The 95,666-nt window shown below is 44.0% G+C and carries 84 protein-coding genes and 1 tRNA gene; 40 read left to right on the plus strand and 45 right to left on the minus strand.

All coding sequences use genetic code 11. The features are described 5' to 3' along the window. Positions 1-288: 288 nt before the first annotated feature. From BMX44_RS09845 to BMX44_RS09855, 3 genes are all read left to right on the plus strand, one after another. Complete coding sequence (locus BMX44_RS09845) at positions 289-1,275, plus strand: HIT domain-containing protein (RefSeq protein WP_218143952.1); 987 nt, start codon at positions 289-291, stop codon at positions 1,273-1,275. Between the two features lie 395 nt (positions 1,276-1,670). Next, positions 1,671-2,396, plus strand: a complete 726-nt coding sequence (locus tag BMX44_RS09850; RefSeq protein ID WP_090632248.1) for a hypothetical protein — start codon at positions 1,671-1,673, stop codon at positions 2,394-2,396. A gap of 16 nt (positions 2,397-2,412) precedes the next feature. Further along, entirely contained in the window at positions 2,413-3,381 is a 969-nt protein-coding gene (locus BMX44_RS09855) for a queuosine salvage family protein (RefSeq protein WP_090632252.1), read from the plus strand. 248 nt (positions 3,382-3,629) lie between these two features. On the opposite strand, the gene BMX44_RS09860 is transcribed toward BMX44_RS09855, so the two are convergent. Beyond that, the gene (locus BMX44_RS09860) at positions 3,630-4,652 is read right to left on the minus strand and encodes a DUF262 domain-containing protein (RefSeq protein ID WP_090632255.1); all 1,023 of its coding nucleotides are present in this window, start codon (positions 4,650-4,652) and stop codon (positions 3,630-3,632) included. After that, positions 4,630-5,205 carry a nucleotidyltransferase family protein gene (locus tag BMX44_RS09865; protein ID WP_090632258.1) on the minus strand — a complete coding sequence of 192 codons (576 nt, stop codon included), beginning with the start codon at positions 5,203-5,205 and terminating at the stop codon, positions 4,630-4,632. The genes BMX44_RS09860 and BMX44_RS09865 overlap by 23 nt, the downstream gene beginning before the upstream one ends. A gap of 644 nt (positions 5,206-5,849) precedes the next feature. Here BMX44_RS09865 and BMX44_RS09870 point away from each other — a divergent pair. Beyond that, a complete protein-coding gene (locus BMX44_RS09870) occupies positions 5,850-6,401 on the plus strand; it encodes a recombinase family protein (RefSeq protein WP_090632263.1) in 552 nt (183 codons plus the stop codon). A gap of 313 nt (positions 6,402-6,714) precedes the next feature. Here BMX44_RS09870 and BMX44_RS09875 read toward each other — a convergent pair whose 3' ends face one another. Beyond that, the gene (locus tag BMX44_RS09875; RefSeq protein ID WP_090632268.1) at positions 6,715-7,917 is read right to left on the minus strand and encodes a hypothetical protein; all 1,203 of its coding nucleotides are present in this window, start codon (positions 7,915-7,917) and stop codon (positions 6,715-6,717) included. A 102-nt stretch (positions 7,918-8,019) separates the two neighbouring features. On the opposite strand from BMX44_RS09875, the gene BMX44_RS09880 reads away from it, so the two are divergent. Beyond that, the gene (locus BMX44_RS09880) at positions 8,020-9,753 is read left to right on the plus strand and encodes a DUF1700 domain-containing protein (protein WP_090632272.1); all 1,734 of its coding nucleotides are present in this window, start codon (positions 8,020-8,022) and stop codon (positions 9,751-9,753) included. A 168-nt stretch (positions 9,754-9,921) separates the two neighbouring features. On the opposite strand, the gene BMX44_RS09885 is transcribed toward BMX44_RS09880, so the two are convergent. The 4 genes from BMX44_RS09885 to BMX44_RS09905 all read right to left on the minus strand — a co-directional run bounded on the left by BMX44_RS09885 (position 9,922) and on the right by BMX44_RS09905 (position 13,163). Then, on the minus strand, positions 9,922-10,305 hold the full coding sequence (locus BMX44_RS09885; RefSeq protein ID WP_090632277.1) for a hypothetical protein: 384 nt from the start codon (positions 10,303-10,305) through the stop codon (positions 9,922-9,924). Positions 10,306-10,327: 22 nt separating this feature from the next. Continuing rightward, positions 10,328-10,975: a hypothetical protein gene (locus BMX44_RS09890; protein WP_090632281.1), complete on the minus strand. Its 648-nt coding sequence runs from the start codon at positions 10,973-10,975 to the stop codon at positions 10,328-10,330. A gap of 688 nt (positions 10,976-11,663) precedes the next feature. Beyond that, positions 11,664-12,257 carry a hypothetical protein gene (locus BMX44_RS09895; protein ID WP_090632285.1) on the minus strand — a complete coding sequence of 198 codons (594 nt, stop codon included), beginning with the start codon at positions 12,255-12,257 and terminating at the stop codon, positions 11,664-11,666. Positions 12,258-12,905: 648 nt separating this feature from the next. Continuing rightward, on the minus strand, positions 12,906-13,163 hold the full coding sequence (locus BMX44_RS09905) for a helix-turn-helix transcriptional regulator (RefSeq protein WP_090632292.1): 258 nt from the start codon (positions 13,161-13,163) through the stop codon (positions 12,906-12,908). Positions 13,164-14,145: 982 nt separating this feature from the next. Between BMX44_RS09905 and BMX44_RS09910 the strand changes: the two genes are divergently transcribed. After that, positions 14,146-18,066, plus strand: coding sequence for an ATP-binding protein (locus tag BMX44_RS09910; protein WP_090632295.1), 3,921 nt, complete (start codon positions 14,146-14,148; stop codon positions 18,064-18,066). Between the two features lie 244 nt (positions 18,067-18,310). Beyond that, the gene (locus BMX44_RS09915; RefSeq protein ID WP_177167725.1) at positions 18,311-19,486 is read left to right on the plus strand and encodes a response regulator; all 1,176 of its coding nucleotides are present in this window, start codon (positions 18,311-18,313) and stop codon (positions 19,484-19,486) included. A 196-nt stretch (positions 19,487-19,682) separates the two neighbouring features. Here BMX44_RS09915 and BMX44_RS09920 read toward each other — a convergent pair whose 3' ends face one another. Both BMX44_RS09920 and BMX44_RS09925 read right to left on the minus strand, forming a co-directional pair. Next, on the minus strand, positions 19,683-21,377 hold the full coding sequence (locus tag BMX44_RS09920) for a potassium channel family protein (RefSeq protein WP_090632301.1): 1,695 nt from the start codon (positions 21,375-21,377) through the stop codon (positions 19,683-19,685). Between the two features lie 46 nt (positions 21,378-21,423). Then, on the minus strand, positions 21,424-21,798 hold the full coding sequence (locus BMX44_RS09925; protein WP_090632305.1) for a DUF6394 family protein: 375 nt from the start codon (positions 21,796-21,798) through the stop codon (positions 21,424-21,426). Positions 21,799-22,476: 678 nt separating this feature from the next. On the opposite strand from BMX44_RS09925, the gene BMX44_RS09930 reads away from it, so the two are divergent. From BMX44_RS09930 to BMX44_RS09955, 6 genes are all read left to right on the plus strand, one after another. After that, positions 22,477-27,072 carry an EAL domain-containing protein gene (locus BMX44_RS09930; RefSeq protein WP_090632309.1) on the plus strand — a complete coding sequence of 1,532 codons (4,596 nt, stop codon included), beginning with the start codon at positions 22,477-22,479 and terminating at the stop codon, positions 27,070-27,072. Between the two features lie 155 nt (positions 27,073-27,227). Continuing rightward, a complete protein-coding gene (locus tag BMX44_RS09935) occupies positions 27,228-28,355 on the plus strand; it encodes an HD-GYP domain-containing protein (RefSeq protein WP_090632313.1) in 1,128 nt (375 codons plus the stop codon). Between the two features lie 249 nt (positions 28,356-28,604). Further along, entirely contained in the window at positions 28,605-29,009 is a 405-nt protein-coding gene (locus tag BMX44_RS09940) for a nucleotidyltransferase domain-containing protein (RefSeq protein WP_090632317.1), read from the plus strand. Continuing rightward, positions 28,999-29,421 (plus strand): type VII toxin-antitoxin system HepT family RNase toxin, encoded by a 423-nt coding sequence (gene hepT, locus BMX44_RS09945; RefSeq protein WP_090632323.1) that lies wholly within the window; start codon positions 28,999-29,001, stop codon positions 29,419-29,421. The genes BMX44_RS09940 and hepT overlap by 11 nt, the downstream gene beginning before the upstream one ends. A gap of 81 nt (positions 29,422-29,502) precedes the next feature. Beyond that, on the plus strand, positions 29,503-29,847 hold the full coding sequence (locus tag BMX44_RS09950; protein WP_090632543.1) for a hypothetical protein: 345 nt from the start codon (positions 29,503-29,505) through the stop codon (positions 29,845-29,847). 465 nt (positions 29,848-30,312) lie between these two features. Beyond that, the gene (locus tag BMX44_RS09955; RefSeq protein ID WP_090632547.1) at positions 30,313-31,563 is read left to right on the plus strand and encodes an MFS transporter; all 1,251 of its coding nucleotides are present in this window, start codon (positions 30,313-30,315) and stop codon (positions 31,561-31,563) included. A 90-nt stretch (positions 31,564-31,653) separates the two neighbouring features. Here BMX44_RS09955 and BMX44_RS09960 read toward each other — a convergent pair. Next, positions 31,654-31,730, minus strand: a tRNA-Val gene (locus BMX44_RS09960). Positions 31,731-31,873: 143 nt separating this feature from the next. On the opposite strand from BMX44_RS09960, the gene BMX44_RS09965 reads away from it, so the two are divergent. Next, positions 31,874-32,815 carry a histone deacetylase family protein gene (locus BMX44_RS09965; protein ID WP_245738898.1) on the plus strand — a complete coding sequence of 314 codons (942 nt, stop codon included), beginning with the start codon at positions 31,874-31,876 and terminating at the stop codon, positions 32,813-32,815. A gap of 5 nt (positions 32,816-32,820) precedes the next feature. On the opposite strand, the gene BMX44_RS09970 is transcribed toward BMX44_RS09965, so the two are convergent. From BMX44_RS09970 to BMX44_RS10015, 11 genes are all read right to left on the minus strand, one after another. Next, the gene (locus tag BMX44_RS09970; protein WP_090632330.1) at positions 32,821-33,696 is read right to left on the minus strand and encodes a ribose-phosphate diphosphokinase; all 876 of its coding nucleotides are present in this window, start codon (positions 33,694-33,696) and stop codon (positions 32,821-32,823) included. A gap of 14 nt (positions 33,697-33,710) precedes the next feature. Further along, complete coding sequence (locus tag BMX44_RS09975) at positions 33,711-35,246, minus strand: thymidine phosphorylase family protein (protein ID WP_090632335.1); 1,536 nt, start codon at positions 35,244-35,246, stop codon at positions 33,711-33,713. Between the two features lie 13 nt (positions 35,247-35,259). Then, positions 35,260-35,664, minus strand: a complete 405-nt coding sequence (locus BMX44_RS09980; RefSeq protein WP_177167726.1) for a hypothetical protein — start codon at positions 35,662-35,664, stop codon at positions 35,260-35,262. A 13-nt stretch (positions 35,665-35,677) separates the two neighbouring features. After that, the gene (locus BMX44_RS16825) at positions 35,678-35,863 is read right to left on the minus strand and encodes a hypothetical protein (protein ID WP_177167727.1); all 186 of its coding nucleotides are present in this window, start codon (positions 35,861-35,863) and stop codon (positions 35,678-35,680) included. Between the two features lie 61 nt (positions 35,864-35,924). After that, positions 35,925-36,410 (minus strand): Slp family lipoprotein, encoded by a 486-nt coding sequence (locus BMX44_RS09985; RefSeq protein WP_090632346.1) that lies wholly within the window; start codon positions 36,408-36,410, stop codon positions 35,925-35,927. Positions 36,411-36,478: 68 nt separating this feature from the next. Beyond that, positions 36,479-37,243, minus strand: coding sequence for a hypothetical protein (locus tag BMX44_RS09990; protein WP_090632351.1), 765 nt, complete (start codon positions 37,241-37,243; stop codon positions 36,479-36,481). Between the two features lie 157 nt (positions 37,244-37,400). After that, positions 37,401-37,775 (minus strand): hypothetical protein, encoded by a 375-nt coding sequence (locus tag BMX44_RS09995; protein WP_090632355.1) that lies wholly within the window; start codon positions 37,773-37,775, stop codon positions 37,401-37,403. Between the two features lie 68 nt (positions 37,776-37,843). Further along, entirely contained in the window at positions 37,844-38,419 is a 576-nt protein-coding gene (pgsA, locus tag BMX44_RS10000) for a CDP-diacylglycerol--glycerol-3-phosphate 3-phosphatidyltransferase (RefSeq protein ID WP_090632552.1), read from the minus strand. 140 nt (positions 38,420-38,559) lie between these two features. Further along, positions 38,560-40,389, minus strand: a complete 1,830-nt coding sequence (uvrC, locus tag BMX44_RS10005; RefSeq protein ID WP_090632358.1) for an excinuclease ABC subunit UvrC — start codon at positions 40,387-40,389, stop codon at positions 38,560-38,562. 114 nt (positions 40,390-40,503) lie between these two features. Continuing rightward, positions 40,504-40,692 carry a tautomerase family protein gene (locus BMX44_RS10010; protein WP_090632362.1) on the minus strand — a complete coding sequence of 63 codons (189 nt, stop codon included), beginning with the start codon at positions 40,690-40,692 and terminating at the stop codon, positions 40,504-40,506. 53 nt (positions 40,693-40,745) lie between these two features. Further along, complete coding sequence (locus tag BMX44_RS10015) at positions 40,746-41,429, minus strand: uracil-DNA glycosylase (RefSeq protein ID WP_090632366.1); 684 nt, start codon at positions 41,427-41,429, stop codon at positions 40,746-40,748. A 121-nt stretch (positions 41,430-41,550) separates the two neighbouring features. Between BMX44_RS10015 and BMX44_RS10020 the strand changes: the two genes are divergently transcribed. Continuing rightward, positions 41,551-43,326: an autotransporter assembly complex protein TamA gene (locus BMX44_RS10020; RefSeq protein ID WP_090632370.1), complete on the plus strand. Its 1,776-nt coding sequence runs from the start codon at positions 41,551-41,553 to the stop codon at positions 43,324-43,326. Next, positions 43,326-47,333, plus strand: coding sequence for a translocation/assembly module TamB domain-containing protein (locus tag BMX44_RS10025; RefSeq protein ID WP_090632374.1), 4,008 nt, complete (start codon positions 43,326-43,328; stop codon positions 47,331-47,333). The genes BMX44_RS10020 and BMX44_RS10025 overlap by 1 nt, the downstream gene beginning before the upstream one ends. Positions 47,334-47,354: 21 nt before the next feature. Here the strand turns inward: BMX44_RS10025 and BMX44_RS10030 are convergent, their stop codons facing one another. Further along, the gene (locus BMX44_RS10030; protein ID WP_090632378.1) at positions 47,355-48,917 is read right to left on the minus strand and encodes an AAA family ATPase; all 1,563 of its coding nucleotides are present in this window, start codon (positions 48,915-48,917) and stop codon (positions 47,355-47,357) included. Positions 48,918-49,147: 230 nt separating this feature from the next. On the opposite strand from BMX44_RS10030, the gene BMX44_RS10040 reads away from it, so the two are divergent. From BMX44_RS10040 to BMX44_RS10050, 3 genes are read left to right on the plus strand one after another with little or no spacing between them, the layout of a single operon-like run. Next, a complete protein-coding gene (locus BMX44_RS10040; RefSeq protein ID WP_090632386.1) occupies positions 49,148-49,723 on the plus strand; it encodes a LexA family protein in 576 nt (191 codons plus the stop codon). Then, the gene (locus BMX44_RS10045) at positions 49,687-51,000 is read left to right on the plus strand and encodes a Y-family DNA polymerase (protein ID WP_245738899.1); all 1,314 of its coding nucleotides are present in this window, start codon (positions 49,687-49,689) and stop codon (positions 50,998-51,000) included. Before BMX44_RS10040 ends, BMX44_RS10045 begins: the two co-directional genes overlap by 37 nt. Before the next feature lie 38 nt (positions 51,001-51,038). Continuing rightward, positions 51,039-52,274 (plus strand): dicarboxylate/amino acid:cation symporter, encoded by a 1,236-nt coding sequence (locus BMX44_RS10050; protein WP_090632393.1) that lies wholly within the window; start codon positions 51,039-51,041, stop codon positions 52,272-52,274. 65 nt (positions 52,275-52,339) lie between these two features. Here BMX44_RS10050 and BMX44_RS10055 read toward each other — a convergent pair whose 3' ends face one another. From BMX44_RS10055 to BMX44_RS10070, 4 genes are all read right to left on the minus strand, one after another. Further along, entirely contained in the window at positions 52,340-53,491 is a 1,152-nt protein-coding gene (locus BMX44_RS10055; RefSeq protein ID WP_245738900.1) for an HD-GYP domain-containing protein, read from the minus strand. A gap of 86 nt (positions 53,492-53,577) precedes the next feature. Next, the gene (gene fliE, locus BMX44_RS10060; RefSeq protein ID WP_090632397.1) at positions 53,578-53,901 is read right to left on the minus strand and encodes a flagellar hook-basal body complex protein FliE; all 324 of its coding nucleotides are present in this window, start codon (positions 53,899-53,901) and stop codon (positions 53,578-53,580) included. A 124-nt stretch (positions 53,902-54,025) separates the two neighbouring features. Further along, positions 54,026-55,348, minus strand: coding sequence for a sigma-54-dependent transcriptional regulator (locus tag BMX44_RS10065; protein ID WP_090632400.1), 1,323 nt, complete (start codon positions 55,346-55,348; stop codon positions 54,026-54,028). Beyond that, positions 55,345-56,571 carry a sensor histidine kinase gene (locus BMX44_RS10070; protein WP_090632404.1) on the minus strand — a complete coding sequence of 409 codons (1,227 nt, stop codon included), beginning with the start codon at positions 56,569-56,571 and terminating at the stop codon, positions 55,345-55,347. Before BMX44_RS10070 ends, BMX44_RS10065 begins: the two co-directional genes overlap by 4 nt. A gap of 315 nt (positions 56,572-56,886) precedes the next feature. On the opposite strand from BMX44_RS10070, the gene fliF reads away from it, so the two are divergent. From fliF to BMX44_RS10100, 6 genes are all read left to right on the plus strand, one after another. Continuing rightward, positions 56,887-58,617, plus strand: coding sequence for a flagellar basal-body MS-ring/collar protein FliF (gene fliF, locus BMX44_RS10075; protein WP_090632408.1), 1,731 nt, complete (start codon positions 56,887-56,889; stop codon positions 58,615-58,617). Next, positions 58,610-59,605 (plus strand): flagellar motor switch protein FliG, encoded by a 996-nt coding sequence (gene fliG, locus BMX44_RS10080; RefSeq protein ID WP_090632561.1) that lies wholly within the window; start codon positions 58,610-58,612, stop codon positions 59,603-59,605. The genes fliF and fliG overlap by 8 nt, the downstream gene beginning before the upstream one ends. A gap of 105 nt (positions 59,606-59,710) precedes the next feature. Continuing rightward, positions 59,711-60,424, plus strand: coding sequence for a flagellar assembly protein FliH (locus BMX44_RS10085; RefSeq protein WP_090632412.1), 714 nt, complete (start codon positions 59,711-59,713; stop codon positions 60,422-60,424). A 7-nt stretch (positions 60,425-60,431) separates the two neighbouring features. After that, a complete protein-coding gene (gene fliI / locus BMX44_RS10090) occupies positions 60,432-61,841 on the plus strand; it encodes a flagellar protein export ATPase FliI (RefSeq protein ID WP_090632565.1) in 1,410 nt (469 codons plus the stop codon). A 15-nt stretch (positions 61,842-61,856) separates the two neighbouring features. Then, positions 61,857-62,312, plus strand: a complete 456-nt coding sequence (gene fliJ, locus BMX44_RS10095; protein WP_090632416.1) for a flagellar export protein FliJ — start codon at positions 61,857-61,859, stop codon at positions 62,310-62,312. 79 nt (positions 62,313-62,391) lie between these two features. Continuing rightward, on the plus strand, positions 62,392-63,789 hold the full coding sequence (locus tag BMX44_RS10100; RefSeq protein ID WP_090632419.1) for a flagellar hook-length control protein FliK: 1,398 nt from the start codon (positions 62,392-62,394) through the stop codon (positions 63,787-63,789). Between the two features lie 67 nt (positions 63,790-63,856). Here the strand turns inward: BMX44_RS10100 and bamB are convergent, their stop codons facing one another. The 16 genes from bamB to flgA all read right to left on the minus strand — a co-directional run bounded on the left by bamB (position 63,857) and on the right by flgA (position 79,919). Beyond that, a complete protein-coding gene (bamB, locus tag BMX44_RS10105; protein WP_245738901.1) occupies positions 63,857-65,062 on the minus strand; it encodes an outer membrane protein assembly factor BamB in 1,206 nt (401 codons plus the stop codon). Positions 65,063-65,088: 26 nt separating this feature from the next. Further along, positions 65,089-65,727, minus strand: coding sequence for a tetratricopeptide repeat protein (locus BMX44_RS10110; protein ID WP_090632422.1), 639 nt, complete (start codon positions 65,725-65,727; stop codon positions 65,089-65,091). 93 nt (positions 65,728-65,820) lie between these two features. Further along, a complete protein-coding gene (gene hisS, locus BMX44_RS10115; protein WP_090632426.1) occupies positions 65,821-67,086 on the minus strand; it encodes a histidine--tRNA ligase in 1,266 nt (421 codons plus the stop codon). After that, positions 67,086-68,324, minus strand: coding sequence for a flavodoxin-dependent (E)-4-hydroxy-3-methylbut-2-enyl-diphosphate synthase (gene ispG / locus BMX44_RS10120; protein ID WP_090632575.1), 1,239 nt, complete (start codon positions 68,322-68,324; stop codon positions 67,086-67,088). Before ispG ends, hisS begins: the two co-directional genes overlap by 1 nt. A 60-nt stretch (positions 68,325-68,384) precedes the next feature. Next, complete coding sequence (locus BMX44_RS10125) at positions 68,385-69,485, minus strand: helix-turn-helix domain-containing protein (protein ID WP_090632430.1); 1,101 nt, start codon at positions 69,483-69,485, stop codon at positions 68,385-68,387. Position 69,486: 1 nt separating this feature from the next. Beyond that, positions 69,487-70,299: a type IV pilus biogenesis/stability protein PilW gene (gene pilW / locus BMX44_RS10130; protein WP_090632434.1), complete on the minus strand. Its 813-nt coding sequence runs from the start codon at positions 70,297-70,299 to the stop codon at positions 69,487-69,489. Between the two features lie 5 nt (positions 70,300-70,304). Continuing rightward, a complete protein-coding gene (gene rlmN, locus BMX44_RS10135) occupies positions 70,305-71,441 on the minus strand; it encodes a dual-specificity RNA methyltransferase RlmN (protein WP_090632439.1) in 1,137 nt (378 codons plus the stop codon). 30 nt (positions 71,442-71,471) lie between these two features. Next, positions 71,472-71,897: a nucleoside-diphosphate kinase gene (gene ndk, locus BMX44_RS10140; RefSeq protein ID WP_090632443.1), complete on the minus strand. Its 426-nt coding sequence runs from the start codon at positions 71,895-71,897 to the stop codon at positions 71,472-71,474. A 643-nt stretch (positions 71,898-72,540) separates the two neighbouring features. Continuing rightward, the gene (locus tag BMX44_RS10150; RefSeq protein ID WP_090632450.1) at positions 72,541-73,440 is read right to left on the minus strand and encodes a hydrolase 1, exosortase A system-associated; all 900 of its coding nucleotides are present in this window, start codon (positions 73,438-73,440) and stop codon (positions 72,541-72,543) included. Further along, a complete protein-coding gene (locus tag BMX44_RS10155; protein ID WP_090632454.1) occupies positions 73,421-74,254 on the minus strand; it encodes a hydrolase 2, exosortase A system-associated in 834 nt (277 codons plus the stop codon). Before BMX44_RS10155 ends, BMX44_RS10150 begins: the two co-directional genes overlap by 20 nt. Before the next feature lie 3 nt (positions 74,255-74,257). Continuing rightward, on the minus strand, positions 74,258-74,503 hold the full coding sequence (locus BMX44_RS10160) for an acyl carrier protein (RefSeq protein WP_090632457.1): 246 nt from the start codon (positions 74,501-74,503) through the stop codon (positions 74,258-74,260). A 27-nt stretch (positions 74,504-74,530) separates the two neighbouring features. Further along, the gene (locus BMX44_RS10165) at positions 74,531-75,418 is read right to left on the minus strand and encodes a hypothetical protein (protein WP_090632466.1); all 888 of its coding nucleotides are present in this window, start codon (positions 75,416-75,418) and stop codon (positions 74,531-74,533) included. Between the two features lie 3 nt (positions 75,419-75,421). Next, positions 75,422-76,879, minus strand: a complete 1,458-nt coding sequence (locus BMX44_RS10170) for an SDR family NAD(P)-dependent oxidoreductase (protein WP_090632469.1) — start codon at positions 76,877-76,879, stop codon at positions 75,422-75,424. Positions 76,880-76,896: 17 nt separating this feature from the next. Then, positions 76,897-78,792, minus strand: a complete 1,896-nt coding sequence (locus BMX44_RS10175) for an HAD-IIIC family phosphatase (protein WP_090632473.1) — start codon at positions 78,790-78,792, stop codon at positions 76,897-76,899. A gap of 20 nt (positions 78,793-78,812) precedes the next feature. Then, the gene (locus tag BMX44_RS10180; RefSeq protein WP_090632476.1) at positions 78,813-79,061 is read right to left on the minus strand and encodes an acyl carrier protein; all 249 of its coding nucleotides are present in this window, start codon (positions 79,059-79,061) and stop codon (positions 78,813-78,815) included. A gap of 144 nt (positions 79,062-79,205) precedes the next feature. Beyond that, a complete protein-coding gene (gene flgA / locus BMX44_RS10185) occupies positions 79,206-79,919 on the minus strand; it encodes a flagellar basal body P-ring formation chaperone FlgA (protein WP_090632578.1) in 714 nt (237 codons plus the stop codon). A 229-nt stretch (positions 79,920-80,148) separates the two neighbouring features. On the opposite strand from flgA, the gene flgB reads away from it, so the two are divergent. The 11 genes from flgB to flgL all read left to right on the plus strand — a co-directional run bounded on the left by flgB (position 80,149) and on the right by flgL (position 90,703). Continuing rightward, complete coding sequence (gene flgB / locus BMX44_RS10190; RefSeq protein WP_090632582.1) at positions 80,149-80,553, plus strand: flagellar basal body rod protein FlgB; 405 nt, start codon at positions 80,149-80,151, stop codon at positions 80,551-80,553. Positions 80,554-80,555: 2 nt separating this feature from the next. Further along, the gene (flgC, locus tag BMX44_RS10195) at positions 80,556-80,960 is read left to right on the plus strand and encodes a flagellar basal body rod protein FlgC (RefSeq protein ID WP_090632480.1); all 405 of its coding nucleotides are present in this window, start codon (positions 80,556-80,558) and stop codon (positions 80,958-80,960) included. Positions 80,961-80,974: 14 nt separating this feature from the next. Further along, positions 80,975-81,646: a flagellar hook assembly protein FlgD gene (locus BMX44_RS10200; RefSeq protein ID WP_090632483.1), complete on the plus strand. Its 672-nt coding sequence runs from the start codon at positions 80,975-80,977 to the stop codon at positions 81,644-81,646. Between the two features lie 13 nt (positions 81,647-81,659). After that, positions 81,660-82,922, plus strand: coding sequence for a flagellar hook protein FlgE (gene flgE / locus BMX44_RS10205; protein WP_090632488.1), 1,263 nt, complete (start codon positions 81,660-81,662; stop codon positions 82,920-82,922). Positions 82,923-82,935: 13 nt separating this feature from the next. Then, positions 82,936-83,679, plus strand: a complete 744-nt coding sequence (gene flgF / locus BMX44_RS10210; protein WP_090632492.1) for a flagellar basal-body rod protein FlgF — start codon at positions 82,936-82,938, stop codon at positions 83,677-83,679. A 42-nt stretch (positions 83,680-83,721) separates the two neighbouring features. After that, positions 83,722-84,504, plus strand: a complete 783-nt coding sequence (gene flgG / locus BMX44_RS10215) for a flagellar basal-body rod protein FlgG (RefSeq protein WP_090632495.1) — start codon at positions 83,722-83,724, stop codon at positions 84,502-84,504. A 25-nt stretch (positions 84,505-84,529) separates the two neighbouring features. Further along, positions 84,530-85,234 (plus strand): flagellar basal body L-ring protein FlgH, encoded by a 705-nt coding sequence (locus tag BMX44_RS10220; RefSeq protein ID WP_090632498.1) that lies wholly within the window; start codon positions 84,530-84,532, stop codon positions 85,232-85,234. Positions 85,235-85,275: 41 nt separating this feature from the next. Continuing rightward, entirely contained in the window at positions 85,276-86,385 is a 1,110-nt protein-coding gene (locus BMX44_RS10225) for a flagellar basal body P-ring protein FlgI (protein WP_090632502.1), read from the plus strand. Positions 86,386-86,401: 16 nt separating this feature from the next. Further along, positions 86,402-87,490, plus strand: coding sequence for a flagellar assembly peptidoglycan hydrolase FlgJ (gene flgJ, locus BMX44_RS10230; RefSeq protein ID WP_090632505.1), 1,089 nt, complete (start codon positions 86,402-86,404; stop codon positions 87,488-87,490). 68 nt (positions 87,491-87,558) lie between these two features. Next, positions 87,559-89,472: a flagellar hook-associated protein FlgK gene (flgK, locus tag BMX44_RS10235; RefSeq protein WP_090632509.1), complete on the plus strand. Its 1,914-nt coding sequence runs from the start codon at positions 87,559-87,561 to the stop codon at positions 89,470-89,472. Positions 89,473-89,497: 25 nt separating this feature from the next. Beyond that, the gene (gene flgL, locus BMX44_RS10240) at positions 89,498-90,703 is read left to right on the plus strand and encodes a flagellar hook-associated protein FlgL (protein ID WP_090632512.1); all 1,206 of its coding nucleotides are present in this window, start codon (positions 89,498-89,500) and stop codon (positions 90,701-90,703) included. Here flgL and BMX44_RS10245 read toward each other — a convergent pair. The 3 genes from BMX44_RS10245 to BMX44_RS10255 are packed head-to-tail and all read right to left on the minus strand — an operon-like array spanning position 90,700 to position 92,141. Continuing rightward, positions 90,700-91,362, minus strand: coding sequence for a hypothetical protein (locus tag BMX44_RS10245; protein ID WP_090632516.1), 663 nt, complete (start codon positions 91,360-91,362; stop codon positions 90,700-90,702). The genes flgL and BMX44_RS10245 overlap by 4 nt on opposite strands. A 37-nt stretch (positions 91,363-91,399) precedes the next feature. Then, a complete protein-coding gene (locus BMX44_RS10250) occupies positions 91,400-91,717 on the minus strand; it encodes an RnfH family protein (protein WP_090632519.1) in 318 nt (105 codons plus the stop codon). Next, on the minus strand, positions 91,704-92,141 hold the full coding sequence (locus BMX44_RS10255) for a type II toxin-antitoxin system RatA family toxin (protein WP_090632524.1): 438 nt from the start codon (positions 92,139-92,141) through the stop codon (positions 91,704-91,706). The genes BMX44_RS10250 and BMX44_RS10255 overlap by 14 nt, the downstream gene beginning before the upstream one ends. Positions 92,142-92,242: 101 nt before the next feature. Between BMX44_RS10255 and smpB the strand changes: the two genes are divergently transcribed. The 4 genes from smpB (at position 92,243) to BMX44_RS10275 (ending at position 95,584) form a co-directional block, all read left to right on the plus strand. Further along, positions 92,243-92,686 (plus strand): SsrA-binding protein SmpB, encoded by a 444-nt coding sequence (gene smpB / locus BMX44_RS10260; RefSeq protein ID WP_090632585.1) that lies wholly within the window; start codon positions 92,243-92,245, stop codon positions 92,684-92,686. A gap of 59 nt (positions 92,687-92,745) precedes the next feature. After that, entirely contained in the window at positions 92,746-93,789 is a 1,044-nt protein-coding gene (locus BMX44_RS10265) for a COX15/CtaA family protein (RefSeq protein WP_090632528.1), read from the plus strand. A 689-nt stretch (positions 93,790-94,478) separates the two neighbouring features. Beyond that, positions 94,479-94,985: a sigma factor gene (locus BMX44_RS10270; protein WP_090632532.1), complete on the plus strand. Its 507-nt coding sequence runs from the start codon at positions 94,479-94,481 to the stop codon at positions 94,983-94,985. Between the two features lie 23 nt (positions 94,986-95,008). Beyond that, on the plus strand, positions 95,009-95,584 hold the full coding sequence (locus BMX44_RS10275; RefSeq protein ID WP_090632536.1) for a FecR family protein: 576 nt from the start codon (positions 95,009-95,011) through the stop codon (positions 95,582-95,584). Positions 95,585-95,666 lie beyond the last annotated feature (82 nt).

A 95,666-nucleotide genomic window follows, 5' to 3' on the forward strand; every position in this document is an offset into this window, starting at 1 on the left:
GTCCGTGCTTCGCCCTCAATGAACCTACTCATGGAATACTCCAATTAACTGGAAAGTAAAATTATATAACCAATTGGGTTTTCACACAGTCTGGGCCGTAAGTAGTCAATTAATATTTTTCAAAAAATGTTCAATTATCAAGTTTCAAGACAGCCGGACTATCACGGTATCAAATCAGCATTTATTTTGATTAAAATACAGTCATAATTTACATCCAAGGCTGTGAATTAAGATGTATGAACGATGTTTGAAAACCTTATAATTTTTTAGCTTCTCTAATAAAATACAATGGATTATGAAGAACTAGCACAATTTATAAAAAAGAAAATGCGCATGTCGCATATTTATCAGCCTATTCTTCTAATTCAGCTTCTAGAAAACAAAGGTAAGTGTCATGAACGTGAAATAGCAACAGCATTGCTATCCCATGATGAAAGCCAGATTGAATACTACACTGCCATTACAAATAACATGGTCGGTAAAGTGTTACGCAATCACAATGTAGTACACAAGGATAAATCTACAAAAGAATATTCCCTGATTGACTTTCATGAACTCAGCGATGACCAGCGTTACAAGCTAATTGCGCTTTGCAAAACTAGATTACTCGATTTTATCGAGTGTAGAGGTAAATCGGTTTATAACCACAGAAGAAAATCAAATGGTTATATCAGTGGCACAATTAAATACGATGTTCTAAAAAGAGCCAGATTTCGTTGTGAACTTTGTGGCATATCTGCTGAAAAAAAGGCATTAGAGGTGGATCATATACTTCCTAAAAATCATGGTGGTTCTGACGATTCAAATAATTTCCAGGCGTTATGTTATAGCTGTAACGCAATGAAACGAGATAGAGATGATACAGATTTTAGGGGGTTATATAATTCATATAACCATCGAGAGCCTGATTGCCTTTTTTGTGCAATTGATAAAGATAGAATAGTATCCGAGAATGAATTAGCTTACTCAATACGTGATGGCTACCCAGTAACGGAACACCATACACTTGTCATACCAAAAAGACATACTGCTCAATTCTTTGACCTTGGGCAAGCAGAATTAAATTCTATTTATCAATTACTACAGATCGAAAAAAAAGCAATAGAAATTCTTGACCCTAGAGCTACTGGTTTTAATATTGGTGTAAATTCGGGAAAAAGCGCTGGACAGACAATATTTCATTGCCATATACATTTGATACCAAGGCGTGATGGTGATGTTAAAGAACCTAGAGGGGGCGTTAGGCATGTTATTCCAGGTAAAGGAAGTTACTAGAAACTCTAAGGTATATGATAATCACCTGCCACTTTATTTCTACGATTAAAAACAGTTTTAAAGTAGCTAGAAAACTTATTTTTAAATAATGCTGTTATATCGTCACATCCTTTACTTTAAGTTGATGACATTGATAAATGACAGATATCTTTTGGGCAAGCCACAGCTTTGCAATTATTATGTTTTAAAAGAAATGGTTCTAACACAGTGTCAGTTTTTGAGCAGAGAGCAATTGTTTAGGTGCTTTTTGGCTCATGCACACACACAAGCTCATTGTTTTCTCGACTATGTTTAAAGTAGCTATATACAATTAAGAACCTAGCAATGATAATTTTGCCATTCTCAATGCATACCCCACTGTACATGTATTCGTTCTAGAATTTTTTTAAATATCTATGACAGAAGCTGCCTATCAAGAATCATCACTTTTACCGATTACTAAATTTTTTGACAATTTTGAATTGTCAGATTTACAGGTATTGATAATTACTTTTGGATTTATTTTCACAGTTTTGTCTTTTGCTTTTAATATGAAGCGACAAAGGCGATTTGAACAAGCAAAAACATTGAGAGAATTAACTAACATAATCAATTCTGATAGAAAAATGAAACAATTGTTTTTTGAGGCAGACTATGACAATTTCCAAATTGGCAACAAATTCATTGGCAAAGAGGACGAAAAAACGTTGGTTCGATTTTTGGATATGCTAAACATGATCGCCTATACAATAGTAAATAAATCACTGACATCCGCAGATCTAAAGGGCACAACTTTAGGGCACGCCTTTGCACAGTCCTTAGAAAATCCGGGAATTAAAGGCTATTTGTATTGGGTAGCGATGAATGATACGCACGATTTCATATCTAAAATCAGAGGAGAAAATAGGTTATTTCGTTGTAGGAAAATAGAAAAAATGGCATTAATTTATATTAACAAAAATGAAGAAAGCATTATCAAAGATTATGAGAAAGATAAATGTATTCAGCAATCATGGCTTTTCCTCAGGCTTCAGGCAAAAAATTTTTCTAAAGAAAAATATTCTATTGCTTTGAGTAACTCAACTAGGAGGTGGAAAAGAAAGAACAAAATATCTGGTATTTATAATATCTTAACATCTTAAATACGCATAAATTTAAATGGAAGATCTTTTAAAATCTGTTATTGAAAGTTGCCAGAAAGTTTCAAAAAAATCGAAATATGTACACATAAACGAAAAAGCTATATTGAGTTACATAAGGAAAATTCCTAAAGTTTTGACTCAAGCCTATGATTATGATGCAAAAATACATTATTTTGACAAGAGTAGAGAGAACCTTTTAAATTATATCTTTATCTTAGGATCTGTAAACTTTGGATCAGGATTTTTATTGGATACACCAGATCGCTCAAAACAATTTGGATACAGGACAATAGCTTCACGGTTAAAAGAATACTTTGAAAATAACCATTCATTAAGCTCGGATCGGCTTATCAGTCTGAATTTAGATTGCAGCAATAGGATATTTAAAATCCCGCAGGACACTGAAGATGGGCGACAGATAGGAATGTTGTATCGATCGGCAATTGCCGAAATGGGTCAATTTATTGAAAATCAATATAATGGATCATTTTCTAGAGCTGCTGAAGAAGCACTTGAAAGTACGCAGATTTTTCTTGAAAAATTAATAAACCTCAATTCCTTCGGCGATATCGCTATATGTGGGGGGCAAAAAGTCTATTTTTTGAAAAAAGCACAATTGTTAATCGCTGACATTATTCGAGCTCTAAATTATAGTCCTTTATCACACAAAAAATTATTGGCGAAACTGACAATTTTCCCTGATAATCATTTAGCAAATGTATTAAGGATTGAGAATATTCTAGAGTATTCTTCTGAGTTAAAAAATAAAGTAGATAATAAAATTGAACTGCTACAGGGTACAGATGAAGAGGTTGAATTGAGAGCAGCTACTGTTTGCGCAGGACAAGATATTGTGCAAAACCGAAAAAAATTTGGATTCGAGACAAATGCTGTGGAGATTGACTGGTACCTTTGGAATGTCGCAAAATCTTCATATACTTATACACGCAAAGCAACGCACAAAACTAAAACTCTTTTCTATTAAAGACAGGGAAATAGGAAAATCCCCGTAAATCACCTACTAAACATAAAATTAAATAATTGATTTTTGATTGTTATAGTTGGAATCAATCCAACACTCAAGGAACCATGATACACAAAAAGTAAATTAAAATACTATATATTTAATTGCTTATAACGTACGTCAAGTATAAATGTAGAATAGTCCTTTTTGTATTCACAGAAAGTTAGTTAATAACTACCACCAACAGATAATTAACATAAAGGTAACTATTAGAATAAACTAGAACTACTACTACAACAAATTATCCTAGCTACGATTTCACCCCTCAAAATCCTGTTGCTTCGATCATTGCTGGCTTGGAGGGCCGATTTATAATAGTTTGTTGCTTCGACACTTTCGTTTGAATTACCGTCAGCCACTTGCTCAACTTTCATATAGAACATATCTAACTCTTTCCTAACATCGGAAACATTTAATGAAATATTCTTCTTTATTAGTGCGCGGTGAAGTTCCACAAATAGCGTGAAAAAATCAGCTTTTTTAAATGCTCTTGACGAGCTTGCCATATTCATTTTATCTATAAAATTTAAAACAATCATTACTTCATTTAACAAATCATCTTTATTTGGCAATTCTTCGTTGTATCTTTGCAAATATTCTTCTAACTCGTTGTCTCTATTAAAGTAAGTACTCATAATGGTTATTAGCATACCTAGGCAGTACTTAACATCATTCATACGCTTAATATCGGTGGCTGTAAAAATACGCTTCTCTTCAAAAAAATTAAGTTTTGATACTTCTTCAGCAAAGTTTTTAAATTCTCCTCCAAAACGCGAGTTGTGTAACTCCATTGCATTTAATCCATAACTAGTAGAATTAATTCGCTGAAACACTTCCTTAATTTGATTTAGAGGCATATTACCCATATCTCGAACAACTACTTTGTACTCAAGAAACTCTATTTGTTGGTTCTCTTCCAACCCTGAATATGGCAGTATATTATTGCCTAATTTTATGTCTGGTGACCCTTTAAAATATTGATATAACGTTGTAAGCCTCTGTTGCCCGTCTACAATTAATTCAGCACCTTCGCCTGTTTTCGGGTCCACCTTGCCTGCAGCTATATATATTTCCGGAAATGGGTACCCTTCAAGAACAGTTTTAATAAACTCGATTTTGTCCTTATTTGTCCAGACTAATCGGCGCTGGAAATCTGGCTGTGGAATTAGGGTTCCATTACCAATACTTGTAAGCAAAACTCTCAGCCGCCTATTCGATGCTGACGTATCCATTATTAATCTCCTGCATGCATTGTTCTATGCATATAGTTTGATACTCTTTCAAAAAAAAATGAGAGTGATATAACCCTGCTCTTACTTTATAAGGACCATATTTATTACTTTTAGTTATATTATTAAAGAAATCCCACCAAGATTTAGTAAAATTAAAATATTCACTTGGTGGCAATTTATCAGGGCGTATCCACCCTTCCGACAAATACCGAAAAAAAATATTAGAATTTGGCCAATCAGCAGCACTTTTCCTGAATAGATATGCCTCTTCCCATATTTTTTCAAATAGTGGTGTGGATACAATAGCCAAATCGATATCAGAATCTTCACCAAATTCAGAAAATCTCTTCGATTGCTTGAGGCTGAACCCAAGTCTACCGGAGCCAACTAAAATTACATCATTAAATTCAACTTTAAAATGCTCACACACTTCTTCTCTTAATCGATAATGATTTTCATCGCTAAGTGCAAAACAGCTTCCATTCAAGACATATTTTCTGAATATCTGAATACTAGAAAGTAATGCTAGATCTTTTTTGAATTCTTCAATCATCTCGGTTTGAAAAAACTAACTAGAATTGAGGTCCGGAATGACACGATATATAGTGTCAAATAAAATATCTATTATTACTACCTTCACTTACAGATTCTTAACACATTAAATAAACGGGGTTTCATTAAAACAAACCGTGTTAAATCCGCTGTTAGATTTAAACCAAAATAGTATGCCCAAATCGGTGACAGTCATTACAATATGCAATCTATACAAATATTAAATAATTTAGGAATTGTTCTTGTGATAGAGGAAATTAGCTGATACGTTTCACGATGAAGCGATCAGATTTCCCCTTTCTACATAGTATGTATTTAATGCGAATCCACACTCACTGTCGGTAGGGGTAGGTGTCAAGCTAGTCTATTGGGATCTGCTATCAACTTATTCTTGGCATGCGGTCATTTTTAATGTGGCACAAATAATTTTAACGTATAGAGTGCTGGCAATTACTATTAAGAGGTATTGTTACTCCCTAGAGTATTTGTAAACTTGAATAGTTATCAGAATTCGTCATATGGCCTTTAGTTTTAATTCAGAAACTCTATTGTCTTGAATAGTATAGTTTATGATACATATGTATTTTAATGTCTCAAATTATGTCTTATAATTAGATTATTCTAATCTTTAAAGAGTTATAAGACATGGCTATAGTTGGATATGCACGTGTAAGCAGCACTGGTCAATCACTTGATGTACAGCTAGACAAGCTAAAGTATTATCAATGCGACAAAATTTATCAAGAAAAAAAATCAGGTATTACCGCTAACAGACCGGAATTAAAAAAATGTCTGGATTATGTACGAGAAGGTGATGTATTAATCATTACAAAACTTGATAGACTTGCTCGATCAACTGTTGATCTCCACAATATACTTCAGCAATTAAATGATAAAGGAGTCGGTTTTCGAGTTATCGATCAGTCAATTGATACAACAACATCGACCGGAAAACTACTTTTTGGAATACTTGCCAGTATTGCAGAATTCGAAACAGAGCTTAGAAAAGAACGCCAGATGGAAGGTATAAAAAAAGCTAAAAATAATGGTGTTGCTTTTGGTCGTAAAGCTAAACTAACTGATATTCAGATTGAAGAATTGCGTTACAAACGCTCAAATGGTGTATTAATAAAAGATTTGATGGCAAATTATGGATTGTCTAAAGCATCAGTTTATAGATTATTATCAATCACTTAAAAATTATAAACTAATGCACATATTTTAATATTCTAGGAAATGCAAGCCTTGCCTATAGTTCTATCAATTTATAAGATGCGATGATGTGCCTGCAAAGTGTGAGAAAACTGCTGTTGCTTTCGCGATTTTTACACGATCAATACTTACATATAATGCGCTCACAATTGAAATATTCTTCAGGAAATTTATTCGAACTAAAATACCGGTGCCATTTGAATTTTCTGCTACATCCAACTAAAAAATATTATTTCAGTCTGGTAGGTACCCAGATAAATATTAGAATGCTGAATCTACAATTATTATGGCTGAAACATCAATTACATTTTTCGTCTGTATTAAGAAACGGTTTCAATTTATTTCTAATAAAATGATTTGGGCGCCAGCCACCTATAATTTTCTCAAGGAATATAGAATCGAACGCCGAAAGTACAATCCCTGTCGGTGGATGAATTGTTCCAGCACCAAGTCCGAGTATATATCGAACTGCTTTGGGAGTTATTTTTTGAAACCAATTTTCAGCAGTGACTTCTTTCAAGTATGCTTTAACTATTTTTTCATCAGGATGAATATCTTGAATCCACTCGCGAAACTGTTGTGATTTGTCTAATAATTTTAAGAATTCATCAAATGAGCGCTCTCCACTATCTATAACTTCTCGAATTGATGGGCTGTCCGACAAGACAATCTCTCGGAACTGCTGAAGCTCATTAGTGTTAATTCCGGTACGCTTCATTAACTCAGTATAACGAAAACGTAAAATTCGAGATGAAATCTGCGATGTACTGATATCCCCACTATAATGTGCTGCTATGGCTGCATCTGCGCGTGCAACCAATATCTTGTTTAAGAGAAAAGCCTCCGATACTCTTTCAAGTTTAGAGTTAAGCTTACTACATCGCTTTTTGTTTATTTCGTTAAAGTTTATGTCAGTAAATACAAAAAAATTTTTGTTTGTATGCAGAATATCAAATTTAAAATTGTCCAAAATGGGTTGAGTCGTCTCTAAATCTTCAATTATTAATCGGATGGCATTATGAACAAAATGTGGATCATGCAAATCTGAAATTGCGGCATTTCCTACTCCACCAGGCAGAAAATCATTACTAGTAAAACGTCGGATGGGAACCCGCTCAATAAACTTATCGGCTAACCTTTTTGCTATTCGCTTATTGTAATTTTGTTGATGCAGAATATACTCAACTCGACTTTTTCGACTCTTTAGCTGCCCCACATTCTGATCGCCAACAATTGTTATTGCAGCAAATGAATGCGCCTCCGATACACCTATTTTTTCAGTTTGTGTTCCAAGTGATTCTTCGCAGTATGTGGCTGATATATTTGGTCTGGAAAGCAAGGCTAATAATTGCTCCATGCCAATATGCTTAACGAAATCTTTTAATGTTGTGTAGTCGAAAATTAAATGGACCTTTTGATAATAAAGAAGTGCTTCAGCAAGCTCGCCTACTGTGAAATTAGGCCCTCCTTCAGAACTACATAGTATAATTTTCTCAAACATTTATAATTTTCTAAATTTAAATCAGTCAGATTAGCAGAATTGCATTACTTTACTTCTTGTAAAAGATTTTTCTATTTCAATACTTTTAGGAAAAATTTCTTTATGACAGCTACTAAGAAAAACCAATTTTGCGACAAAATAAAAAGTTACATTTATCGAAGAAGGATTGAAGACAAAAAAAAAGTGCTTGACTCAAATGTTCCTATTATCAACAAAAATATCGAGTCAGATATTCATAAATTTCAAGATGGCATTCCTGCCTACGAAAGAAAAAGATATTTCAATGATATTGAGAATAGGCGAATAAGCCAAGAAGATAGAAGAAAAAATGACGATAGCATTTCTATTTATGATAGAAACAAAAGCTTTAACGATATAGAAGATAGACGAAGAAACCGAGAAGATAGAAGAAAAAAAGACGTTAGCATTCCTGTCTTTGATAGAAAAAAACGTTTAAGCAATATTGAGGATAGGCGAATAAATGAAAAAGATAGAAGAAAAAAAGATTCATCTATTTATGGTGATCGTCGTAAAGAGCCAGGCGACAGAAGGAAAATAAAAGGATTATTTTTAGAGGATTTAATAAATTTAGTAAATGTTTTAAGAGATGAGCAAACCACATTAATAAATTTTATCGCAGATAAAGAACAAAAAAGAATCAGTATATTAAGATTTCAACTTGCAGCTATAGCAATTTTAGGAATATCTACGATAGCTTCTTTACCCCTACTTAACGAAATTTTGTCACCAGATAGAATTAATATAATGACAAAATCACAAGAATCTGATCAGCAACTAAATCCCCAAACTAAAGCCATCTTATATACGGATACAATAAATTTACTTAAAACATCTGCTCCTACTGTAGAACAAACCGAAACCAAACCTATAAGCACCGTTGAGTCCGTTAATTCAGAATCATCAACAGAACAAAAAAAACTTTTTGATATGACTGGTGTAATTTTAATGTTTTGTATGTTTAATATCGCTGGGAGTTTGGCTGTGATAGCAGTTAGTTTAATAAATGTAGCAGTCGTACGATATGTGCTATCAATTAAGTCAAATATTACCTTGGCTGTGAGGCAATTAAATTGCAATCGAGAAGCAATACAAAGAGCTATAACAGCTCAACTCTGCGGTGCCTATCCAACTGGACTCGAATACAAAAATAAAAATGAATGGAGCATTGGAAACACTCTATATTTAACTCATAATAAATTTCCTGTAGACAATACCTCATTACGACATAGTTTCTTTAGAAGATACAGGAATAAATTGCTTATTCGTTGCTACAAAATTTTTAATTACTTTTTCTCAGCTAAGCTTAAAGAATGCAATGATGAAAATTGTGAGGAAAAAAATAAAAAATTTGTAGAGAAGTGTATTACCTTAACATTTAGTGATAACGAAGTTGTGCATTATCCAGTTGATAAATACGGCGCAATTTATACAAGCCCAGATAAACGCATTCCTGACTCTTTTTTAGAAAGAATTTTATCCCTAGGTTATAGATCTTGTTATGTTCAATCAGCCGACATGTGGGCTGTAGTAGCAAGTTGCATAACCACAACATTAGTTTCATTATTATTACCACTAGGAAACTTTTATTTATGGTTTGTAACTAAGGGCATTGAGTATGACTCACTTAATTTTATTTTCTTCGAAATCAGTGTGCCAAGTTTTATAGCATTATCATTCGCATCTTTGGGGTTAATAATTACATATTTTTTTGCGAAACATTTTTCAAAAATAATTTATTCTTACTTAAACAAATTAATTGATATCGTAACAAACGATTCAGATTATTCACCCAAAAAAGTAAAAACCCTACTTTAATACAATCAATTATTTAGTAAGTATTGGATTCATTTATAAACAGTCGCTAATAATTGCTGACGAGTTTGTCAACTAATTCCTGTACAACTTTTATATCTTTCTGGATGTCGTCTTCTAAATTAGAGTAGTTATATTTGTGATTCTTAGGCTCCTATTTTTTTATTGCTATCAAAAAATACGTGAAAGGTTTAGCAAAAGTCCTGATGGAAATTTACATGTATAAAATACACCATCAATACATGAATTAATTAATGCAGTATGATTTCCAGAATCACTAAAATTAACTGTTACATTTATAATTACATCTACTCCTACACCCACAACTGATTCTAATACAGCGGTCTGACCATTTCTTGTTCCAGATAATGCAATCCATGAATTTTCTGGATTAGGATCAACGACAACAGCAATTACTGTTCCATTAGGATTTTCGTGTATAGAAACAAATTCTACAGTTAGATTATTTATGTTAGCCGTATATATTCCGTCGTAACTATTTGCTGCTACGTTAAATGACAATAAAAAAAATAAGGCGAAAACAAATTTTTTCATAACGCTCTCACTCATATTTAAACTATAAATTTATTTTTATACGAAAATTTCCAAAAGAAGCAAGTAACATCAGACTTACCACAATTAATGACAAAATATGAGGTTCTGACACTGCAATTGATACTGGCGCACTAAAATTTCTTAATTCGACACCTAAAACAAACCCGGGGGCCATATTGCCTATCAAAAACATAAGACCAAACTCCTCTCCGGTACTGATTGGAATTTCTATCGGGTCAACTGGAATAGTGCCACATCCAAAATCAACGCTTGAGCAAATTAACTGAATATTGCTTCCGGTGGATATATCTCCGGCAAAAGCCATAATTGAAATATTACTATCACCACTTGTTCCAGCCGGCGACATAATATGTCCGGCAATAATATCAAAAGAAGCAATTCCACTACCTTTTGCTACGGTTGAAAAAGTTGCCAAGCCACCAAACCAACCTACAGTTGGATTGTTACTATCAAATGTGTTTGTGTTTATAACATCAAAACCAATAGCATGTTTAGAGGTATAAAAGTGAGTTGCGGTTAACGCATTAAATCCATCAGGAGGCCAAAACTCCCAATTACTTGCCTTATATGGACCTACAAAATCATGAATTATGGCTGCATTTAATTGCCCAGTTAAGCAGAGCGTAAAAATTAAAATACATTTTTTCATACAATTTAATTTTCAAATCAATATAATTATTAATAATCAAGCAAATTACATGCCATAAACTTTTAATCATTTAATTACAAAACATTACGGAATTATTTTTCTGAAATATATTCTTAAATTCAGGCATGTGTAAAATTTTTTTACATAGAATTGCCCTTATCTTGTGCGGAATTCTGGAATATAAATTAATTTGCAAGTTCTATATGTGTGATTTCTTACTATAGGAGTAGATCCATTTAGTTACTAAAACCTCTAGGTAAATTAGTTATTTATAAGTGATTTTTTATAGAAAAAAAGACTGTATAAAATGAGAAAGAAACGCAGAAATTACTCACCAGAATTTATAATTTTGAGTATTTCACTAGCGGCGATTAAGAGCATTTAAAATGCTGACTTATTATTGCAATGAAATTGCCCAACAGTGATTTTCTAATGTAATAAATAAAAAATGGCCAACAGTTTTCACTGTTGGCCATTTTTTTGAGTACTTATGAATTTTTCATATCCGTCTATTTATCATCGGCACAATTATTAATTACTTTAATTTTTTTATAATATTTAATTATTTTTCGAACCATTTTAATAAAATATTTGTTAATTTATTAAAATGGGGGTTTTTTAAAAGTTTCAGACCAGAAAAAAATGAAAATTAAATTTTTTTAAAAGTAAAAACAAATAAAAACTTATTCTAATGATATGAGTATTTTCTCGTTCCATAACCATTATTGAATTTTTTGAAATTTACAAACAATTCAAGATCATCTTTTTTTCTGCAAAATTTCCTGTCTTGTAGAAGGTAATATTTTGCATGTTCTTTAACCAAGTATTCTCCAAGAAAATCATGACCATTAGATACTTTTGCAAATCTATCGTAACAAGGTTTTGATAAAATGTTCTTAATTTTACTGGATAGAAATGCATCACTTAAATCGAATTCAAACTCTTCTGAACATAGTTTATTTGAGAGTTGTTCTAATTTATGCCTGAATGTATCAAAATCCATTTTTTCAGGCTTTAATAAAATAATATGATAATGTGGTGTAAATAAAGGATGTTCTTCAACGATAATACCTTTTAAGGATACAAATCGTTTATGTTTGCCGTAAATGTATCTATTTGCTATTTTTATAATTTTATCAATAATAGGTTCTAAATTTTCCCCACTTGCAACTGATCTTCTGATTTTATTATGCGGTTCACTAATAGTTAACATCAGTGAATCATTGTCCATGATTATTGTTTTTAGCCAAGAATCCAATTCTTCTTTATTAATTTTGTTCATATAATTCTGTTAAATAATAATTTCTTATATTTATTCCTATTTAATTAAATGTAACTAAAATATTCTGTTTGATTATTCAATATCTGATTTAGCATTACTAAAAGCTTTATATATTGATTATTAATAATCTTTTATAAATATAAAGTTATTAGACAATAGAATAAATTCCCATGGCCCGATTGAGACGCATAGTTATTTCTATTTTCTAATTGTTCAAACAATTTGAAATCTTAGTGCTGTGGCTAAAGATTCAAAAAATTGTCTTATTAAAATTCAAGTATTTGACCATCCATAGAGATGCTAAATCAAAATAAAAAATTGGTACTTCTAAACATATTTATAAATTTCTGATTTTAAAAAACCAGATCCTTCAGATTGGTGGTGGGGGTATTGTAAGAAAAGGCATCACCGAATAATTTCGATGACTATAGGAAGGATTGAATAGATCAAATTCCTGCGAATTGGAATTGGTTATTAATTTTGCCGTATTCAGCTGACAATTAATTTTAAGAAGATTGCATGTTTTGATTCGATTGCTAACCTGGATGCAACAAGCAGGATTTGCATCTTTTCTTTTAAGCAAGGTAGCATTGAAGAGAATTTGATTGGTTCTGATAAAAGGAGAAGCTTTATTCATGACGGCTCCTTTTATTGAAAACAATTTTGTTGACGTTGATTTTTTAGCTGTGTAATAAGCTCTTTGATATCTTGCTCAGATTTTCCGGCAATTCGTGCCTGATTGACTGCTAAAATTTCACTTTCGACCCAAGCGGAACATCTTTCCCCGAGTTTGATTTGAGATGGAAAAGTGCCTTTGGAAATATTTGCGTAGAGAGTTGAACGTTTCAAGCCAGAAATAGCTATAACGTCTTTGATGCGAATAAGTTTTGCTTCATTAGCAGACATATTTATCTATCCTTATAATATGCCGCTAATTACAATCATTTATATAATGTCAGTAATATCCTCTGTAGCATTTCCATAATATAAATAATTGCCTCACTTTTTGCTTCCATTCGTGTCTCGAAAGACACTTACATACTTAACATATCGTCGATTGTAATTAACGATATTGGTTAATAAAAAAATAATGACGTTCGAGGAACAAATTTGAATTACAAAACTGTTCTACAATCGTAGCGTCAAGCTTATTGACTGCTGTTATTTGTAAAAGTTCAAAAGAATTAGCATAATTTTGAAAAAATATGGTCGCTTGTTATCAAAATCACAATGGTAAGACTAAAGGTAAGAACCAAAAAACTATTATACAAAATTAATATTATCTATCAATATGTTTTATCTAAAAAATGACAGACTCTCTCTCCGCCACGAATACTTCAAGAAATTCCATAGATTCACAATAATATTCAGTAACTTATTGTTATTGCTTAGTTATTGATAACTGCTGGCAACACATTGAAACGTCCAACCCAGTCGAATCCGTGTTTGCAACGGTTCTGTTCAAAATATCCAAACCAGAAACTGTGGAAGCGGACGATAACTTTTACAATAACGCTCAAACTGATGGAAGTAGCACAGAAAAACGACTACAGCTGTAGTAGGGCTGTAGGGCTGTAAATTGTTAACGGATGTCATTCAATGGTTAAAGTAAAATCCGTTAACTGCGTAAAACAAATTCGTTATCAAATTCCCCGTCATACCACCACGTCTGATCAGAGCTGACACATCCTCTTATCAACATACAGCCTCTTATAAATCAGAATAATTTATTTCGTAGCCATGGTCGTGAAATATTTATCTCAAATATGTAACAGAATGTATTTTTTTAACCAATTTAGCCTAGTTTTTTGTATTTACTCAATACTTAATCATATAAATGGTTGGATTATGCTAGTAGGTATATTAAAAAAATCTCCTAAAGTTCCAGATGGAAAAAGATATACTGAAATTAGATCAAGGCACACTTGGGCCACGAGCGAAATTAAGCTGCTTTTTGGCAAGATTTTTTCCAAGTAAGAAAACACTACTTATAGCACTGATTTATTTTACATGCGCTTATTTCACTAGGCTGTTTAATTTTACCGAGTACTATAATGTATTTGTTGGTATACCAGCAGGGCTTGCTTTTGCAATATTTGTTATTTGGGGAACACGTTTGTGGCAATGTATCTGGTTAAGCGCTGCTGCAGCTCATCTCCTGCATAATTTAAGTCAAGTCAACGACGTAGAGTCGATATCTATAAATCTCTTCGCTTCATTACTTACTGCAAGTGGTGCAGTTCTTCAGGCACTTGTCGGAGTATATTTAGCAAAACATTTTATTAAAAATTCCAAAAAGAATTTAAATTTTGGGAAAACTACTGCATTACTTTGTGGCGCTGGGCCTATTGCATGCTTAATTTCCTCGACCATAGATACTTTTGTTTTATATCAATTCTACGGATTACAGGAAAATGCAATATTGTCGAACTGGATGTCCGGTTATGCGCTAGATATATTAGGTGTATTAATTTCATCCCCGGTCATTTTTTATACGAAATCATGTATACAATTTGGAAATAACTGGCGGCGTCAAATCCTCATAGTCACTATTTCATTGATTGGTATCGCTTCATTATTATTGGCGGGACTTTTCTTATTCAGCCATGATTCGGCCCGGAATTCTCATATTCTTTTTAAGGAAAAAACAAATGAAATCAACCTTCATTTAATAAATGTAATTAAAGCAAACGAAGAACGATTACGTAACATTGGCGCCTTGGTCAAGAGTAATGACAAACTGACTTCTTCGGAATTTATAATCTTTAATCAATCTGCAGGACTACGAAAATGCGTCATTTCTTTTTCCTGGATTCCAGATAAAGGATTAAGCCAGTCAGATGAGATATTTGAACATCAATTAATATATCCGGAAAATTATAAAGTTGACTTGTATGGTAGTAATTTTGCCGAACAAATCTCCAGACAGGCCATGCGAAGATCGATAAAAACCGGACAACTTGCTTTAGCCAAATCAACAAACACAAATAAACAGTCATGGTGGTTAATTTATCCTGTATTTACTGACAATTCTTTGAATTTAGATACAGAACAGTTTGCAACAAACAAATTTATCGGTTTTGCAGCAGCCCAAATTGACATGCAATTGTTTTTTGAGGATTTAATTCTCAAAGCGGACTTTATGAACATTGCATTACGTATAAAAGGAATGGCAAGTTGGCATTCATCCAAAATTATTCTGGAACATAATGTTCCAGCACAGCCAACACCAGGCATTAAATATCCAGTAAGCAAAAATTTTGCTGGTGAAGGTCTGCAAATCGAAATGTGGAATCTTCATAACCACGAGTTCAGTTGGCAGACGGGTCCAATTATTTTGCTATTTTTTGGACTAATAATAATGATGTTAATTAGTGCATATTCTTTAAACACAATAGGACATGGTTTTTATTTGGAGCGCCAAATAAAGAAAAGAACCCGAGAAATTGAACTACAAAATGCGAAAACCAGTGCATTAGTCGAAAATTTAAAAGATGTGGCTTTCACAATGGATAAAAATGGAATCGTGCAATCGGTTAATCCTGCGGTTACTACTATTTTTGGATACGCAATCAGGGAAGTCATAGGATTCAGTATTTCATTATTAATTCCAGAAATGCTTTGCAGCAAGCACAACTGCTGGCTCCAATCAATTGATACAGAGTCGGCTGAATTAGAAAAAGAAATAAAAGCTCAACATAAAAACGGAAATTTTTTTCCAGTTTATTTAATTATTTGCAAATACAGTGTGAACGGTGAGCTTTATTTTTTAGGAGTGTTACATGATTTAAGCGGACAAAAACGATTAGTGTCTGATGTTGAGGCTGCTCGAGACAAAGCTGAAGCAGCCAGTCGTGCAAAATCAGAGTTTTTGGCGGCAATGAGCCATGAAATTCGCACACCTATGAATGGTGTAATCGGCATGCTGGAAGTTTTGATTCAATCCAGCCTGCGACCGGATCAGATTGAAATAGTCGAACTGGTTAGCGATTCAGCCAATTCGTTACTCGGAATTATTAATGATATTCTGGATTTTTCCAAGATTGAAGCCGGTAAGTTACAGATTACTAATGAACTGTTCTCAATTGAGAAAGAAACCGAAAAAGTATGTGCCCTACTTGATCGTATGGCTGACCAAAAGAATGTTGAGCTTCTTTTCTTCGTTGAACCGGAAATTCCCGATCAATTACAGGGTGATGCCCTGCGCATACGACAGATTCTCTATAATCTGGTTAACAATGCCATAAAATTTTCAAGCAAAGTGACACGGAAAGGACGCGTACTGGTTCATGTTAGGCTCGAATCTTCTGCCCTCGGTAAAGTCTGGCTAAAATGTGAAGTGCATGATAATGGCATTGGTATGAGCAAAGCTGTAATGTCACGGTTATTTGCGGCTTTTGAACAAGGTGAATCTTCGACCACTCGACGTTTTGGTGGCACCGGATTGGGACTAGCCATAAGCCGTCAACTTGCCCATATGATGGGAGGAACAATCACCGTTCATAGTAAGCTGGATGAAGGCAGCACATTTACTGTACGACTGCCTTTAACGCAATTACTCTGCTTCAACCAAAACGAATCTACGCCTTTGGCAAACTTGTCGTGTCTTACCATTGGTTCCGAAGATGGCTTCATCTCCTTTATTGCGCGTCATTTATCACATGCAGGCGCTAATGTACAACATACTAAATACATCGACTACATCAAGGTAAATGAAGAAAATTTGACTGAAAAGCCATGGATCTGGCTATTTGATGCCAAAGAGAATTTTTCTTTGGAATTGATTCGTTCGATCACCAATCAATATTCACAGCAAAATGTGCGTATTGTAGTTATTGGGCGTGGAAGACGCAGAAAACCACGTTACGTGGGCGATAACATTTTTTTGATTGATGCGAATGTTCTAACGCGTCACACCTTATTATCTACTGTAGCTCTAGCTGCCGACTTGACTCTGGATGAAATGCTTTCAAGCGAAAAAGAATCATGTCAATCAAACACAGAAAAAATCGATCCAGGGAATATTCTTTGCTTGGATAACCCGATTTTGGTGGCTGAAGATAACGATGTTAATCAGAAGGTCATTCAACGCCAACTGGCATTACTTGGTGTAAAGGCAGATTTAGCTAATGATGGTCGTGAGGCACTCAGATTATGGAAAACAAATGAATATGCATTGGTACTGACTGATGTTCATATGCCTAATTTAGATGGGTATCAACTTACTGCAGCCATACGTGCAGAAGAGGCAAAAACGAATTTAACTCGTACTCCAATTATTGCACTTACTGCAAATGTCTTAAGAGGAGAAGCTGAACAATGCAAGAAAATAGGAATGGATGATTACCTTTCGAAGCCGGCACAATTATCTGTTCTAAGAGAGACAATAAAAAAATGGCACAAGCAATCTAAAACGGGAATGTTAGCGAGTCCGAAGAATCAGTCAGTTAAATCTAATCCGGAAATCAAGCCTATTGATGTCAATATTCTAAGAGAATTAGTTGGCAATGACCAAACAGTAATACATGAATTATTAACCGAATTTCTTACCAGTGCAGCCAATATTGAAAGAGAACTACAGCTCGCTTGCGAAGCTTTGGATTGTGAACAGGCAACCAGAGCTGCGCACAAATTAAAATCCTCAGCACGCACTGTCGGTGCTCTCAGGTTGGGGGATTTGTGCCAACAGATCGAGCAAGCGGGGAAAAATGGAAAATCCAAATTGTTGAAAGATTTATATACCAAATTTAAATTAGAGATGATCTATGTCAATAACCATTTGATTCCACTAAACAGAACCGCGCAGTAGCACCAAAAAGAGGAAGAATCTCATAAAATGTCAGTCAAAAAGTTAATGACAAAGCTGTGTTGTATAAATTGTTGATACATATACTTACAAACACTGGAAATATCAGTTATCGAAATGTCAGATAGGCTGATGCCGCCGTTAAGATAAATATAATATGAATGCCATGCTGCATTTATGTGCTAATTGAACTGAAATTTGCATGTATGCTTGCATATTAGATTTTTATCAGAAGAAAACAATTGATATGAACCGCTCCTTAATTAATAATGCCTCCATACTGGTAGCATCGGATAACAAAAGCGATGCAAGTATCGTGCAGAAATTACTCTCCACCGATTATCCAAATACAAAAACGACAATAGGCCTGGATCAGGCATCAAATGATTTTGCCCAGTATCAACCGGAAGTGCTGGTATTAGCTTTCAAGGAACTGGAAAAATCCGAGCGCTACTGTTTAGGGTTGCATCGAAAAAACCCCGCTATCCAGATGCATTCCCATCGTACAGTCGTGTTATGTAATAAAGATGAAGTTCGTGATGCTTACACTCTATGTCGAGAGGGAATATTTGATGATTACACTCTATTCTGGCCCATGACAGTTGATTCATTCAGTCTTCCAATGTCCGTTCACCTAGCTTTATGCGCACAAGCCAGACGTGAAGATGATATGCCCACTTCAGCAGATTTTGCAACCCAGGTAAGGCGGCTTGCAACGCTTGAAAAAATGCTGACAGATCAGTTAGCAAAGGGAAATAAAAGGATTGAGGCTTTTGAACAGGCGGTTACACATGCAACCAATCATTCTTCCTCGACATTTGAAAATTTTTCGCAACGACTCATTAAGGGAAATTTAGAAGATATAGTTAATGTAAAAAGTTTGGATAAACTGCAACTTGAACTTGAAAGACTGAAGCGAGATGCTTTTGAAACTCCTTTGCACACACTTGCTCAATCTACAGACCCGCTCAAACAGTGGACTAATGAATTTTACCAAACGAATAATACTCACTTACAGTCGCTACGTAAGCTAAATACGCTTGCTAATAGTATCCAGCCAGCATTGCTGGTAGTTGATGATGATAAGTTTCAGCATAAGATCATCAACTCTATACTTAAAGAAGAGAACTATAATTTAATCTTTGCAACAAAGGGTTATGAAGTATTTAATATAGTACGGGATACGCGACCAGACCTTATGTTTATTGATGTCATGTTACCGGATATGAACGGAATAGAAATAGTAAAGCAAATTAAAGCATCTTCACGGTTTGCAGAAATTCCGATCCTGATGATAACTGGAGAAAGTAAAAAAAATATAATTTTGGAAAGCCACAAAGCAGGTGCCGCGGATATAATCGTCAAGCCATTTATACATAATATTTTTTTGGAAAAAGTAAAATCTTTACTTGAAAACCCTTAAGTGCCTTACGCTAAAACACACAGTATTTTTCTCCTTGATTATATTCAGAAATATTTTTGTTAAATCATGAATTATAAATATAGAATTTCTTGGAAGAAAAGACTAATAAACGATCATGAAATTTTAAAGCCAATTCACACGGATATTATTTATTGATCAACTGCAGGCTGATCAAACAATACCCGAAACACCTTTATTATCTCTTTAATTTCTGACTGATCCACCGCCATACAAGACTATCTGGAATTTCTTTGCCACTGATAATATAGTTGAGTGTCTTGGGATCGTTCATGACATAGGCTAAAGCATTCTTGGCACTGGTTCTGCCGCAAAATAGAATTTGATCCCTGCGTTTGATTTGGAATGTGTAGTCAGGCAGAAGGATATGGTCGTTTTCTCGCACTACCATTAACGGCACAAGATCAAGTTGAATATCGCGATTGCCAGGGTCGCGCCTTAGATTATCGATGGATACTGCAATACCTTGAGAAACAAGCGTAGCTACTGCAGGAACAGAATGATAATCGACAGTTACTGACCATGTTTCAGGTACCTGCTCCCCTACCACACTTACCAGATGAGCGATCAACTGGTTTGCCCATTTATTAGACTGGTTTCGTGCCAGCAGGAGAAATTGTGCGAGCAAGGGAGATACCATATGGGCGAGACACGCATGTGCGATGATATCACTTGGCTGCATTGATATGTCAGCCCTGAACTGCTCAAACAAGATATCGTTGTATCGTTTGTTTTTTCTAATAACGACAAACAGATCGGGGTTGATTTCTCGTGCTGTAATCACGATGGAGAGATTGTTGATATCATTGTCCGTTCCAGCAACGATACCAACTGCATCCCTGATACCCGCTTCTTCCAAAGTCCTGGCTTCGGCACCACTACCTAAAATATATTCTTTACATCCGGTCAATTCAGGATTGGCTTCAACGATAACAGTGGTCATATGTTCTCGTTGCAAATTCTTCACGACCGACTTGCCAAAGCGTCCATAACCACAGACAACCCATTTCCCGATGGGCGGACAGACGGGCGACTGCAGGATTCGCTCCGGAACGCCTGTCAGCCATTCATGCAACAGATATGTGCCAAGAGCATGTACTTCCATTGCCAGGTATTCTCCAAACAATGTATACGGGTTTATTATATGGTCCGTACCAAACGATGCCATATTCGAGGCTGTTTCAACATTCTCGGCACGCCCCAGCACCATTAAAGCGGGATTTACAAGCTTAATTGAAATAGCAATTGCCAGATTTGCCTGATCACTATCAGTCAGCGCTGCAACACCGGCACACAGAGGATGCCTGGCTCCTGCCTTGATTAAAATGTCAGGAAGACACGCGTCAGCGCACAGTGCCGGAATATCGTATTGAAAATCTTCCAATTCAAGTTCATTGATTCTTAGCTGAAGTATATCTATCACAACAACACGTATATTTTTGTGATCCAGTGCATTAACGAGCAAACTGCCGGTTTCTCCATAACCACAAATAATATAAAAAGGCTCGCTCAAACTGTCGACAGATCTCGCAAATCGCGCGGTGGTAACGGCTATTTTCAGACTGACATCCTGAAACAATGTGATTATCTTACCAATTGCATAAAACCAGACTATTACTGTTAAATAAATGGAGAATGTCATCCACAGGCGCTGCATGGTACTGAATTCATGCGGCACCTCGCCGAAACCAATTGTAGTAGCTGTATAACTAATGATGTAAAAAGCTTGAAATAGTGACAGGTATGAAACTTCACCATCAATTACGATACCTGGCATCAATGTCAGTCCGCCCACGGCAAAGCCGAAACTGACTATTACAGCAATCAGCGGTATCCGCATACGGCGCAAAATAAGAAAAATGATGTTATTCATTTTCAAATTCTGTTTCTACGAGTTCAGGGTAACGTTGCTCGATTATCTATCGGCGAAGACTGATCGTCTCGGCGATTAATAGAACGACGGAAATGAAATTTGCCAGTAATGCACCGCCTGATAATGAAACAACATGATTGATCATGATGGCTTCTTCGGCCGTACCACTGATGGCAGCGTATAGAATAGCAGCGGCGATTAGATGTAAATCTGCTACCAGGCTAGTAGCCAGATGAACTGCTCCAATCTGGGTTCTATCGCCAAATTTCAGTACCGTAGCTATGAGATTGACAATAATTGCTGCGTACAGCTCATAGGGATGGTGATGTATGGGATTGTCAATATCGCCAATGAAAAAGCCATAATTCAGCGACAGCGCGAGCACAATAAAAAAACCGAATACTACTTTTTCAAGATTCATAACTGATTTTGATCCAATGAAATAAACATGAAGTTTTGGCTATTTTAGCCGAAAGAATACGTACGAGTGTTATATGCTGATTAGCGGACTGATATGAATAGTAATTTTTCAGGTAGCGGTTAAATTGCTTATTCATTCATTACCAGATCTTTTCAAGTGAGTTTTATTTGCATTTTCAGTTCTCATTGCAGGGCATTCTGTATATCAGTTACAAAAAAACTCTATTTTGATTGCCGTCATTTTTTTGAATGAATTACCAGAGCAGCTTGGGTTTTTCTCAATGAAAATACTATCATTAATCGTTGGAAGTTTTCATAATATGCATGCTAGACTAACGCTAAAGCATGTATAAATTCAATAAATTGGCACTACTAGTTTCAGGGTTATTTCAATACAAATACCTGTGGCATTAATTTCAGATTTAGCATTTCTAGCAGCACGAGGCAGCCATCACCCTGCAAATGTATCATTGCAACATTATTTTCGTTCGTTCACACGAAAATTTTCACTCGCGATCAATCAGATTTCAATGTATATAAAAAGATTAACAAATTTTTTAATAATGAAGCGCATAAATTCTCCTTAAAGCCTGTGTCCTGAAGAACTAACCTTATTTGGATTGTAAATTCGGGTGACCATATTCAAAGTGGTCACAATCCTGCTGTTTGGAGAAAACTGGTGAACAAAAAAGACTTAAATAGAGAAAACACTGTTAATAGCAATGCCGTCAGGCTTGTTGGTATTGGTGCGTCAGCCGGTGGCCTTGAGGCGTTGCGCGATCTAATGGAATCATTGCCGGAATCAGACTGCCTGTCTTATGTGATTGCGCAACATGTCTCGCCTACACATGTCAGTATGCTGATAAACCTGTTGTCACCTTTGACACACCTGGCAGTTCAGGATTTAAAAGATCAGCAACTGCCGGAACCCAAAAATGTTTATATTACACCGCCGAATAATGACGTTGTTTTGAATAAAGGACTGTTCCGCCTGGTAAAACCTCAGCATTCTATTGGCCCAAAGCCATCCGTCAATCGATTCTTTTTCTCACTTGCCGACGAACTGAAAGAGCATGCCATCGGTATTATCCTGTCGGGAACCGGTTCCGATGGCGCATCCGGAATAAAAGCGATCAAAGAGGTCGGCGGGATTACCATAGCCCAAAATCCCGAAACAGCCAAGTATGATGGAATGCCGAAAGCGGCACTTCATACCGGAAGCGTGGATTTGACATTATCTTCTTCGGACATCGGCAAAGTACTACCGCGCCTGCTGGATCATCCTACTGATTTCACAGAACTGTTGACGACTACGGAACACAAAACCGATGAGTACGGCCAGATCTACAATCTGGTACGAAATTACACGGCGTTCAAACTGGACGCTTACAAGTCAGCCACGATCCAGCGGCGGATAGCAAGGCGTATGAGCATTCTGGGAATCCACTCGCTGAATGATTATGCCAAATACCTGAGAGCGAACAAGGATGAAGCACATCTTCTCATACGTGACACATTTATCAGTGTGACGTATTTTTTCCGGGACAAGGAGGCTTTTGCTTCACTGGAACTTATTATCGACAAAATCGTGAATTCTCAGGCCAATCACAATATTATTCGCTGCTGGATACCCGGGTGCGCATCGGGTGAAGAGGTTTACAGCATTGCAATGCTGTTTGAGGAATCGATTCTAAAACAACAGCGAGCTGACCTGCAATACATGATCTTCGCTTCAGACCTGGACGATACGGCCGTCGATCGTGCACGTGTAGCCCTTTATCCGATCAGCGAGCTTGAAACTGTGCCAAAACCGCTACTCGATGCATATACCGAAAAAGCGGGCGACCATCGCCGTATTCTGAAAAGCATTCGTAACCGGATTGTCTTTACACGTCAGAATGTCATTGAAGATCCGCCATTTGGGCGAATGGACTTGATCAGTTGCCGAAATCTTTTGATTTATTTGACGCCTGAAGCCCAGAAGAAGGTACTGCAGGTATTTCACTATGCATTAAATAAAGACGGTTACCTGTTTCTCGGAAAATCTGAGAACCTTGATTTACACAAGGATCTGTTCCAAACGGTTAACGGTAAAGCGCATATATATATGCCGAGCGGCGGGGCTGTACATTACTCTCTGCCGATATCTCAGGAAGTGCCAACCGTATCTGTGGAGAAGAACAAATCCTTGATTAACGTCGCTACCAGTACAGATTACATCACCATGAGGACACTAGAAGAGCTGGCGCAATGTTATGCTCCTCCCTCGCTGGTCATTGACGAAAGTAACAGCATCGTGCATTTCGAGGGCAACCTGAAATCATTTCTGAATTTTCCCAAAGGCAGGGCTGAAATGTATTTGTTTGACATGATTCCGCCTTCCCTGCGCACTGAGCTAAGAGCACTTGTGTACCGATGCCGCCGCAAGTCTGAACCTGCCGAAGGCTCAATAAGAACGGTTGAAATTTACGACAAACCGTACCCTGTAAAACTGATTGTTCGCCCACTAGAGCATGGAAAGGAATCATTGCTGCTTGTTTCTTTTATAACGATCAATGAACAACAGGAAGAAAAGCAAAACTCAGGTACTGAAACGCTTGCCGAAGCAGAACGTGACAGCCTGATAATCAACGAATTGGAAAAAGAACTAACAAATACACGTACTCATCTCAATATTGTAGTTGAGGAACTGGAAACATCCAATGAAGAGCTTCAGTCGCTGAATGAAGAGATGCAGTCAGCTAATGAGGAGTTGCAGTCAACCAATGAAGAGCTTCAAACCTCGAATGAAGAACTGCAATCAACCAATGAAGAACTGCTGACAGTCAACGAAGAACTGCAGGTAAAAACAGCCGAACTGGAAAAAACCACTTCGGACCTCGTGAACGTAAAACAAAGTCTGGATTTTCCATTAATAGTCGTCGACAGGCAGCTACGGATTACCCAGACCAATAACGCCTGCAGCGAGGTCGCTGCACTGGACAGCATTATGGAGAGCAGTTCACTGAACAGCGTCCAGTGGTTAATTGAAATTCCCGGTCTATATAACCAGGTACACAGAGTAATTCGGGAAAATGCCCGGTTCGAAAACAAAATCACACACCCTGAAACAGACAAGGTTTTTCAGTTATACGTCATGCCATATTGTGACAGTCAGAATGAAATAGCAGGCGCTATTCTACTGTTCAACAATATCAGCGCACAACATACCGCCGAGGCAGCGTTCCATGAAAGTGAAGTCAAGTTCAGCCAGGCAATGCAGCATGCTCCCATAGGTATTTGTTTGCAGTCAAGCGAGGGGCAGTTCATGGATGTTAATCCGGCATTATGTGAAATCCTTGGCTATTCCCGAGAAGAATTACTCCGGCGGGATGTGTATTCAGTCACCCATTCAGATGATTTACAGGCCACATTAAGCTACGTCGATGAAATGCTTTCCGGAAAGATAGATAGCCACTATCTGGAAAAACGGTTTATTCATAAAAAGGGAAATATTATCTGGACAACTTTGCATAAGGCAACAATTAAGGACTACACCGGCGGACCAAAATATTTTATTGCGTTGATTCAGGATATTTCTGAACGTAAAAAATATGAAGAAGAATTGCGTCTTGCCGCGAATGTTTTTTCTAATGCCCTGGACGGCATCATCATCACTGATGATAAAGCTATCATCATAAAAGTCAATAAAGCATTTGAAAACATCCTGGGCTATAAATCCGAAGATGTAGTTGGACAACATACCCGAATATTAAGATCGCACCGACATGACGATGATTTTTACCGTGCCATGTGGCAGAAAATACATAAAGAGGGTTTCTGGCACGGTGAAATCTGGGACCGGCATAAAGACGGTCATATTGTTCCTGTATGGCTAAGCATCTCCGAACTAAAGGACCCAACCGGTAAAACTGACCATTATATTGCTGTTATGTATGATATCAGCGAACAAAAGCACTATCACGAACGCATTAATCACCTTGCACATTACGATGCATTGACGCAACTGCCGAACCGTGCCTTGTTTACTGAACGGCTTAAACATGCACTGGCGCAAGCCAAACGCAGCCAAACAAAGCTCGCTCTGTTATTTATAGATCTGGACCACTTCAAGCAAATTAATGACACGCACGGTCATCACATTGGCGACGAATTGCTTTGTAAGGTAGCCGAGAAGCTCACTTCAATCATGCGGGCGACAGATACCGTGTCCCGGCTTAGCGGGGATGAATTTACGGTGCTGATCGAAGATAATGTTAATGAAGACAAAGCGCGGATGGTTGCAGAGAAGATATTAAAAGCGATGGAAAGCCCTTTCGAGTTGCACAGTGGCGCAATCTACATTTCAGCCAGCATTGGGATTACGCTTTACCCTGATGACGGTGACGATATCGAGAGCCTGCTTAAACAGGCTGATCTCGCTATGTATCGCTCAAAAGAAGCCGGGCGTAACCATTTTCACTTTTATACGCACGAAATGTCCAAACGGGTCCAGGAACGCATGCGGTTGTCGACTGATTTGCGGGAAACGTTGCAGAAAAACCAACTCCAGCTCTACTATCAGCCAATAATAGATTTCGGCTCAGGTGATTATGTAGGCGCCGAGGCTTTACTCAGATGGAAACATGTCGATCTGAATTGGATTCCACCTGATAAATTCGTGTCCGTGGCTGAGGATAATGACCTGATTTTTACATTAGGCGAATGGGTTTTACAGCAGGCATTTCAACAGATGAAGATCTGGGCTGAAGCAAACCTGAATCCAGGCGTATTATCTGTTAATGTATCTGGTAAGCAACTGGTCTCTAACAGTTTTCTGACAACTATTGATAAGGCCCTGAGTATCACCCGATGCTCACCTGAAACTGTTACGCTTGAAATTACCGAAAGTGTCATCATGAAAGAAAGTGATGGCGCAAGCTCCACATTGAATCGATTACGCGATTTGGGATTCGGGATAGCAATTGATGATTTTGGTACTGGATATTCATCGCTCAGTTATTTGAAACGCCTGCCTGTCACTAAATTAAAGTTAGATAAATCTTTTGTTCAGGACCTGCCCGACGATACTAATGATGTAGCAATTGCGCGAGCTATCTTAAGCATGGGGAAATCGCTTGGCCTTGAAGTCATTGCAGAAGGCGTTGAATCCAGTGAGCAGCATGAATTCTTACAAATGGAAAAATGCAAATTCGGTCAGGGATATTATTATGCCAAGCCAATGCCAGCAGAAAAATTCAAGAGGCATTTGATGAAACTCACCGCGAAAACCTAGTCGAGCACACGTATCTGTTTATCTGGGTGTGCGACAGCTCAGATGGCTCCAGTCTTCTAACAAATGGACTCAAGTAGGTTTTATCTAAAATATGACATTTGGTTTTTTGTTATAACATGGTCACAATAATTAGCATACAGGCCTGATGTCCGACTATGTTTCATCATCAAGACTCACTTGAAGCACTGAATCGACACCTCCCCCTGCAACAAAAAATTGTCAGCGCGCATCACGTTATCAAGGACAAATTCAACTTCATCGCACGGATTGCGATTACATTATACGACCCCGAAACCGGTAGAATAAAAACCTACCTCGATAGCAGCGAAGACGATCAGCCACTCAAACATTATGAAGCCTCTTTGGACAAGACCGAGTCTCTGAAGACCATTCTGGACAAAGAAAGGCCGCGCGTTGTCAATAATCTTGTGGCATTTGAAAACAAAGAACATGAACATACCCGTCGCATTGGCCATCAGGGATACGCCGCAAGCTACACCATGCCCATGTTTCACAGTGGCAGCTTTTTCGGTTTTATATTTTTCAATTCCTACCAACCCGATGTGTTCGATGAAAAAACACTCAAAGACCTGGATGTGTTTGGTCACCTGATTTCACTGATTGTCATTAACGAACTGTCCACGCTCAGCGTTATGGATGCGGCAATTAAAACCACGAGCGACATCACCCATTTGCGCGACCCGGAAACCGGCAGTCATCTCGATCGCATGTCGCGATACAGTCGCCTTATCGCACAGTCGCTGGCCGATAAATATGAACTGAACGACGAATACATCGAACATGTTTTTATGTTTTCACCGTTACACGATATCGGCAAAATTGCCATCCCGGATACGATTCTTTTGAAGCCCGGGCCACTTGATGAAAAAGAGCGGGCAATGATGAATACCCATACCACTATTGGCCGGTCCATGATTGACAGTATTGTTGCAAACTTTAAGCTCGACGGCATCGAACAGATCGATGTGTTGAGAAACATCGCGGAATTCCATCATGAGGCGATTAACGGCAGCGGCTATCCCAGTGGCAAAAAAAATTCAGAAATCCCGCTTGAAGCGCGGATCGTAGCTGTAGCTGACGTATTTGATGCATTAACATCCTGTCGCCCCTATAAAGATGCCTGGAGTAATGACAAAGCTTTTGATCTGCTCAAACGGCTCGCAGGCGAAAAACTTGACAGTGATTGCGTAAATGCATTGATAGAAAACAGAGCCGAAGTTAAACAGATTCAATCACAATTTCAGGAGGATATTTTTGGTTAATAACTGTCGGCGTCGTGCGCTTTCAAGTGGAAAATTCATTTCCTTCCTGTAACAGGTAGGTGAAAGTACTACTGGTACAGCACAATTCTACGTTCTAGAAACCTGCCTGAAATTTGCCAAACCGGAAACGCTGACCTGCCGCTTATATCTGTCGATTTCATCCTTAACGAGGATGGCGTAAAATAACACTATTTGGCAGATGGAAATAGACCATTCATATTTAAAACATACCTAATACAGTACCATTTTATGACATCTCAATTGACAGCTATCACGAATGAAGTGCGAGCGCGGTTGCCTGATTTGCTGGCATTGTATCTTTTTGACACTCATGCTGCAGACAACGAGGCATTGTCACCAGGAAATATTGAACTGGCGGTTTTGATGGACCGCAATATGGATACGGTTGAATTATCGAACTTGAAGCAGTGTTTAGGGAACCGTTTTGGCCGTGAGATAGTGGTTGTAGATTTACGTTCGGTCGGTATTGTCTTGCAGTACCGGATTATTACAACTGGTCGTCGTATATGGACGCGTGACGCACAGGCGGCAATTTATGAAAGCATCATCCTGAGTGAAAAATCTGAATTTAACATGCTGCGACAGGATTTATTGACCGGCATTGAATGGAAGAACAGCGTGTATGGCAGATGATGTTTTGTTGATAAAAACAGCGGCGATTCATGATTGTGTCGCACGCGCCCGGGAAGCATACTTGCACGATCCAGTCGGATTCTCCAACAACGATATCCAGCAGGATACAGCTATCCTCAATATACAACGTGCCAATGAGGCAGTACTGGATATAGGGAAACACTTGGTCCGACGCGAAAAACTGGGTTCACCCCACAGCGCGCATGATGTTTTTATCTTATTGGCAAAAGCCGGCTGGATATCCGGTACACTGGCTGCCACACTCCAGAACATGATCGGATTTCGCAGTATTGCAGTGCATGGCTATCAATCGCCACAGCTTGCTGTAACCATTGCAATTATCGAGCACCATCTGGATGCGTTCTTGCTATATTCAAAAACAGTGCTGTCACATGACGTCAATCAGTATTGAACGTATTAATAAGTTTGCTTAATTGTTCAGGACAAATCGATGCAGTTCGCAATATTCATTTTTCAACAGGAGTTTTTTCGTATGAAATATTATATCGTTGCAATTCTGACTGGTCTGATACTGGTACAAGCGTCAGGATATGCGGGATCACTCGTCAACGGTCGCTGGACACCTGCACAGTGCGGCGCGGAACCTGAACCCCCTGTTATCAACACAACCAATATAGAAAACTTCAACCGCAGTGTTGATGCGATAAATGCCTGGCAGGATCGTGCCATGGAATATCATGCCTGCATGGTCAAAGAAGCCAATGCAGACAATGAGCTCATTGCCCATACCGCCAATCAGGCACAAGCCCGACTGCAGGCTGAAATCAATCGATTAAATGCTGAAGCTGGCAAAGTGAGAAACGAGCTGAATAAATAACCCTCGCGTTAATTAATTTGTCGATTGCGGCGCTGCCAAAAACTGCTCGCCCGCATTTTTTTGAATCGCATGTTGCACCGGAAGCTGTAATACAATATCTGCATATCATGCACTTCCCTGATATTTCTCGATGGCACATGCACAATTTAGGCATGATACAGGTATAGGTATTAACGACCGTGGTGAAATAATTGAACAATCCTTTGAAAAGCATGCATCCCTTGCGCTGCGTAGTATTTCGCGACCCAAAATCTGGATTAAAGGTTAGCCGTATACATTATCAAATGAATAAAATATCCGGGTCGATTTACCTGCTATCGTCAACAGCGTGCCACATATCATAACCGAATGGGCAAAACGTCAATTTAAATAGCAGACCAAACAAAACACATACCTTTGAAAAACAAACCACAATCACAGCATTTTACCGACGGCGCTTCCCGGCTAGAAATCTGGTCATGGGCGATGTTTGATTTTGCCAATTCAGGATACACCACTGTCGTTATCACAGCGATTTTCAACGCATATTTTGTCGCTGAAATTGCAAATAATGAAAACTGGGGCACATTTGCATGGACAGCATCGCTCGCGGTGTCATATGTGCTCATTATTCTGACCGCGCCCGCACTCGGTGCCTACGCAGATGCATACGCCGTTAAGAAACCGTTACTGCTTGCCACAACCGCAGGCTGCATTGTATTTACCGCCCTGCTCTATTATGCCGGGCCGGGTGATTTATGGCTGGCCATCATGCTGATTATTCTTACCAATTTCTTTTTCGGCAGCGGTGAGAATCTGATCGCGGCATTTCTACCGGAACTGGCGAAAAACCAGTCGCTTGGCAAGGTATCCGGCTGGGGGTGGGGACTGGGTTATCTGGGCGGGCTGTTTACGCTCGGTTGTTGTCTTGTTTACGTCACCTGGGCGCAGGCGCAAGGACATGAAGCCAGCCAATACGTGCCGGTTACGATGGTAATTACGGCCACCATTTTCGCCGTTGCCAGCCTGCCGACATTTCTTTATCTCAAAGAACGTGCACAACCACAACCGCACCGGCATGGGCGCAGAATTGTCTACGAATCATTCTCCAGACTTAGGGATACGCTCAAGCATGTGCGCCATTACCAGGACTTGATGCGTTTCCTGGTTTGCCTGGTGTTTTATCAGGCTGGTATTCAGACCGTCATAGCACTGGCTGCGATTTATGCGCAACAGGCTATGGGATTCGATACGCAGGAAACATTACTGCTTATTTTGCTGGTCAACATCACCGCAGCGCTGGGCGCATTCGCCTTTGGTCATATACAGGACAAACTCGGGCATTTATTGACTATTGGGCTGACACTCGTCGGCTGGATTATTATGATTTTAATGGCCTGGGCCGCCGAAGACCGCGCGATGTTCTGGGCAGCTGCCAATCTTGCAGGGCTGTGCCTAGGCGCGTCCCAGTCTGCCGGCCGCGCACTGGTCGGATTATTCAGTCCGGTTACCCGTCGCGCCGAATTTTTCGGACTCTGGGGACTGGCTGTCAAACTCTCATCCATACTGGGACCGCTCACCTATGGTTGGGTCAGTTGGATATCTCAGGGCGATCACCGACTCGCAATGCTGATTACCGGCAGCTATTTCATTATCGGCCTGCTGATCCTGGCCCGTATCAACGTGATACGCGGACAAATAGCGGCACAGCACGATCCAACAGCCACTGAACTCTGACTACCATTTACTTCTGTCATTCAAAAAAGAATGTACCGTATAAAAGATCGATGGGAACAAGTGGTAATCAGTGAAAAAGAAAAGAAAGATTGGTAGGCGCGACTGGATTCGAACCAACGACCCCCACCATGTCAAGGTGGTGCTCTAACCAACTGAGCTACACGCCTACTGTAATTGCGACTGCAACTGAGCCCAAGCTTCAACTGCAGGGCTACGATTCTATCTGAAACGTATTCAAGACACAAATTAATTTGGTCGGTTCATCACATTCACTTCGCCAAAACCGGTATGATTTTAGTCTGACATATTCATGAACGTCCTGATCAAGCTTGCAATGACTGCGTACATTACCCATTCCGATTGCCTCTTGCACGACATGGGGCCATACCATCCCGAAAATCCGCAACGATTGAAAGCTATCGCGCAACAACTTGAAGCAACCGGTCTGATCGAGAAGCTTCGCTGTTATGAATCACCACTGGCCACGGATACGCAATTAATGCGGGTGCATCCACTCGATTATATTGCCAGTATTCGGGAGGTATCGCCGCAAAAAGGCCTGGCATATCTTGATCCGGATACCGCGATGAACCCGCACTCGCTGAATGCAGCGCTGCGCGCTGCAGGTGGAGTGATACTCGCCACCGATCTGGTGGTCGGACAAAAGGCAAACCGTGCATTCTGCGCTGTGCGTCCACCCGGCCATCATGCGGAATCTACATATGCGATGGGTTTCTGCATTTTCAACAATATTGCCGTTGGTGTCGCGCACGCACTGGCAACGCATGGCCTGCAGCGCATTGCGATACTGGATTTCGACGTGCATCACGGCAACGGTACCGAAGCGATTTTTGGCGGCAATCAAAAAGTTTTGTTCTGTTCCACTTTTCAGCATCCCTTTTACCCGCATTCGGGCGCGAAAACCCGGCACAGCAATTGCATTAGTGTGCCATTGCCTGCAGCATCAGGTGGCGATGCTTTCCGGCAAGCAGTGGCTGCGCACTGGCTGTCTGCCGTAGAATCGTTCAAACCGGAGATGATCTTTATCTCTGCAGGGTTTGACGCACATCGCGAAGACGACATGGCGAATCTGATGCTTGACGATGTGGATTACGTCTGGATAACACAGCAAATCACGGCATGGGCTGAACAATATGCGAATGGGCGCATTGTGTCCGTACTCGAGGGCGGTTACGCACTGAATGCTCTGGGTCGCTGCGTTGTGCAGCATATTAAAGTACTTTGTGAATAATTTGATCAGGCAATTTGTCTGACAGCTTCGGCCAGCACATTAACCAGGTATATGGCATTCGTCGAATGCGTAATGCTGTCCGAACTCCAGATACGTGTAACACCGGATTGACGAATAACCTGCTCCGCATCGCTGCAAAATAACGGATGGGTAACCACGGCATCGACCTGTCTGGCGCCATTTTGTAGCAGACTTTCAGCCGCCTGCGCAAGTGTGTGGCCCGTGCTGGCCATATCATCGACCAGAATCGCATGCTGACCGGCATAATCGCGTTCCGGCAGCGTGATTGCGACCTGTTTGTCCCCGCTTCTAACCTTGTTTGCCACTGTATACGAGAAACCGATGGTAACAGCAATCTCGCTTACCCACTGTTCGGATTCGCTGTCAGGACCCACCAACAGCGCGTCAGCATACTGTTGCTGTAAAAACCGTCCGATTTCACCACCTGCCGTCACCGCCAGCGCATATCGCGCGGGTATTGCCTGAACCAGTCGTTGCACTCGATGCAGATGCGGATCGACTGTAATCACATCGTCAAAATTATCCGCCAGCAACCTGCCGATCACCTGCTGGCTGATCGCTTCGCCTGGATAGTTCTCCGCATCCTGACGCATATAGCACAAATACGGTGCAACCAGCGAAATCCGCCTGGCGCCGTGTTTCCGCAGTGCGGACACGCTCAACAACAGTTCGATGAGCTTGCAGTTCGGCTGATTCAGACTTCTGACCAGCACCACATGATCCGGCAGATCGACCGGCACCTGCACCAGACTCTCGCCGTCCGGAAAACTGTGCAGCCGGATTTCCCGATATTCTGTCTGCAGCGCGACACTCAATGCCAACGCCTGCGCTCGGTAATCTTCAAAACCCATTATGTGCATACAAATCCCCCAAACTATAAAAAGGCATCATGCTGTTGAACGTTCCCTGCTTCACCCAGCGTATAGCCGCTGTCCTGCTCCACCAGTTTCCGGGCAAATTCAAAATCGGACATAAACTCTGCATAAACACGATACAGCACATCACCTGCCTTGACGGCATCGCCGTTTTTTCGTAACAGATCGACACCTGCCTTTTTATCCATCGGTGCACCGGCAATACGCGCGATATTGGCCATTTGCAGATTATCGATACCCGCCACAACACCCGCGTTGCCCGCTTTGACTTCGTAACAGAATTTACCGGGCGCAAAATCAATCGTATGCGCGCCCTGCCCTTCCATAATGGCATTCATTTTCGCCAGCGCGCGGCCCGAGTCCAGAATGTCACGCGCAATCGCGTATCCCTGGCCGCCGCGAACATCGGGGTCAAATTCAATGATGCGGCCGGCCAGTTCAAGCGATTTCTGGCGCAGATCTGGCGGTGCACCGGGATCGTTTTCCAGCACCTGCATCACGTCGCGGGCTTCCAGTGTTGGACCGATGCCGCGGCCGACAGGCTGGCGGCCGTCGGTGATGATGACTTCTAGATGAATATTGAGCTGGTCGCCGACAAACTCAAACAGTTTTCTGAGTGCGAGTGCTGCGCGCATGTGCCGCACCTTTGCCGTCGGCCCTACGGGTATGTCGATCAGCAGATGCGTCGAGCCCGCAGCGAGTTTTTTCGACAGAATCGATGCCACCATTTGCCCCTGCGAATCGATACCGAGCGGACGCTCGACCGCGATCAGCATATCGTCCACCGGCGCCAGTTTCGCAGTACCTCCCCATGCAAGGCAGCCGCGATGCCTGCGCACAATGTCGTGCAGCTTTTTCGGCGTGAGATTCACTTCAGCGAGAATTTCCATGGTATCCGCCGTTCCGGCGGGCGATGTAATAGCCCGGCTCGATGTTTTCGGTATCAGCATACCGTGTGCGGCGACAATCGGCACCACCAGCATCGAAGTACGGTTACCGGGAATGCCGCCGATACAGTGCTTGTCCGCCACCAGCGCCTCGCCCCAGTTCAGCTGCTGCCCGGTCTCCAGCATCGCCCGCGTCAGGTACAAAACTTCGTCGCGATCCAGATTATTTTGCCCTGTCGCTACCAGAAACGCAGCCATCTCCATTTTAGAATAGCGACTGGCGGCGATGTCCCGCGTTATCGATTCAAAATCCGTCAGCGTCAGCCGTTCGCCGTTAATCTTGCGCCGCACCGCATCCATCGACAGTGCATATTCCGCATGGTCCACGCTGACCGCGCAATCTTCGCTCGCATTCAATTGCGCATACGCCTGTTCGGACAATCCCAGTTCCGACGGCGTCACAATCGCCGCGTCATCGACTACATTCAGCACAGCCAGGATCCTGCGACCGTTGGCGCAGATACGGATCTTTGTCAACGCCTGAAATCCTTCCGCACGATACACCGCACATTCACGATGCATATACGCCACGTTTTCATGGTATGTATCGATTGCGATACGGCGCAGCCTGAGGGTCTGGTTATTCATGGATTTCTTCGGATTATCTGGAAGTAACTGGTTCTGCTATCGTATCAGAATGGCTGGTTTTGCATTCGAAAGTGGGTTCAATGTCGCTATCGGTTTCGCGGGCTGCGATTTCTTTCAATAATTTAAGCGTATCGTCATTGATTTCAGACATAGATGGGCAAACCCGTTCTCCCGATTGGTCCTGTTGATGCTTGAGCGATAGCAAACATGGTGCAGCCGTATTTCCGAGTAGCAATTCTTTAATTCGATTACTAACACCAGCTGCTATCCATTCGTTTCTACAAGCCAGTTCGATTAAGTAAGCATGAAGGTTATTCAAAACTATTGATGCATCGGTCTCTCCATGCACCTGGTTGCCAATACCAAACAGCAGGGCATGAATGCCATCTCCATATTTCACCTGTACCCATATTTTCATACCTTGGGCTTCATCAGCGTCGCAGGCTGTCCGATACGCCCAGGCAATCGTATATAATTGTTCCAGCGTGAAGTTTTTCATTACCAACGAGGTGTGCTGTGTTTTCTCTCAATTTATAGATAGATTGTTTAATCAGCAAACCAGTTGTTTTATTAGGGGTGTTAGCCAGCGACTGATGGGCGATATTAATACCAAACATTGCAATTTCCCTTATCAATTTCTCGCCATGCATAAAAGTGCTTAACACGAACGCACGCATCTTACCAGAACAACTGTTTGAAGTAGCAGGTCGGACAATAGTAGTAATAGTTTTCGCGGTAGGCGATCGGCCAGGGATGGATCGAAACGGCGTTGATCAGCGGCAGACCGGCGCTGCCATAGGTGGCCGCATAGTCTGACCTGCCTTCAATTGTCCCGATTGCAACGACTTCCCGGCTCGTAAAATAAATCTTTGGATCAAGCTTCTTCTCGCTTTTTAGCAGAAAATACCCTTCGCTGGGTTTATCAATATCGGGGCGATCGTAATAATCCAGCGGATAAAACATGACCTGCATCAGACTGCCACCTTCCACCTCCCGAAGATCGGTAACCACCCCGCCCCATTTTACCAGGACGTCTTCATATTGCTCGGCATCCGCTTTGACCTGGGCATATGTCAGCTCCTGCACATCTGTGCTGTCAAAAGCAGGCGGCAGCGTTGTGCATGCGCTGAACAGCAGGCTGATCACGATCAAATAAATTTTCATTGTTTTACTCTATTTAAAGTCACGGTGATATTTTCAACCTTTCGCAGGAAAAAAACAGTAGCTCAAAACTAGTCCATGCCAGCCTGCCTGCCTGCAACTTCTATTTCAGATACAAACAACCGTGTGCGATGACCGAAAATATTTCTGTTGGCGAGCCGCTCACTGTAGTGCACTTTCACCGGAACGCCTGCTTTCAGTCCCTCGATCGCGAAATGATACAGATCATGGTCATCCATCACAAAATGACGGAATTTGTCGCCATTAGCACCGATTTGCATGGTCATGAAATAATTTCGTGCAAGGTTTTTATTCTTGATGACGTTGGTTATCCGTCCAAATTCGACGCCGTAGGAAACTTCCGGTTCAAATGTGCGGATGTCGCCGATCAGATGCGTTTGCGGGAGTGGCCGGTTTTTATCAACCAGATGGATGTCGACCAGTTCATTGACAGCGGAACATGCCAGCAGCGTATTGCTGCGAGGCGTTTTGTATTCGATAACGACATCGTAACCGATCAGTTCGTCAAGTACATCGTAGAAATCATCTTCGTCAAAGCAAAAACGGAAAGGGTTGGTCACAAGATTTTGCGGCAGGCTGCCAAAGCTGATAAACGATGCGCTCTCATGACCCAGTAGCAGTTCACCCGCATGTGCGCCGCTCATGCCGCGACCGAATCTATCGTCACGCCCGACCCGGCTTAACTGGCCTGATGCAAAACCTTTGGTGTCAATGATCAGTGACGATGAAAAGGCCGTCGCTGCGTTCAGGGCGACACCGAGCATCAGCGATAAAACAAGTATGCCTGGAATGGAGAGATTCCATATTCTTATCATTTTCAGTTCATTACCTTCGGTTAGGGTTGTTATCAATCAGATCAACCCTCTCGAAAAGCTGCCACAGCGGGTTTCGCCACATCTGGCCTGTATTCAGAGTGCCAATTAATTATCAGCTGATATCTAACAGTTACTGCGTTTATTTCAGGTGGTGCAATCAGCCATCTTCATATTTTCCGCCGTTCTGAATACAGGTCTCCTCAATGGTTGACGCGTCCCAGTCATGCTTTTTTTTCGACCCGCGATAATAATGTTTGTCGAGAACCAGTCCGTCCGGATCAGTAAAACGAATGCAGCGCCCGATTCTGTTTTCATCGGGGCAGCGCTCGCCGACCGTGCAGTGCTTGGTAATCAACTGGCGATCTGTTGCGGAGAGTGTGCTCAGACGGTATTCCTCACAGATACTCTGCCTTTTAATGCGATCGCAGATAACAAACGCACTCGGGTCTTCATTGACGCTGCTGTTAGCCGCACCAGTCAATAACATGGAAAGCACAATATAAGCAATAAACAGTAAAAACAGCCGTGTCATAGGTTTCCTTTCTACTCGTAAAGAACAACAGGGTTTTTCTCGCCCAGTCGTGTCACGATTCCGGTCAGCTACCTGTCAACGCGAATGGCTTTCGGAATCGCCACTTTCAAATAATAAATCATTGACCATAATGTCAGCACTGCCGCTACATAAATCAGCCAGGTCCCGATCTGGTGCGCATTAAGACCCTCAGTCAGATCATCGTGGTAGAGCAGCAGCGGAATCGCTATCATTTGCGCGGTTGTCTTGATTTTACCCAGAAACGATACCGCTACGCTCTTGGATTGACCGATCTGCGCCATCCATTCACGCAATGCAGAAACGGCAATTTCCCGCCCGATAATAACCAGCGCTATCGGCGCGCCGAGCCGGTCGAGATAAACGAGCACGATCAGCGCGGCAGCGACCATTAATTTGTCTGCCACCGGGTCGAGAAAAGCGCCAAAGGCGGACATTTGATTCAGTGCACGTGCCAGAAAGCCATCCAGCCAGTCTGTTATGGCAGCGCCGGCAAAAATCAGGGTGGCAACAAGGTTTTTTTGCTCGACTGTCAGCCAACCGGCTGGCAAATAAAAAATACCAACAAATATGGGTATGGCCAGTATTCTAAGCCACGTCAGCAAATTCGGCAGATTCAAAGGCATAAAAGCGATTGCTTTGTCAGGCATCTATAAAAACAGGTATCAAAAAAATAATTCATCAGATTAATCATGTAACGGTCAGGTATCCGCAATCTGCAGATATGTCATGCGCAACTTTATTTTCAACAGTTTCCGGCGAACGATCAGTGCAGTTCCCGGTAGATTTTCTCCGCAAGCCTGCGGCTGATTCCTTCAGTCTGCGCCAGCTCTTCAATACTGGCCGTCTGCACGCCTTTCAGTCCGCCGAAACGTCCCAGCAGGCACTGGCGTCTTTTGGCGCCGATTCCGCTGATACTCTCAAGGCTCGAGGTCATGCGTGATTTACCACGCCGTCCACGATGCCCCTGAATGGCAAAACGATGCGCTTCATCCCGTATCTGTTGAATCAGATGCAAAGCGGCATGGTTATTCGGCAATTGTAACGGCTTTTGTCGCTCGGGAAAAACCAATTGCTCAAGGCCCGGTTTTCGGCTCTCACCTTTAGCAACGCCCATCAGATTGGCATCGCTGACACCGAGTTCATCGAGCGCTTTTTTTGCTGCGTTCACCTGCCCCTTGCCGCCATCAATCATGATCAGATCAGGCATGCGCCCCTCGCCTTGAACAATCTTCTGATAACGCCTGTTTAAAGCGTCGCGTATCGCGGCATAGTCATCCCCCGGTGTAATATTCTTGATGTTAAAGCGCCGGTATTCATGATTGCGCATGGCAAACTGATCATACACCACGCAGGATGCCACTGTCGCTTCACCCATGGTATGGCTGATGTCAAAACACTCGATACGATTCAACCCGTCCAGATTCAAGGCCTGCTGCAGTGCGACCAGCCGTTCTTCCTGGCTGGCTTTGCGGTTCATCATTTGATTAAGTGAAAGTTGTGCATTTTCCGACGCCATTTTCAGCCATATCCGCCGCTCACCGATCGGATTCTGATTAATGGTCACTTTATGCCCTGCCTGCTCGGTCAGCAAATTCTCCAGTAATTCTCGACGAATTTCGCGGTCAACGATAATCAGGTTCGGCACACTCCGGTTGATGTAATGTTGCGCCAGAAATGCCTCGATCACCGAAGACAGCTGATAACCATCGGCGTTCTGCGGAAAAAAGCTTTTGTCGCCGAGATGGCGGCCACCTCTGACCATGGCCAGCGTCACGCATACTCTGTCGCCGCTTTCCGCGTCACCTGCACAGGCCACAATATCCGCGTCCATCGCTTTGCCGCTGTCTACAAACTGCTTTTCACGGATTTTTCGCAACGCCTGCATTTGGTCGCGCAGTACAGCCGCCTGTTCATAGTCCATCCTGTCCGACGCTTGCTGCATTTTGCCGGCAATACCGTCAATCACTTCGGATTGCTTACCCTGCAGAAACAGCGCGGCACCGTGCATATCCTCACGGTATTCGGCCGGTGAAATTTTTCCAACACACGGACCACTACAGCGTTTAATCTGGTACAGCAGGCAGGGACGCGCACGATTATTGAATACACTGTCTTCACAGGTACGCAGACGAAAAACTTTTTGCAACAGCTGAATGCTCTCACGCACGACACCGGCATTAGGAAACGGACCGAAATACTGGTGCGTTTTATCCAGCAACCCGCGATAAAACCCCAGTCGAGGAAATTCATGTCCACTTAGAATGATATATGGATATGATTTGTCATCCCTGAACAGGATGTTATAGCGTGGCTTGAGGCTTTTGATTAAATTGTTTTCCAACAGCAGCGCTTCGGCTTCCGAACGAGTCACCGTCGTTTCAATGCCGGCGATCTGAGACACCATCAACTGTGTCCGTGGCGCCAGCCCCGTTTTCTGAAAATAGGAAGAAACGCGTTTTTTTAAATCCACGGCCTTACCGACATAGATTACTTCGCCATCGGCATTGAGCATTCTATACACACCGGGCTGTGCGGGTAAATTCAGGCAATAGCCTTTCGCGTCGAATTTTACCTGTGCTTTGCTGCTATCCATCTGTTTCAACACTGCTCACGATTCACGCCATGAAAACTATGCCATAGCTGCACATAACTATTGATCAAATGTGTCATCTGTCTTCGATCATCTTTTTTTACAGGACGACCGATATCAGTCTTTCTTGCCCAGTAGCGCACCACCAATCGCCCAGTTTTCATGCGGCACTTCTTCAAACGTAATATACGTGTAGGATTTCGATTTATTGGCAACACGCGAGAGGGTATCGGTAATCTCTTCAGCAATCTGCGCTTTCTGATCCTGGCTTAGCGTGCCTGCAACACGTAAATGAACATATGGCATTTTCTTCTCCTGATTTTATGGTTCTTGTTTTGTACTTCGATTTTCCTGATCGCTTATTTGATTGACAGATCAGCTGAAATTACGGCAAACACCTGTTCGAACATTTCGGCTGTCAGACGCTTTGTCTGGGTATTGTAGCGGCTGCAATGATAACTGTCATAGAGTTTGATTGTATTTGCTTTTCCGCATGGCAGTTTGTGTGCGGCCCCATGGGAAAACGGATAATCTTTCTGACGCAGGCCCAGACACTGTAATACGGATCGGTGCGCGATCGCGCCCAACGCCAGCACGATGTGCCCGCCTTGGTCTCTGAATTCGTCCAGCTCAATTTTCAGATAATGTCCACACTGCCGAATTTCATCCGGATTAGGCTTGTTTTGCGGTGGCAGGCATTTAACCGCGTTCGTGATCCGGCAATTAATCAATTGCAAATCGTCTTGCAGTGAAATTGATTCATTCCGGCTGGCCAGCCCGAATTTATACAATGTCTGGTACAGCAGAATGCCTGCATAGTCCCCGGTAAAGGGTCGTCCCGTACGGTTGGCACCATGCATGCCGGGCGCCAGCCCGACTATCAGCAACTGTGCCCGGACATCACCAAATGCGCTGACCGGGCGCGCGTGATATTCGGGGTAACGTTCCTTTACCGTATCAAGAAATGTTGCTAGCCTTGCGCATTGTCTGCAATCGGCAGGCTCAAAAGGATAACCCGCTTTTATAGTAGAATGTATAGTCATCACATTAAAAACAACGATGAATTATTAACAGCACCAGTACCCTGATTTTCCTAAATGCATATCGCCATTGCCGAATATTTAAATGCATCCTGAATACGGTGCTATGCAGGATACCCTATCGATGCTCAGAAAACGGCTTGTAATTAATCTATACGCGCTTTGCTTCAGCATGCTTGCAGTCTCCAGCAACCCGATTTTAGCGGAAACGGCGTTGATACCCAACATTACCGGTCCAGCCAAGTTCGCACGGATTTCCGCACCCGACGATGTGCAGAAGTTTCTCCAGGAGCACATAAAACTTCCTGAAGAGCCCTTCGCCAATAATATGGCGCAACGGACCTTTCTTCGTCGCACCAAACATGAAATCATAGAATTGCTCGCGACACAGGGATATTTCTCGCCCGCTGTCACTTTTGACAAGCGTATTTCAAATAAGGTCGAAATTCCTGTGATTGTTATCGACCCGGGACCAATGGCAAATATCCGGTCTGTCGAGATTAAATTCCAGGGCAGTATCGTTGATGATGAATCACAGCAGGACGAAATCAAAAAATGGCGAAAAGCCTGGCCGCTTAAAGTGGGCAGACCTTTTCTCTCAGCAGAGTGGGAAGAAGCCAAGTCGGTATTGCTATCACAAGTTTCCTACAAAAAATTTGCTGCCGCCAGAATTGTGAAAAGCGAAGCGGTTGTGGACAAAGAGAACGCGCAGGTGTCACTGCATGTCGTTATCGATTCCGGCCCGGTTTTTTACTTTGGCGAATTGAAGATCGATGGATTGGACCGTTACGATTCGGGAATGATCGAAAATCACCGACCATTTCGTACAGGGGAACCCTATAGCAAAGAACTGATGCACAGATTCCAGATTGCCCTGCAAAATATCCCGCACTTTGGCAACGTATCGGTCAGCATTGATCCAGATGTATCGAAACATAACGCCAGCCCGGTTTACGTAACTGTAACCGAAACAAAATCCCAGCGTATCGCTGTAGGTGGTGGTTACAGCTCGAACAATGGTGCCCGTGCTGAAGTCAACTACAGCAACCACAATTTCCTTGACCGTGCTTGGAATTTCAGTACATTGTTACGACTGGAGCAAAAGCGCCAGACATTTTTTTCCGGTGTAAACACATTGCCCAATGAAAACAACATTTATTATGCTCTGGGTGCCACCCTGCAAAGAACCGATATCGAGGACCTGGTAACTGTCAGGCAACGTGTAGATGCCGCACGCATTTACCAGACATACAATACGCAGTGGCAATATTCGCTGAACTGGCAAAGAGAGGAAAAACGTCCCGACGGCGCGATCAATCAGACTGTTGAAGCGTTAGCGTTCGACTGGCGCTACCGCTATCACCTTGTCGATGATCCGGTCAATATCCGCCGAGGCAACGTTTCCGAACTTAGAGTAGGCGGTGGTCTCGATTCTGTTTTTTCCGATCAGGATTTTCTGCGGCTATATGGACGGCAGCAAAACTGGTGGCCGGTAGGTAAACGGGACGTGTTTTATTTACGCGGCGAAGCAGGCTATACTCTGGCGCCATCACGCTTTGGCATTCCGCAGGAGTATCTGTTTCGCGCTGGTGGCATTCAGTCGGTCAGGGGTTATGATTTTCTGAGCATCGGGGTGCGCGAAGGGAATGCCATTGTCGGTGGCCGTGTTCTCGCAACCGGCACCGCTGAATACACTCACTGGTTTATGCGCAACTGGGGAGCGGCTGCTTTTGTCGATGCCGGCAGCGCGGCTGATACGATCGAAGACATGGATTTATTTCTCGGTTACGGCGCCGGTGTGCGCTGGCGCAGTCCGGCGGGACCGCTCGCGCTCGACCTGGCCAGAGGCCACAAAACCGGCACATTCCGGGTTCATTTCTCAATGGTTGTCAATTTCTGATGAAACATCATAGCAATCACTCAGCGCAACCCGGCATCAAAGGCATCCGCGGCGGTTTTCGTCTTAATTTGCTGATCATTGCGCTATCCGGCTTGCTGGCTGCGCTGGCTGGCTCCGGTTACTGGATATTAAACACCGCCAGCGGCTTTCAATGGCTGCTGTCAACTGCCTCGCGCATGAGTGGCGGTGCGCTGGAAGTCGAGGATATTGGCGGTACTTTCAGCGATATGCAGATCGGCAGGCTGCAATATCACGATGAGACTCTAAAACTCGCCATACAGCAGTTCAAACTCGACTGGTCGCCGGGCCGGCTGGTTACCGGCGAACTGTTCGTGCGCGCCATCGACGCCCAGCGGATTGATGTACATACCGTACCGTCCTCGGAAGAAAATACGAAAGCAGCGACATTGCCCGCTGATCTGTCATCACCCATTGATATCTTGATACAGGTTATTTCAGTGGACGAGATACACCTGTATTCACACGATGACATTTTAACCGGTCAGCAACGGCAACCCGACCTCTCAATAACCGGTCTGTCCCTGCAGCTGGATAGTAATGCTCAGCGACATCGGTTGACTCATTTATCGCTTAATAATTCAGAATTTGGCGCACTCAATGCATCCGGTCACATATTGACGACGCATCCGTTTAATCTGAAATCGAGTATTCGATTGGACGATGCAGCAAGCCGGGGTGTTACACACGCGGCCCTGTCCGGTTCGCTGGAGCTGCTGGATATAAAACTCGCTCACCAGAACGCAGCGACGCGAGGAGCCGCCGCCATTCGACTAGAGCCGTTCGCTCAAAGTGCTACCGACATGCTGAAATCATTGCATGTCTCCGTCACCGGATTCAATCCTGCCGATTTTCTCTCTGACGAATCAGGGATTCCCGGTGCAAATCTGGCGCTACAGGCAGTTATAAAACAAAACGGCGACGACCGGCTCGTCGGTCGCATGGCATTGCAGAACAGCACAGCTGCCCCGCTGAATGAAAACGGTCTGCCGCTCAATGGTCTTTCTGCGGCGATATTACTTACCGAAGACACATTCAAACTGGGCAACCTGCAAATACTGCTTTCTGACCAGGGCCAGATTTCGGGTAACATGGAATGGCATATTGATCGATCGACTGGCCAGGCCATACTCAATATCAGCAATCTGGATCCTGCCGCAATCGATACACAGCTGCAACCGGCCACAATCGGCGGCACGGTGCAATTTATGGGCGATGCGGATTCACAGCGTGTCGCCATCAGTTTAAACGACGAACAGAGTTTGAACCTGAATGCATCCGTCGTGCACGCCGCCAGCCGAATTGAGCTGGAGCAACTTGATCTGCGTCACGGTCAATCCCGTCTGACCGGCAATGGCGAATTGAACCTCGGTAATGGCGATACCGACGATGACGCACAGGAATTCCAGTTCACCGGCCAGCTCAGTCAGTTCAACATTGCCGATTTCGTACAGGGCGTCGAATCCAACCTTAATACCCGACTTGATATCACGGGCAGCCTGTCCCCCGAATTGTCAGCCGTACTCGATTATCAATTTGAAAAAAGCCATCTGAATCATCAACCAGTTACCGGCACCGGAAAGATCGCATTTGAAGCACCGTTTTTTCTCGACAGCAAAACCGACTTTCAAATCGGCTCAAACCAGGTCAGCGTCCATGGAAAATTTGGCAGGCCCGGCGACGCGCTGGTACTGCGAATTACCGCGCCCGCACTTGCACAGACCGGACTCGGACTATCGGGTTCTCTCGAAGCACAGGTCGACTTGAGAGACACGGTGGATTCGCCTGCGTTTGATTTCAATTTAGACAGCCAGGCGCTTGCGTTATCCGAAAATTTTTCGATCGGCAACCTTATTGCCGAAGGCTACCTTCATTCAGAAACGCTTTCGCTTACGCTCAAAGCCGATGAATTGCAAACAGATGGCGAAACGCAACTCAGGCAGTTCGATCTAAAAATCGCCGGAAAAAAATCGGCGCATACCCTGCAGACCCGTTTACGCGTCAACGATGAAACCACAGTTGTTTTACACGCCGATGGCGGCCTGACCGGACTTGACAAACCGAATACGCCACCTGTCTGGCAGGGCCGGTTAACCGAGTTGTCAGTCACCGGACAGGTGCCTGTCGCGCTGCAGTCGCCAGCCCCGCTTACACTTAGCAGCGAACGTGTTGACTTTCGCAATGCACGCATGAACATAGCAGGTGGTCAGGCCAGCATCAACCGGATTTTATGGTCGCCACAACAGTGGCAAAGTGATGGTTATTTTTCCGGTGTAAAAATACATCCCGACAGCGATGTAATTCCTGGCGAGGATTTGCTTCATCTGGGCGGCAAATGGCATATTGAGGCGCCGGCTTCGCTGGCCCGACTTTCTGGCGAAATTGAAATTACACGAGAAAAAGGCGACTGGTATCTGCCCGGAGAATTGCCGCAGGCCGTCGAATTGCAAACTTTGACAATGAAGGCCAGTGCACGCAACGGCGCACTGGCCGCTCATTTTGATTTAAGCAGTGCGTTGATCGGCAATATCAATGCGCGGCTGGAGTTACCAGCACTGCAAGCCGCAAATGGTGAGTTGCTGCCGCCCGACACCCGGCTGGATGGCGAGGTGAATCTGGCAGTGCCCGATCTGTCCTGGCTGGATCAACTGACCGACACTGCTCTTCAGGCTGGCGGCGCGGTCAAACTCCAGACCAGCATCGCTGGCACGCTCGACAAACCAATGCTACAAGGCGATATCCGCGGCGAACAGCTGATGATCGCATTACTTGATCTCGGTCTGAATTTACATCAGGGTGAACTCAAGGCACGTTTTGATGAATCTGTACTGCATATTGATCAATTGAGTTTTGTATCGCCCTATCAGTCACCGCCCAAGGACCGCTTGCTAAAAAAACTGAAACTGGAAAACAAGCCTGGTTCAATAACCGTCAATGGTTCATTGGGTTTCATCGACAATACCCACGACCTGACTGTCACACTTGATCAACTTTACCTTATAAATCCGCCACATTACTGGATTGCTGTTTCTGGCCAAAATACCGCACAGTTCATCGATGACGTACTGGATTTCAAAGGCGAAATTACCGCTGATGCCGGCCTGCTGACGCAACCACCTGCGTCACGGCCGCAACTGGCTGATGACATTGTCGTAATCGAAGTTAGCGAAATTGAACAAAATGAATCCGAAACCGATGAACAAGAAACAATCGTCAATCTGCATGTTACGCTCGATCTCGGCAAACAGTTTTTTTTGCGCGTCGCCGGACTCGAAGGTCGTCTCGACGGCAATCTACAATTACACAATGACGAAAATGATACACTCAGTGCCGTCGGATCAATCGCCACTCGATCAGCTACCTATACCGCCTACGGCCAGGATCTCACCGTCACGCGCGGTATTGTGAATTTCCATGGCCCTTTGGACGATCCCGGTCTGAATATTCTGGCGATTCGCAAGGGCCTGGAAGTCGAGGCCGGCGTCGAAGTCGCCGGTTCGGTGCGGCATCCAAAAATCAAACTGGTTTCGACTCCGCATGTACCTGACACCGAAAAACTGTCCTGGATCGTGCTGGGCCGCGCGCCCGATGTCAGCGGTCTGGATACCTCCCTGCTTATTACTGCTGCCAGCGCAATCCTTGGTGGTGGATCGAACGGTATCACCAGCAAGCTAAGCGACATGTTCGGTGTCGATGAAATCTCTTTCAGACAAGGCAGTACAACGGGCAGCACCCAGGCCGGCACACCCAGTACCAGCAACCTGTTCTCCAATCCGACCAGTCTTGCCAGCACTACCCTGGGCGGCCAGATCGGCACAGTTGGCAAACGCCTCTCTTCGCGTGCGTACTTAAGCTACGAGCGCGGCATTACCGCCACCACCGCGGGCATCACCAAGCTCACTTACAACCTGACGCCCAAAATTACCGTCGTCACGCAGGCCGGCGAAGACAGTGCTGTCGATTTATTTTATACGTTCAGATTTGATTAAGCGTAGGAAAATCACCCATTATTAATCGTGCAGATCGTCTGCCAGCACCGCTCTGTCATGCGCCCATGCCCGCAGCTTGCCAATCCGTTCCGCCATCACCACAGACAGCGGGCGCGTGCGTTCGAGCTCATGCAGTATATCTGCAGAGGTCAGCGCACAATCACCGTTGCGCGCCGCCGCTTCAAAAACAGCAGCAATCACTGCCTGCTCAATTTCAGCGCCTGAAAAACTGCTGGCATTTGCGGCCAGTTCAGCCAGATCGAAATTCGCCGGATCTAAACCCCGTTTCTTTAAATGAATGGCAAAAATCTGCTCGCGTGCCGCAGTATTTGGAAAATCGACGAAAAATATTTCATCAAAACGCCCTTTGCGAATAAGTTCGGGTGGGAGTGTCGAAATATCGTTTGCTGTTGCCACGAGGAATACCGGTTTTGCCGCATTACTGCGTTCGGACAGCCAGGTCAGAAATGTGCCCAGTATGCGGCGCGATACACCACCGTCCTGTTCGCCCCCGTTTCCACCCAATCCTTTTTCAAGTTCATCAATCCATAGCACGCACGGCGCCATACCCTCTGCAGCAGCCAGCGCGGCGCGCATATTGCGTTCGCTTTCACCGTAAAATTTGTTATATACCGCACCGAAATCCAGGCGCATTAATGGTATGTTCCATTCGCCAGCAATTGCGCGCGCGGCAAGGCTTTTGCCGCCACCCATGACGCCGAGCAATAAAATTCCCTTGGGCCGGTCAAGTGCTGCGGTTCTGGAATCCAGAAACGGTTTCTGACGCAGTGTCACCCAGTGCTTCATGCGTGCCAATCCGCCGATGGCGTCAAACTTGAAGGACGATTCCTCGAAACCCAGCACGCCCTCTCCTCCCAATGCCCTGTGTTTGATAGCAAGAATGCGGCGAATATCCTCCTGATTAATCTCGCCATCCGCACGCAGCGCCTGGCGCACCAGACGGCGCACATCCTCAAATTCAAGCCCGAGTAGATGCATGATCAGCAAGTCAACCGTACGACGGTCACCGCGTACCTTGTCACCGTTTTGTGTGTGATACAGTTTCGCCTCGTTGAATACAATCGACCGGATATCGTCACGTGTCGGCAATTTCGGCTTGAAATGCCCCGCCAACCGCAGCAGTTCCGAGGGTACATCTTCCAGCGTCGGGCTGACAAACACCAGTGTACGCGCACATTTTGCATGATCCATGGCGATTTCGCGCATCAGACGCACGGCTACGGCATCCTTGAATCCGGGATGCGCGTCGCACAAGACGTAAACGCCGTTCTGAGACGATTTATCGATATGCCTCAGGCAGTCAATCAATTCATTTGTCTGATAAATGGCTTTGCCGTGATCGTCGTTTGAGCTGGCTGCAAACTGGCCGAGACCTCCACCGGTCCCGACAACCCGGCCAAGTCCGTCAACGATGCTCCATCGCATCATTAATTGATTTTCCAGATTGGATGCCTGTGTCAGCAGTTTTAAAATACGCGGCTCTTCATGTGTCTCAATCAGGATCAGCGGCACTCTGGCACGCAGCAAAGCTGAGAGTTCGTTGATTTCTGCGGGTTCGTTCATCGTTATTTCATCGTAAAGTCAGTCATACTCATGCAACGACCCTGACCGGCAAAATCTTGAACGATTATGCAATCAGGCAGATTTTTAATAAGACAATCATCAGCCCGATGCAAACTTTTGTGCTGCTTGCTGCTCACTGGATTAACAATAATCGACCAATAAAAATTTTTGACTGAAACAGATATTTCATTTAATCTTGATTTTTGTGTCATCAATCAAAATCAGCTATCATGAAACAGTCAAACTGGGGTGGGCAACGCGCCGGCGCGGGCAGGAAACGTTCTGCGGAGCCGTCAGTCACCGTTCGCGTGCCTGTCAGCAGCAAAGAAACTGTTCTGCAATGGGTACGGCAACACAAGATGTCTACTGCATATATTCCCGCATGGATGGAAATTGCCCGGCTCGAACAGCAAGCCGTGCCACAGTCATTTCCGCGCATGAGTCATTCGGTACGCGCCGGTTTCCCTTCACCGGCAGATGATTATGTGGAAAAACGTATCGACCTCAACGAAGAATTGATTCAACACCGCGAGGCTACCTTTTTTCTGCGTGTCAGAGGGCATTCGATGATCGATGCCGGCATTGACGACGGCGACGAACTGATTGTCGACCGTGCCATTGCTCCCGAGCATAACCGTATTGTCGTCGCTGCTGTCGATGGCGAATTAACCGTCAAGCGTTTTTACCGGCGCAACGGTATTATCAAACTGATTGCGGAAAACCCGCAATATCCGGATATCGAATTCAAGAACGAGCAGGAAATGATGATATGGGGCGTGGTCACTCGAGTGATCAAATCTGTTTAGCCATGTTTGCACTGATCGACGGCAATAATTTCTATGTGTCCTGCGAACGCGTATTCAATCCGTGCCTGATGGGAAGGCCCGTTATTGTATTATCCAATAATGACGGCTGCGCGGTCGCACGTTCCGAGGAAGCCAAGGCACTGGGTATCAAAATGGGCGTGCCCTGGTTTCAGGTGCAGTCGCTGGCGCGGAAACATGGTGTCATTGCACTATCGTCAAACTACACGCTATATGCCGATATGAGCAACCGCATGATGTCTCTCCTTGGGCAATTTGCGCCACAGGAAATCTATTCCATAGACGAATGCTTTCTGTATTTTAACGATTTTCAAATGGATCTGACCGCCTATAGTCAAACAATTCGCCAGCGCATTAAACACTGGCTTGGCTTACCGGTCTGTATTGGCATCGGCCCGACCAAAACCCTGGCAAAACTTGCCAACCATATCGCAAAAAAACAACCGCGCTGGCAGGGCGTCTGCAATCTGGGCACTTTGCCCGAAACAACACTCAACAACCTGCTGGCCGGCATTGAAGTCGGCGAAGTCTGGGGAATTGGTCGCCGCCTGCGGGAAAAGCTGCACCATCTGAATATTCGTACCGCCCTGGCGCTCAAATGTGCAGATGCTGATTTGATCGGCCGCATGTTTTCAATAACAGCAAAACGTACTGTCACGGAATTACGAGGCATGCCTGCATTACGGCTTGATGAAGTCGCACCAGCCAGGCAGCAAATCCTATGCAGCCGATCCTTCGGCATGCCTGTCACGCAATACAGCGAGCTTCAGGAAGCCGTAACCAGTTATATTACCAGGGCGGCAGAAAAACTGCGATGCCAGTCTTTGCTGGCACATGCCGTCCATGTGTATATTCATACAAATCCACACCGAAAAAGGGATGCGCAATACCGGCAGGGTATTACGGTCACATTAACGGAGTCCAGCTGTGATACGATCAAACTGACACGTGCAGGATTATGGGGACTGGCACGCATTTACCGGACGGGCTATCGTTATAACAAGGCCGGGATAATGCTGATGGAACTCGTCCCTGCGGATGCCTTTCGGCAAACCGCATTGTTTGCCCATGACACAACCATGGCAGATAAAGCGCGAACACTCATGACAACACTTGACCTGGTCAATCGGCGCATGGGAAAAGATACGCTCGCGCTGGCGGGTGCAGGCACCGTCAAAAACTGGCATATGAAACGAAACCACAAATCACCCTGTTATACGACCGAATGGAAAGAGCTGGCAGAAGCACATTGTTGTTAAGCGGTTTTCCGCTTAAAACCTGAAATGGTAAAACAATAATGAAAAAAATATCGTTGAATACGCAAATCATACTGGGCAGCCTGGCAGGTATATTACTGGGTCTGTGGTTCGCCGGGCTGGGGCAGGAATCGAACATCACACAAGGCGGTCTGTATATTGCAGGACTGATCGGCACGTTATTTATTGATTTGCTAAGAATGGTACTGATTCCGCTGGTTTTCACATCGATTATTGTGGGTGTCGCCAATTTGCGCGCTCACCGGCAGATGAACCGGGTATGGCAGGGAACGCTCGGATTCTTTGTCCTGACCATGGGGCTTGCACTGCTGCTGGGTCTTACCGCTGCTAACTGGCTGCAACCTGGTGGCGGACTGCAACTGGCCATGTTTCAGGATTCCCTGCAGAATTTTCAGGCGACACAAATGTCGTTAGCCGAATTTTTTGCGCATTTTCTGCATTCATTGTTTCAAAACCCCATCGCGGCACTTGCACAGGGCAATGTACTGGCTGTCGTGGTCTTTGCCCTGCTCCTCGGCATCGCACTGGTTATCGGTGGTGAACGATACCGCAATATTCTGGTACTAATGCAGGAGTTTCTGGAACTGATACTCATGCTGGTTGGCTGGATCATGCGACTTGCACCGTTTGGAATCATGGCATTACTACTGCAGCTGGTAGCCACACAGGACACTGGCCTGCTGAATACACTGATCAAGTTCGTTGGCATTGTCATGGGAACCACGATACTGCATGGCCTGGTGGTGTTGCCGCTGATTCTTTATCTGACTACCGGTATGACACCGATCAAATTCTGGCGCGGCGCACGTGAAGCATTGATTACCGCCCTTGCCACCAGTTCCAGCGCAGCAACGTTACCCGTTACGCTGCGCTGTGCCGAACAACACCTGCACGTCAAACGGGATATTGCCGGGTTTGTTATTCCGCTGGGTACAACAATGAATATGGACGGTACTGCGTTATATGAAGCTGTTGCGGCACTGTTCATCGCAAACCTGGTTGGTGTGGAACTGAGTCTGATGCAGCAGCTGATTGTTTTCGTCACCGCCATGCTTGCCGCAATGGGCGCGCCGGGCATTCCCAGCGCCGGTATGGTTACCATGGTCGTCGTTTTACAGGCTGTCGGGTTGCCAGCTGAAGCGATTGCCATTTTGCTGCCGGTAGACCGCTTACTGGATACGGTACGCACCATGGTGAATGTCGAAGGCGATATGGTCGGAAGTCTGGTTGTACAAAAATGGACACACCGCGAGTAAACGTAGACAAATTCTGATTCATCTGATCGGCTTCACTTGATACAGGTCAAATGATAAGAGCTGCATCAAACAGTTTCATCATCACGAAAGCGTTGCTGGATCTCCAGTATTTTGTCCGGATTTCTTAACAGTGCATCAACACAATCACGATCCAGTTTGGTGTTAGACAATTCCCTTAACAGTGCAAAAGCTTTTTCATTACTCCAGGGCACTTTATAGGCGCGACGGGAAGTCAGCGCGTCAAATACATCAGCAACAGCACTGATACGCGCCTCAATCGGAATTTCGTTGCCCTTGAGCCCTTTGGGATAACCGCTTCCATCCACGGCTTCATGGTGATACTCAGCGATATTGCGCATAATGTTGACATGATTCAGTGCATACAAGCTGAAGTCTTCAAGAATGGCGTCGATAATTTCCCGCCCTTTTCCAGGATGCGTTTTCATAATATCGAATTCTTCATCATTCAGCTTCCCAGGCTTACGCAAAATACTATCCGGGATGCCGATTTTACCGACATCATGGAGCGGCGAGAACAGAAAAATATGCTCAATTTGCTCATCGCTGATGTTATAGTCAGCGGCCAGTTCACGGGCAATCAAACGTGCATAATGGGCCGTTCGGTCAATATGCTTGCCTGTTTCGATATCCCGATAATGCGTCATACTGCGCGTTGCCTGCACGGCAGCTACAAGCGTTCGTATGGCTGCCAGTTCATTAATAACCATCAGGGCGATCAAATGACCATAAATATCGATCTGGCGTAACACCGCAGATGTAAAAGGATGCGCCTCAAAAGAATTGAAAAAAAGAAAACCAACAAAAGCACCGCTCTGATACAGCGGCATGGTGTAACTGGCTTTATATCCTTTGGCGGCGATACGTTTGGTATGCACGTTTGTACCTTGGGCAAAAATATCCAGATCCTGGACCAGCCGTGGACGTCGCTGTTCAATAATCTCCCTCAGTGAAGGCGCGGCTTCAAGCGGCGCTTCATAAGTAACGACAGGATTATCATCACCTTCAGTACTATGTGCATAGGTTTTAAGTATATTCGTCTGCTCATCATATAGCGCTATTGCCAGACGGCTGATAAAAGGGAAATCCTGGAGAATGACCTGGTGTATAAAACTGAGCTTGTCGGATAAGGGAAGATCCTCATGTAATCGGGCAAGCGTATCTTGGTGTGAAAATAAATCTTTTTTTTGCTGCAACATCAGAACTTCCTGTAGAAAACAGAATGGGCGACACGCCTGAATATTTGATAGATAAAAAAAGGAATCTCAAGTAAGGGCGGGCAAATTCAAACCTGCATGTTCATAATTTCCTGATAGGCCGTTACAAGCTTGTTACGAACCTGAACCATGGATTGGAATGAAACATTGGCTTTTTGTAATGAAACCATTACTTCATGCAGATCTGCATTGGATTCTCCACTAACAAAATCCCTGCTCAGCTGTCCCGCTTTTTGCTGTACATCGTTGACCTTGTCAACCGCAGCTCTTAATGTCTGACTAAAGTCAACTTCTGTTGCGGCACTATTGTCAACTGGCTTTTTTACGCCCGAAGTAAGTGCTGAGGCCGCATTTAATTGCTCAAGTATATTATCAATTCCAGATCTATCCATCTTTAAACCCTGTCATCAGAATTCCCGAAATCAGCAGCCAGAAAACACTAAAAAATTCAGCCCGCCAGATTAAAATCATACAACAAAATGTAAAACTGTTTTATATAAACAGCGGCTTGATTTCTTAGAAACCACTCGCCCGGTACTGCTGTAACTTATATCGCAGTGTCCGCTCAGATATGCCCAGTCTTTGAACAGCCAGTTTACGAGAACCGTTGACCGCTGCAAGCGTGTCCATAATATGTTTGCGTTCAAGCGCTTTCATATCAAGTGAAGCGGTTTCTACAGGAACATCAGTTTGCTGCTGACCAATACAGGCGTCAGCCAGGCTAATGTGCTCAGCTTCGACTGCAGCTGTATTAACGGCCAGTATCATGGCTCGCTGTATCACGTTCTCGAGCTCCCGGACATTACCGGGCCAATGATAACGCACCAGTATATCAATCGCTTCCTGCGACAGGCTACGTGCATAATATTGAGGAGATTCCGCTATAACACGGTTCATAAAATGCCGTGACAATGGCTCGATATCAAGCGGCCTTTCCCTCAGCGGCGGAATTTCAATCGGGAAAACGTTTAAACGGTAATATAAATCTTCTCTGAATTTTCCATTCTTTACCATTTTGGGCATATCACGGTTTGATGTTGTCAGGAGCCTAAAATCGAGTTTGATGATCTGATGACCGCCTACCCGTTCGACTTCTCTTTCCTGTAATACACGCAACAGCTTTGCCTGAAGATCCAGCGGCATTTCAGAAATTTCATCAAGTAGCAAAGTGCCGCCATCTGCCTGTTCAAATTTGCCGGGTTGTGCGCGGGTTGCACCGGTAAATGCCCCCTTTTCATAGCCAAACAGTGTCGCTTCCAGTAAATTATCCGGAATAGCCGCACAATTGATGGCAACAAAAGGTTTGCGTGAGCGACTTGAATGCTGATGTATATAACGGGCAATCACTTCCTTTCCACAGCCACTCTCGCCAGTCAGCATTACCGTCGCCGTTGATTCGGCAACACGCCTGGCCAGTGACAATAACTCGCGCGTGCGCGTATCTCTAGCGATTATGTCCTGATCGCCTTCTGGACTCTTTAAGGCGTATTGTTCAAGCTGTGCCAGCAAATCATTCGGCTCAAAAGGTTTGACTACAAAATCACAGGCACCGTTGCGCATCGCAATAATGGCTTTGTCAATCTCACCATATGCCGTCATCAGCATTACTGGCAGATCCGGATCAAACGCTTTGATTTTCTGTAACAAAACAAACCCGTCGATTGGTTGCATCTGGATATCGCTGACAACCATGCCAACGGTATTTTCCTGCAACAACGTCAAGGCTTCTGCACCGTTTCGTGCGGCAACAGGATGATACCCTGCCAGTTTCAGTGTTTCGCAGATGACTTCTAATAGATCCTGATCATCCTCGACAATCAGCACAGGCAATGGATTCATATGCTAATCTCCTGTGTTTTATGACCGCGTAAATTTTCTTTAGCTAGTTCGTTTCTGGGCAAGCGGACAGTAAACTTACTTCCCCGACCAGGCTCAGATTTAACTTCAATACAACCATTCATGGATTGAACGAGAGCGCGCACAATGGCCAGACCCAACCCAGTCCCTTCCGGTCGTGTAGTAAAAAAAGGTTCGAACAGCCGATCCTGATGTTCACTGTCTATACCTTCACCATCATCATGAATTGAAAAGATAATATGGTCGTTTGTCAGATGACAGTCGAGTACGATTTCGCCATGTTGGAATGATGCCTGAATCGCGTTTTCAACAAGGTTTGTCAGTACGCCACACAATGCCTTGCGGTCTGTTACAAGACTGGCGCCCGAACAATGATCATAAAGCTTAAAATATACCCTAGAACGTTTGATTTGCGGCTCGATAACCTGCTGTAATTCGACTAGCACACTACTGATTTCAACCAATTCGAACTGCGCCGTTTCACCCTTGACAAAACGCAACATATCGCTTGTCAATTGCTCTAAATGTTTCAGCCGTTCAATGGTCTTAGTGGCAAATTTCTGCCGCTCCTCTGATGCCAGTGCTTCATTACCCAGATGAGCGGCATATAACAAAGCGGTTGAAAGCGGCGTACGCAGCTGATGGGCCAGATTTGCAGCCATCTCTCCCATTGTGGTAAGGCGCTGATTGCGTCTGGCCTGCTCCTGTAAGGCATGTGCATCTGTTATATCATGGATCAACAGAATACGTCTGCCAACAGAGTCCTCAGGACTGCTTTCAATGCAAATACGGCGCTGTAATGAATCAGTCGCATTGTGGGTAACGAGCCACTCATTGGCAATGACGGTAGGCAGCAAACGTTCATGGACGATATCATGCCAGGACAAACCCTCTAAAGGATCGCCCAACAGCAACAGCGCGGCAGGATTCACCTGGTCGATATACTCATCAGGGTCCAGTGCAACCACGCCACCCGGTAATGCATTCAGCAGTAATGACAGTTTTCGGGATAGGGCGTCTTTCGCTGCCAATTGCCGATGTAATTCCCCATTGGCCACTGACAATTCATGTGTCAGACGTTCTACCTGTAATTGCAGACCCTGATATACATCTGATAACTGTTCAGAGGCCGTATTAAACGCGGCAAATGCAAGTTTCAGCTGCTCCTGATCCGTAACTGTCCGAGATGATTTGGTCGATCTCATTTCTTTGTTTGATTGGTATCTGTATTCAAGAGTTTAATCACAATTATTGATATTGAACCGCAGCATAGCATTAAGGGTATGAACTGTGATGGTTGAAATAAGGCAAGCAAATTTGCTTTATTTGATCATTCAATCTAGTTGAGAATTTCTGATAATACATCTGCCAGATTGGTATGCGTTTTGTCCATCATTGAAAGATACGGACCAACCATTGGGAAATCTAGAAGCCTTACATGTTAATGAACCAGTCAAATCATTAGTAGTGCTTAAAACGAAATCCAAAACAACGAACTGAAAACAGGCAGGAGCAAACTTGTGGCCACAGTACCGAACGAAGTCAATGCAACCAAGATACCGAAATCGCAACCAGGTATAACCGCTGTATTAGACAAATTCAATCAATTGCCCAGTCAGAAAAAACTGGGATTCATGCTAGCAGCTGCAGCCAGCGTCGCAATCCTCGCCGGGGCATGGATGTGGAGCCAGTCACCTGATTATCGGGTGCTTTATTCAAATATCTCTGATCAGGATGGTGCCGACATAATCAGTGCACTGCAACAGGGAAATGTTTCGTATAAATTCTCACATAATGGTGGTGCAATTCTGGTTCCTGCGGATCAGGTACACGAAGCGCGTATCCGCCTGGCAGGTCAGGGATTGCCAAAAGGCGGTCTGGTTGGTTTCGAACTGATGGAAAACCAGAAATTTGGTATCAGCCAGTTTCTTGAGCAGGTCAATTATCAACGCGCTCTGGAAGGCGAACTGTCCCGATCCGTGCAATCTCTCTCAGCAGTACAGAGCGCACGCGTCCACTTGGCTATGTCAAAGCCATCAGTTTTTGCGAGAGAGAGGCAGAAGCCAAGTGTTTCAGTATTGCTGAACCTATATCCGGGCAGAATACTCAGCGAAGAACAGGTCAGTGCCATAATTCACCTTGTCTCCAGCAGTGTACCCAGCCTGCCCGTCAACAACGTCACTGTTGTTGATCAGAATGGCAATTTGCTCAGCGGTCAGGAACGTTCTAAAAACGAATCAAAATTCGACGCCAAGCAGCTGGAATATATACACGAGCTGGAAAAAAGCTATACACGACGCATCGAGGCCATACTGTCACCAATCACCGGTGCCGCGAACGTACGCGCCCAGGTTACTGCAGATCTGGATTTTTCCAGAATCGAACGCGCTGAAGAAATCTATCGACCCAATAATCCCGATACCGAAAAAGCATCGGTACGCAGCAAACAGACTATGGAATCCGTTTCAACCGGTAACAAGATAGACGGTGGCATCCCGGGCGCACTCACCAATCGCCCGCCAGAACCGGCAGCGGCCCCGATTGAAATAACCGGCGATGAAAATGTCGAAGACAAAAAAACTGATCCGTTGCCAACTGATCAGCGCAAAGAATCAACCATCAATTATGAGGTGGATAAAACCGTTCAGCACACGCATCTGCCTACCGGTAATATTAAACGGTTGTCAGCGGCCGTGGTTGTCAATTATCGCAAGCTAATCGACGATGAAGGAAACATCAAGCACGCACCGCTATCCACCGAAGAAATTCAGGAAATTACCAGACTGGTAAGAGATGCGATGGGTTTTAATGAAGAACGTGGCGACACGTTAACGGTTACCAATAATATATTTACCGATTCTGATCACGCATTACAGGGTGCATTATGGAATGATCCTGAAATCATCTCACTGGCCCAGGAAATCGGAAAACAGCTGTTAATTGCCGCTATAGTTCTATTCTTTTTACTTAAAATTCTTCGGCCTTTTCTCAAATCGCTGGCACACAACCCGGATCAGGAAAAGAAAAAAATCAGTGAATTGCCAGACAGCACAGCAGCAGCCAATGCATCAGGAAAACCGGTACAACTGGCAGAGGATGGGACACCGATGCTAAAGCAAGATATGCTTTCTGAAGAATCGGCCAGAAAAGAACTGTTTGACAAAAATCTTATGAAAGCCAAACAGCTGGCGATTGAAGAGCCGGCAGTTGTCGCCAATGTTGTAAAAGAATGGGTCAATGGCAATGGATGAATCAGGTTTAAAAAAGAGTGCGATATTGCTGATGTCGCTTGGGGAAAACGAGGCAGCTTCGGTCTTCAAATTTTTATCCCCCAAAGAAGTGCAAAAACTTGGTAGCGCCATGTCCAGCCTGAATAATATCACTCAAAGTGAGATTGAGAGTGTAATTGATGAATTTAATAGACAGGCCAATGGCAAGACAGCATTAGGTCAGGGTGCAAGTGATTACATTCGCAAGGTACTGACAAATGCCTTGGGTGACGAAAAAGCAGCCAATCTGATCGATCGGATATTGCACGGCGGAGATACTAGCGGCATTGAAGGGTTGAAGTGGATGGATGCGCCTTCCGTCGTAGAGCTTATCAAAAATGAGCACCCACAGATTATCGCTACAATCCTTGTTCATCTTGAGCGTGATCATGCCAGCGAAATACTCAGTCTTTTTTCAGAACGACTGCGCAATGATACATTGCTGCGGATTGCAACACTGGACAGTATTCAACCCGATGCACTGCGGGAGCTCAACGATGTGCTGACAAAATTACTGTCTGGCAGTAATAACATACGGAAAGCGCCTATGGGTGGTGTCCGTGCCGCAGCTGAGATACTTAACTTTGTACCAACAGTACAGGAATCCAGTGTCATCGATAATATCAGACAATATGATGAGGAATTGGCGCAGCAGATTATGGATGAAATGTTTGTGTTCGATAATCTTGTGGATATTGACGATCAGGGTATTCAACTGCTGCTCAGGGAGGTTCAGTCGGATTCTCTGGTGGTTGCCCTGAAAGGTGCGCAAGAAGATATTCGCAATAAGATTTTCAAAAATATGTCTAAACGGGCAGTAGAATCACTGAAGGAAGATATAGAAAGCAAAGGCCCCGTCCGCGTATCCGAAGTCGAAGCGGAACAAAAAGAAATACTCAAGGTATTACGCCAACTGGCCGAGAGCGGTCAGATTGCTTTGGGTGGCAAAGGCGATGACAGTTATGTATAACATATGGCGCAACACAATATACCGACTGCCAAAGGCCCTACGTAGAGATGTTTTTTTTGTTAAGAATCAAGGCTACCATCAAAAACTCAACTCAGAACCTTACAGATGACTATCACGACGGTAATACCTAAAGCGAAACTGACATCCTGCGAGCGTTGGAAGCTGAATTCCTTTGACATGCCCAAAACAGAAATACCTGCAGACCACGCTCAATCTGATGATTCAGCCTGCAATGCTACAACGCCTGTCGATACAAAAGAAATAGAATCTATAATCCAAACAGCCAAAGAAGATGGACTCAAACAAGGCTATGATGAAGGATATAAGAATGGTATTGAAGAAGGCAGTAATAAGGGTTACCTGGAAGGCAAGCAGCAAGGCGAATCGGAAATCAAGGCTGAACTCAGTCAAGTCAATTCAGTATTCAGCAACCTGAATCAGCAGATCCGATCTATTGAACAACATGTTGCACAAGATATGCTGACACTTGCGATCAGTCTCGCCAAAAAAATGATCACAGAGGCACTAAAGATACATCCTGAACTGATCCTGCCGGTTGTTCAGGAAGCTGCCAGTCAGCTTTCCGGTTCCGAACATGGCGTGCAGATTTTCCTCCATCCCGACGATGCCGAAATCATTCGCCGATACCAGAACGAACAGTCGGTGCAGGCTCACTGGATAATTCATGAAGATACACAACAGGAACGAGGCGGCTGCCGTTTAGAGGCAGGCGGTAGTCAGATTGATGCCGGCATGGGAACACGGTGGCACCGTGTACTGGCAGCTATTGGTCAGAATAATGACTGGATCGATAATTAATTTTCAAATGCACAACCATCATGAAAACTGGCGTAACTATTTGGATAATTGCAACCAGCTTATCTCAGCATCAGAACCGGTTGTAACAAATGGTACTATTACACGCGTTACCGGTCTGGTTATGGAAGCGGCCGGACTTAAACTGCCTATCGGCAGCAGTTGCACTATTTTTTTGTCCAATGGTAACAATGTATCTGCAGAAGTTGTTGGTTTCTCAAATGAACGCCTTTATTTAATGCCAACCAGTGAAATTTTTGGGCTGGCACCCGGCGCAAAAGTAATGCCGGCGGAAATGCTCGCAGAAGCGCCAAAAATTGGAATGAAGCAGCATCCGCGAAGACGTGCGACAGACCAGGCAAAGCATGTTAAGGTCGGTGAAGGATTGCTTGGACGCGTTTTGAATGGACTCGGCGAACCGCTTGATCACCTGGGGTTAATAACAGCAGAAAAAAGCGTCCCTCTTTACAGCAGGCCGTACAATCCGTTGGAACGAGCACCGGTTTCCCATCCACTGGACGTAGGCGTGCGTGCAATCAATACTTTGCTGACTGTTGGCCGGGGACAGCGCATGGGTCTTTTTGCCGGCAGCGGTGTTGGCAAAAGCGTACTTTTGGGGATGATGGCGCGCTACACCGCTGCTGACGTCATAGTTGTCGGTTTGATTGGGGAACGTGGACGAGAGGTAAAGGAGTTCATTGAGAATATACTGGGAAACGAAGGATTATCACGCTCAGTCGTCATTGCGGCGCCTGCTGATACATCGCCACTGATACGACTTCAGGGTGCGGCCTATGCTACTGCAATCGCGGAATTTTTCCGTGATGAAGGTAAACATGTGTTACTGATCATGGATTCACTGACACGCTATGCCATGGCACAAAGAGAAATTTCACTGGCCATCGGTGAGCCACCGGCTACAAAAGGATATCCGCCATCAGTATTTGCACGATTGCCGCAACTTGTCGAACGTGCCGGTAATGGTAAACATAACAGCGGTTCCATTACCGCCTTTTACACTGTATTAACCGAAGGAGACGATCATAATGATCCGATTGCCGACAGTGCGCGCGCCATTTTAGACGGACATATTGTTCTATCACGCCGAATAGCGGAATCCGGTCATTACCCGGCAATCGATATTGAAGCATCCATCAGTCGTGTCATGGCCGGCATTGTATCGTCAGAGCATCTCGAAGCAGCGAGAAAATTCAAAAGCATTTATTCGCATTACCAACGTAACCATGACTTGATCAGTGTCGGTGCCTATGTATCAGGTTCCGATCCACTGTTGGATCGCGCAATTAAAATTTATCCGGCCCTTAGCCATTTTCTCCAGCAAGGCATGACGCAACAGGAAAATTATGGTAACAGCATCAACAATCTGTTTTCACTGCTCAATCATCAGGACAGTCAATAACATATCGAATCAAACATGTCGAACCTGAGGCCTTTAAAAAAACTGCTCGAGCTTGCACAAAAAAAAAGTGACGATTCGGCCAGACAATTAGGCAGACTGAATTTTCAGCATAAGGAGGCTGAGAAAAAACTAAATCTGCTATTACAGTACCGACAAAGCTATCAGGATCGCCTACAGAATGCAGCTCGAAATGGCATCGGGCATGTTGAGTGGCAGAATTTCGTGACGTTTATGAATAAACTAGACAACGCCATTTCTGAACAGCAGCTTGCAGTGAAACATACAGAAACCAATTGTCAGACCGGTAGTAATACTTATCAATCCTGCCAGCGCAAACTCAACGCTTATTCTGCGTTGGCTCATCGTCACGAGGAATCAGAAAAGGCACAACAAAAAATGACAGAACAGAAAATTCTGGATGAATTTACCGCCAACCGTGTCGCTCGCGACAATGTGGACACCACCAAATAAAAACGAAAGATTATTCGCTGCTGGCACGAATGTTGCTTATATACATAAAAGGCATTAACTATTTAAAACGAGAACAACTATGTTGAATTCACCCCTTCCCTTACCAATACAAATTCAAACAAAACAGCCAGTTATTCACAATACCAATTTAACGCATCCCGGTGAGCCGAGGAAAGCTGAAGGAGCTCCGTTTGACAAGGTTCTGGAGCGTGAAGTCGCACAAAAAAGACAAGCAACATCAACCGACAGCGACACAAAAAATACAAACAACACCAAAACAGAATCAACCAGCAGCAAAAAAGACAAAACCAGTACACCCAGTACAAGTGATGCATCCTATAACGAAAAAAACTCAACTGAATCTTCTTCAGTTCAAACAGAATCAAGTAGCGAGCATGAATCAGGGCAAAAGAACGAAACAGTTGAAAACGGACCAACTTCAGATAATTCCAGCATTGCTCTTGCGCAGTTGCCTCGACCAGTTTCTGGAACGGCGCTACCTACTGATCAACCCGATATACATGCAAATGTCACTAGTCTGAAACAGACATCTGGCATGGCTTCAGTGCACTTGACGGCTCAATCGGAAACATCGCAGCAAATTATGCAAAACCTTTTGCCAGATCAAAATCCATGGCAATCTTCACATGCGGATAGTTTTACCGATATTGACAAAAGTTTGCCGCTTCTAAACAGTCATGCCCATGGTTTAATTGGTGGTAACAATTTAAATAAAACAGTTAACCTGTCAAACACAGCTAAAAACGACAGCATGTCACAGTTTTTTTCTACGGACATTAAACAAGGCCTGATTGAAAATAAAGAATTATGGCAGTTTTTGCATGCGGCAAATTTTGCCGATAACGAAAAAACCACGGAATTTTCCCTGGATACCGGTAAAGATTTTTTAGCTCGGTTTAATGAATTCGGCGCAATGATACAAACAGATTCCGATATTTTATTCCAATCCGGATTAAATCATTCGTCACAAATGTTTTCTCAAACTGCTTCTCAAGCAACAGTTTCGCAGAATATCGATCTTGACGTTCAAATCGGGCAGCCCAAGTGGAATGGAGAATTCGCCCAAAAAATTGTTTGGCTTGCTAATCAGCAAAACCAATTTGCCGAACTCCGCCTGAATCCCGCACATCTGGGTCCTGTTGAAATCATGTTAAGCCTAACCAACGACAATGGAACCCAGGCATCGGCCCAATTTGTATCACCACATCTGGCAGTACGCGAAGCAATAGAAGCCGCTTTGCCAAGATTACGTGAATTAATGGCCGAAAGCGGCATTCAGCTTGGTGATGTAATGGTTGGTGCCGAATCGTTTCAGCAGCAGGAGAAAAATGAGCAGCATGCACGCCATACGAACGATGGAACAGGCCTGATTAACGCACAAAATTTTTCTGACACAACGTCGGAAGAAGTGATTTCGTCAGGAAAACGCAGCGGAATTGTCAATACATTTGCTTAACATGGCAATCGATAATGAGATTATCGATCACAAATATACATTGATTTTAAAAAGAAACAGAAAAATCTTAAAACTGTGTACTAAAGGCAAAAACGCCACCTTCTGCAGTCTGCACTACAAAACCTTCAGGAATGCGCTGAGGGCGTGACAAAATGGCGCTGCCGTCCGTCGCTGCCCGCGCCAGAACAACGCCATCATAATTTCTCAGGATATTTACATAGCCTTTATCATCGCCGATGACGACATACTGACTTGTGACAATCGGAGCGGTTAGATTCTTGCTTCCCAGTTTGACTTGCTTCCACATACCAGCACCGCTTCTTTTATCGTAAGCAGCCAACACACCTTTTTCTTCGGAAACATAAACATAATCACTATCCATGGTCAGTCCCTCACTGCTGGATGACTCACGTGCCCAAATCTGTGTACCATCAATAATTTGAAAGCAAGCCACTCGTCCCTGATAGGCAACGGCACAAATCAAGCGATCATCAATTGCCGGTGAACTGGTGATATCAGTCATTCGTTCCAGTTCGGTCACGCCTCGCGGCTGGGACACTACAGCTTCCCAGCCCACATTTCCAGTAAAGAGGCTCATCCCCACCAACTTCCCGCCGGCAAATCCTGCAAAAACCGCACCTTGTGTAATCGCCACACCTGCGGAACTACGTACTGTCAGGGCCGGTGTTGCGCCTTGAAAAAACCATTTGCGTTTACCATCCAGCGCATCAAGCCCGTTAACCCGTCCATCAGTTGTGCGCACAACTACCATGTTCTCTTTAATCTGGGGAGGACTCAGTATTTCACTACTAACCTGTGATTTCCACAATGTATGACCAGACTCATTGAAGGCAAACACTTCACCTTTCGACGATCCGACCAACACCATTCCTTCACCAGCTCCGACACCGGCTGAAAATGGGTTTTTAGTTTTAACCTCCCAAATCTTTTCACCTGTCTGCGGATCCAGTCGTGTCAACTGACCATCTTCGTCTGCCACATAAACTGCATCATTCTCAAAAGCCACATGGAAACTGGCCATATCGCTGTCACCAATACGAGTTTTCCATAGCAAAGGAATTTCATCAAGCGCATTTAATGCTTCAAGTTCCGCTTTGTCAATAATTTCCTTTTCTTCGCTATCAAATAATTCAGCAATCTGATATCCCAGCGAATCAAACATGCGGGGATCAAACGGCAATGGCAGATTACTGCAACCGCCCAGGAGGAGCGTCAGTGCTAGTCCCCATGCTGATATGCTTCGTTCTGGCACGCCGGTTCTCAATGATATAACAATATTTATTCTGACTCACCGAGCGCATCCAGTTTCATCTGGACGATATTGAAATAATTGTTGTTTTTGTTCAGCTTGTCGATAGCAGCTTGATAAGATAGACGCGCTTCTTCCTTATTTCCCGATGCTAACAAAACATCGCCTTTCAAATCGGCATATAAACCTGAAAAAGAATCAAGATGTTCAGAATTCAAGTGACGTAAGGCTTCACTGTAATTATTTTCATCCAACAAAATGCCTGACAGTCTCAATCGCGCCAAGTCTCTTATCTCAGGTTCTTTGGCATGATCAAGTATCCACTGTAGTTGCTGTTTGGCATTTTGCAAATCACCGGCATCCACACTGGCTTTTGCAGCTATCAGCGCTGCACGAGGCGCGTATCCGCTGGATGGGTAACCTTCGGTTAGCAAATATGCAGCATCATTAATTTTCTCTGAATCTCCAGTTTCCTGCACCTGCTTCAGTAATGCATACAAGTCTGCCGCCTGCTGTGCTTGGAGCTGCTGGTAGTATTTCCAAACCTGAGTAGCACCAATGGTCGCAACCATTGTCGCCAAAACTATTGTTATAATAGTTCCATATTTGATCCACCAAGCCTTAATGCCCTCAATTTTTTCTTCTTCTTCTCGATTATATGTCGCCATCGTAATACCTCGAAAATTCCCTGCTCTCAACAAAAACTGAAACTAAATTTATACTGAATACATTTTTAGCGTCTTGTCTGTAATATCGTGTTGTCAGTTTTTCGCTTTTATCAAATCAATGAGTGCATTCAGGTTAATTCTGACTTGATCAGCGATTTCACGTAACGGCTTTAACGTGGCAATCTGCATCATAGCCTCGTCATCACCGATGATGACTGCAAAACGAGCTCCACTGGCATCCGCTTTTTTCATTTGTGACTTAAAGCTGCCACCACCGCAATGCAGAATAACCTGACAGCCTGATTCACGCAGCAATTCCGCAGTTTTCCATGCAAAACCCGTAGCTTGTTCACCCTGATGCACGATATAAGCATCAGGAACTGAGCGTGTAATTTCTTTGCCGCATTCTTGCATCAACGCCAATAACCGCTCCACTCCCATGGCAAATCCACATGCTGGTGCCGGTCTGCCGCCGATTTGCGCAATCAATCCGTCATAGCGCCCCCCTGCACACACTGCACTCTGCGCTCCGAGTTTATCTGTAATCCACTCAAAAACAGTACGATTGTAATAATCCAAACCCCTGACCAAGCGCAGATTAATTTCAAACTGAACACCCTGCTCGCGCAGCAACTGCTGTAATGTTTCAAAGTGAATGCGCGAAGATTCATCCAAATCATCTATTAATCTGGGTGCCTGCTCAATAATTGGCTGCATTTCTGGATTTTTGCTGTCCAGTATTCTCAGTGGATTTGCATGCAGACGTCTATTGGCATCTTCATCCAGATGTTTGACGTGCTGTTCAAAATATTTAACTAACCGCGTCCGGTGTAACGCCCTGGATTCTGCACTGCCCAATGTACCAATTTCCAAACGCAAGCCGGTGATACCAAGCATTTGCCATAAACGAGAGCACATGACAATTAATTCTGCATCAATATCAGGGCCAGAAAACCCCAGCGCTTCAACACCAACCTGATTAAACTGGCGATAACGTCCTTTTTGTGGTCGTTCATGCCGGAACATCGGGCCGGAATATGCAAGGCGCTGCGGACCACCGTACAGCAAATTATGTTCGATAACAGCGCGAACACATGAAGCAGTACCTTCAGGACGTAATGCCAGTCTGTCGTTATTGAGATGATCGACAAAGCTGTACATCTCTTTTTCAACAATATCTGTCACTTCACCGATAGAACGAACAAATAAGTCTGTATGTTCTACAATAGGCGTCCGAATATTGCGGTAGCCATACAATGCCAGCCAATTGTGCACTGTCTGCTCAAAAAAATGCCATAAATGAGCTTCTTCGGGAAGAATATCATTCATCCCGCGCACTGCTTTTACAACTTTAGCCATTATCCTGCTTTTCTGGGATACTTTTCCCGAACATAGTTCTCGACGATCTGACGAAACTCTGCTGCAATATTATCGCCCTTTAAAGTAATTGTTTTTTCACCATCCACATAGACTGGCGCCACCGGACTTTCACCAGAACCCGGCAAGCTGATGCCGATATTGGCATGCTTGCTCTCTCCGGGACCATTTACCACACATCCCATAACCGCAAGTGACATGTTTTCCACACCTTCATACTGATCACGCCAGACAATCATTTCGTCGCGCACATAACTCTGAATATTTTCAGCCAGTTCCTGAAAATACGTACTTGTCGTGCGCCCGCACCCAGGACATGCGGCAACAAGTGGAACGAACGCACGCAATCCCATTGTTTGCAGTATCTCTTGCGCAACAATTACCTCGCGTGAACGAGAGCCGCCCGGCTCCGGCGTTAATGAAATGCGAATTGTATCGCCAATACCCTCCTGCAAAAGTACAGCAAGCGCAGCAGTCGACGCAACAATCCCCTTGGAACCCATTCCTGCCTCCGTCAAACCGAGGTGTAGTGCATAATCACACCGGGCTGCAAGTTCGCGATAAACGGAGATCAAATCTTGCACGCCGCTGACCTTGCACGACAAAACAATTTTGCTACGGGGCAAGCCAATCTCTTCCGCTTTTGCTGCACTTTCAAGCGCGGAGGTGATTAACGCCTCACGCATCACATATGTCGAGTCTTTCGGATCACTTGAGCGGGCATTTTCGTCCATGATACGTGCCAGCATTTCCTGGTCGAGGCTACCCCAGTTCACACCGATGCGAACAGGTTTATCATATCGACAGGCTGTTTCGATTAATGTGGCAAATTGTTCATCACGCTTTTTACCTTTACCAACGTTTCCAGGGTTGATTCGAAACTTTGCCAGAGACTGCGCGCATTCCGGATAAGCAGTCAACAGTTTGTGCCCGTTAAAATGAAAATCACCGACTAGAGGTACATGGCAACCCGTATCATCCAGTCGCTGTCGTATACCCGGGACTGCTTTTGCCGCTTCGGCTGTATTCACTGTAATACGCACCAGTTCAGAGCCGGCACGTGCGAGTTGCGATACCTGTTCAGCTGTAGCAATTTCATCGGCGGTATCGGTATTGGTCATCGATTGTACGACGACCGGTGCACCACCACCGATTTGAACAGTTCCAATATTGACACCAACACTGGAGCGACGTTGTAAAGTTAAACGATCTGGAGACATCATAGGTGTTTTTTCGTTATGGAAGAATTTCAGAAACAGCGCTAACTCAATATAAAATGTCTATTCAAATATTAGCTGAGCACTGCCGTTTTGCGTGTTGGTATATGGTTTTATATCAATGAGCCGGTCATTATAGGTAACTTCAACCGCCGATGCATCGCTGATGATAATCGATAAGGGTTTTTTGCCACTAATCCTCTGTCGAGTACCGCTGGCATTATTTTGTTCAAAAATAATGTCATCGTTACCATCGGTAACTTTTACATGTGCTTCGGCTGAAAAATTCAAAGTAAGGGTACCGAATGTATTCATTGTTGAAACACTACCCAGACCAGCTACAGAGTCCTGATTGAATTTGGCAATGTCAGCCGTCTTTTTATCTGATGAATTAAGTGAAGACAACGGTAATTGTAATTCCACAGATGCCTGGCCATCTTGGTTTTGAATCGTCATATCGGAACTCTGTACTGCCTGGCGCCAAAACGGAAATTTTTCATATAAGAAAAAACCCGTCGCTGCCAAAAACACTAAAATAACAATGACCGGAACTGTACTGCTTATCCCTTTTCCATTCCTTGAAGACGGTTTCATCTCCTGGACTTTGAAAGGTGTATGCTCAATATGCGAAACGGTCGTCGTGGGACCGGGCAGCAATTGTACAATAGCGGCGGAATCCAGCTGCATCAAATTGGCGTAATTACGAACAAAACCGCGAACAAATGTTCGTCCTGGCAGTTCATCGAAATTTTCTTTCTCGATTGCTTCTACCTGCTGGACAGAAATCCTGAGTTGGCGTGATACCTCTTCAACACTCATATTTCTTGATACACGAGCATTTTGCAACATATGCCCTATACCATGAACAACACTTGCGGAGTCCAATACCTGATTATCCGATTTGTCTGAGTGAATCTCCGATTTTAGAAAACGGCTGATTTCTGGTCCCTGTTCTACGGTTGATGTATTTGTCAATACATTTCCTGTTATATCAGGAGTGCTATCAGGTTCTGATAACTGCTCCAATTTTTCATGAACATGCTGGCCGGGTTCAGTGTCATCGCCACTCTTGGTTCGTGCATTATTATGGAGATTTTCCATTAAAGCATCATTCAAATGACCGGAGTCATTATGTTGCTGTTTTTTGTCGTTGCTATCATCCATTTCAAAGGCCACCTTCTCTCAAAGCTCTGGTTTCTCTGGAGTTTGGGAAGTTTTTTTGTAACTGAAAAAGATAGCTGTTTGCTGCGCGGGTATTTCCAGCTTTCTGTTCTATTTGTATACCCAGCCATAGACTTCTAGCAGTTGGTTGATATTTTTGCATGAAATCTGATAATTTTGATTGGGCCAACGCATTATTTCCCGAATTGAAATCCATTTCGATCAGGCCAACCAAGGCCGGGCGATAATTTGGCTGTAACGACAAGGATTCATTAAAATATAAAGATGCTTCGGAAAAATTTTTACGTTTCAACTCACAAATACCGGCATTGGCATAAGCAACATGGTGCGTCTCATACAGCGGGTCTTTTAGCGCGGTCATGAAATGATTAATCGCTTTATCAATTTGGTCCGGATAGCGTTCACATAAAAACCAGCCATAATTATTGTGCAACTCGGAATTTTTGGGATCGATTTTCAATGCACGATTAAAATTGGATTGCGCCTTATCGTCTTCACCCAAAGCCATATTAATTAACCCAAGCACGCTGAAAGCAGGTGCATAATTTGGATTTGAATCAAGGGCTGCAACAATTTCCTCCATAGCTACTTTATATTGTCCCCGATAATAATACTCTGCAGCCAGCTCGGTATGTATACGCGCACTTTTCTCCAAGCGCGCCGCGGTTTGTTCCGGTGTCAACCGCCCTTCTACAGGTTCATGGACACATCCACTCAGAAAAATGTTCAGTACCACAACGAATACTGGCAGCTTTGTATTACTTGCAAGCTTGATTTTCCGCAGGATAGCGTTCATAAAATTCAGTTGACCTCCACGTTTACTCTGGTAGTTCGACGGGTTTTGTCATACACGCGCCCTGCCAACTGGCCACACGCAGCAGCAATGTCATCACCACGTGTTTTACGAACCGTCGTCACCAAACCAGCCTGCATTAGCATATCACGAAATATACGAATCGATTCGGGCGATGAACGTTTGAATTCAGTATTTGGAAAAGCGTTAAATGGAATCAAATTAAATTTGCAAGGCACATCCCTGACAAGCTTGATTAACTCGCGCGCATGCGATGCACTATCGTTGACACCATCAAGCATTACGTACTCAAATGTAATAAAATCACGTGGCGCGTCCAGCAGATAACGCTGACACGCTGCCAACAGATCCCTGATGGGATACTTCTGATTTATCGGCACCAGACGATCACGGAGTGAATCATTCGGTGCGTGCAAAGACACAGCCAAAGCCACCGGACACCTTTGTCGCAACCGGTCCATCGCAGGGATTATTCCTGATGTGCTGACCGTTACGCGTCGCCTCGACAATCCATACGCATGATCATCGATCATGATATTGAGCGCAGTCACGACATTCTCAAAATTGGCAAGTGGTTCACCCATGCCCATCATTACAATATTGGTAACTTTCCGGGCTGACTGCTCGATTTGTGCTAGAGAAATCCCAGACCGTGTCTTTAGCACGGGTTGATTGTCAGCAGCCTCCATCAGCAACTTATTGGCCAGCCAGAGTTGACCAATAATTTCAGCAACCGATAGATTACGGTTAAAACCCTGCTTGCCTGTCGCGCAAAAAGCACAGGCCAAGGCGCATCCAACCTGACTGGAGACACACAGCGTACCGCGATTTTCTTCGGGAATGAAAACACTCTCTATGCCGTTCTCCGCGCCAACAGATAACAGCCATTTGCGTGTTCCATCTGCAGCCGTGTGATCACGAAGCACCTGAGGCACTGTAATCACAGAGGATTCTGAAAGCTTGGTTCTGAGGCTCTTTGCCAGATCGCTCATCTGATTAAAATCCGGCTGAATCGATTGGTGAATCCACTTCAGTAACTGTCTGGCACGAAATGGCTTCTCATCCATTTCTGCGAGGAAATGGATGAGGCCTTCTCTGTCGTAGTCAAGTAAATTAACGGTCACAGTTTGACTGAAGTAATAAAAAAAATGTAATCAACGGGAATAAATTGCTAATGCAGGAAAGAAACTGGCAATTTCAACAGCAGCCGTTTCAGGTCCATCAGAACCATGCACAGCATTGGCATCAATACTGTCCGCGAAATCAGCACGTATGGTTCCTTTTTCCGCTTTTTGTGGATCCGTTGCGCCCATCAGTTCCCTATTTTTACGGATCGCATCCTCTCCTTCAAGCACTTGTACCATAACAGGGCCGGAGATCATAAAGTCCACCAGATCCTTAAAGAAAGGACGTTCGCGGTGTACGGCATAAAACTGCTCGGCTTCGGCTCTGGAAAGCTGTGTCATGCGCGCGGCAATTATTTTTAATCCATTTGATTCAAAGCGTGAATAAATCTGGCCAATTACATTTTTAGCAACTGCATCCGGCTTAATAATGGAAAAAGTTCTTTCAATTGCCATCAAATACTCCAATAAAATATTTTAAATAAACGCATATTTTACCAAAAAAGACGCAAGATCTGAAAAAACCAATATTATTATTTTGTTTGATTGTCTGAGTGCGTCAGATTAAACAAACGGATGCTTGAAATTGCTTCAGAAGTCTCAGTAATCAACTTCAAAGCAGCCTATAATTCCTTCTCGGTACGAAAGATATCCTTCTCGGTACGAAAGCACCTCTCGAATTCAATATTCTGTTCAACAGCTTTAACACTATCCAGTAATGTCATGCCATTGCAAAATAATCACCGCTTGATTTGCACTTGCAATTTTACTCAATCTTGCTGCGGTAAAAACATTGCAGTTGGCAGACAACTAATAAGAGACAGGTAACAATTCGTTGCCAATACCTGCCTTGCAACGCATATCGACAAGAGAATACACGCACTTCAAGCAACATGATCGCTTCCGCAGAAAATCGTTTATGCGCGTGGTATGTTATCTGGGGCAATCGTTTGGTCATTGACAGAAACGATCGGAGAAACTGCGCATATCAACAACAGTCAAATCAAAATGTGATGATGTTTTTTCTGGCTCTGCATTTGAAAAACGCAACTGAACAAAGTCGGCAGTTCCAAGAAAAAAACCATAAACGATTGTAGTTTTATTGCTTCGAATCTTGTTGGAACGATTTAACATGTTTTAACCAGTTAATCGTATAATCAAACAACTCATGACGCCATTCCGGCCTTGAAAACGTATGATCCGCCTCTAGAATATTCATCAACGTCACACGCTTGCGAGCAACCAATTCCTGCCAGATCGCGGAGGCCCTGACGTAATCATTGAATTCCCTTGCAATATAGTCCTGTCCACTGGTTAAAATGAATATCTCACCTGTAAACTGCTGACAGCTTTTCGCCAAACGTTCCGGTAAAGGTAATGTTTCAAATGCATCGTTGTCAACAGAATCAACGTTTCTTTTCGAATTCGACAACGTCGATTTAATCATGTCTATGCATGAACGCAACGATGTTGTTAATGAAAAATTTCCGGATATAACCTTCGCCCAGAACGACCTTTCAAACAGACGATGCCAGTAATAATGCCTGATCATGGTCTTGGCTAAGCCCGCTTCGGTTCGGATCCAAGGATTTACCATAAAAACACCCAGAATACGTGGATCCGAATAACTATAAAACGCACTGGCGGTTGCAGATTCGCACTCCCCCCATAAAACAATTTTCTCGATTTCCGGTACATGGCTGAGCAAAGCATTCACCGCACTTTGTATATCAGCACCCATATCGATAAAACCACGCAATTCACCGGCACTATCGCCCGTCCCACGATGATCAAATCGAATAGACGCAACGGCATGACTGGCCAGTAATCTGGAAAGCGTGACAAACTGCCTGTGTGCACCTACGCGGTACTGCGGTCCGCCAGCAACCACGATCACCACGCCAACTTTGCCTGCGCTCTCCGGTTTATTGATAACGCCGACCAGCGAATCGTTTTCACATGGAAAAACAACGGGAATTTCAGTATGGATGGGTGACATAGCGTACCGTGGTTTCAACTAGTTCTGGTACAAGCGTGCGCTCATGCGCAAGCCAGAACGGTGGTCCAATAATTTCCTGATGATCGACTCTTATGCCATGTTGCTGCAACTTCTCAATCATCATCATATCGCCTTTTGGTGTTTTCCTGTCCGAACTGGTAATCACAGTAAACCAGCCGATAGGTACCGCAAGTGAATTGGTAAATGAATCAAATCTTGCGGCTTTGATACCTTTAAAAAGATCAGGTCCAACCTCGTATCCTGATACATTAATATGTCGACCACTGTTGATCAGATTCTCCAAGTCCTGGATTGTTTCCTGTTGCTCTCCACGCTGCATGAATGCAGCAATTCTGATGCGCAGAAATTGTGTTAAAGCGGCCTGACCGTTTATAACCGGCTGCCAGAAAATCAAACGCTGCAAGCACTCGGTTGTACCAGCGACCTGCATGGCTTGTAGTGCACCTAGTCGCACTCCCAGAATAGATACTTTCTGATAACCCAGCGTTCCGGCATATGAAATTGCTGTCTGTAAATCCTGACAGCTTTGATCCCAACTGGAATCTTTATACTCACCCTCACTGTCGCCTGTACCGTAAGCATCCACCGACAAAAAACCGAAATCAAACTGTGATATCTGCTGGGCGAACATTGTACTCATATAGCGGCACCGATTCATTTCTTCTGCAAACGATGCCGCTACAACTATGCATTCCGATTTGTCAGTGATATTTGGTGGTGCATAGTGTAAAGCGAATAACTTCCCTGCTCCACCACGAATATAATCGGCCTCGATTCTGAAATTCGAGCACATAACTCAGAGTTTAGATTCAACCAGTTGCGTTAAACTGCCAATTGTTTTGAACACTTCTGCAGTAATTTCATCATCTTCAAAAACACAACCGTATTCATCTTCCAGCGCAGTAATAATGGCTACCACTGACATGGAGTCAAATTCAGGGATATCACCCATTAGAGCTGTCGAGGCATTAAAATCATCTGCGCGATCACCGAGTACCAGTACATCACGCACGATATTGATTATTTCATTTTCCAGTTTCATTCACACATTCCAGTAAAAACGATAAATTTACAAATCCAAAGCGACCAGCTCACTATATAAATTCTGAATATTGTCAGCTGATATTTCATCGCTTAAGTAAAACTTCTGAGCTCCTTGCTCCGGTTTAAACCATGATTTAATCGGCTGGTCCAGCAATCGGGCTTCTATTTTACTCGTAAACAGTCCGTGCTTAAGGAGCAGATGCGCACGTATCGCCGGCCAACACTGACGAAATAGAGCTGCGTCGCTCACGTGCATTATCCATGCGCTACCCAGCCTTTTATAAAGCCGTCGTTTGTAAATCAAAAAACCATAGCGGTTTCCTTCTTTAAAAAACATGTAATTCAACCATGAGAAATGAGCATGATCCTGATAATGTTTAGCGACTGGCTCAGGCAAGTGCTGTAATAGCTGTTGATTATTCCGAAATTCAAGGATTTGGCCGGCACCAAACGCAGAAGGCCAGTTCAACAGAATTAACACATGATTATCCAACGGTTTAAATTTCAAATACCTGAATATTTCAAGTCCATCCTTGTTGGGTGAAAACATAGTGAATGTATAGACTTTCTGTTGTATCAACGCCAGAACAAGCTCGATACTACGCTTACGAAACTCGGCAAGTACACACCAGCTGTGCGGATTGCAAAATCGTTTCAGCTCTCCGGCAATAGACTGTTCGGAGTAAATAGCACATAAAACACCTACAATCTGCGCATCATTTTTGAGCATAAAGCCATAATTGGGCACTTTTGGCATCCAGGATTGACTGATACCCTGTTTCCATTCAGATTGTGTAAATCTGTTATTCATATGATGATGCAGGAATAGCGCCACGTCATCCAGATCACCTTCAAGGATTGGCGTCAAATTTGTTACGTCGACTGCAGAATGCTTTTTTGGATTGTTTGACATTTTCTACCGGGTTGATGTGTTTAACGATGACAAAACATCCAGCATTGTCGCAGCTGTAGTCTGTGCCCACTTTACATTTAAACCGCTGGTCTGATCTGTCAACATTCTTGGCAATCTGGGCAAATGAAATATCCAGTTTGGATACTTTGCTGATAATTGTTGAACAAAAGCCTCTACAGCGGCTTTAGCTGCAATATATTCTGTGAACCCATTCTGAGGTTGTTCAAGAAAAACTGTTGATGGAACAAAAACTGTTATCGGCTGCTTGCCATATGCAGCATTGCATAAAAATTTTTCAATCAGTGCTGCAAAACCCGTCAGGTAAAAATTACAATATTTCTGAAAGACTGCATTGTCCCATACCAAGCGATCTCCTTTTTCGATTAACGGAGACGCAAAATAATAAATATGTGAAATACGCTCATTTGAAATACAGTTTGTAATATCGATTTCCTGTCCGGACAATACATTATATGAAAGGACATCGCAGCGTCCGCCATGCGAGCGAATATCGTTGGCTATCCCTTGCGCATCCTGCTCTCCCTGGTTGTATGTAATCACAGAATGGCCGCCGCCGGCGGCTATCAATTTGGCGGTCACCTCGCCAATACCACGCGAACCACCTATTATCAGTGCCTTCTGATCAACAAACTGGTTTCTCGGCACCCGTGTCTGTAATTCAGTGTAAGTTTCCTGAGATACCGGTTCTGGCCTAAATAGTGCGTGAATTTCTCCACTTGCAGTATTATGCGTAATTCCAATAGTCACCAGCGAAAAACGATTGTCACGATGCAGAATTGTAAACTTCAGATTTTTGTCACAGGCCGTAACCTTCTGTTTAAAATGCACTGACAATCCGGTAAAAACTGAGTGAAGCCCGGGACAACGCATGCCAACAATCTGAGTTAAACCCAGTATTACTGCAATCTGGTTATCTGGCAAAAATCTCTTAACATGAGGAAACAATCCTTGAATAGTATCAGGTATCCAGACCAAATCCAGCATGCCGTCCAGATCCTTGGTGTTGTCAAAATGCAGGTCTGCAGGCTGTGGCGTTTCGCTCGATCCGGGCTGATATGTAACCAATTCCGGCTTTATACCAGATTGATCTCCAAATGTCAGATCGATATCCTGAACCCGACGCTCTTGTACTGACAATCGAAGCCTGAAATTCTGTTCCGTAATTTGCTGGCTGAATACATCGACACGGTCGCCATGCAATACCGGGCGGACAAACTGCACCTTTACGGTGTCTATCGACACCGCACAACCATGCATCTTCAACATACAATCCAGCGCTTTCAGAACACCATTCACGCCATGCATCACAGTGGTTCCAAATTGATATCGTCGAGCAAGTACAGGGTCAACATGCAGGGGGTTGTAATCACCCGATACTTGTGCAAACCGACAACTTGTCTCCTGATCAGCCTGAAACGCGCCTATTTTATGCCAGTTCATCTTCGTATCTTTGAATGTTATTGAATTACCGATGATTTGCTGACTGTGATGGGTGGATTTTTCATTTGGTAATGTTCAACTGCCAGATCCCAGATATCTTCAGATTCGTCTGAACAAATACAATCAAACCCGAGCTGACGATAATGCTCTCTGACAAGACCGTTTTTCTCAGTTGGTCGATAAAATCCGCGCAGCTTGCTTATTCCGCTTTTTCTTGCAAGCGCAATCAATTGGTCACAAACCGCCTCTTCAACCCTACGCTTTATAACGCGACAGCTCATCAGCCAGGTATCGATATCCCAGCGGTCCTGGTGAACTTTACAAATAACAACACTGATCATGCCGTTATCACCAAATTTATCCTGCAATTCTATCTGGAGTGTCACATATCGCCGATCATTCTCGAACTGCAACACGTCCGTTTCGGTATAACGCTGTGTTGTCAAATTGAACTGATTGGTTTTATTGATGAGCTGTACGATGCGTTTGCGCCCCAGTTCGTTGAACGGTGAGAAGCTGATGTACATTTCAAGCGAAGCCAAATAGTCTTCCAGAGTTGCGGCAGTTTTTTGAATTTCCAGGCGCCGGGCGTTGCCCAAATATTGCGCGTTTCGCTGTGCATCATCTTCGGTAAAATCGATTTTCTCGAAAAAACGTGCAGCACACAATATCCGCAAGAACTGCGATGAATCTTTTGGCAATTCAGGCACAGTTAATTCGGGCAGCATTGTACGTACAATTTCACGTTCAGCGGGATTATCGTCAACGAATACCATTGCATCCAGACCAATATTCAATGTGTCTGCTATATATCTGATATTTGTCGCTTTGTCTTCCCAGTTAGCCACAAAAACAGCGAAATCATTCTCTTTCAACAACATGCCGGGATGCTTTCGGAACACTTCTAATGCAATATTTTCATCATTTTTTGAACATACCGTCAAAATGGCACCCAGATCTTTTAATGTCTTCGCCCACTGTTGAATAGCAAGAAACGATTCACCAACCGGATTTCCTTGTCCAATCTGTATTCCTTCCAACCCATCATCACCGATTACGCCACCCCACAGTGTATTATCCAGATCCAGTACCAAACATTTTTTACTTTTTCCACGTAATGCGGCGATCAGCTTAGTTAAATACTCGGCATACAGCGGAACAAAGGCATTTGCCATTGGCACCCTGGATAAATACCATTGTCGTTCATCAAACCAGTGACAGGCGCCAACCATATTGACCAATGCTGCAACATCGAACAGCACATCCATGCTGCTTCTGATATCGTCAACAAGCGCACGATTAAATTCAGTCAGCGATTTACGCAATAAACCATCAAGCTGAGCATCAAAATTCCCCCCAAATTCGTAAGGCGGTTCTGCCAGTGTTTGCGCTATGCAAATCATGCCGCCATTCTGTTTGAAAGATTCTCTGATTTGCCTTAGATAATCAAAAGCTTTATCACTAGGCAACACCTCTCCTGACGTGTTTAATGGATCAGCAAGAAATGGATAGGCGTGATAATCCAGTGCTATCAGCACAGCATCCAGTTTTGCCGTATTAAGTTTCGAACCTGCATCAAACGCCTCCTGTGCTACCTGACCGAAATCTGTTGAAACCACCTCAATATCTATTCCATTGCGTATTGCCGAAGTTACGATGGACGGGATCATCAAATCCATGGTCGCATTGCTGACTATGCCCAATCTGAAAGGCGTCAGTGAACGGCTCAGGAATGAACGGGGCTCAGCGGTTAACTTTCGAATGGCCTGATATAAGCGATTGGCCTGATTAATGGACAATGCATATTTCGCTAGTGCATGCACTTCAGCGACAGGGGCCTGGTGACACCCCAGCTGGATGCAGCGTTCATTAAAATCATCGGTAGGAGCGAGTAACCAGGGTAGATCGTGCATGAATATTTTATAAGCTATTTTTATACGAGCTTTGCATGTAAGAGATCGACTATAGTGGATACGTCGATCATATTACCTATTTCATCCAGGTCAAATTGAACGCCAAAATTTGCTTCAATAGCAGTCAACAATCTGATATGACTCAGACTGTCCCATTCTTCGATATCATCGCGTGTGGTATTAATTGAGAAAGAATAATTATTCTCGGTGAACGTATCTTGAAAAATAGAGTTCAACTGATCGAGTATTGCTTCCTTGTCTTGGCTCATATATTGTATTTCCCAGATTTTAAACTATTCAATCACTCAACACTTTGTAACAAAATACACCTGCTGGCGAAAACATTCCCTGCTTATTATTTTATCCTGTTACTAAATAATATTGTGATACTTACTTTCTACAACGTCATTTTTTTACGGGTTCACTTCGACAATTGCATTTTCCCTAGCCAGACCACTGATAATACGCCCGGAAGGATTACGTACTTGAACAACCTGGCCCTCAGCCGCATCGGCCAACGCGTGTCCTTCAGAACTGACACTAAATCCACGCCCGTTAACCTTTAATTTCACATTTTGCCCCCTCAATATCACGTTAGGAGCACGCAGCATATTCTGCCGCAGAGGCTGTCCCATGGTCAGATTTGAAACCACTATTTTACCAACGGCTTGCGAATAATCTGTCAATACACCCTCGGGCATTTGCGTCAGGTTAACAGTCTGAAGCGCAACATCGCCATGGGTAATCGTGTGATCGCGTGATACCGGCTGTGAAACATGCAGCACATTTGCAAAGATCTTGACATCAACCTGCACATAAATTGTCCAGGACACCTGATCGTCACAACGTACACCTACTGATGTTTTTCCCCACAAACGGCTGCCCGATGGCATAAACGGTGTCAATTTTTCACATTTTGGTAGCGTAATTCGTTGATCAATCTGGCCTACCTCGACCTGAACATCACCAGCAGGGTTGACTGCATGATTGTAAACATATTCTTCAACTGCCTTTTGTATCAGCGAAATTTCCTGATACCTCGATTGCGTGTGAGGACTTTCTGCAAACAGGCAAACTGGATTAGCCATTACTAAAAAAAAACCTAACACTGTAATTTTGCGTCGCATAAACATTGCCTCAATAAATATTGCCGCTTGGTCGACATAAACCGGCAGGTTTTGCCGGCAGGACAATATATTAATGCGAATTAACAAACCAAGTGTTTAGAGTTAGCGGCTATTTTACGTTCTTTTTAAGCCATTGCTGATACATGAAATGAAATAGCATAGTCGACATGGAAAAAATGGCATGAAAAATGCATTCAATGATATCAACTCATTATTATCAGGAAGTCACATGATCAGCAAGTTAGATAAAACAGTAAACTATCATCAGCAAGCGCTGGGTCTCAGAGCTGCGCGGCAGGAACTGCTTGCAAGCAATATTGCAAATGCCGACACCCCAAATTTTAAAGCAAAAGATATTGATTTCTCAAACGTATTAAAGGAAAAACTTGCGACAACTGCGCCTGCGACAACGCTTTCGACAACTTCACCTATGCATATCAGTAACAACATAGGTAACGGCATCAGCAACAGCGTTCTTTACCGTGTTCCATTGCAGCCCAGCGCTGACGGCAATACGGTAGACATGGATTCAGAGCGTACCCGGTTTGCTGATAATTCAGTCAAATATGATGCCAGTTTAACCTTTATCAGCGGACAATTCAGAAATCTGCTGTCAGCCATTCAGGAGCGATAATCATGTCACTGTTTAAAGTATTCAACATTGCAAGTTCAGCAATGACCGCGCAATCTCAGCGCCTAAACGTAGTGGCGAGTAATCTGGCGAACGCCGATAGTGTCACAGATTCGTCGGGTGAACCCTATCGTGGACGACAGGTTGTTTTTAGCACACTCAAGGCGGATGAAAGCGGTGCCAGCGGCGTTAAGGTTGCCGGTGTGGTTCACGATGCTTCACCAATGAAAAAAACCTTCGAACCGAACCACCCGCTCGCCGATGAAGACGGTTACATTATCAAACCAAATGTCAATGTTGTTGACGAAATGGTCAACATGATGTCTGCATCACGTTCGTATCAAAACAATGTAGACATCCTGAACACGACTAAATCTTTACTGCAAAAAACGCTCACAATCGGCCAATAGGGAGATAGATTCACATGAATACCGTCCAAGAAGTCAATAAACAACCGTATTCGACGACAAACATTACTACCTCTGCGGACAAAAATAAAAACAGTGTAGATAACCCGCAGGATCGCTTTTTAAAGCTACTGGTTACTCAGATGCAGAATCAAGATCCACTCAATCCGCTTGATAACGCCGAAGTTACAAGCCAGTTGGCTCAAATCAGCACTGTAACCGGGATAGACAAACTCAATGATACGTTACAGTTGCTGCTCGATGGCATAGAAGACAGCCGAACGTTGGAAGCAACCAATCTCATCGGCCACAAAGCATTGGTTCCCGGCACAAATTTATCGCTGGACAATAATGCGGCTATTGGCGGATTCGAGTTGCCGCAATCCGTGGACAAACTCAGCGTCACTATTCTCGACAGCTCCGGTATCGCAGTACGCACGCTTGAACTAGGCGCACAACCATCAGGTGTCAATACATTTATCTGGGATGGTATTGCTGATAGTGGCGCTAATGCGGCAAACGGCCAATACAGTTTTGCCATTAAAGCGGTACAAGGAGATCAGGAAATGACTGCAAGCCCGCTTGCTTTAGGTCAGGTCAAAAGCGTATCGGCGGGTGAACACGATGCCATACTTGATATGGGCAAACTTGGCCTGATTAATATGGCGGACATTAAACAGATATTCTAGGAAGGAGTTAAAAATGGGATTCCAACATGGATTAAGCGGATTAAACGTAGCATCAAAAAGCCTTGATGTTATTGGCAACAATATTGCAAATGCAAATACTATCGGATTTAAACAGGGACAGGCCCAGTTTAGCGATGTATATGCCAATGCATTATCTGGTGCACTCAGAGACAAAACCGGTATAGGCGCTAAAGTGGCTGATATAGCCCAAGAATTTACACAAGGGAATATCACCGTAACAGACAATCCGCTAGATATCGCAATTAACGGCAACGGGTTCTTTCGCATGAACGATAATGGTGCCATCACATACAGCCGAAATGGCCAGTTCCATGTTGATGCCAACGGATATATTGTCAATAATAGCAATTTAAATCTGACTGGATATGCGACCGATGCCAACGGCCAGGTTTTGACAGCTGACCCGACAAATTTAAGAATATCGACTGCTGCTCTGACTCCAAATACGACATCAAGCTTCAATACAGAATTAAATCTTGATTCGAGAGTAGCGGTGCCAGCACCGGTACCTACTTTTGATGCAACTGATCCTTCGACATACAATGGCACCACATCTGGCACGGTATACGACAGTCTGGGTAATGCGCATATCTTTTCTATGTATTTTCAAAAGAATGCCGCCAACTCCTGGGACATGTACGCAACCGTTGATGGCCAGACAACACCTGCCGGCGTACCTGTTGGTGTAACGCTCGACGGTGGTGCATCTCAAGCGCTGACTTTTGATACTAACGGTAATTTAACCGCACCCGCTTTACCAATTACCGTATCGGTTGATCTTGCAACCATTAATCCCGCATTAGGCGCAACCTCTCCACTTGATTTCTCTTTGGACCTAACCGGTACTACACAGTTCGGCACCGCGTTTGGTGTTAATGCAATCAGCCAGGATGGATTTTCTTCAGGCACCATCGCCGGTTTTTCCATTGATGAAGAAGGTTTTATTAACGGCAACTATACAAACGGCGAGTCCCGGAAGCTAGGCCAGGTTGTGTTGGCCAATTTTACCAATCCGCAAGGCTTAATACCGATCGGAGATAATCAGTGGACGGAATCGAAATCATCAGGTCAACCGCTTGTGGGTGCACCCGGGTCCGGCACTATGGGCGCACTGCAATCTTCAGCTATTGAAGAGTCTAATGTAGACCTTACCGCCGAACTGGTAAATATGATAACCACACAGCGAATCTACCAGGCAAATGCTAAAACCATCGAAACACAGGATGCTGTTTTACAAACACTGGTAAACCTGTAATAGGTAAGCAATTATGGATCGCCTGATTTACACAGCAATGACTGGGGCAGCACATACGCTGAACCAAAAAGCAACAGTTTCACATAACCTGGCCAATGCATCTACGACGGGTTACCGTTCAGAAAATAATGCGTTTCGTGCTGTACCAGTTTATGGCGACGGTCTGCCGACCCGCGCGTTTGTAGTCGACTCGACGACCGGGGCAGATTTTACACCCGGCCCAATCCAACAGACTGATCGTAATCTTGATGTGGCGGTTCGCGGGTCGGGATGGATTACAGTCGAATTACCGGATGGTAAAGAGGCATATACACGCAACGGCAGCCTGCAGATCAGTCCGAACGGGATATTGCAGACTCATAATGGTTTTAATGTCAAAGGAGACACCGGGATCATTACCGTCCCTCAGGATAATCGCATCACTATTGCAAAAGATGGAACAGTATCGGCCGTACCAATCACGCCACTACCGAATACTGTCGCAATTGTAGGCCGGATCAAGCTGGTTGACCCACCAGAAAACCAGCTGATCAAAGGCACAGACGGGTTATTCCGCATGAAAGATGAAACTGTTCCGCAGGCCAGCGCCAATGTTGCTCTTGTCGAGGGCGCACTGGAAGGAAGCAATGTCAATTTGGTGCACGAAATGGTCAGTATGATCGCATTGGCGCGCCAGTTTGATATGCACATCAAAATTCTTGAAAGTGCAGAGCGTAATGCACAGCAAGCCAGCGAAATAATGGTTGTTCGAACATAAACATCAATTTCACCCGTTTAATCAACTTGTATGGAGTAAATCATGATACGTTCACTATGGATTTCAAAAACAGGACTTGACGCGCAGCAAACCAAGATGGACGTCATTTCCAATAACCTTGCGAACGTCAGCACAAATGGATTTAAGCGCGCTCGAGCGGTCTTTGAAGACCTGCTCTACCAAACCGTTCGCCAGCCCGGCGCACAATCTTCCCAGCAAACGCAATTACCATCAGGATTACAACTTGGCGTTGGTGTTCGTCCTGTTGCGACCGAAAGTATTTTTACACAGGGCAACCTTCAGCAAACTGGCAATCCACGTGATATTGCGATACAGGGTGAAGGTTTCTTTCAAGTATTAATGCCAGACGGCACAACGGCCTATACCAGAGATGGAGCATTTCAATCCGATATAAACGGCCAGTTTGTCACCTCAAGCGGCTATGTAATACAACCTTCCATTACAATTCCACCCAACACATTAAGCATCACCGTTGGACGTGATGGAACGGTTTCAGCGCTGGTTCCCGGCTCGGCAACCCCAATACAGGTGGGCAATATTCAAATTGCAAGTTTCATTAATCCGGCCGGTCTGCAGAAAGTCGGCGAAAATCTGTATTTACCCACAGCATCCAGCGGTGTGGCCAATCCCAACGCACCAGGAACAAATGGACTTGGATTATTAAACCAGGGCTTTGTCGAAACTTCAAATGTCAATGTCGTAGAAGAGCTAGTAGGCATGATTCAGACACAGCGCGCTTATGAAATCAATTCCAAGTCCATAGAGACATCCGACCAGATGCTGCAAAGACTCGCACAATTATAATCTTACTGACCATTGGGCTCGAACAGTGACACAGTTTTTTCTGCAAAGTAAATCCCCGGCATTATTGCTGATTGCCTGCGTGATACTGGCTTCAGGATGCGCATTAACACCATCTACAAAAATTCACCAGCCGATTACATCACGGCCACTGCAGACTGAGGTAGCTTCGGATAGTAGCGGTGGCATTTTTCAGGGTGTCAGCCATGCAGCCGGCACACGCTATACACCACTTTTCGAAGACCGGCGTGCTCGGGGAGTCGGCGACACGATCATCGTCACTTTAAATGAAAAAACAAATGCCAGAAAACAATCAGGTAGCAATGTCGATCGATCCGGCAGTTTTGATTTCTCAATTCCCACTGCTGTCCTTGGTATACCGTTAAACTTTTTAGGCGGAACTGAAGTTGAAACGGCAACCAACAACGCTTTTGATGGTAAAGGGGCCAGTTCCAGCAATAATGATTTCACCGGCACGATCGCAGTTACTGTCATAGAAGTAATGCCTAACGGTAATTTACTTGTCAGTGGAGAAAAACAGATCGGCATTAATCAAGGTCATGAATTTATCCGTCTTTCCGGTATGGTAAACCCGATTAATATTATCAACAACACTGTTTCGTCGGTTCAGGTTGCTGACGCCCGCATCGAATATCGTGCTAATGGCTATATCGATGAAGCTCAAACCATGGGTTGGCTGTCGCGTTTTTTTCTCAACGTGTCCCCGTTCTAGGGCCAGCTGACTGAACAATTTACTCAAATGATATTTGCGCCATGATGATACGCTGCACATTTATTTATCTCAGTTTAATAGCAACGCTATTCGCGCCCTTGTATAGTCAAGCCGAGCGCATCAAAGATCTGGCGAGTATACAGGGTGTGCGCAGCAACCAGTTAATTGGATATGGACTGGTCGTTGGACTTGATGGCAGTGGCGACCAGACAACACAAACGCCATTTACCGTCCAAAGTATAATCAATATGCTTGGACAATTAGGCATCAATCTGCCACCCGGAACCAATCTTCAATTACGCAATGTCGCTGCCGTGATGGTAACTGCAACCTTGCCGGCCTTTGCCAAACCTGGCCAGTCTATCGACGTGACTGTCTCGTCAATGGGTAACGCCAAAAGTCTGCGTGGCGGAACATTGCTGATGACGCCGCTAAAAGGCGTTGACAATCAAATCTACGCTATGGCACAGGGCAATGTCCTGGTAGGTGGTGCAGGCGCTGCCGCAGCCGGCAGCAGCGTCCAGGTTAACCATTTGAATGCAGGCAGAATTGCCGGCGGCGCTACAGTCGAGCGAGCTGTTCCAGCATCACTTGGGCAGACAGAACATATCAATCTTGAACTCAACTCTACCAATTTTACCACCGTCAAGCGTATCGTCGATGCAATAAACAGCTATTATCCTGGTTCAGCAAGCGCAATTGATGGGCGAATGGTACAGGTCAGAGCGCCGCATGACAGTAACCAGCGCGTCATGTTTATATCACAGATTGAGAGCCTGGAAATCACACCAGCCAAAGACGCCGCCAAGGTCATTGTCAACTCGCGTACCGGCTCTGTTGCCATGAACCAGTCTGTGACTCTGGAGTCCAGCGCCATCGCTCATGGAAATTTATCTATTATCATCAACAACGAACCGGTCATCAGCCAACCCGGGCCATTTGCGCGGCGTGGTGAGACCGTCGTCGCACAGCGTGCGCAGGTTGAAATCCGCAGCGATGAAGGAAATCTGATGCTGCTGCCATCCGGAGCCGACCTTGGTGAAGTCGTAAAAGCACTTACCGCGATTGGTGCTACAACACAGGATTTGCTATCTATTCTACAGGCATTGAAAGCAGCGGGCTCGCTGCGCGCGGAGCTGGAAATTATATAAACCCAATAACTATCTTATGATGAATTCGTCAGACATCAGCAACAGACTTGCCATCGACAGTAAAAGTGTTGATCATCTTCAGCTACTGTCAAAACAGGACTCAAAAGCAGCATTGCACGAGGCCGCAAAACAATTTGAAGCATTATTTCTACAAATGCTGATAAAAAGCATGCGGGATGCAACGCTGAAAAGTGGCCTGACTGACAACCAGCAGACGCAGTTTTATACTGAGATGTACGACCAGCAACTGGCCCAAACCATGTCTTCAAAAGGTATCGGTCTTGCCGATATCATGGTTGAACAACTCACCAGGGCCAATGGTAACGGTCAGAACCCTGAAGTGCCTGAGAACACTGTTTCACAAGGTGGAACAGGTTTTGTTCCAAACGACCGGTCAATTATTCCGAATGAATCTCAAGAGAGCATGGCGGCTGGACCGATTGTTCATCATGGGTCCGATATTAATGCGGCTGCCAAAGCCGCAGCTTATTCAGACATGTACACTGAACAGTCGACACCTGCAGTTGACAAGTCTGATCTTCTCTGGCCGGCAACGCATGACGTAAAGAAACCTGACGCAAGTATATCAACGAACAATACCGTAACCCATGAAGAACCAGCAAAATCCGGATCTGATAAAACGGCTGACTTTATCAATACACTGATGCCACATGCCAACAATGCTGCAGAGACGACGGGAATACCAGCACATTTTATGCTGGCACAGGCAGCACTGGAAAGTGGCTGGGGTAAATATGAAATACGCCACCCGGATAACTCACCCAGTCATAATCTGTTTGGTATAAAGGCGGGAAGCAGTTGGAAAGGCGAAACGGTTGAAACCATAACAACTGAATATATTAATGGGATACCACAGAAATCGATCGAAAAATTCCGCGCTTATAGCTCATACGAAGAAGGTTTCCGCGATTACGCAAATCTACTGTCCAATAATCCGCGGTATGAAAACGTGCTTAACTCCGAAAATGCCGCAGATTTTGCACATGGATTGCAACGCGCCGGTTATGCAACCGACCCACAGTATGCAGACAAGCTGCTGCGCATTTTAAACACATCGATTTTATACAACCAGGAGTCAATTTAATTTATTGTCAGGTTTGCCGTATAGTACATAACTCTTTTAATTTTTAAGTTCTTATAATATCTATAGCGATGGGAAGTATTTTAAACTCAGCCATTTCCGGTTTAAATGCGGCACAGGCCAATCTCCAGACAACGAGCCACAACATCGCCAATGCCGATACGCCCGGTTATACCCGCCAGAAAGTAATACAAAGCACCAACGTTCCTCAACCTACCGGGGCTGGTTTTATTGGAAGCGGCGTAAATGCTTCAACCGTGCAACGTATCCATAATCAATTTTTGACAACCCAGTTATTACAGGTACAAACGCAAAGTAGTCAACTGGAAAACCATTACAATCAAATCAAACAGATTGATAATCTACTGGCCGACCCGGTCTCGGGGTTGTCACCCGCACTGCAGGATTTTTTCGGCGGCGTTAATGATGTGGCAGCAAACCCCTCGTCAGTCCCCTCCCGTCAGGCTATGATCAGCAATGCCAACGCACTGTCATCACGTTTCCACAGCCTGGATCAACGACTGTCGGAAATGTATCAGGCAGCCAATACTGAAGTCAGCAGCAGTATTGGAGAGATCAATTCGTTGGCAAAACAGATTTCAGAACTTAATCAGAATATATTGATAGCCGAAGGATCTGCGGGCGGTCATTCGGCTAATGATCTGCTGGATCAACGAGATAGCCTGATTAATCAACTCAGCAAGCTGGTTAACACGGAAGTAGTCAAACAAAATGACGGGTCGGCAAATGTCTTCATCGGTACAGGCCAGGCCTTGGTTGTTGGTAACCAGGCGATGTCACTCAAAGCAATGATATCACCAGAAAATCCACAAAAAATGTCTATTGGCCTGGTCAGTGGCAATAAGACCTTTCTTTTGCCTGAAGATCTGATTCATGGTGGCAGTCTGGGTGGCATACTGGCTTTTCGTAATGAATCATTGAATGAAGCGCAAAACTCACTGGGACGAATTGCAATCAACCTGGCCCAAAGATTTAACGATCAACACAAACTGGGCATGGATCTAAACGGAAATCTTGGCACCGATTTTTTTTCGGTACCCCAACCACAGATTTTCTCTCATGCAACGAATAACCCGGCCTCTAGCGTTACTGCCGACATCAGCAATGTCGGCGCACTGTCAACAAGCGATTATCAATTCACATACGATGGTGCAAACTATACATTGACTCGTTTATCTGACAACCAGTCAGTCAGTACTGTCGCCCCACCATCGGCCGGCTCACCGTTGATAATGGATGGTTTAAGGATCAGCGCCGCCACGATTAATGCAAATGAACAGTTTCTAATTCAACCGACGATCAATGGTGCCAAAAATATTGCAGTCAATATTTCTGATACTGCAAAAATTGCAGCCGCAACACCTGTACGCACCGAATCGGCGCTAACAAATTCGAGCAATGCCACTATCAGCCAGGGCAGCGTCAATCCATTGCCATTGGATTCAAATCTGCAACAACCCGTCACCATAACCTTTCATTCGCCCTATGATGGTCAATTTGACGTTGCCGGCACTGGATCCGGATTGCCCGCAGCCAATCAGGTCTTTACAGAAGGTGCAGATATCAGTTTTAACGGTTGGACTGTCCAGATTAACGGTCAACCTGCTTCGGGCGACGTGTTTACAATCAAGCCCAATCTTAATGGCAGCGCAGACAATCGAAATGCATTGCAACTTGCCGGTTTACAGACACAAAATACAATGGCTGGTGGTACTGCCTCTTTTCAGGAAGCCTATGGCCAGATGGTAAGTATGGTAGGCAACAAAACCCGCGAGCTTGAAGTCACCAGTAAGGCACAAAGTAATCTGGTAACACAAACCGAGCAATCTATTCAGGCAATATCAGGCGTCAATCTGGATGAAGAAGCAGCAAATTTACTGCGCTATCAGCATGCGTTTCAGGCTTCAAGTAAGGTAATCGAAATCAGTGGAACGCTTTTTGATTCGATTTTACGAATTGGTTAAAAAGCATTTGTAAAAGGATAACAAAATGCGTGTCAGTACAAATGGAATCTATGAAGCTGGAACATCTGCTATCTTGCAACAGCAGGAAGCGTTGATTAAAACACAACAGCAAATTTCTACCGGCAGACGCATTCTGACGCCAGCCGATGATCCGATTGCAGCAGCCCAGGCATTGAATCTCTCTCAATCCGCATCGCTTAATTCGCAGTATTCTGTCAATCGAGGCCATGCACTGGCATCACTAGGACTCACTGAAACGACATTAAAAAATGTCACATCAAATCTTCAGGATATCCGTCAAATTGCAGTTAATGCAGGCAATCCTTCACTTACTGATACCGACAGAAAAAGCCTTGCCACAGAATTACGGGGCCGTTTTGAAGCCTTTCTCGGACAGGCAAATATTACGGACGGTTCTGGTAATTACCTTTTTTCAGGTTTTCAGGAAAGCACCAAGCCATTTTCACATCAGGGACTAAACGTACAATACAACGGCGACCAGGGACAACGGCTTAGCCAGGTAGGGTCAACTCGTCAAATTGCCGTCAGCGATTCCGGCGCGGATATTTTTGAACGAATCAAAAATGGCAACGGTATTTTTACAACCGCTGCTAATGCCACCAATACCGGCAGTGGTGTGATCAACGCAGGTACGGTTATTTCGCCCGCCAGTCTGACCGGACATCAATACGATATTTCATTTTCTGTTACAGCGGGGGTAACTACGTATGACGTAGTAGACACCACAACCGGAGCAACACTCTCGACAGGTAACTCTTTCTCAAACACCAGCACTATCAGCTTTGACGGCCTCGAACTCAGCATCACCGGTGAACCGGCAAACGGTGATATTTTTACAGTATCGCCCAGTTCGAATCAGAGTATCTTTAAAACAGTAGGGGACCTGATTACGGCATTAGAGACACCTTCAAGCGGTCAGCCCGGCTCCAGATTAACCAATGATCTAAATTCTGCGTTGCAAAACCTGGACAACGGCTTGGAAAAAATTCTTACTACACGTGCATCGGTCGGTGCGCGGCTGCAGGAGCTGGAAGCGCTTGAATCACTCGGCGGCGATCTTGAAATTCAATATGAACAACGGCTATCGGAATTACGGGATGTCGATTACGCCAGGGCAATCTCGGACTTCAATAGACAGCAGGTTTACCTGGAAGCCGCGCAAAAAACTTTTTCCACTGTTTCCGGTTTATCCTTATTCAATTTTATTTAATCATCCAAACGATAAGATATCTCAGATGGCGGCGTTAAAATACGCGGAACTTTGACGGCCTCTGTTTCCTGAAAAATGGGCACAATCGTCTCAATAAACGGAAACATCGCAGTAGTCCCGGAGGTTTGGACAAAACCTCTGTTATGAATTATTTTTTTTAGCATAAAAGACGCCGTCTGAGCATCATATTCCAGAAATAGCGTATTGGAAATCGGCTGGACCCGGCTTGTGGTGAATGAAGAAAATGCGCCTCTAGACGCACTTAAATCCGTATAAATCGAATCCACGATTATAACAAGACTTCTTCCATCAATATGCGCTGTCGCATCAATACGATCAAGTTTTACAGGTAACCCCAATGAGCCGGCTGTATCAGGCGTGCCAATAAAACCGATAGCAGTATCACTGTCTATACAAATATCCTGACTGTTATCTATAAACCTCGGCAAACCACCTGAGAGACTCAGACGCACCATGCCATCATCGAGTATCTCGATAACATCAAAACGACTTACGACTGGTGTTACTGTCGGTGTTGGGTCGTTTGCATTAACGGCATTCAAACATTCAAAACCCGAATAGGAAATGGATTGCGCCAGACTAATCGCTGAAAACAAAGCTGTAATACAAATCAACGCTGTAATCCGCAGTGCTTTCATATCCAATCCTCATTCAAAATGTCATAGACGGTATGAACTATCGCTGTTTTCGCTTTACGCGCAGTCTTCTTGCTTCTTTCGGATCAATCCGCAGAGAGCGGTAAATTTCTATACGGTCAAACGGCCGTAAAACAGTGTCAAGATCAACAAACTTACTGAAGATACCTAACCGGTTTTCATTTAAATCTATATCAGGAAACTGATCCGTCATTCTGGAAAGCCGAATCGCCTGCTCAACGGTTGTACCCACGGGCACCTGTAACGTTCTAAGATATTGGTTTTCCGGCAAAGCATACACAATTTCGACTTCAATGCTCTCTGCCATCTTCCCGATGATCTGATCATCGGCTGCCATATATCGCTTCAGCGCGCTCAATAAAGGATTCAACAAAACTGTTGGCTATCATATGAAACACCGGGCCGACCAGTTTCTCCAGAATTTTATGGGAAAAGGTATAATGCAAGCGAAATTCTATTTTACAGGCTTCATCGGATAACGGTATAAAACGCCAATGCCCGTCAAGATGTTCAAACGGCCCGTCCAACAAGGTCATTTCGATAAGTTCCGGTGGCTTACGTTTATTCTCGGTAGTAAAGCTGTGTTTAACGTGATGATAATTGATTTTAACGGTCGCATGGGTCGTCGTATCATCCTGCGGATCAACCAAAGTACCGCCGCACCACGGAAGAAATTCCGGATACTGCTCAACTCTGTCAACCAGATTAAACATCTGCTCTGCCGAGTACTCAACTAAAACGGTTTTCTCTATTTCTGCCATAAAAGTAAATCACCTCTCCTTCTTCATATATGAGGTCTATTACTGAAAAACTGATAAAATACACAAAATTTAAAGAACAATCACCTTTTTTAATAAACTGCATGAGTATTATTCACAATAAAAAAGCCTTTCACGATTATTTTATTGAAGAAAAGTATGAAGCAGGCATCGTGCTGGAAGGCTGGGAAGTCAAAGCAATTCGAGCCGGACGCGTTCAATTAAAAGAAGCCTATATTATCATTCGTAATGGTGAATTATACCTGATCGGCTGCCATATCAGTCCATTGAAAACGGCATCAACGCACATACTGCCCGACCCGGTTCGCACACGGAAACTACTACTGCATTTGGAAGAAATCAAGCGACTTATCGGTAAGATCGAGCGGGCCGGCTACACGCTAATTCCATTGGACATGCACTATAAAACAGGTCGTATCAAGCTTGAAATCGGTCTTGCCAAAGGAAAAAAACAGCACGACAAACGGGAAACAGAAAAGCAAAAAGAATGGGAACGGGAACGTCAGCGACTCATACGTGCCAAATAAAAAACAAAAAAGAAACAAAAAACTTCCATTTATATTAAATTTTCATAACTAAACAATCCATGAACTCAGATAAAAAACCCATCGCAGCCTGGCTGTTGGTCTGCTGCGCACTTGTTTTCGCCATGGTTGTTGTCGGCGGCGTCACACGGTTGACCGACTCGGGCCTCTCTATTGTTGAATGGCAGCCACTGATTGGCACCATACCACCGATTACTCAGCAAGACTGGGACGAATTGCTTGAAAAATACCGTTCATCGCCACAATACCAGCAGATTAACAAAGGCATGAGTGTTGATGAATTCAAAAACATTTTCTGGTGGGAATACTTTCACCGCCTGCTCGGTCGGCTCATCGGTCTAGTATTTTTTGTACCATTCATTTATTTTCTGTTCACAAAAAAAATCGACAAACCACTTGGCTATAAACTCGCCGGCATTTTCGTTCTGGGCGGACTGCAGGGCTTTATGGGCTGGTACATGGTCATGAGCGGTCTGGTCGATAATCCACGTGTCAGCCAGTACCGTCTCACCGCGCATTTGGGTCTGGCATTTATCATCTTTGCATCTTTGCTCTGGGTGGCACTGGGAATATTGTCGCCAAACAATAACACAGCTGCGGCCAATCAGAATACCGACACATTGAAAGGACTTCGCCGCTTTGCCTATGGATTATCATGGCTAATTTTTATCATGGTGTTATCAGGAGGATTTGTTGCGGGGATACGTGCGGGCCTGGCTTACAATACTTTTCCATTGATGAATGGTCATCTGGTTCCACCGGATCTTTTCGTACTCGAACCCTGGTACCGCAATTTTTTTGAAAACATGACGACAGTGCAATTCAACCACCGTCTGATTGCCTGGGTACTTATATTTTCGGTGCCCCTGCTCTGGTTCAAAGCCATTTTCAAATCCAGCCTGTCTGGAACCACACGCCTGGCGTGTCATGCCTTTTTGCTGATGCTCGCAATCCAGGTCAGCCTTGGTATTACCACGCTACTGCATGCAGTACCGATTAATCTGGCCGCCACGCATCAGGGAGGGGCAGTTTTATTATTCGCCGCTTCGCTCTGGGTTAGTCACCAGTTTCGCAAGTCAGGTTAAAAACAAAACGGTTACAGCCGTTGCTGATAAATCAATATTTCATGCCGAATCAATACGAAAACAAATGAAAAAGATCTATCTGAAAAATTGGCACCAGACCCCGGTGGCGTGTTCATGCATCAAGCAGTCCGTGATTAAAACTATTTACTGTGCACAGCGTCAGTAATCTAAAACCGGCCGCTATAACGCAACCGGCACACGCCTGAATATTTATTCTCTGCAGGTTAATCATGAATCTGGTCGGCCCGCAGGGAATGACTCGTTATCTGACGCGACAATTTGTCACATTCCCAAATTGCTATTTCGCAGTGATAATGCAGTTATCGTTTATTCAATACAAATATATACAGGCACAACCACTCACTCTAAACACTTGCTTTCTCATGCTCTGCTTTACAAAAATTGTTATAAAACCTCGTCTCCAACACCAGTAGTACTCCCATTCAGATTACTTAACCTCCTGCTGCACACGCCCGTTTTACATATACCTTTGTAAAGCGGGCGTTTTTTATAAGTGCCTTGGCATCAGACCAGCAGAAGCAGTTTGCTGAGCAATAATATCAGTTCAAAAACGGTTAGTTACTTACCAGAAGAACACGATCATATTCCAACAAGTGCGACAATATGCCGCATTCCAATCGACAGGCCTCACACGGATAATACGCAGCATTTAAACTTTTTCCAGAAACATGTCGCAACCTGTATTTAGCCGTCATAAAGAAACTGTATGGTTATCGGACAGTGCAACCGAATCAGACAATATTTCTGCTGTTACTGATATTGAAAACTTATATCGAAATCATCACAGATGGCTGTTGACATGGTTGCGACAGAAACTAAATTGCGGACACAAGGCGGCAGATGTCGCAGACGATACCATTGCCCGAATCCTCACTTTGTCGCACTTGCCCTGCCTGAGACGACCCAGAGCGTATCTGGCAACGACTGCGAAACGATTATTGATAGACCAGTCCCGAAGACAAAAACGCGTTGTGTCTGCTATGCAGATACTGGACAAGATTTGTAGTGCTTTGGCTGGACCGGCAGAAAAACCGCGCATGGTTTTTCTGCTGCATTATATCGAAGGCCAGACCCATTATGTCATCGCCGACACGCTCGGTGTATCCGACCGGATGGTACGCAAATACCTGGTGCAGACACTGGTGCACTGTTATCACTTTTATGAGTCGAAATAAATTGTTGCTGGGTTGTCACGATCATGCAATCAAATCAAGCGGAGCATACAGATTTAATCACTGACCCGATCGCCGAACAGGCTGCCGAGTGGGTCATCCGTTTATCGGATAATGATCTGTCCCCCGCTGACCACGCGGCGCTACTGGCTGAATTTGAACAATGGCAGCAGGTAAATCTGTGCCACGCAGAAGCTGCCAGTAAAATAATGACATTGATACGACAAACCGAACAATTACGCAATTCCGTACACCCGGCCTCCGCCCGTGCCGCCGCTGAAGCTTTTCTCTCGGGAAAACGCAGTCACTCACGCCTCAAGCATCCTGGCACGACCCTATTACTGGTAATTGCCTTGGTCATACCTGCCTGGCTTTTTTTTCAACACTACCCGCCTGAATATATGCTGGCGGATATGCGAACCAGTACCGGTCAATGGCAATCGCAAACGCTGACAGACAGCAGCACCATTGTACTCAGCAGCGCAAGCGCGGTTAATTTCAGCTTTAATTCTCAGCAACGCCGTCTCGAACTCGTTCGCGGTGATATTCAGGTCGATGTGGCCGCAGACCCGGAACGTCCGTTTCAGGTCCAGACTGTGTGAAAACCCAATTGGTTATATAATTTTACTTTCCAGTTAATTGGAGTATTCCATGAGTAGGTTCATTGAGGGCGAAGCACGGACT

Source organism: Nitrosomonas marina (assembly GCF_900110145.1).
Taxonomy (GTDB): domain Bacteria; phylum Pseudomonadota; class Gammaproteobacteria; order Burkholderiales; family Nitrosomonadaceae; genus Nitrosomonas; species Nitrosomonas marina.

What these genes read in the sequence shown, in the direction of transcription:
- BMX44_RS09845 (WP_218143952.1), top strand. Translation starts at nt 289, where the DNA reads ATGGATTATGAAGAACTAGCACAATTTATAAAAAAGAAAATGCGCATG.
- BMX44_RS09850 (WP_090632248.1), top strand. Translation starts at nt 1,671, where the DNA reads ATGACAGAAGCTGCCTATCAAGAATCATCACTTTTACCGATTACTAAA.
- BMX44_RS09855 (WP_090632252.1), top strand. Translation starts at nt 2,413, where the DNA reads ATGGAAGATCTTTTAAAATCTGTTATTGAAAGTTGCCAGAAAGTTTCA.
- BMX44_RS09860 (WP_090632255.1), bottom strand. Translation starts at nt 4,652, where the DNA reads ATGGATACGTCAGCATCGAATAGGCGGCTGAGAGTTTTGCTTACAAGT.
- BMX44_RS09865 (WP_090632258.1), bottom strand. Translation starts at nt 5,205, where the DNA reads ATGATTGAAGAATTCAAAAAAGATCTAGCATTACTTTCTAGTATTCAG.
- BMX44_RS09870 (WP_090632263.1), top strand. Translation starts at nt 5,850, where the DNA reads ATGGCTATAGTTGGATATGCACGTGTAAGCAGCACTGGTCAATCACTT.
- BMX44_RS09875 (WP_090632268.1), bottom strand. Translation starts at nt 7,917, where the DNA reads ATGTTTGAGAAAATTATACTATGTAGTTCTGAAGGAGGGCCTAATTTC.
- BMX44_RS09880 (WP_090632272.1), top strand. Translation starts at nt 8,020, where the DNA reads ATGACAGCTACTAAGAAAAACCAATTTTGCGACAAAATAAAAAGTTAC.
- BMX44_RS09885 (WP_090632277.1), bottom strand. Translation starts at nt 10,305, where the DNA reads ATGAAAAAATTTGTTTTCGCCTTATTTTTTTTATTGTCATTTAACGTA.
- BMX44_RS09890 (WP_090632281.1), bottom strand. Translation starts at nt 10,975, where the DNA reads ATGAAAAAATGTATTTTAATTTTTACGCTCTGCTTAACTGGGCAATTA.
- BMX44_RS09895 (WP_090632285.1), bottom strand. Translation starts at nt 12,257, where the DNA reads ATGAACAAAATTAATAAAGAAGAATTGGATTCTTGGCTAAAAACAATA.
- BMX44_RS09905 (WP_090632292.1), bottom strand. Translation starts at nt 13,163, where the DNA reads ATGTCTGCTAATGAAGCAAAACTTATTCGCATCAAAGACGTTATAGCT.
- BMX44_RS09910 (WP_090632295.1), top strand. Translation starts at nt 14,146, where the DNA reads ATGGAAAAAGATATACTGAAATTAGATCAAGGCACACTTGGGCCACGA.
- BMX44_RS09915 (WP_177167725.1), top strand. Translation starts at nt 18,311, where the DNA reads ATGAACCGCTCCTTAATTAATAATGCCTCCATACTGGTAGCATCGGAT.
- BMX44_RS09920 (WP_090632301.1), bottom strand. Translation starts at nt 21,377, where the DNA reads ATGAATAACATCATTTTTCTTATTTTGCGCCGTATGCGGATACCGCTG.
- BMX44_RS09925 (WP_090632305.1), bottom strand. Translation starts at nt 21,798, where the DNA reads ATGAATCTTGAAAAAGTAGTATTCGGTTTTTTTATTGTGCTCGCGCTG.
- BMX44_RS09935 (WP_090632313.1), top strand. Translation starts at nt 27,228, where the DNA reads ATGTTTCATCATCAAGACTCACTTGAAGCACTGAATCGACACCTCCCC.
- BMX44_RS09940 (WP_090632317.1), top strand. Translation starts at nt 28,605, where the DNA reads ATGACATCTCAATTGACAGCTATCACGAATGAAGTGCGAGCGCGGTTG.
- hepT (WP_090632323.1), top strand. Translation starts at nt 28,999, where the DNA reads ATGGCAGATGATGTTTTGTTGATAAAAACAGCGGCGATTCATGATTGT.
- BMX44_RS09950 (WP_090632543.1), top strand. Translation starts at nt 29,503, where the DNA reads ATGAAATATTATATCGTTGCAATTCTGACTGGTCTGATACTGGTACAA.
- BMX44_RS09955 (WP_090632547.1), top strand. Translation starts at nt 30,313, where the DNA reads ATGTTTGATTTTGCCAATTCAGGATACACCACTGTCGTTATCACAGCG.
- BMX44_RS09965 (WP_245738898.1), top strand. Translation starts at nt 31,874, where the DNA reads ATGAACGTCCTGATCAAGCTTGCAATGACTGCGTACATTACCCATTCC.
- BMX44_RS09970 (WP_090632330.1), bottom strand. Translation starts at nt 33,696, where the DNA reads ATGCACATAATGGGTTTTGAAGATTACCGAGCGCAGGCGTTGGCATTG.
- BMX44_RS09975 (WP_090632335.1), bottom strand. Translation starts at nt 35,246, where the DNA reads ATGAATAACCAGACCCTCAGGCTGCGCCGTATCGCAATCGATACATAC.
- BMX44_RS09980 (WP_177167726.1), bottom strand. Translation starts at nt 35,664, where the DNA reads ATGAAAATATGGGTACAGGTGAAATATGGAGATGGCATTCATGCCCTG.
- BMX44_RS16825 (WP_177167727.1), bottom strand. Translation starts at nt 35,863, where the DNA reads ATGTTTGGTATTAATATCGCCCATCAGTCGCTGGCTAACACCCCTAAT.
- BMX44_RS09985 (WP_090632346.1), bottom strand. Translation starts at nt 36,410, where the DNA reads ATGAAAATTTATTTGATCGTGATCAGCCTGCTGTTCAGCGCATGCACA.
- BMX44_RS09990 (WP_090632351.1), bottom strand. Translation starts at nt 37,243, where the DNA reads ATGATAAGAATATGGAATCTCTCCATTCCAGGCATACTTGTTTTATCG.
- BMX44_RS09995 (WP_090632355.1), bottom strand. Translation starts at nt 37,775, where the DNA reads ATGACACGGCTGTTTTTACTGTTTATTGCTTATATTGTGCTTTCCATG.
- pgsA (WP_090632552.1), bottom strand. Translation starts at nt 38,419, where the DNA reads ATGCCTTTGAATCTGCCGAATTTGCTGACGTGGCTTAGAATACTGGCC.
- uvrC (WP_090632358.1), bottom strand. Translation starts at nt 40,389, where the DNA reads ATGGATAGCAGCAAAGCACAGGTAAAATTCGACGCGAAAGGCTATTGC.
- BMX44_RS10010 (WP_090632362.1), bottom strand. Translation starts at nt 40,692, where the DNA reads ATGCCATATGTTCATTTACGTGTTGCAGGCACGCTAAGCCAGGATCAG.
- BMX44_RS10015 (WP_090632366.1), bottom strand. Translation starts at nt 41,429, where the DNA reads ATGACTATACATTCTACTATAAAAGCGGGTTATCCTTTTGAGCCTGCC.
- BMX44_RS10020 (WP_090632370.1), top strand. Translation starts at nt 41,551, where the DNA reads ATGCTCAGAAAACGGCTTGTAATTAATCTATACGCGCTTTGCTTCAGC.
- BMX44_RS10025 (WP_090632374.1), top strand. Translation starts at nt 43,326, where the DNA reads ATGAAACATCATAGCAATCACTCAGCGCAACCCGGCATCAAAGGCATC.
- BMX44_RS10030 (WP_090632378.1), bottom strand. Translation starts at nt 48,917, where the DNA reads ATGAACGAACCCGCAGAAATCAACGAACTCTCAGCTTTGCTGCGTGCC.
- BMX44_RS10040 (WP_090632386.1), top strand. Translation starts at nt 49,148, where the DNA reads ATGAAACAGTCAAACTGGGGTGGGCAACGCGCCGGCGCGGGCAGGAAA.
- BMX44_RS10045 (WP_245738899.1), top strand. Translation starts at nt 49,687, where the DNA reads ATGGGGCGTGGTCACTCGAGTGATCAAATCTGTTTAGCCATGTTTGCA.
- BMX44_RS10050 (WP_090632393.1), top strand. Translation starts at nt 51,039, where the DNA reads ATGAAAAAAATATCGTTGAATACGCAAATCATACTGGGCAGCCTGGCA.
- BMX44_RS10055 (WP_245738900.1), bottom strand. Translation starts at nt 53,491, where the DNA reads ATGTTGCAGCAAAAAAAAGATTTATTTTCACACCAAGATACGCTTGCC.
- fliE (WP_090632397.1), bottom strand. Translation starts at nt 53,901, where the DNA reads ATGGATAGATCTGGAATTGATAATATACTTGAGCAATTAAATGCGGCC.
- BMX44_RS10065 (WP_090632400.1), bottom strand. Translation starts at nt 55,348, where the DNA reads ATGAATCCATTGCCTGTGCTGATTGTCGAGGATGATCAGGATCTATTA.
- BMX44_RS10070 (WP_090632404.1), bottom strand. Translation starts at nt 56,571, where the DNA reads ATGAGATCGACCAAATCATCTCGGACAGTTACGGATCAGGAGCAGCTG.
- fliG (WP_090632561.1), top strand. Translation starts at nt 58,610, where the DNA reads ATGGATGAATCAGGTTTAAAAAAGAGTGCGATATTGCTGATGTCGCTT.
- BMX44_RS10085 (WP_090632412.1), top strand. Translation starts at nt 59,711, where the DNA reads ATGACTATCACGACGGTAATACCTAAAGCGAAACTGACATCCTGCGAG.
- fliI (WP_090632565.1), top strand. Translation starts at nt 60,432, where the DNA reads ATGCACAACCATCATGAAAACTGGCGTAACTATTTGGATAATTGCAAC.
- fliJ (WP_090632416.1), top strand. Translation starts at nt 61,857, where the DNA reads ATGTCGAACCTGAGGCCTTTAAAAAAACTGCTCGAGCTTGCACAAAAA.
- BMX44_RS10100 (WP_090632419.1), top strand. Translation starts at nt 62,392, where the DNA reads ATGTTGAATTCACCCCTTCCCTTACCAATACAAATTCAAACAAAACAG.
- BMX44_RS10110 (WP_090632422.1), bottom strand. Translation starts at nt 65,727, where the DNA reads ATGGCGACATATAATCGAGAAGAAGAAGAAAAAATTGAGGGCATTAAG.
- hisS (WP_090632426.1), bottom strand. Translation starts at nt 67,086, where the DNA reads ATGGCTAAAGTTGTAAAAGCAGTGCGCGGGATGAATGATATTCTTCCC.
- ispG (WP_090632575.1), bottom strand. Translation starts at nt 68,324, where the DNA reads ATGTCTCCAGATCGTTTAACTTTACAACGTCGCTCCAGTGTTGGTGTC.
- BMX44_RS10125 (WP_090632430.1), bottom strand. Translation starts at nt 69,485, where the DNA reads ATGGATGATAGCAACGACAAAAAACAGCAACATAATGACTCCGGTCAT.
- pilW (WP_090632434.1), bottom strand. Translation starts at nt 70,299, where the DNA reads ATGAACGCTATCCTGCGGAAAATCAAGCTTGCAAGTAATACAAAGCTG.
- ndk (WP_090632443.1), bottom strand. Translation starts at nt 71,897, where the DNA reads ATGGCAATTGAAAGAACTTTTTCCATTATTAAGCCGGATGCAGTTGCT.
- BMX44_RS10150 (WP_090632450.1), bottom strand. Translation starts at nt 73,440, where the DNA reads ATGTCACCCATCCATACTGAAATTCCCGTTGTTTTTCCATGTGAAAAC.
- BMX44_RS10155 (WP_090632454.1), bottom strand. Translation starts at nt 74,254, where the DNA reads ATGTGCTCGAATTTCAGAATCGAGGCCGATTATATTCGTGGTGGAGCA.
- BMX44_RS10160 (WP_090632457.1), bottom strand. Translation starts at nt 74,503, where the DNA reads ATGAAACTGGAAAATGAAATAATCAATATCGTGCGTGATGTACTGGTA.
- BMX44_RS10165 (WP_090632466.1), bottom strand. Translation starts at nt 75,418, where the DNA reads ATGTCAAACAATCCAAAAAAGCATTCTGCAGTCGACGTAACAAATTTG.
- BMX44_RS10170 (WP_090632469.1), bottom strand. Translation starts at nt 76,879, where the DNA reads ATGAACTGGCATAAAATAGGCGCGTTTCAGGCTGATCAGGAGACAAGT.
- BMX44_RS10175 (WP_090632473.1), bottom strand. Translation starts at nt 78,792, where the DNA reads ATGCACGATCTACCCTGGTTACTCGCTCCTACCGATGATTTTAATGAA.
- BMX44_RS10180 (WP_090632476.1), bottom strand. Translation starts at nt 79,061, where the DNA reads ATGAGCCAAGACAAGGAAGCAATACTCGATCAGTTGAACTCTATTTTT.
- flgA (WP_090632578.1), bottom strand. Translation starts at nt 79,919, where the DNA reads ATGCGACGCAAAATTACAGTGTTAGGTTTTTTTTTAGTAATGGCTAAT.
- flgB (WP_090632582.1), top strand. Translation starts at nt 80,149, where the DNA reads ATGATCAGCAAGTTAGATAAAACAGTAAACTATCATCAGCAAGCGCTG.
- flgC (WP_090632480.1), top strand. Translation starts at nt 80,556, where the DNA reads ATGTCACTGTTTAAAGTATTCAACATTGCAAGTTCAGCAATGACCGCG.
- BMX44_RS10200 (WP_090632483.1), top strand. Translation starts at nt 80,975, where the DNA reads ATGAATACCGTCCAAGAAGTCAATAAACAACCGTATTCGACGACAAAC.
- flgE (WP_090632488.1), top strand. Translation starts at nt 81,660, where the DNA reads ATGGGATTCCAACATGGATTAAGCGGATTAAACGTAGCATCAAAAAGC.
- flgF (WP_090632492.1), top strand. Translation starts at nt 82,936, where the DNA reads ATGGATCGCCTGATTTACACAGCAATGACTGGGGCAGCACATACGCTG.
- flgG (WP_090632495.1), top strand. Translation starts at nt 83,722, where the DNA reads ATGATACGTTCACTATGGATTTCAAAAACAGGACTTGACGCGCAGCAA.
- BMX44_RS10225 (WP_090632502.1), top strand. Translation starts at nt 85,276, where the DNA reads ATGATGATACGCTGCACATTTATTTATCTCAGTTTAATAGCAACGCTA.
- flgJ (WP_090632505.1), top strand. Translation starts at nt 86,402, where the DNA reads ATGATGAATTCGTCAGACATCAGCAACAGACTTGCCATCGACAGTAAA.
- flgK (WP_090632509.1), top strand. Translation starts at nt 87,559, where the DNA reads ATGGGAAGTATTTTAAACTCAGCCATTTCCGGTTTAAATGCGGCACAG.
- flgL (WP_090632512.1), top strand. Translation starts at nt 89,498, where the DNA reads ATGCGTGTCAGTACAAATGGAATCTATGAAGCTGGAACATCTGCTATC.
- BMX44_RS10245 (WP_090632516.1), bottom strand. Translation starts at nt 91,362, where the DNA reads ATGAAAGCACTGCGGATTACAGCGTTGATTTGTATTACAGCTTTGTTT.
- BMX44_RS10250 (WP_090632519.1), bottom strand. Translation starts at nt 91,717, where the DNA reads ATGGCAGCCGATGATCAGATCATCGGGAAGATGGCAGAGAGCATTGAA.
- BMX44_RS10255 (WP_090632524.1), bottom strand. Translation starts at nt 92,141, where the DNA reads ATGGCAGAAATAGAGAAAACCGTTTTAGTTGAGTACTCGGCAGAGCAG.
- smpB (WP_090632585.1), top strand. Translation starts at nt 92,243, where the DNA reads ATGAGTATTATTCACAATAAAAAAGCCTTTCACGATTATTTTATTGAA.
- BMX44_RS10265 (WP_090632528.1), top strand. Translation starts at nt 92,746, where the DNA reads ATGAACTCAGATAAAAAACCCATCGCAGCCTGGCTGTTGGTCTGCTGC.
- BMX44_RS10270 (WP_090632532.1), top strand. Translation starts at nt 94,479, where the DNA reads ATGTCGCAACCTGTATTTAGCCGTCATAAAGAAACTGTATGGTTATCG.
- BMX44_RS10275 (WP_090632536.1), top strand. Translation starts at nt 95,009, where the DNA reads ATGCAATCAAATCAAGCGGAGCATACAGATTTAATCACTGACCCGATC.